This window comes from Flintibacter sp. P01028 (genome assembly GCF_041925235.1).
Lineage (GTDB): Bacteria > Bacillota > Clostridia > Oscillospirales > Oscillospiraceae > Lawsonibacter > Lawsonibacter aceti.
Map to the genome: position 1 here is coordinate 341054 of NZ_JBHEVC010000001.1, position 112475 is coordinate 453528.

Annotated in this window: 114 protein-coding genes, 2 tRNA genes, 1 pseudogene and 1 riboswitch (2 of these 118 running past the window's edge); of the genes and pseudogenes, 35 read left to right on the top strand and 82 right to left on the bottom strand. The window is 58.5% G+C overall.

The features are described from left to right. From ACEVJK_RS01660 to ACEVJK_RS01685, 6 genes are all read right to left on the bottom strand, one after another. Positions 1 to 476: the 5' portion of a hypothetical protein gene (locus ACEVJK_RS01660; protein WP_374739843.1), read on the bottom strand. The gene continues 124 nt to the left of window position 1, outside the view; 476 of the gene's 600 nt are visible here — the first part of the coding sequence; it begins with the start codon at positions 474 to 476; its stop codon lies beyond the left edge, outside the window. Positions 477 to 547: 71 nt separating this feature from the next. Further along, a complete protein-coding gene (tuf, locus tag ACEVJK_RS01665; protein WP_147570659.1) occupies positions 548 to 1750 on the bottom strand; it encodes an elongation factor Tu in 1203 nt (400 codons plus the stop codon). Positions 1751 to 1867: 117 nt separating this feature from the next. After that, complete coding sequence (fusA, locus tag ACEVJK_RS01670) at positions 1868 to 3976, bottom strand: elongation factor G (RefSeq protein WP_147570660.1); 2109 nt, start codon at positions 3974 to 3976, stop codon at positions 1868 to 1870. An 18-nt stretch (positions 3977 to 3994) separates the two neighbouring features. Beyond that, positions 3995 to 4465: a 30S ribosomal protein S7 gene (gene rpsG / locus ACEVJK_RS01675; RefSeq protein WP_147570661.1), complete on the bottom strand. Its 471-nt coding sequence runs from the start codon at positions 4463 to 4465 to the stop codon at positions 3995 to 3997. Positions 4466 to 4636: 171 nt separating this feature from the next. Further along, positions 4637 to 5059, bottom strand: coding sequence for a 30S ribosomal protein S12 (gene rpsL, locus ACEVJK_RS01680; RefSeq protein ID WP_147570662.1), 423 nt, complete (start codon positions 5057 to 5059; stop codon positions 4637 to 4639). Between the two features lie 86 nt (positions 5060 to 5145). Beyond that, entirely contained in the window at positions 5146 to 5385 is a 240-nt protein-coding gene (locus ACEVJK_RS01685; RefSeq protein ID WP_147570663.1) for a ribosomal L7Ae/L30e/S12e/Gadd45 family protein, read from the bottom strand. Positions 5386 to 5744: 359 nt separating this feature from the next. On the opposite strand from ACEVJK_RS01685, the gene ACEVJK_RS01690 reads away from it, so the two are divergent. Beyond that, the gene (locus ACEVJK_RS01690) at positions 5745 to 5930 is read left to right on the top strand and encodes a ferredoxin (protein WP_147570664.1); all 186 of its coding nucleotides are present in this window, start codon (positions 5745 to 5747) and stop codon (positions 5928 to 5930) included. 40 nt (positions 5931 to 5970) lie between these two features. Here ACEVJK_RS01690 and ACEVJK_RS01695 read toward each other — a convergent pair whose 3' ends face one another. From ACEVJK_RS01695 to ACEVJK_RS01710, 4 genes are all read right to left on the bottom strand, one after another. After that, positions 5971 to 6699 carry an NAD-dependent protein deacylase gene (locus ACEVJK_RS01695; protein WP_340405212.1) on the bottom strand — a complete coding sequence of 243 codons (729 nt, stop codon included), beginning with the start codon at positions 6697 to 6699 and terminating at the stop codon, positions 5971 to 5973. 25 nt (positions 6700 to 6724) lie between these two features. Further along, positions 6725 to 7201 (bottom strand): hypothetical protein, encoded by a 477-nt coding sequence (locus tag ACEVJK_RS01700; protein WP_262669206.1) that lies wholly within the window; start codon positions 7199 to 7201, stop codon positions 6725 to 6727. A 41-nt stretch (positions 7202 to 7242) separates the two neighbouring features. Beyond that, on the bottom strand, positions 7243 to 7632 hold the full coding sequence (locus tag ACEVJK_RS01705; RefSeq protein WP_186852707.1) for a DUF4430 domain-containing protein: 390 nt from the start codon (positions 7630 to 7632) through the stop codon (positions 7243 to 7245). A 36-nt stretch (positions 7633 to 7668) separates the two neighbouring features. Next, a riboswitch (cobalamin riboswitch) is annotated at positions 7669 to 7848 on the bottom strand. 138 nt (positions 7849 to 7986) lie between these two features. Beyond that, positions 7987 to 8340 carry a cupin domain-containing protein gene (locus ACEVJK_RS01710; RefSeq protein WP_240287115.1) on the bottom strand — a complete coding sequence of 118 codons (354 nt, stop codon included), beginning with the start codon at positions 8338 to 8340 and terminating at the stop codon, positions 7987 to 7989. A gap of 144 nt (positions 8341 to 8484) precedes the next feature. Here ACEVJK_RS01710 and ACEVJK_RS01715 point away from each other — a divergent pair, with 144 nt between their 5' ends. Genes ACEVJK_RS01715 through ACEVJK_RS01730 form a run of 4 tightly spaced genes read left to right on the top strand, consistent with a single transcriptional unit; the run spans position 8485 to position 12301 of the window. Next, positions 8485 to 8814: a helix-turn-helix domain-containing protein gene (locus ACEVJK_RS01715; RefSeq protein ID WP_147570669.1), complete on the top strand. Its 330-nt coding sequence runs from the start codon at positions 8485 to 8487 to the stop codon at positions 8812 to 8814. Positions 8815 to 8853: 39 nt separating this feature from the next. Then, positions 8854 to 11004, top strand: coding sequence for a Tex family protein (locus ACEVJK_RS01720; protein ID WP_374739844.1), 2151 nt, complete (start codon positions 8854 to 8856; stop codon positions 11002 to 11004). Between the two features lie 10 nt (positions 11005 to 11014). Beyond that, a complete protein-coding gene (locus ACEVJK_RS01725) occupies positions 11015 to 11329 on the top strand; it encodes a DUF4491 family protein (RefSeq protein WP_147570671.1) in 315 nt (104 codons plus the stop codon). 27 nt (positions 11330 to 11356) lie between these two features. After that, positions 11357 to 12301 carry a dipeptidase gene (locus tag ACEVJK_RS01730; protein WP_374739845.1) on the top strand — a complete coding sequence of 315 codons (945 nt, stop codon included), beginning with the start codon at positions 11357 to 11359 and terminating at the stop codon, positions 12299 to 12301. Between the two features lie 60 nt (positions 12302 to 12361). On the opposite strand, the gene ACEVJK_RS01735 is transcribed toward ACEVJK_RS01730, so the two are convergent. Then, positions 12362 to 12904 carry a stage V sporulation T C-terminal domain-containing protein gene (locus ACEVJK_RS01735; protein ID WP_186852711.1) on the bottom strand — a complete coding sequence of 181 codons (543 nt, stop codon included), beginning with the start codon at positions 12902 to 12904 and terminating at the stop codon, positions 12362 to 12364. A gap of 112 nt (positions 12905 to 13016) precedes the next feature. Beyond that, positions 13017 to 13496: a hypothetical protein gene (locus tag ACEVJK_RS01740; RefSeq protein WP_147570688.1), complete on the bottom strand. Its 480-nt coding sequence runs from the start codon at positions 13494 to 13496 to the stop codon at positions 13017 to 13019. A gap of 202 nt (positions 13497 to 13698) precedes the next feature. Between ACEVJK_RS01740 and ACEVJK_RS01745 the strand changes: the two genes are divergently transcribed. The 8 genes from ACEVJK_RS01745 (at position 13699) to ACEVJK_RS01780 (ending at position 22853) form a co-directional block, all read left to right on the top strand. After that, positions 13699 to 15684 (top strand): type IIA DNA topoisomerase subunit B, encoded by a 1986-nt coding sequence (locus tag ACEVJK_RS01745; RefSeq protein WP_186852712.1) that lies wholly within the window; start codon positions 13699 to 13701, stop codon positions 15682 to 15684. A 312-nt stretch (positions 15685 to 15996) separates the two neighbouring features. Then, positions 15997 to 16671: an L-serine ammonia-lyase, iron-sulfur-dependent subunit beta gene (sdaAB, locus tag ACEVJK_RS01750; protein WP_374739846.1), complete on the top strand. Its 675-nt coding sequence runs from the start codon at positions 15997 to 15999 to the stop codon at positions 16669 to 16671. Further along, the gene (sdaAA, locus tag ACEVJK_RS01755; protein ID WP_374740039.1) at positions 16671 to 17546 is read left to right on the top strand and encodes an L-serine ammonia-lyase, iron-sulfur-dependent, subunit alpha; all 876 of its coding nucleotides are present in this window, start codon (positions 16671 to 16673) and stop codon (positions 17544 to 17546) included. The genes sdaAB and sdaAA overlap by 1 nt, the downstream gene beginning before the upstream one ends. Continuing rightward, positions 17543 to 17971 carry a hypothetical protein gene (locus tag ACEVJK_RS01760; RefSeq protein ID WP_374739847.1) on the top strand — a complete coding sequence of 143 codons (429 nt, stop codon included), beginning with the start codon at positions 17543 to 17545 and terminating at the stop codon, positions 17969 to 17971. The genes sdaAA and ACEVJK_RS01760 overlap by 4 nt, the downstream gene beginning before the upstream one ends. 11 nt (positions 17972 to 17982) lie before the next feature. Beyond that, positions 17983 to 20226 (top strand): DNA gyrase subunit A, encoded by a 2244-nt coding sequence (locus ACEVJK_RS01765; protein WP_374739848.1) that lies wholly within the window; start codon positions 17983 to 17985, stop codon positions 20224 to 20226. 33 nt (positions 20227 to 20259) lie between these two features. Next, entirely contained in the window at positions 20260 to 21132 is an 873-nt protein-coding gene (locus ACEVJK_RS01770) for a YitT family protein (protein WP_186852716.1), read from the top strand. 20 nt (positions 21133 to 21152) lie between these two features. Beyond that, positions 21153 to 21743 (top strand): lactate utilization protein, encoded by a 591-nt coding sequence (locus tag ACEVJK_RS01775; protein ID WP_147570694.1) that lies wholly within the window; start codon positions 21153 to 21155, stop codon positions 21741 to 21743. 30 nt (positions 21744 to 21773) lie between these two features. Beyond that, on the top strand, positions 21774 to 22853 hold the full coding sequence (locus ACEVJK_RS01780) for a hypothetical protein (protein ID WP_374739849.1): 1080 nt from the start codon (positions 21774 to 21776) through the stop codon (positions 22851 to 22853). 1099 nt (positions 22854 to 23952) lie between these two features. On the opposite strand, the gene ACEVJK_RS01785 is transcribed toward ACEVJK_RS01780, so the two are convergent. The 6 genes from ACEVJK_RS01785 to ACEVJK_RS01810 form a co-directional block, all read right to left on the bottom strand. Continuing rightward, positions 23953 to 24771: a carbon-nitrogen hydrolase family protein gene (locus ACEVJK_RS01785; RefSeq protein ID WP_240287107.1), complete on the bottom strand. Its 819-nt coding sequence runs from the start codon at positions 24769 to 24771 to the stop codon at positions 23953 to 23955. 36 nt (positions 24772 to 24807) lie between these two features. Then, positions 24808 to 25473: an RraA family protein gene (locus tag ACEVJK_RS01790; protein ID WP_186852719.1), complete on the bottom strand. Its 666-nt coding sequence runs from the start codon at positions 25471 to 25473 to the stop codon at positions 24808 to 24810. 81 nt (positions 25474 to 25554) lie between these two features. Beyond that, on the bottom strand, positions 25555 to 26847 hold the full coding sequence (locus tag ACEVJK_RS01795; RefSeq protein ID WP_374740040.1) for a TRAP transporter large permease: 1293 nt from the start codon (positions 26845 to 26847) through the stop codon (positions 25555 to 25557). A 2-nt stretch (positions 26848 to 26849) separates the two neighbouring features. Next, complete coding sequence (locus ACEVJK_RS01800) at positions 26850 to 27335, bottom strand: TRAP transporter small permease (protein WP_186852721.1); 486 nt, start codon at positions 27333 to 27335, stop codon at positions 26850 to 26852. A gap of 64 nt (positions 27336 to 27399) precedes the next feature. Continuing rightward, complete coding sequence (locus ACEVJK_RS01805; RefSeq protein ID WP_240287106.1) at positions 27400 to 28419, bottom strand: TRAP transporter substrate-binding protein; 1020 nt, start codon at positions 28417 to 28419, stop codon at positions 27400 to 27402. Between the two features lie 208 nt (positions 28420 to 28627). After that, positions 28628 to 29362, bottom strand: coding sequence for a GntR family transcriptional regulator (locus ACEVJK_RS01810; protein ID WP_186852723.1), 735 nt, complete (start codon positions 29360 to 29362; stop codon positions 28628 to 28630). Positions 29363 to 29771: 409 nt separating this feature from the next. On the opposite strand from ACEVJK_RS01810, the gene ACEVJK_RS01815 reads away from it, so the two are divergent. Next, positions 29772 to 29847 (top strand) — tRNA-Gly (locus ACEVJK_RS01815). Between the two features lie 149 nt (positions 29848 to 29996). Further along, positions 29997 to 31214 (top strand): serine/threonine transporter SstT, encoded by a 1218-nt coding sequence (gene sstT, locus ACEVJK_RS01820; protein WP_147570696.1) that lies wholly within the window; start codon positions 29997 to 29999, stop codon positions 31212 to 31214. Between the two features lie 130 nt (positions 31215 to 31344). Here the strand turns inward: sstT and ACEVJK_RS01825 are convergent, their stop codons facing one another. The 15 genes from ACEVJK_RS01825 to ACEVJK_RS01895 all read right to left on the bottom strand — a co-directional run bounded on the left by ACEVJK_RS01825 (position 31345) and on the right by ACEVJK_RS01895 (position 45096). Beyond that, positions 31345 to 32058: a V-type ATP synthase subunit D gene (locus tag ACEVJK_RS01825; RefSeq protein WP_147570697.1), complete on the bottom strand. Its 714-nt coding sequence runs from the start codon at positions 32056 to 32058 to the stop codon at positions 31345 to 31347. Between the two features lie 12 nt (positions 32059 to 32070). Next, entirely contained in the window at positions 32071 to 33447 is a 1377-nt protein-coding gene (locus ACEVJK_RS01830) for a V-type ATP synthase subunit B (protein WP_374739850.1), read from the bottom strand. Then, entirely contained in the window at positions 33444 to 35219 is a 1776-nt protein-coding gene (locus tag ACEVJK_RS01835; protein ID WP_374739851.1) for a V-type ATP synthase subunit A, read from the bottom strand. Before ACEVJK_RS01835 ends, ACEVJK_RS01830 begins: the two co-directional genes overlap by 4 nt. 40 nt (positions 35220 to 35259) lie before the next feature. After that, the gene (locus ACEVJK_RS01840) at positions 35260 to 35760 is read right to left on the bottom strand and encodes a GNAT family N-acetyltransferase (RefSeq protein WP_374739852.1); all 501 of its coding nucleotides are present in this window, start codon (positions 35758 to 35760) and stop codon (positions 35260 to 35262) included. Next, a complete protein-coding gene (locus ACEVJK_RS01845) occupies positions 35757 to 36065 on the bottom strand; it encodes a V-type ATP synthase subunit F (protein WP_374739853.1) in 309 nt (102 codons plus the stop codon). Before ACEVJK_RS01845 ends, ACEVJK_RS01840 begins: the two co-directional genes overlap by 4 nt. 15 nt (positions 36066 to 36080) lie before the next feature. Continuing rightward, positions 36081 to 37073: a V-type ATPase subunit gene (locus tag ACEVJK_RS01850; protein WP_374739854.1), complete on the bottom strand. Its 993-nt coding sequence runs from the start codon at positions 37071 to 37073 to the stop codon at positions 36081 to 36083. A 110-nt stretch (positions 37074 to 37183) separates the two neighbouring features. Next, positions 37184 to 37870 carry a V-type ATP synthase subunit E gene (locus ACEVJK_RS01855; protein WP_240287103.1) on the bottom strand — a complete coding sequence of 229 codons (687 nt, stop codon included), beginning with the start codon at positions 37868 to 37870 and terminating at the stop codon, positions 37184 to 37186. Positions 37871 to 37894: 24 nt separating this feature from the next. Beyond that, a complete protein-coding gene (locus tag ACEVJK_RS01860; protein WP_147570704.1) occupies positions 37895 to 38398 on the bottom strand; it encodes a V-type ATP synthase subunit K in 504 nt (167 codons plus the stop codon). Positions 38399 to 38417: 19 nt separating this feature from the next. Beyond that, positions 38418 to 40391 (bottom strand): V-type ATP synthase subunit I, encoded by a 1974-nt coding sequence (locus tag ACEVJK_RS01865; RefSeq protein WP_374739855.1) that lies wholly within the window; start codon positions 40389 to 40391, stop codon positions 38418 to 38420. After that, positions 40391 to 40705, bottom strand: coding sequence for a hypothetical protein (locus tag ACEVJK_RS01870; RefSeq protein WP_147570706.1), 315 nt, complete (start codon positions 40703 to 40705; stop codon positions 40391 to 40393). The genes ACEVJK_RS01865 and ACEVJK_RS01870 overlap by 1 nt, the downstream gene beginning before the upstream one ends. Positions 40706 to 40995: 290 nt before the next feature. Then, positions 40996 to 42057, bottom strand: a complete 1062-nt coding sequence (locus ACEVJK_RS01875) for a putative glycoside hydrolase (RefSeq protein WP_262669224.1) — start codon at positions 42055 to 42057, stop codon at positions 40996 to 40998. A gap of 211 nt (positions 42058 to 42268) precedes the next feature. Beyond that, the gene (ymfI, locus tag ACEVJK_RS01880; RefSeq protein WP_147570708.1) at positions 42269 to 43006 is read right to left on the bottom strand and encodes an elongation factor P 5-aminopentanone reductase; all 738 of its coding nucleotides are present in this window, start codon (positions 43004 to 43006) and stop codon (positions 42269 to 42271) included. Between the two features lie 19 nt (positions 43007 to 43025). Next, the gene (locus ACEVJK_RS01885; RefSeq protein WP_147570709.1) at positions 43026 to 44003 is read right to left on the bottom strand and encodes a prephenate dehydratase; all 978 of its coding nucleotides are present in this window, start codon (positions 44001 to 44003) and stop codon (positions 43026 to 43028) included. 32 nt (positions 44004 to 44035) lie between these two features. Beyond that, positions 44036 to 44374: a branched-chain amino acid transporter permease gene (locus ACEVJK_RS01890; protein WP_240287093.1), complete on the bottom strand. Its 339-nt coding sequence runs from the start codon at positions 44372 to 44374 to the stop codon at positions 44036 to 44038. Beyond that, on the bottom strand, positions 44371 to 45096 hold the full coding sequence (locus tag ACEVJK_RS01895) for an AzlC family ABC transporter permease (protein ID WP_147570710.1): 726 nt from the start codon (positions 45094 to 45096) through the stop codon (positions 44371 to 44373). The genes ACEVJK_RS01890 and ACEVJK_RS01895 overlap by 4 nt, the downstream gene beginning before the upstream one ends. A gap of 249 nt (positions 45097 to 45345) precedes the next feature. On the opposite strand from ACEVJK_RS01895, the gene ACEVJK_RS01900 reads away from it, so the two are divergent. Then, a complete protein-coding gene (locus ACEVJK_RS01900; protein WP_147570711.1) occupies positions 45346 to 46236 on the top strand; it encodes a diacylglycerol kinase family protein in 891 nt (296 codons plus the stop codon). A gap of 35 nt (positions 46237 to 46271) precedes the next feature. On the opposite strand, the gene ACEVJK_RS01905 is transcribed toward ACEVJK_RS01900, so the two are convergent. The 4 genes from ACEVJK_RS01905 to nadD form a co-directional block, all read right to left on the bottom strand. Beyond that, positions 46272 to 47204, bottom strand: coding sequence for an AEC family transporter (locus ACEVJK_RS01905; RefSeq protein ID WP_147570712.1), 933 nt, complete (start codon positions 47202 to 47204; stop codon positions 46272 to 46274). A 124-nt stretch (positions 47205 to 47328) separates the two neighbouring features. After that, positions 47329 to 47688 (bottom strand): ribosome silencing factor, encoded by a 360-nt coding sequence (rsfS, locus tag ACEVJK_RS01910; RefSeq protein WP_147570713.1) that lies wholly within the window; start codon positions 47686 to 47688, stop codon positions 47329 to 47331. A gap of 54 nt (positions 47689 to 47742) precedes the next feature. Further along, positions 47743 to 49293, bottom strand: a complete 1551-nt coding sequence (locus ACEVJK_RS01915; protein WP_374739856.1) for an LCP family protein — start codon at positions 49291 to 49293, stop codon at positions 47743 to 47745. Next, positions 49290 to 50507, bottom strand: a complete 1218-nt coding sequence (nadD, locus tag ACEVJK_RS01920) for a nicotinate (nicotinamide) nucleotide adenylyltransferase (protein ID WP_147570715.1) — start codon at positions 50505 to 50507, stop codon at positions 49290 to 49292. Before nadD ends, ACEVJK_RS01915 begins: the two co-directional genes overlap by 4 nt. Between nadD and ACEVJK_RS01925 the strand changes: the two genes are divergently transcribed. After that, a complete protein-coding gene (locus tag ACEVJK_RS01925; protein WP_240287085.1) occupies positions 50506 to 50658 on the top strand; it encodes a hypothetical protein in 153 nt (50 codons plus the stop codon). The two genes, nadD and ACEVJK_RS01925, sit on opposite strands and share 2 nt — an antisense overlap. A 6-nt stretch (positions 50659 to 50664) precedes the next feature. Here the strand turns inward: ACEVJK_RS01925 and ACEVJK_RS01930 are convergent, their stop codons facing one another. From ACEVJK_RS01930 to smc, 10 genes are all read right to left on the bottom strand, one after another. After that, positions 50665 to 50988, bottom strand: a complete 324-nt coding sequence (locus ACEVJK_RS01930) for a YhbY family RNA-binding protein (RefSeq protein ID WP_147570716.1) — start codon at positions 50986 to 50988, stop codon at positions 50665 to 50667. A 33-nt stretch (positions 50989 to 51021) separates the two neighbouring features. Further along, complete coding sequence (locus tag ACEVJK_RS01935; RefSeq protein WP_147570717.1) at positions 51022 to 51612, bottom strand: XTP/dITP diphosphatase; 591 nt, start codon at positions 51610 to 51612, stop codon at positions 51022 to 51024. Between the two features lie 18 nt (positions 51613 to 51630). Continuing rightward, the gene (gene rph, locus ACEVJK_RS01940; RefSeq protein WP_147570718.1) at positions 51631 to 52347 is read right to left on the bottom strand and encodes a ribonuclease PH; all 717 of its coding nucleotides are present in this window, start codon (positions 52345 to 52347) and stop codon (positions 51631 to 51633) included. A gap of 92 nt (positions 52348 to 52439) precedes the next feature. Further along, on the bottom strand, positions 52440 to 52640 hold the full coding sequence (locus ACEVJK_RS01945) for a hypothetical protein (protein ID WP_374739857.1): 201 nt from the start codon (positions 52638 to 52640) through the stop codon (positions 52440 to 52442). Positions 52641 to 52670: 30 nt separating this feature from the next. Then, the gene (gene ftsY / locus ACEVJK_RS01950; RefSeq protein ID WP_374739858.1) at positions 52671 to 53540 is read right to left on the bottom strand and encodes a signal recognition particle-docking protein FtsY; all 870 of its coding nucleotides are present in this window, start codon (positions 53538 to 53540) and stop codon (positions 52671 to 52673) included. Positions 53541 to 53558: 18 nt separating this feature from the next. After that, positions 53559 to 53741, bottom strand: coding sequence for a hypothetical protein (locus ACEVJK_RS01955; protein ID WP_374739859.1), 183 nt, complete (start codon positions 53739 to 53741; stop codon positions 53559 to 53561). Between the two features lie 126 nt (positions 53742 to 53867). Then, complete coding sequence (locus ACEVJK_RS01960) at positions 53868 to 54146, bottom strand: hypothetical protein (protein ID WP_374739860.1); 279 nt, start codon at positions 54144 to 54146, stop codon at positions 53868 to 53870. Then, complete coding sequence (locus tag ACEVJK_RS01965; RefSeq protein WP_374739861.1) at positions 54143 to 54649, bottom strand: transposase; 507 nt, start codon at positions 54647 to 54649, stop codon at positions 54143 to 54145. The genes ACEVJK_RS01960 and ACEVJK_RS01965 overlap by 4 nt, the downstream gene beginning before the upstream one ends. 4 nt (positions 54650 to 54653) lie before the next feature. Beyond that, a complete protein-coding gene (locus ACEVJK_RS01970) occupies positions 54654 to 54776 on the bottom strand; it encodes a hypothetical protein (protein WP_279287563.1) in 123 nt (40 codons plus the stop codon). 81 nt (positions 54777 to 54857) lie between these two features. Further along, positions 54858 to 58439, bottom strand: a complete 3582-nt coding sequence (smc, locus tag ACEVJK_RS01975; RefSeq protein ID WP_374739862.1) for a chromosome segregation protein SMC — start codon at positions 58437 to 58439, stop codon at positions 54858 to 54860. Positions 58440 to 58693: 254 nt separating this feature from the next. On the opposite strand from smc, the gene ACEVJK_RS01980 reads away from it, so the two are divergent. Continuing rightward, entirely contained in the window at positions 58694 to 59227 is a 534-nt protein-coding gene (locus ACEVJK_RS01980) for a hypothetical protein (protein ID WP_147570724.1), read from the top strand. Between the two features lie 57 nt (positions 59228 to 59284). On the opposite strand, the gene ACEVJK_RS01985 is transcribed toward ACEVJK_RS01980, so the two are convergent. The 5 genes from ACEVJK_RS01985 to ACEVJK_RS02005 all read right to left on the bottom strand — a co-directional run bounded on the left by ACEVJK_RS01985 (position 59285) and on the right by ACEVJK_RS02005 (position 63108). Then, the gene (locus ACEVJK_RS01985) at positions 59285 to 60637 is read right to left on the bottom strand and encodes a hypothetical protein (protein ID WP_340405229.1); all 1353 of its coding nucleotides are present in this window, start codon (positions 60635 to 60637) and stop codon (positions 59285 to 59287) included. Then, the gene (locus tag ACEVJK_RS01990; RefSeq protein WP_147570726.1) at positions 60630 to 61115 is read right to left on the bottom strand and encodes an RNA polymerase sigma factor; all 486 of its coding nucleotides are present in this window, start codon (positions 61113 to 61115) and stop codon (positions 60630 to 60632) included. The genes ACEVJK_RS01985 and ACEVJK_RS01990 overlap by 8 nt, the downstream gene beginning before the upstream one ends. A 100-nt stretch (positions 61116 to 61215) precedes the next feature. Further along, on the bottom strand, positions 61216 to 61740 hold the full coding sequence (locus ACEVJK_RS01995; RefSeq protein WP_147570727.1) for a hypothetical protein: 525 nt from the start codon (positions 61738 to 61740) through the stop codon (positions 61216 to 61218). A gap of 26 nt (positions 61741 to 61766) precedes the next feature. Further along, the gene (locus ACEVJK_RS02000) at positions 61767 to 62072 is read right to left on the bottom strand and encodes a DUF2089 family protein (protein WP_147570728.1); all 306 of its coding nucleotides are present in this window, start codon (positions 62070 to 62072) and stop codon (positions 61767 to 61769) included. Positions 62073 to 62211: 139 nt separating this feature from the next. Further along, the gene (locus ACEVJK_RS02005; protein ID WP_262669243.1) at positions 62212 to 63108 is read right to left on the bottom strand and encodes a DMT family transporter; all 897 of its coding nucleotides are present in this window, start codon (positions 63106 to 63108) and stop codon (positions 62212 to 62214) included. 206 nt (positions 63109 to 63314) lie between these two features. On the opposite strand from ACEVJK_RS02005, the gene ACEVJK_RS02010 reads away from it, so the two are divergent. After that, on the top strand, positions 63315 to 63962 hold the full coding sequence (locus tag ACEVJK_RS02010; RefSeq protein WP_374739863.1) for an HAD family hydrolase: 648 nt from the start codon (positions 63315 to 63317) through the stop codon (positions 63960 to 63962). 295 nt (positions 63963 to 64257) lie between these two features. Here the strand turns inward: ACEVJK_RS02010 and ACEVJK_RS02015 are convergent, their stop codons facing one another. The 5 genes from ACEVJK_RS02015 to ACEVJK_RS02035 form a co-directional block, all read right to left on the bottom strand. After that, positions 64258 to 66597, bottom strand: coding sequence for an S-layer homology domain-containing protein (locus ACEVJK_RS02015; protein WP_262669245.1), 2340 nt, complete (start codon positions 66595 to 66597; stop codon positions 64258 to 64260). Positions 66598 to 66730: 133 nt separating this feature from the next. Continuing rightward, positions 66731 to 67990 (bottom strand): ABC transporter permease, encoded by a 1260-nt coding sequence (locus tag ACEVJK_RS02020; protein WP_147570731.1) that lies wholly within the window; start codon positions 67988 to 67990, stop codon positions 66731 to 66733. Continuing rightward, positions 67987 to 68682: an ABC transporter ATP-binding protein gene (locus ACEVJK_RS02025; RefSeq protein ID WP_186852834.1), complete on the bottom strand. Its 696-nt coding sequence runs from the start codon at positions 68680 to 68682 to the stop codon at positions 67987 to 67989. Before ACEVJK_RS02025 ends, ACEVJK_RS02020 begins: the two co-directional genes overlap by 4 nt. A gap of 13 nt (positions 68683 to 68695) precedes the next feature. Next, the gene (locus tag ACEVJK_RS02030) at positions 68696 to 70396 is read right to left on the bottom strand and encodes an efflux RND transporter periplasmic adaptor subunit (RefSeq protein ID WP_374739864.1); all 1701 of its coding nucleotides are present in this window, start codon (positions 70394 to 70396) and stop codon (positions 68696 to 68698) included. Positions 70397 to 70696: 300 nt separating this feature from the next. Then, the gene (locus ACEVJK_RS02035; RefSeq protein ID WP_374739865.1) at positions 70697 to 73270 is read right to left on the bottom strand and encodes an ATP-dependent helicase; all 2574 of its coding nucleotides are present in this window, start codon (positions 73268 to 73270) and stop codon (positions 70697 to 70699) included. A 370-nt stretch (positions 73271 to 73640) separates the two neighbouring features. Here ACEVJK_RS02035 and ACEVJK_RS02040 point away from each other — a divergent pair, with 370 nt between their 5' ends. The 5 genes from ACEVJK_RS02040 (at position 73641) to ACEVJK_RS02060 (ending at position 78269) form a co-directional block, all read left to right on the top strand. Next, positions 73641 to 74273, top strand: a complete 633-nt coding sequence (locus ACEVJK_RS02040; protein ID WP_147570734.1) for a hypothetical protein — start codon at positions 73641 to 73643, stop codon at positions 74271 to 74273. Positions 74274 to 74445: 172 nt separating this feature from the next. After that, positions 74446 to 75816: a UDP-N-acetylmuramate--L-alanine ligase gene (murC, locus tag ACEVJK_RS02045; RefSeq protein WP_374739866.1), complete on the top strand. Its 1371-nt coding sequence runs from the start codon at positions 74446 to 74448 to the stop codon at positions 75814 to 75816. Between the two features lie 476 nt (positions 75817 to 76292). Beyond that, a complete protein-coding gene (locus ACEVJK_RS02050) occupies positions 76293 to 76802 on the top strand; it encodes a helix-turn-helix domain-containing protein (RefSeq protein WP_374739867.1) in 510 nt (169 codons plus the stop codon). A 221-nt stretch (positions 76803 to 77023) separates the two neighbouring features. Continuing rightward, positions 77024 to 77878, top strand: coding sequence for a radical SAM/SPASM domain-containing protein (locus ACEVJK_RS02055; protein ID WP_374739868.1), 855 nt, complete (start codon positions 77024 to 77026; stop codon positions 77876 to 77878). 46 nt (positions 77879 to 77924) lie between these two features. Then, a complete protein-coding gene (locus ACEVJK_RS02060; RefSeq protein ID WP_340405234.1) occupies positions 77925 to 78269 on the top strand; it encodes a GIY-YIG nuclease family protein in 345 nt (114 codons plus the stop codon). 76 nt (positions 78270 to 78345) lie between these two features. Here the strand turns inward: ACEVJK_RS02060 and ACEVJK_RS02065 are convergent, their stop codons facing one another. The 13 genes from ACEVJK_RS02065 to ACEVJK_RS02125 form a co-directional block, all read right to left on the bottom strand. Further along, positions 78346 to 78804 (bottom strand): MarR family transcriptional regulator, encoded by a 459-nt coding sequence (locus ACEVJK_RS02065; protein WP_186852752.1) that lies wholly within the window; start codon positions 78802 to 78804, stop codon positions 78346 to 78348. A gap of 104 nt (positions 78805 to 78908) precedes the next feature. Continuing rightward, positions 78909 to 79346: a 3-hydroxyacyl-ACP dehydratase FabZ gene (fabZ, locus tag ACEVJK_RS02070; RefSeq protein ID WP_147570738.1), complete on the bottom strand. Its 438-nt coding sequence runs from the start codon at positions 79344 to 79346 to the stop codon at positions 78909 to 78911. A 3-nt stretch (positions 79347 to 79349) separates the two neighbouring features. Further along, positions 79350 to 80591 carry a beta-ketoacyl-ACP synthase II gene (gene fabF / locus ACEVJK_RS02075; RefSeq protein WP_374739869.1) on the bottom strand — a complete coding sequence of 414 codons (1242 nt, stop codon included), beginning with the start codon at positions 80589 to 80591 and terminating at the stop codon, positions 79350 to 79352. Positions 80592 to 80605: 14 nt separating this feature from the next. Then, a complete protein-coding gene (fabG, locus tag ACEVJK_RS02080) occupies positions 80606 to 81349 on the bottom strand; it encodes a 3-oxoacyl-[acyl-carrier-protein] reductase (RefSeq protein ID WP_186852753.1) in 744 nt (247 codons plus the stop codon). Further along, positions 81346 to 82296 (bottom strand): ACP S-malonyltransferase, encoded by a 951-nt coding sequence (fabD, locus tag ACEVJK_RS02085; RefSeq protein WP_186852754.1) that lies wholly within the window; start codon positions 82294 to 82296, stop codon positions 81346 to 81348. The genes fabG and fabD overlap by 4 nt, the downstream gene beginning before the upstream one ends. Then, complete coding sequence (locus tag ACEVJK_RS02090; RefSeq protein ID WP_147570742.1) at positions 82293 to 83381, bottom strand: nitronate monooxygenase family protein; 1089 nt, start codon at positions 83379 to 83381, stop codon at positions 82293 to 82295. Before ACEVJK_RS02090 ends, fabD begins: the two co-directional genes overlap by 4 nt. Further along, positions 83372 to 84313 (bottom strand): nitronate monooxygenase, encoded by a 942-nt coding sequence (locus ACEVJK_RS02095; RefSeq protein ID WP_186852755.1) that lies wholly within the window; start codon positions 84311 to 84313, stop codon positions 83372 to 83374. The genes ACEVJK_RS02090 and ACEVJK_RS02095 overlap by 10 nt, the downstream gene beginning before the upstream one ends. A gap of 11 nt (positions 84314 to 84324) precedes the next feature. Continuing rightward, on the bottom strand, positions 84325 to 85272 hold the full coding sequence (locus tag ACEVJK_RS02100) for a beta-ketoacyl-ACP synthase III (RefSeq protein WP_374739870.1): 948 nt from the start codon (positions 85270 to 85272) through the stop codon (positions 84325 to 84327). Then, positions 85269 to 86090 (bottom strand): acetyl-CoA carboxylase carboxyltransferase subunit alpha, encoded by an 822-nt coding sequence (locus ACEVJK_RS02105; RefSeq protein WP_186852757.1) that lies wholly within the window; start codon positions 86088 to 86090, stop codon positions 85269 to 85271. The genes ACEVJK_RS02100 and ACEVJK_RS02105 overlap by 4 nt, the downstream gene beginning before the upstream one ends. Beyond that, positions 86087 to 86941, bottom strand: coding sequence for an acetyl-CoA carboxylase, carboxyltransferase subunit beta (gene accD, locus ACEVJK_RS02110; RefSeq protein WP_262669263.1), 855 nt, complete (start codon positions 86939 to 86941; stop codon positions 86087 to 86089). Before accD ends, ACEVJK_RS02105 begins: the two co-directional genes overlap by 4 nt. After that, positions 86938 to 88329, bottom strand: a complete 1392-nt coding sequence (gene accC / locus ACEVJK_RS02115; RefSeq protein WP_374739871.1) for an acetyl-CoA carboxylase biotin carboxylase subunit — start codon at positions 88327 to 88329, stop codon at positions 86938 to 86940. The genes accD and accC overlap by 4 nt, the downstream gene beginning before the upstream one ends. Continuing rightward, a complete protein-coding gene (locus ACEVJK_RS02120) occupies positions 88323 to 88754 on the bottom strand; it encodes a biotin/lipoyl-containing protein (RefSeq protein ID WP_147570748.1) in 432 nt (143 codons plus the stop codon). Before ACEVJK_RS02120 ends, accC begins: the two co-directional genes overlap by 7 nt. A 63-nt stretch (positions 88755 to 88817) precedes the next feature. After that, positions 88818 to 89048, bottom strand: a complete 231-nt coding sequence (locus tag ACEVJK_RS02125) for an acyl carrier protein (RefSeq protein ID WP_147570749.1) — start codon at positions 89046 to 89048, stop codon at positions 88818 to 88820. A 216-nt stretch (positions 89049 to 89264) separates the two neighbouring features. Between ACEVJK_RS02125 and ACEVJK_RS02130 the strand changes: the two genes are divergently transcribed. After that, a complete protein-coding gene (locus ACEVJK_RS02130; protein WP_262669266.1) occupies positions 89265 to 90692 on the top strand; it encodes an FAD-dependent oxidoreductase in 1428 nt (475 codons plus the stop codon). A gap of 56 nt (positions 90693 to 90748) precedes the next feature. On the opposite strand, the gene ACEVJK_RS02135 is transcribed toward ACEVJK_RS02130, so the two are convergent. From ACEVJK_RS02135 to ACEVJK_RS02145, 3 genes are all read right to left on the bottom strand, one after another. After that, positions 90749 to 91969 carry a dicarboxylate/amino acid:cation symporter gene (locus ACEVJK_RS02135; protein ID WP_147570750.1) on the bottom strand — a complete coding sequence of 407 codons (1221 nt, stop codon included), beginning with the start codon at positions 91967 to 91969 and terminating at the stop codon, positions 90749 to 90751. Positions 91970 to 92041: 72 nt separating this feature from the next. Continuing rightward, the gene (locus ACEVJK_RS02140; protein WP_262669267.1) at positions 92042 to 93007 is read right to left on the bottom strand and encodes a threonine/serine dehydratase; all 966 of its coding nucleotides are present in this window, start codon (positions 93005 to 93007) and stop codon (positions 92042 to 92044) included. A 120-nt stretch (positions 93008 to 93127) separates the two neighbouring features. Then, positions 93128 to 94843, bottom strand: a complete 1716-nt coding sequence (locus tag ACEVJK_RS02145; protein WP_186852762.1) for a glutamine--tRNA ligase/YqeY domain fusion protein — start codon at positions 94841 to 94843, stop codon at positions 93128 to 93130. Between the two features lie 229 nt (positions 94844 to 95072). Between ACEVJK_RS02145 and ACEVJK_RS02150 the strand changes: the two genes are divergently transcribed. The 7 genes from ACEVJK_RS02150 to ACEVJK_RS02180 all read left to right on the top strand — a co-directional run bounded on the left by ACEVJK_RS02150 (position 95073) and on the right by ACEVJK_RS02180 (position 102779). Then, positions 95073 to 95273, top strand: coding sequence for a 4Fe-4S dicluster domain-containing protein (locus tag ACEVJK_RS02150; protein WP_147570753.1), 201 nt, complete (start codon positions 95073 to 95075; stop codon positions 95271 to 95273). After that, positions 95270 to 95851, top strand: a complete 582-nt coding sequence (locus ACEVJK_RS02155) for a 4Fe-4S binding protein (protein WP_374739872.1) — start codon at positions 95270 to 95272, stop codon at positions 95849 to 95851. The genes ACEVJK_RS02150 and ACEVJK_RS02155 overlap by 4 nt, the downstream gene beginning before the upstream one ends. Before the next feature lie 65 nt (positions 95852 to 95916). Further along, complete coding sequence (locus ACEVJK_RS02160) at positions 95917 to 96765, top strand: NAD(P)/FAD-dependent oxidoreductase (protein ID WP_374739873.1); 849 nt, start codon at positions 95917 to 95919, stop codon at positions 96763 to 96765. Between the two features lie 75 nt (positions 96766 to 96840). Beyond that, positions 96841 to 97152 carry a thioredoxin gene (gene trxA / locus ACEVJK_RS02165; protein ID WP_262669271.1) on the top strand — a complete coding sequence of 104 codons (312 nt, stop codon included), beginning with the start codon at positions 96841 to 96843 and terminating at the stop codon, positions 97150 to 97152. Positions 97153 to 97433: 281 nt separating this feature from the next. Then, complete coding sequence (locus tag ACEVJK_RS02170; protein ID WP_374739874.1) at positions 97434 to 100586, top strand: UvrD-helicase domain-containing protein; 3153 nt, start codon at positions 97434 to 97436, stop codon at positions 100584 to 100586. Between the two features lie 252 nt (positions 100587 to 100838). Next, on the top strand, positions 100839 to 101666 hold the full coding sequence (locus tag ACEVJK_RS02175; protein ID WP_340405242.1) for a hypothetical protein: 828 nt from the start codon (positions 100839 to 100841) through the stop codon (positions 101664 to 101666). A 111-nt stretch (positions 101667 to 101777) separates the two neighbouring features. Next, positions 101778 to 102779: a linear amide C-N hydrolase gene (locus ACEVJK_RS02180; protein WP_374739875.1), complete on the top strand. Its 1002-nt coding sequence runs from the start codon at positions 101778 to 101780 to the stop codon at positions 102777 to 102779. Positions 102780 to 102823: 44 nt separating this feature from the next. Here the strand turns inward: ACEVJK_RS02180 and ACEVJK_RS02185 are convergent, their stop codons facing one another. Both ACEVJK_RS02185 and ACEVJK_RS02190 read right to left on the bottom strand, forming a co-directional pair. Continuing rightward, positions 102824 to 103390, bottom strand: coding sequence for a DUF3793 family protein (locus ACEVJK_RS02185; protein WP_147570759.1), 567 nt, complete (start codon positions 103388 to 103390; stop codon positions 102824 to 102826). Between the two features lie 125 nt (positions 103391 to 103515). Further along, positions 103516 to 103947, bottom strand: a complete 432-nt coding sequence (locus ACEVJK_RS02190) for a flavodoxin (protein ID WP_240287027.1) — start codon at positions 103945 to 103947, stop codon at positions 103516 to 103518. An 897-nt stretch (positions 103948 to 104844) separates the two neighbouring features. On the opposite strand from ACEVJK_RS02190, the gene ACEVJK_RS02195 reads away from it, so the two are divergent. Next, a complete protein-coding gene (locus tag ACEVJK_RS02195; RefSeq protein ID WP_147570761.1) occupies positions 104845 to 105291 on the top strand; it encodes an Hsp20/alpha crystallin family protein in 447 nt (148 codons plus the stop codon). Positions 105292 to 105575: 284 nt separating this feature from the next. On the opposite strand, the gene ACEVJK_RS02200 is transcribed toward ACEVJK_RS02195, so the two are convergent. Next, positions 105576 to 105752, bottom strand: coding sequence for a hypothetical protein (locus ACEVJK_RS02200; RefSeq protein WP_240287025.1), 177 nt, complete (start codon positions 105750 to 105752; stop codon positions 105576 to 105578). A gap of 310 nt (positions 105753 to 106062) precedes the next feature. Here ACEVJK_RS02200 and ACEVJK_RS02205 point away from each other — a divergent pair, with 310 nt between their 5' ends. Beyond that, positions 106063 to 106161, top strand: a complete 99-nt coding sequence (locus ACEVJK_RS02205) for a hypothetical protein (RefSeq protein ID WP_366460989.1) — start codon at positions 106063 to 106065, stop codon at positions 106159 to 106161. Between the two features lie 72 nt (positions 106162 to 106233). Here the strand turns inward: ACEVJK_RS02205 and ACEVJK_RS02210 are convergent. From ACEVJK_RS02210 to ACEVJK_RS02220, 3 genes and pseudogenes are all read right to left on the bottom strand, one after another. Beyond that, positions 106234 to 106470 (bottom strand): annotated as a pseudogene (locus ACEVJK_RS02210) (sporulation initiation factor Spo0A C-terminal domain-containing protein); the annotation flags it as partial. After that, positions 106457 to 106723, bottom strand: coding sequence for a hypothetical protein (locus ACEVJK_RS02215; protein WP_240287021.1), 267 nt, complete (start codon positions 106721 to 106723; stop codon positions 106457 to 106459). The pseudogene ACEVJK_RS02210 and the gene ACEVJK_RS02215, both read right to left, overlap by 14 nt. Positions 106724 to 107037: 314 nt before the next feature. Beyond that, positions 107038 to 107113, bottom strand: a tRNA-Ala gene (locus ACEVJK_RS02220). 341 nt (positions 107114 to 107454) lie between these two features. Between ACEVJK_RS02220 and secA the strand changes: the two genes are divergently transcribed. Further along, entirely contained in the window at positions 107455 to 110202 is a 2748-nt protein-coding gene (gene secA / locus ACEVJK_RS02225) for a preprotein translocase subunit SecA (protein ID WP_186852769.1), read from the top strand. Between the two features lie 113 nt (positions 110203 to 110315). On the opposite strand, the gene ACEVJK_RS02230 is transcribed toward secA, so the two are convergent. From ACEVJK_RS02230 to ACEVJK_RS02240, 3 genes are all read right to left on the bottom strand, one after another. Beyond that, positions 110316 to 110915 carry a helix-turn-helix domain-containing protein gene (locus tag ACEVJK_RS02230; protein WP_374739876.1) on the bottom strand — a complete coding sequence of 200 codons (600 nt, stop codon included), beginning with the start codon at positions 110913 to 110915 and terminating at the stop codon, positions 110316 to 110318. Between the two features lie 234 nt (positions 110916 to 111149). Next, a complete protein-coding gene (locus tag ACEVJK_RS02235) occupies positions 111150 to 112196 on the bottom strand; it encodes an acyltransferase (RefSeq protein ID WP_374739877.1) in 1047 nt (348 codons plus the stop codon). Then, positions 112196 to 112475: the 3' portion of a VOC family protein gene (locus ACEVJK_RS02240; RefSeq protein ID WP_147570798.1), read on the bottom strand. The gene runs 92 nt beyond the window's last position; only the last 280 of its 372 coding nucleotides appear in the window; the start codon falls outside the window, past its right edge; its stop codon occupies positions 112196 to 112198. Before ACEVJK_RS02240 ends, ACEVJK_RS02235 begins: the two co-directional genes overlap by 1 nt.

Sequence of the window (112475 nt, forward strand, 5' to 3'; positions counted from 1 at the left end):
CTGCCAGAAAGCAGCAGGCACAACAGCGTAATCCCCCCGGACAGGAACGCTGCCCCAAAGGAAATGAACTGCCATCTCCATGCCTTTTTTCCCAGCTCCATCTGGCCGGCAGCGCCCTTTGACTGTAAAACCGCATTGGTCCCCTTAATTACAAAGTAAGTTATGAGCAGGTTGCAGATATCCTGGGCCATACTCATCAGGGCACCGAATATTGTTTCATCATTGGCGAACAGGCCGACTACAAACACGATGACCAGAGTGATCACCGCGTTCCTATATGCCCGGTGCTCACTGCGCAGCTTCACCAAGCCCACTAACGAAATGACCGTCCCCCCCAAGACCGCCATTGACACTAAAAATACCAAGGGCGGGATAATCCACGCAAGGATCGTACATAGAATACTGGCAATTATAATTATATTGCCCACATACATCAGCCTCAGGGACTGGGCCACTTTTTCGTAGTTATATTCCACACCGCTCACCTCCTGTTTCATAATAGAAAAAGAGCGGGCCTCTTCAGAAGTCCGCTCTTTTGATAGGAAACTTACTCGTTGATGCCGATGACGACGCCGGAACCCACGGTACGGCCGCCCTCACGGATGGCGAAACGCAAGCCCTGCTCGATGGCGATGGGGGTGATCAGCTCCACGTCCATGTCCACGTTGTCGCCGGGCATGCACATCTCAGTGCCCTCGGGCAGAGTGATGATGCCGGTCACGTCGGTGGTACGGAAGTAGAACTGGGGCCGGTAGTTGTTGAAGAAGGGGGTGTGACGGCCGCCCTCGTCCTTGGACAGGACGTAAACCTGGCCCTTGAACTTGGTGTGGGGATGGATGGAGCCGGGCTTGCACAGCACCTGGCCACGCTCGATGTCGGTCTTAGCGATACCGCGCAGCAGGCAGCCAGCGTTGTCGCCAGCCTCGATGAAGTCCAGAGTCTTGCGGAACATCTCCATGGAGGTGACCACGGTGCTCTTCTTCTCCTCGGACAGGCCCACGATCTCAACGGTCTCGCCGGCCTTCAGCTGGCCACGCTCCACACGGCCGGTAGCCACGGTGCCGCGGCCGGAGATGGTGAACACGTCCTCGACGGGCATCAGGAAGGGCAGGGAGTCATCACGGGGAGGAGTGGGGATATACTCGTCGACAGCATCCATCAGCTCCTTGATGCAGGCGAAGTCGGGATCATTCACATCGCCAGACTCGCAGGTCAGAGCGTTCAGAGCGGAACCCTTAATGATGGGGATCTCGTCGCCGGGGAACTCATAGGAGGACAGGGTCTCACGGACCTCCATCTCCACCAGCTCCAGCAGCTCCTCGTCGTCCACCTGGTCACACTTGTTCAGGAAGACAACAATAGCGGGCACGCCTACCTGACGGGCCAGCAGGATGTGCTCCTTGGTCTGAGCCATGGGGCCGTCGGTAGCGGCAATAACCAGGATAGCGCCGTCCATCTGAGCAGCGCCGGTGATCATGTTCTTGATATAGTCGGCGTGGCCGGGGCAGTCGACGTGGGCGTAGTGACGCTTGTCAGTCTCATACTCCACGTGGGCAGTGTTGATGGTGATGCCGCGCTCGCGCTCCTCAGGAGCCTTGTCGATGCTGGAGTAATCCTCATACTGGGCCTTGCCCTGCAGAGCCAGGTACTTGGTGATGGCGGCAGTCAGGGTGGTCTTGCCGTGGTCAACGTGACCGATGGTGCCGATGTTTACATGGGGCTTAGTACGCTCAAATTTTGCCTTAGCCATTGGAATTTCCTCCTTATATTACAGTTATAGACGTAACTTGCGTGGGTTCCATCGCATCAGGGACATTTTATCCTATTCTGAGCGCAAATGCAACCCTATTTTCCAACACACCCGGAATTAATCCTGGGTGTTGCGGCCGCGCTCGGCAATGATCTTGTCGGCGATGCTCTTGGGGATCTCCACATAGCTGTGGGGCTCCATAGAGTACTGGCCACGGCCCTGGGTGCTGGAACGCAGGTCGGTAGCATAGCCAAACATATTGGCCAGAGGCACCAGGGCGTCGATCTGGGTGGCGCCGGGACGGCTCTCCTGGCCCTGGATCTGGCCGCGGCGGCTGTTCAGGTCACCGATGACATTGCCCAAATAGTCGTCGGGCACGATGACGGAAACCTTCATGATGGGCTCCAGCAGAATGGGTGTGGCCTTGCGGCAAGCCTCTTTGAAGGCCATGGAGCCGGCAATCTTAAATGCCATCTCAGAGGAGTCCACCTCGTGGTAGGAGCCGAAGGTCAGGTGTACCTTCACATCCACTACCGGGTAGCCCGCCAGAACACCGGCCTGCATGGCTCCCTGGATACCAGCGTCAACGGCGGGGATATACTCCTTGGGGATGACGCCGCCGGTGATCTCGTTCAGGAACTCATAGCCCTTGCCGGACTCGTTGGGCTCCACCGTGATGCGGACGTGGCCGTACTGGCCCTTACCGCCGGACTGACGGGCATACTTGGTATCCTGCTCCACGCTCTTCTTGATGGTCTCCTTATAGGCCACCTGGGGAGCGCCTACGTTGGCTTCCACCTTGTACTCCCGGAGCAGACGGTCCACGATGATCTCCAAATGGAGCTCGCCCATACCGGCGATAATAGTCTGGCCGGTCTCTTCGTCGGTGTAGGTCTTAAAGGTGGGGTCCTCCTCGGCCAGCTTCATCAGGGCAATGCCCATCTTCTCCTGACCGGCCTTGGTCTTGGGCTCAATAGCCACACGAATCACGGGTTCGGGGAACTCCATGGACTCCAGAATGATGGGAGCCTTCTCGTCGCAGAGGGTGTCGCCGGTGGTGGAATTCTTCAGGCCGATCACGGCGGCGATGTCGCCGGAGTAGCAGCACTCAATGTCCTCCCGGTGGTTGGCGTGCATCTGCAGGATGCGGCCAATGCGCTCTTTCTGCCTCTTAGTAGAATTCAAAACGGTGGTGCCGGTGTTCAGCACGCCGGAGTAAACACGCACAAAGGACAGGCGGCCCACAAAGGGATCGGTGGCGATCTTGAAGGCCAGAGCGGAGAAGGGGGCGTTGTCGTCAGCGGGACGCTCATCCTCCTCCTCAGTATCAGGGTTGACACCTTTAATGGCGGGGATGTCGATGGGAGAGGGCATATAGTCCACAATGGCATCCAGCAGCTTCTGCACACCCTTGTTTTTGTAGGAGGTGCCGCACACCACGGGGACCATCAGGTTATCGATGGTGCCCTTACGGATGGCGCGACGGATCATATCCTCAGGAACAGGCTGCTCCTCCAGGACAAGTTCCATGATCTCCTCATCAATGTCGGCACAAGAGTCCAGCAGCTTGGTGCGGTACTCCTGGGCCAGCTCCATCATATCGTCGGGGATCTCCTCCACCCGCATATCCTTGCCTACCTCGTCGTAGTAGACGTCAGCCTTCATCTCCACCAGGTCGATGATGCCCTTGAAGGTCTCCTCCTTGCCGATGGGGAGCTGGATGGGCACGGCGTTGCACTTCAGACGGTCGTGGATCATGTTGAGCACGTTGTAGAAGTCGGCGCCCATAATGTCCATCTTGTTGACGTAGATCATACGGGGGACCTTATAATGGTCGGCCTGGCGCCAGACAGTCTCAGACTGAGGCTCCACACCACCCTTGGCGCACATGACGGTCACAGAGCCGTCCAGCACGCGCAGGGAGCGCTCCACCTCCACGGTGAAGTCCACGTGGCCCGGGGTGTCGATGATGTTGATACGAGTCTGGGGGAACTGATCCTTGGTTCCCTTCCAGTAGCAGGTGGTGGCGGCGGAGGTGATGGTAATGCCGCGCTCCTGCTCCTGGGCCATCCAGTCCATGGTGGCGGTACCCTCATGGGTCTCGCCAATTTTGTAGTTGACGCCGGTGTAGTAGAGAATACGCTCGGTAGTGGTAGTCTTACCCGCGTCAATGTGGGCCATGATACCAATATTGCGGGTATTCTCCAAAGAAACTTTTCTAGGCATACTTTGTCTCCTCTTAGATTACCAGCGATAGTGAGCGAAAGCCTTGTTGGACTCGGCCATCTTGTGGGTGTCCTCACGCTTCTTCACGGCGCCGCCGGTGTTGTTGGCAGCGTCCATAATCTCGCCGGCCAGCCGCTCCTTCATGGTCTTCTCGCCGCGGTTGCGGGCATAGGCGGTCAGCCACCGCAGACCCAGGGTCTGACGACGCTCAGGCCGGACCTCGATGGGCACCTGGTAGGTAGCGCCGCCTACACGGCGGGCCTTGACCTCCAGGGAGGGCATGATGTTCTCGAGAGCCTGGGTGTAGACCTCCATGGGGTCCTTCTCGGTCTTCTCCTTGATGATGTCAAAGGCGCCGTAGACCACCTTCTGAGCCACGCCCTTCTTGCCATCCAGCATGATGCTGTTGGTGAGCTTGGTAACCAGGACGGAGTTGTAAAGCGGATCAGGCAGAACCTCCCGCTTGGGTACATTTCCTCTTCTGGGCACTTTGCTTCCCTCCTTCTTATAAAATTAGAAATCATAGGTACTCGAACCGTTTCGCAAACGATCCGTGTAATGCCTGTCCGAGGTCTGCCTAACAATATATAGGTAAACGCTCGGCAAGGCGGGGTTGCCTTGCGCAAACGCACAATGCAATTTCAGTGTGAAGTAATACTCTTACTTCTTGCCGGCCTTGGGACGCTTGGCGCCGTACTTGGAACGGGCCTGCATACGGCCGTTGACGCCCTGGGTATCCAGAGTGCCGCGGATGATGTGGTAACGCACACCGGGAAGGTCCTTGACACGGCCGCCGCGGATCATGACCACGGAGTGCTCCTGCAGGTTGTGGCCAACACCGGGGATATAGGCGGTGACCTCGTAGCCGTTGGTCAGACGCACACGGGCGATCTTACGCAGAGCGGAGTTCGGCTTCTTAGGAGTAGAAGTACGGACCGCGGTGCACACACCTCTCTTCTGGGGAGAAGGCAGATCAGTGCTCTTGTTCTTCAGGGTGTTCAGACCGTGCTGCAGGGCGGGAGAGGTGGACTTGTAAGTCACCTGCTGGCGTCCCTTGCGTACCAGTTGGTTAAAAGTAGGCATGGTTTTCCTCCTTTCTGAAAATCTGCCCCTGAGGGGGCGTAATATATTTTAACAGAATAAGGAAATCTTATTCCATTAAAATCAAATCACAGCAGGACAGCCACTGCACTGCCCACTGCAATGGAACAGGCGGCGCCCAGCTCTTTCATGGTGGAGACCTCCTCCACCGGGACTTCCTTTTCTTTGGCCAGCCTCGCCAGCGGCTCGGTGACCCGGGGGTCTGCGTCGGCGGCCAGAAACAGCTTTTTAGCCCGCCCGTCGTTGAGGGCGCGCTTGACCTGCTTGGCCCCTGCCACCTTATCGGCGCTGTTCAGTTCACTCAGCATTCCGGTGCCCTCCTCCCTCCTGTTTCAGAAGCAGTCATCGGGTAAAAGGGCGCAATAGCCCCTACCACCGCAAGTTGAGATTATAGCATTTTCTCTCCCTCCCGTCAAGGAAAATCCGCCGTGAAATCCACAAATTTTCTCTCCCCGTCCCTGTTTTTTCGGCAAATGGCAAAATTTTTTCCCTTGGAGGCCACGCCCTCCGTAAAGATATTGCGTCTATGCAGGCAGAGGGATCTGTTCACAGGGGCCAAATACGCTGCTAAGATGATGGATTCTTTGAATCGATCTTCAGGCAAATCAAGAATAAAACACGGGGATAGCGCCATACTATGGAAACTCTATGATAAGGAGGAGCCTGTATGACCGCCCATGTAAATGAAAACTGTATCGGCTGCGGCCTGTGCACCGGTATCTGCCCCACCGCCTTTCTTATGACGGACGAGGGGGTGGCCGCCGCCCGGGACGAGATCCTGCCAGAGTGGGAAGGCCAGGTCCAGGAGGCCGCCGAGAGCTGCCCCACCAGCGCCATTGAGATATCACATTGAACACAGAGGGGGCGGGCCCAAGGCCCGCCCCCTCTGTGCTCTATCCTTCTGCCTGTATCTGTTCCAATATCCTTCCAATGGGTCCGGCGATGGCTAGGTCCGCCCGCCTGTCGTATGGCGTGGGGCTCTTGTTAATGAGGACCAGCCGGTCTCCCCGGTAGTAGTTCACCAGACTGGCCGCCGGGTAGACCGCCAGCGAAGTGCCCCCTATGATGAGCAGGTCCGCCTGCTGGATATCGGCCAGAGCTCCCTCCAGCACCCGGCTGTCCAGCGACTCCTCATAGAGGACCACATCAGGCTTCACCGTCCCCCCACAGGAACAGGTGGGTACCCCCTGGCTGTCACGGATAAATTCCACGGGATAGGGCTTTTTACAGCGCATACAGAAATTCCGGTGGACCGAGCCATGCAGCTCCCACACCCGCTTTGACCCGGCCATCTGGTGCAGCCCGTCAATGTTCTGGGTGACCACTGAGCGGAGCTTACCCACTTGCTCCAGCTGGGCCAGCTTCTGGTGGGCCGTATTGGGCCGGGCATCCAGGCAGAGCATTTTGTCCCGGTAGAAGCGGTAAAACTCCTCCGGCCTTCGGTCAAAGAAGGTGCGGCTCAAGATCTCCTCCGGGGGATAGTCATACTTCTGGTTGTACAGGCCGTCTACGCTTCGGAAGTCAGGAATGCCGCTCTCGGTGGACACTCCAGCCCCGCCGAAAAAGACAATGGACTCGCTCCCATCGATCCACTCCTGAAGCCTTTTGATCTGTTCCTCCATGGTCGTTCTCCTTCTTCGGCATGATTCAGCGGAACACTTTGTCTCGCAACTTACACAGGACCTGATACAGCGGGTCGGCCAACACCAGGGCCAGGACAAAATTTCCCCCACAGTGGAGCAGGTCTGCCGGGATACCGGATATCCACCAGGACAGGGCCGCCCAGGGGCCGCCGGTGACCCAATAGGGGACCGACATCAGCGCCCCGAAGGCCAGTCCAAAGGTGCCGCTTGCCATTGCGAGTAACAGCGGGCGGCCCGGAGGCAGCTTGGTACAGATCAGGCCCCACAGGGGCCAGACATAGAGATAGCCTAACCACCACATAGGGTTGAAGCCGTACAGCAGTCCCTCTACCACCACAAAGGGAAGGATGATCGAGAGGACTTGCCTTCCAAAAACAAGAGCGTACACCAGGATGAGCAGGGAGACCGGCTCGATGTTGGGCAGAGGGGACAGGACCATCTTCAACACTGTCAGCGTGGAGGCCATCAGTCCACAGAGCACCACTTTTTTCGCCCCGTTGAGGGGTCTCCTCTCTCCCATGGTCAATAGGTAGACAAAGTCAGCTCAAAGTGGTCGCCGTCCTGGACCGGGGTGGTGTCCACTCCGGTGTTCACCATCTCGCCGTCCTGGGTGACGCGCCACCACTGGTTCTCACTCTCCTGGGCGGTCTCCCCGTCTACTGTAGTAATATATAAGCCGAACTGGCTGCTCTCGCCCTTCACAAGCTTTTCCTCGACCAGCACCTGACCCAGATACTCGGCGTCAGTGTGGTAAGTAAACTCCTTAGCGCTCTCGTCCCCGTGGACCACCTCCACCACCACAGTCTTGTCGCCCACCTGGGTCTGGGGCCTGGTGAAGTACCAGAGGCCGGCCATGAGGGCGGCGACGATCATCAGCGCTGCGGCCGCCAGCAGGGTTTTCCTGTTTCTCATAATATTTTCCTTCCGCCCTTGCCGTCACTCGCGGCGCGGGCAAGCAAGCTCCCAGGCAGGTCTTCTGACTCAAGGCTCTCCACCCGCTCCCCCGCCTTCCCGGCAGATGCCGGCGGCACATCGGGGGTGGGCTCCCCTCTCACAGCGGCGTGACCGTGGACATACGTCTCTTCCCTATTCTCCCGGAAACCGGGCACCTGAGGCGGGAATATTATAGCACAGCGTCTTAGAAAAGGAAAGCAGGACTTGTGGCGTGCCGAGTTGTTGCACCATACTGGATGCCCACAGGCGCATCACTTCCCGTCAAGGGGGCGGTCAGGGCAGTCCCTGTGCCACCTTGACCGCTTCTTTGATTCAGTGCACGACGGCGTCCTCCGCGGTGAAGCCGCCCAGGGAGCCCTCCTTGACTTGAATGCAGACATAGGTGACGCCGGAATCCTCCGCCGCGGAGAACTGTCGCTTGGCAGCCGGGGCGACCCGCAGCCAGTCCCCAGCGGCGAGGGAGACGTTCTCTCCGTCGATGACCGCCCTGCCCGCTCCCGCCAGGATACCGTAGATCTCCTCGTTTCGCCTGTGGGAATGTACAAAGGGCACCCCTGCCCCAGCGGGGAGCCGGTTGACGCTGACCTCCGCGCCGGTCAGGCCCAGCTTATCATGTAGTTCGGCGCGGTCCTCAGTACCAATGTTGATTTTCGTGTAGTTTGTCATGGTTTTGACCTCCAAATCTTGTTCGCAAGTCGCCTTGCGTGCCTTTAGTGTACAGCCACCGCATACTCGGCTACAAGTACGCACCTTTTTATAACTGTACACGCGAAAAACGATGTGCTATACTGTGCCCGGAGGTGTATCGCCATGAAAACGAAGGAGGAACTTCCGGCCTGTCCAGTGGCCACCGCGGTATCCTTAATTGGCGGGAAGTGGAAGCTGCTGATCCTGCGCAATTTGAAGGCGCGCCCGTGGCGCTTCAACGAGCTGCAGCGGGATCTGGACGGGATCTCCCAGAAGGTGCTGACGGACAGCCTGCGCCAGATGATCGATGACGGCCTCGCCTATCGCCGGGACTATCAGACCATGCCCCCACGGGTGGAGTATGGCCTAACCGAGCTGGGAAAAGAGATGCTGCCCATTATCGACGCCCTGGCCGATTTTGGGACCTATTACAAATCGACGCTCCAGCCGTAACGCCCCGCTACCCCAAAATTTTTCACCAAGGAGAATGCTATGGACGCTATCATTCAGGCCCTAGCCCGTGAGCTGGGCCGCAGCGAAGCACACATAAAAAATGTGGTCAACCTTATCGACGAGGGAGCCACCATCCCCTTTATCGCCCGGTATCGAAAAGAGCTCCACGGCTCCATGGACGACCAGCTGCTCCGCCAATTAGCGGACCGGCTCCAGTATTTGCGCAATCTGGAAGCCAGAAAGTCGGAGGTAAAGGCATCTATCGAGAACCAGGGCAAACTCACCGAAGACCTGGCGGCTGCCGTCGATAGGGCGATAACTCTGGCTGAGGTGGAGGACCTTTACCGTCCCTATAAACAAAAGCGGCGCACCCGGGCCACCGCAGCCAGAGAACGGGGGCTGGAGCCCCTGGCTCTGCTGCTGTTTGGCAAAGGGCCTGCCGTGACACCGGAGGAGGCGGCAGCAGATTTTGTCGATCTGGAGAAAGGCGTGGAAACTTTGGAGGACGCCCTTCAGGGGGCAAGCGATATCATCGCCGAGCTTATCTCGGACGACGCGGAGATTCGCAAGGAGCTCCGGGACCTGTATCTCCGACGGGGCGTGCTGGTCTCACGGGCGGCGGACAAGGAGCCGGAGGATAGTGTGTACCGGCTTTATTATGACTTTAAGTGTCCCGTAGGGCGCCTCCAAGGCTATCAGGTGCTAGCCGTCAACCGTGGAGAGCGGGAGGGTATTTTGAAGGTATCGGTGGAGCTGGACCCGGAGACCGCCCATGTCGCCGTCCGCCGCCTCACTGTCCCTGGAGCCGCCGCTATGGAGTTCGTCCGCAACGCGGCGGACGACGCCTACGACCGACTCATCCAGCCCTCTATGGAGCGGGAGATCCGCAGTACCCTCTCTGACCAGGCCAACGAGGGAGCCATCCATATGTTTGCCCTAAATTTGAAGCCATTACTCATGCAGCCCCCAGTCAAGGGCAAGGTCACCATGGGGCTGGATCCTGGCTACCGGATGGGCTGCAAGGTGGCGGTGGTGGACGGCACCGGAAAAGTGCTGGACACGGCGGTGGTCTATCCTACCCACGGAGAGCGGCAGAAGCAGGAGTGCATCGCCAAGCTGGCCTCTCTCATCAAGAGATATGGGGTAGAGCATATCGCCATCGGAAACGGTACCGCCAGCCGTGAAACCGAGCAGATGACGGTAGAGCTCATCAAAAAGATAGGCGGCGGAGTGTCCTACATGATTGTCAGCGAGGCGGGGGCCTCCGTCTACTCGGCCAGCAAACTGGCCGCCGAGGAGTTTCCCCAGTTCGATGTAAACCTGCGCAGCGCCGTATCCATTGCCCGGCGGCTCCAGGACCCCCTGGCCGAGCTGGTGAAGATCGACCCCAAGGCCATCGGCGTAGGCCAGTACCAGCACGACATGCCCCAGGCCAGGCTGGGTGAAACGTTGGACGGTGTGGTGGAGGACTGTGTCAACGCGGTGGGAGTGGACGCCAATACCGCCTCCCCCTCCCTGCTCCAGCGGGTGTCCGGCCTGACCGCCGCCACCGCCAAGAATCTAGTGGCCTACCGGGAAGAAAATGGCCCCTTTACCGCCCGGAAGCAGCTTTTGAAGGTGCCAAAGCTAGGCCCCAAGGCCTTTGAGCAGTGCGCCGGCTTTCTCCGGGTGCCGGAGAGCGGCAGCGTGCTGGACAACACCGGCGTCCATCCGGAGAGCTATGGAGCCGCGGAAAAGCTGCTGGCGGAGTGCGGCTATACGCTGGACGACGTGAAGGCAGGGAAACTGTCGGAATTGAAGGCCAGGGCGGAGGCCATCGGGCTTGCCCAACTGGCAGAGAGATGCGGAGCAGGACTTCCTACCCTGGCCGACATTATCAAAGAGCTGATGAAGCCGGGCCGGGATCCCCGGGACGAGCTGCCGCCCCCCATCCTCCGCACTGATGTTATGGAGGCCAAAGACCTACAGCCGGGCATGGAGCTTCAGGGCACCGTGCGCAACGTCATTGATTTTGGCGTCTTTGTGGACATCGGTGTACACCAGGATGGCCTGGTCCACATCTCTAAGCTGCCCCGGCGGGTGAAGCACCCCTCCGAACTGCTCACCGTAGGGGATATCGTCACCGTTTGGGTCCTGGAGGTAGACGAGAAGAAAAAGCGGATCAGCCTAACCATGAGAAAGCCGGGGTGAATCGATCGATATGAATCTGGAAGGTATCATCACCGCTGTATTGTGCTTTGCCTGTATCGGCCTGTTCCACCCTATTGTCATTCGTGCCGAGTACCACTGGTCCGCCCGATGTTGGCCCTTCTTTCTGTTGGCCGGACTGGTTTTTCTTGGGTGCAGTCTGCTGGTAGACAACTCCATAGGCGCCTCTGCCCTGGGGGTGCTGGGTTGCAGCTGTCTTTGGAGCATCTTGGAGCTGAAGCAGCAGGAAAAACGGGTGGCTAAGGGCTGGTTCCCCTCCAACCCCAAGCGGGTCTCTAAGCAGAATAACTCCAGGTCCCACGCATAGAATGAAAAAAACAAAAGGAGGTTCCCCATGCCCGCTTCTGCCGTGTTCGACCTTCACTGTGACACTCTCACCGCGTTTATGGACCCCACCCGCTGCCGGGACACGCTGGACGACCCCCTCTCCTCCTTTGCCCTGTCCAAGATTCCCCAGGGGGTAAGCTGGTGCCAGTGCTGCGCCATCTTTATCCCCGACGGTCTGACCCCAAAGGAGGCCGAGGGCTACTACGCCTTCCATCAGCGCAGTTTTATCCGCCAGATGGGCTGCCTGTCCTCCCAGGTCCTTCCCTGCCGCACCGCCGACGATATCTGCCGGGCCTGGGACTGTGGAAAGGCGGCGGTTATCCTCACTGTGGAGAATGGAGCAGCCCTGGGTGGACGGCTGGAGCGCATAGAGCGGCTGGCCCGGGACGGAGTGCGGATGATGACCCTCACCTGGAACGGAGAAAACGAGCTGGGCTCCGGCCATGAGACGGACCGGGGCCTGTCCTCCTTTGGGAAGGCCGCCGTTCAGGCGTTGGAGCGGCAGGGCATTCTGGTGGATGTGTCCCATCTGAACGACCAGGGCTTTGAAGACCTGCTGGATATTTCGGAAAAGCCCTTTGTGGCCAGCCACTCCAACGCCCGGTCGGTGTGCGGTCACCGGCGCAACCTCACTGACTGGCAGATTAGGGAGATGGCCGCCCGCGGGTGTCTGATCGGGCTGAACTACTACTCCCCCTTCCTCCGCTCTGACGGCTGCCCCGCCGGCCTGGACGATCTGTACCGCCATGCGGCCCACTTTCTGGACCTTGGCGCGGAGAACTGTCTGGCTCTAGGCTCCGACTTCGACGGAGCCGACCTGCCCCCCTGTCTGGACAGTCCCATTAAGGCGGCGGGACTGTGGGACTATCTGACCGGACGGCGCATCCCCCCCACCCTGGTCCAGAAGATCATGTACCAAAACGCTCTGAATTTCTTCCGGGCCGGGTTGTAACCCCTCTTTTTCTATCGGACAGGCGCAAAAAAGCCGGGAGCTTCTCGCTCCCGGTTTTCCTTATCCCTCCATATGGCGGCCAAGGAAGCCGGCGATGGATTGGGCCAGCTTGTATTCCACCTCGCCGCCCTCCAGCTCCTCCGGCCGGCCGACAAAGACTACGCTGCCCAGCACGTCCCCCTCTGAAAGAATGGGGGCCACGGTGTCCAGGCAGAATTTATCTTCTCCGGTACACAGGGGCAGCGGCGCCTCTCCCCCCTTGTGCTGGTAGATCTGCCGCCCCTCCATGAGCCGTTCCAGTTCAGAGGATACCTGCTTTTCCATCAGCTCGCGCTTGGGTGCCCCGGCTACCGCGATACAGCTGTCCCGGTCGGTGATGACTGTCACCCGGCCCGTGGTCCGGTTCAAGGTCTCACACAACTGGCCGGCAAAGTCCACCAGCCCGCCCATCAGGGAGTATTTTTTGAAGATCACTCCGCCATCCTTATCTGTGTAGATCTCCAGCGGATCGCCTTCGCGGATCCTCATGGTGCGGCGGATCTCCTTGGGTATGACAACGCGGCCCAGGTCGTCGATCCGGCGCACGATTCCAGTCGCTTTCATCTATGATTTTGCCTCCTGCGGTTCAATTTACTGTGACAGGCATAGTATCTGCTGGAACAGGTCAGATATGCAGAATTTTGGCTGGGTTTGTTTGGCAAAAGAAAAAATTGCGTCAGAGCCGCTCGCCCCGATCCTCTCCCTCTAGTTCTTCCGGAGGCACGCCCAGCAGCAGCAGCGCACCGGCCACCGCCAGGTCAGACATAGCCCTCCCGTCTGGTCCCAGAGGCAGCGGAAACTCCTGCCGCTCCACCACCTGGCCGCCCAGGGTCACCAGTTCCCGCTGGAGGGCAGCCCACAGCCTGTCCCCCTCCCGGCTGGAAATGGTCAGGCTGTCCCGGGGCGAGCTTCCATAGCTCACCGCGCTCGCCGCCCGAAGCCCCTCCAGCATCCTTCCCGCGTCCCCTGGCAGCAGGATGGTCCGACAGGCGCCTGGGAGCTCGGCGCCTTCGGCCGCCGCCTGGGGTGATACCACCAGCAGGGCCGGGTGCTCCAGCGCCGCATACCGCTCTGTCATACCGCCTCTCCGAGAGAGTGCTCGCAAGATACGTCCTTCGATGCCCTCTCCCGACTCGATGACCTGAAAACACTCCATACCCATCCCCCTTTCTCACAGTCTTTGGCGTTCTTATGTCCTTTATGCACCCGGAGCACAGGATGACCTCCCCTTTCCTTGACTTTCCACCGCAATTTTTGGTAATATTATATATAGTGTATGATTGCGTCCTTTTCTATAAAAATGAAATCCCAGACGCCGGCACAACCGGCGGGCTTTGAAATGTGAGGAACAGAATACTATGGCCCAGAAAAATAACAGTTACGGCAACCAATCCATTTCCTCCCTGAAGGGGGCCGACCGGGTGCGTAAACGCCCCAGTGTTATCTTTGGCTCCGATGGGCTGGAGGGCTGCGAGCACGCCGTTTTTGAGATCATGTCCAACGCCATCGACGAGGCCCGGGAGGGCCACGGCGACCTTATCACGGTCACCCGGTTTGAGGATGGCTCGATCCAGGTGGAGGACCAGGGCCGGGGCTGCCCGGTGGACTGGAACGAGACAGAGCAGAAGTTCAACTGGGAGCTGGTCTTCTGCGAGCTGTATGCCGGCGGCAAATACAACAACCTTGATGGGGACAACTACGAATATTCCCTGGGCCTCAATGGCCTGGGCGCCTGCGCCACTCAGTACGCCAGCGAATATTTTGACGCTGTCATCTGGCGGGACGGCTTCAAATACACCCTCCACTTTGAAAAGGGGGAAAATATTGGCGGGCTGAAAAAGGAGCCCACTGACCGGGGCCGGAAGACCGGCTCCACCTTCCGCTGGAAGCCCGACCTGGAGGTGTTCACCGACATCAATGTTCCCGTGGACTACTATCTGGACACCATGAAGCGTCAGGCGGTGGTCAACGCCGGCGTCACCTTCCGCTTCAAAAACCAGGTGGGCAGCAGGTTCGAGACTACCGACTTCCGATATGACAACGGAATCCAGGACTATGTGTCAGAGCTGGTGGGGGAGGATGCACTGACCCAGCCTGTGTTCTGGCAGACGGAGCGAAAAGGCCGGGACCGGGCTGACAAGCCGGAGTACAAGGTGAAGCTGTCCGTGTCCTTCTGTTTTTCCAATCGGGTCCAGGTCATCGAGCATTACCACAACTCCTCCTGGCTGGAGTACGGCGGCTCCCCGGACAAGGCGGTGCGCTCCGCCTTTGTCTCCGCTATCGACGGCTGGCTGAAGGGACAGAACAAATATACCAAGAGTGAGAGCAAGATCACCTTTAACGACATCCAGGACGCCCTGGTACTGGTCTCCAATGACTTCTCTACCCAGACCAGCTACGAAAACCAGACCAAGAAAGCTATCAACAACAAATTTGTCCAGGAGGCCATGACCGACTTTCTCCGGTCCCAGCTGGAGGTCTACTTCATTGAAAACCCTCAGGAGGCCCAGAAGATCGGTGAACAGGTGCTTATCAACAAGCGGGCCCGAGAGAACGCGGAAAAGACCCGGCTGAACATCAAAAAGAAGCTGACCGGCACCATGGACCTGGCCAACCGAGTACAGAAATTCGTGGACTGCCGCACCAAGGACATCTCCAAGCGGGAGCTGTATATCGTGGAGGGCGACTCCGCCATGGGCAGCGTCAAGATGAGCCGGGACGCCGAGTATCAGGGGATCATGCCGGTCCGGGGCAAGATCCTCAACTGCCTGAAAGCCGACTATGGCAAGATCTTCAAAAGTGAGATTATCACCGACCTGCTGAAGGTGCTGGGCTGCGGCGTGGAGGTAAAGGACAGGCACGCCAAGGACATGGCGGCCTTTGACCTGTCTGCCCTGCGATGGAACAAGGTCGTCATCTGTACCGATGCCGATGTGGATGGCTTCCAGATCAGGACTCTAATCCTTACCATGCTGTACCGCCTCACCCCCACCCTCATCCAGGAGGGGTATGTGTACATCGCCGAATCTCCCCTGTACGAGATCACATGTAAGGAAAAAACCTGGTTTGCCTATTCTGACAAGGAGAAAAATGACATTGTGGCCTCTTTGGAGGGGAAAAAGTGCGAAGTCCAGCGTTCCAAGGGCCTTGGCGAGAACGAGCCTGACATGATGTGGCTGACCACCATGAACCCAGAGACCAGGCGGCTTATCAAGGTCATGCCCGAAGATGTGGAGCGCACCGCCTATATCTTTGATCTGCTGTTGGGCGACGACCTGGCGGGCCGGAAAAGTCACATTGCGGACAATGGGCATAAATATTTGGAGCTGGCGGATATCTCCTAAGCCTTTCTGGATATGCGGAGGCGGGCGCAGTATCAGAAAATGAGGCAATCCCATTGAGTGCTGCCATCATTTGTATCTGGCTGCTCCTATTGGGCATCCTATTATCCAAAGCTGACACCGCTGTTCAAGCACCCTGCTATTTTGAACAATGGCGGCATATATCTGGCGAAGAACGGCGGATGACACTCCAGAAAACCGCCGCCGTCTTTCTAAACGGCTTGGGTATTTTATTCCGGCTCTTTCCGAAACATCTACCCCGCTTCTTATTCTGTTCTGTCTTTCCCACGCCACCTCATAGCGGAGGAATCATCTATGAACCTGTTTGACATCCTGGGGCCTGTCATGGTGGGCCCCTCCAGCTCCCACACCGCCGGAGCGGTACGCATCGGGCGGATGGCACGGTCACTGTTAGGTCAGGAGCCCGTGAGGGCCGAGCTGTTTCTCCACGGCTCCTTCGCCTCTACCGGCGAGGGGCACGGCACCCACCAGGCCCTCATCGCCGGCCTGCTGGGGCTGTCCCCGGACGACGACCGAGTGCCGGGCAGCTTTGCCCTGGCGGAGGAGCGGGGCCTGTCCTTCACCTTCTCCACCCGGGACCTCCGGGACATCCACCCCAACAGCGTCCTGATCCGTCTGGAGGGGGACCAAGGGGGACAACTGGAAGTAGGCGCCTCCTCCCCCGGCGGCGGCCGCATCCTGGTGTTCCAGGTGGACGGGCTGGACACCTCCTTTACCGGGGCCCTGCCTACCCTGGTGGTCCACAACTCCGACCAGCCCGGCTGCGTCAGCCAAGTCACCGGAGCGCTGGCACAGCGGGGCATCAACGTGGCCACCCTTCAGCTCAACCGGGGTGGGCGGGGTGGTAGCGCAGTCATGGTCATCGAATGCGACCAGCCCATTCCTAAGGAGGCTGCCCAGGCGGTCCGCGCGCTGCCCGGTATCCTGCGGGTCACCCGATATACGCCTGAGTCGGAGGAACGTCAATGATTGAGTTTACTTCTATCCAACAGATGCTGGAGGAGACCAGTTCTTCCGGTCTCCCTCTCTGGGACGCAATCCGTCAGGCAGACTGTCAGCGTCAGGGCATCTCCCCACAACAGTCCTGGGACAAAATGGCCACCATGCTTCAGGCCATGGAGGACGCGGACAGAAGCTATCAGGAAACGGACCGCTCCCACAGCGGACTGTCCGGCGGCGACGGGGGCAAAATGGCCCGCTATATTCGGGCAGGCAAACCCCTCTGCGGCCCCTTCCTGTCTGAGGTAATGGCCGGAGCCCTGCGTATGGGGGAGTGCAACGCCTGTATGAAGCGCATCGTGGCCGCCCCCACCGCCGGGGCCTGTGGGGTGCTGCCCGCTGTTCTACTCCCCTATGCCAGACAGTTTCAAGCGGAAGCGGACAGGCTGGTAGAGGCTCTGTATGTGGCCTCCGGCTTTGGCATGGTCATCGCCGCCCGGGCCTCCATCTCCGGAGCGGAGGGCGGCTGTCAGGCAGAGATCGGTTCCGCGGCCGCCATGGCCGCCCCCGCCCTGGTCCACCTCCAGGGCGGTACCCCGGAGCAGATGGCAAACGCCTGCGCCATGGCGGTGAAGAACCTGCTGGGACTAGTATGTGATCCGGTGGGCGGGCTGGTGGAGGTCCCTTGTGTTAAGCGCAACGTCATCGGGGCTATGGACGCCCTGTCTGCCGCCCAGATGGCCCTGGCGGGTATTGAGAGCCGGGTGCCTCCCGACCAAGTGCTGGACGCTATGCGTGAGGTGGGCCAGTCCCTCCCACACACCCTGCGGGAAACAGGCAAAGGCGGTCTAGCCGCCACCCCCTTTGGCTTGAGATACACGCCAAAGGAGGCAGATAAACGATGAACCGTTCGTCCCACTTCCTGGTCGTCGCTCTGGCCGCCGGACTCTTTCCTTTTCTCGTTTTCTGGGACGGGTTTCCCATGCTGCCTGTCCTGGACGGCTGTATCACAGCTGCTTCCGCTCTGCTTGGTCACCACTGTCTAGTTTCACAGCGCCTCCCCGCCACCCAGGCCGCCCAAGCTGTGCCCGAGGATGTACGGCGGCGCTGGTGCCGGGTACTTGGCATCCTGTTTCTGACCAACGCCGCCCTGGCCCCCCTGGGGTTTCTTCTGTGGAACATCCTTCGGTTTGATCAGGATCTTATTCTATTGGCTCAAATTTTGAGCTTTTTTCTCCTCTGTCTGGCCAGCCTGATCCCAGTGCGGCAGGCGGCCGGGAAGCGTTCCAGCTCCCAATCACAATATCCTCTTGACAAGAGTGTAAGATAGGACTGATACCAATGGCGAAAAAGAAAGTCCCCGATGAGGGGGCAAAAAAAGTAAATAATCCCAACGTCATGGGCCTGCGGGCCGAGGTGTTGGAACAGCCCATCACTCAGACTTTGGAAGTCAACTATATGCCCTACGCCATGTCTGTCATCGTATCCCGTGCCATCCCGGAGATCGACGGCTTCAAGCCCTCCCACCGGAAGCTGCTGTACACCATGTACCAGATGCATCTGCTGGGCGGCGCCCGGACCAAGAGCGCCAACGTGGTGGGGCAGACGATGAAGTTGAATCCCCACGGGGATGCGGCCATCTATGACACCATGGTCCGCCTATCCAGGGGCTATGGAGCCCTGCTCCACCCCCTGGTGGACAGCAAGGGCAACTTCGGCAAGGTCTACTCCCGGGATATGGCCTGGGCCGCCAGCCGGTATACCGAGGTGCGGCTGGACCCCATCTGCGCCGAGCTGTTCCGGGACATTGACCAGGACACCGTGGATTTTGTGGACAACTATGACGGGAAGCTGAAGGAGCCCACCCTGCTCCCCACTACCTTCCCCAACGTGCTGGTTTCCGCCAACCAAGGCATCGCCGTGGGTATGGCCTCCAACCTGTGCGGCTTCAATCTGGGCGAGGTGTGCGACACCACCATCGCCTTTTTGAAAAACCCGGACCACGATATCATGTCCACCCTGAAAGCCCCTGACCTGCCTACGGGGGGTGAGCTGCTCTATGACGAGGCGGCTCTGGGTGAGATCTACCGCACTGGCCGGGGCTCCTTTAAGGTGAGGTCCAAATGGCGCTATAACAAGGCGGAGAACCTGATCGAAATTTACGAAATTCCCTACTCCACCACCTCAGAGGCCATCATGGACAAGGTCACCGAGCTGGTCAAGGCCGGTAAGGTGAAGGAGATCGCCGATATGCGGGACGAAACCGACCTGTCCGGACTAAAGCTGACTATCGATTTAAAGCGGGGAGCTGATCCGGACAAGCTGATGGCCAAGCTGTTCCGCTTCACCCCCCTGCTGGACAGCCAGTCCTGCAACTTCAATATCCTCATCGCCGGGATGCCACGGGTCATGGGGGTGCGGGAGATCCTGGAGGAGTGGACCGCCTGGCGCATGGACTCGGTCCGCCGGCGGGTATACTACGCCATGAACAAGAAAAAGGAGAAGCTGCATCTGTTGAAGGGTCTGCGGCGTATCCTTTTGGATATCGACCGGGCTATTCAGATCATCCGGGACACCGAGGAGGACGCAGAGGTCGTCCCAAACCTGATGATCGGCTTTGGCATCGACCAGGTACAGGCGGAGTATGTGGCCGATATCCGTCTGCGTAACATCAACAAGGAGTACATCCTCAAACGCACCCAGGAGGTGGACACACTCTCTGACGAGATCGCCGACCTGGAGGACACTGTCAACTCCCCCAAGCGGATCCAGACTCTCATCATTGGGGAGCTGGAGGAGGTAAAGAAAAAGTACGCTGTCCCTCGGCGGACCGACATCGTCTTTGACCATGAGGCAGATGAGGTGATGGCGGTGGAGGAGGAGATCCCTGACTACCCCGTCCACCTGTTCTTCTCTCAGGAGGGCTATCTGAAGAAGATCACTCCCCAGTCCCTGCGGATGTCCAGCGAGCAGAAATACAAGGAAGGGGACGGCCCATATCTCCAATGGGAGGCCTCCAACCGGGACGAGCTGCTGGTCTTTACCGACCGGCAGCAGTGCTACAAGACCCGCCTGTCCGACTTTGATGACACCAAGGCCAGCGTGTTAGGGGACTATCTTCCCACCAAGCTGGGGATGGACCCGGAGGAGCGGGCAGTCTGGGCCTGTATTCCAGGGGACTACTCCGGCCAGCTACTGTTCTTCTTCGACAACGGCAAGGCCGCGCGGGTGGAGCTGTCCGCCTATCAAACTCAGACCCGCCGCAAGAAGCTCACAGGCGCCTATTCCAACAAGTCCCCCCTGGTGGCTGCCTTCCTGCTCATCGAGGACTTTGAGGCGGCGGTGATCTCCACCGAGGGGCGGTGTGTGGTCTTCCACACCGCCAGCCTAAACCCCAAGACCACCAGGAGCACCCAGGGCGTCAATGTCATGACGCTGAAGCCCAAATACCGGGTGGAGAAAGTGCTGCCGCTGGATCGCACTGCCATCGTCAATGCCGCCCGGTATCGTGCCCGCTCCCTGCCTGTCTCCGGCGCCTTGCTCAAGGAGGAGGACCGGGGCGAGGAGCAGTTGACGCTGCTGTGATCCAGCTCATCTGAATCCAAACGAGGTATCTGAATGGGTAAAAAAGGACTTGGTTCCGCGATAAAAAGCTGTTTCTGGATCGTCGCTGCCTCCGCCATTTTCTCTTTTGGCTTCAATTGGTGCTATGTCCCCAACCAAATCAGTCTAGGCGGCATCACTGGTCTCGGCCAGATCATCAACGCTGCAGTCCCGGCTATCCCAATCGGTATTGCGGTCATAGCGCTGAACATCCCCCTGTTTCTTCTGAGCTGGAAGTACCTGGGCGGCCGTCTGTTGCTGTCCTCTCTCTTCGCCATGGCCGCCACCTCCCTGGGCGTGGACATCGTGGCTGCTATCCACTCATTCCAGCCCATGGACCCTATGTTGGCCAGTGTCTTCGGCGGTGTCCTAATAGGCCTGTCCCTAGGCATCATTCTGCTCCAGGGGGCCACCACTGGAGGCACGGACCTGATTGCCCGGCTCTTGAAGCTGCCCTTCGGTCACCTGCCCATGGGTCGGCTGCTGATGGCGGTGGACCTGGCAGTCATCGCGGCGGTGGCTCTGGCCTTCCGCAGCCTGAACAGCGCCCTGTATGGCATCATCTCCCTCTACCTGTCTACCGTAGTAATCGACAAGGTACTCTATGGCATGGACAGCGCCAAGGTCGCCTATATCATTACTGAAAAGTCCAGCCCCGTATTGGACGGTCTCGTCCACCAGCTGGAGCGCGGGGTGACCGTCCTCCATGGTCAGGGCGCCTGGAGCGGCGAGGAGAAGCAGGTACTCATGTGCGCCTTCAAGCAGCGGCAGATCGTGGCCATCAAACAGACGGTAAAGGAGCTGGACCCCGAAGCCTTCCTGATCGTCTGTGATGCCCATGAGGTCCTGGGCCACGGCTTCCGGCTCTATCATCCAAATGAAATATAGAAAAAGGAAGGAATACTGCGATGACAGATTTAAAAAAGCTGACCGCGAATTTGGAAAAAAAGGGCTACATCGTCCGGTACTTTGATACCCCACAAGAGGCGGCCGACTATCTGGACAGCAGGATCAACGGCAAGACAGTGGCCTTTGGCGGCTCCATGACATTGAAAAGCATGGAGCTATACCCCAAGCTGTCCTCTCATAACCAAGTTGTCTGGCACTGGGAGGGGGGCGACCTGACGGACGCCATGTCCACCCAGGTGTACCTCACCTCTGTCAACGCGGTGGCAGAAACCGGGGAGCTCATCAACATTGACGGAAACGGGAACCGAGTAGCCTCTACCGCCTTTGGACACCAGGAGGTCTACTTTGTGGCAGGGACCAATAAGATCGCCCCTGATTTGGACTCCGCTCTGTGGCGGGCTAGGAATGTAGCGGCCCCCAAGAGGGCACAGAGTATGGGCAGAAGGACCCCATGCGCGGTGAAGGCCGACCGCTGCTATGATTGCCAGAGCCCGGATCGAATCTGCCGGGTCCTCACTGTCCTGTGGGCGCCGCCCCTAAACCATCCCCATATGGAGGTCATACTGATCGGCCAGGAGCTCGGTATGTAAAACCGGCCGCCAAAGAAAGGCTGTGTACTGATGAAGCAACGATCTCTGGCCTGTCTGGCCATCTCTGCCGCCCTGCTGTTGTCCGGGTGCTCCTCCATGCTGGACCGGGAGTATCTGGACATCACGACCCACAACGCGGCTCCTACCACAGAAGGGGATACCTCCATTCTACGGGCGGACAGCTATCAGGAGCTGGTCAATGTGCTCATCTACATGGTCAGCACCGGGGCGGAGAACGGCACCATCCGTCTGTACATCGACTCTGAGGATGTGGCCAAGGACCTGGAGGATGCCTGCCGTGAGGTGGTCCAGGAGGACCCCTTGGGCGCCTATGCCGTGGAGTACATCAAACACAGCGTGGACTCTATCGTCACCTACTCCGAGGCCCAGGTCCAGATCATCTATCGCCGTACCAGAGAACAGGTGGCCTCCATCGTTTCGGCCACCGGGGCTGCCGCCATCCGTGGCGAACTGGAGGAGAGTCTGGCGTCCTTCGCTCCAGAATCTGTGCTTCGCCTTAGCTATTTTGACGGGGATGAGGCCTACATTTTGGATCTGGTCCGGGAAGCCTATTTTGCTACGCCGGCTACCGCCCTGGATCTCCCTGAGGCCACGGTGGCCTTCTATCCAGACAGCGGCAGTCAGCGCGTGGTGGAGATCAGCCTGCACTACCACCTGGACGAGCAGGAGCTGGTTCACCGCAGGGAAGTTCTAGACCAGACCGTTCAAAAAATGACGGCGATTCTCCAATCTCAGTTCTTCACTACGGAGGAATTACTCCCTGCAGCCGCCCAGGCCATCCATGCCGCCGGCGGATATGATCCAGAGGGTGGGTCCACCGCCTACCATGCCCTGCTGGAGAAGGGGGCCGACGACCAGGGGCTCGCCCTGGCGGCCGCTATGGTCTATAACCGGCTGGATATTTCCTGTCAGGTGATTGAGGGCTCGTTGGACGGCGCCCCCCATTTTTGGAATGTCATTCAACTCCCGGAGAGCCAGTACCACCTGGACCTGTCCCAATATGGCGAGCACGGCTTCTCCCTGTTGTCCAGCGCGGAGATGGAGCAAAGGGGATATCTCTGGGACCCAGAGGATATTCTGCCGCGCTGAGGGTCCCCCATTAACGATTGCAAAATCAAATATAGTAATATAGTAAATTTGATAATCTCATAAATACAGTATTTAGGGACTGTTCATCAAGTAAAAAGCAACTATTTTACCACGAATTTACGATGATTGAATGAGACTTGACATACCAGGGAAAGAGCAGGGGAGATACATCAAGAATGTGTACCTTCCTTTTCTCATGTTACCATTCTGCTTCGCCTTATGTACAAATCTTTGGCATGTGCTCATGGCATTCCATCATATTAATACATTTTCGGCTCACTACTGTTTTGTCACCAGGAATATACTGAGACATTCCTTGATTTTTTCTCCATTCATTATCTTTGAAGCCAAAGTGTTCATTTATTTTTCGTTTCGTCTTCCCTGCCTGGACCATCGCTTCTATTGCAGGTAACATTCCTGCATATGTGTATAATTCCGTTTTCTTATAGCAATACCCCCTGATGTAGTCTATTTTCCTACATCAGGGGCCTTTTTTTACTGTTCGTTTTACTGGGCATCTACACTATGCCAGATGTGTCTATTAAAAGGTTAATTGGCTGGTCTATCCATGCTGTTTTCCTGTCCGATGACAGAACAGTACTTCTTTCATCCCAGATTTAACTGCGGGTAGGACTCGTATCCGGCATCAGAAGCCCACCGGAACGCAACATACTGGCCCCTGTTGCGGTTAGGCGACTCACTACTTTTCCAAGGAACACCTCTCTGCCGGAATCGTTAGTCAGAAGATTTCCGAGGAATCTAAATGTGTGTAACAAGGAGGTACTAACCGGGCTCATGGACTGGGCCATCACAGGGGTAAGCACCACGAAGCCTCTGACAGTAGCAACCAACTGCCAGTCAAAAATCCCATTGTAAGCTCCTCACTCAGAATGAATCAGCTACGCTGATGATCAGAAAGGCCAGGCATAAGCCCGGAAAGCAAGTGTGTCCTTTCGGCTTCTTCTTGCGATTTTTCGTCCCAATAAAATAAACAGTTTGGGAAACCTAGCGCAGCACGTTTCCCAAACTGAATATTCAAAGGGCCATATTACGATGATCAAAAGACTTTAGGTTCCGCCTTTGTATGCGGATGGTTGGGTCAGATGGTATAGAGTTCGGGGCGGCGGTCTTTATAGGCGGGAAGCTTGGCGCGCACGCGCTCCACACGGTCTAGGTCGATATGGGCACACATCAGCCCTTCCTCCTCGCCAGCGGCTGCTATAGTGACGCCCATCGGGTCCATAACAACGCTTTCCCCGATGAACATTGGGCCGCAGTTGTCGCAGGCCACCATATAGACCGTATTCTCAATCGCCCGGGCGGCGATCAATGTATTGAAATGCTGGCTTTTCAGATCGCCGCGCACCCAGGCGGTTGGCATGATAATAATGTCCGCGCCCCTGGAACGCTGATAACGGGCTACTTCAGGGAACCGGACCTCATAGCAGACAAACAACCCGATCCTACCGAACGGCGTGTCAATGGGCTCAAAAAATTTGTCGCCTGGTTTCATGTTATCAGATTCCTTATACCCAAAGGCGTCATACAGATGAGTTTTGCGGTAGCAGGATACAATTTCGCCGCTGTCGTCCACTACCACAATGGTATTGTAATTGCGGTCATCTTCAGGGTCCTCCACCGCCTCGTTCATGCCAAAGATGATCCAGTGCCCGTACTGCCTGGCCAGCTCACGCATACCGGTGACAAAGGTGCCATCCAGATGCTGGGCAGTCGCCAGCGATACCTCACGGGGCGGGTGGTCTGAAAAGTAGCTCATAAAACACTCGGGGAATACCATCAGATCCGGCTTGTACTTCTCGTTTGCCTCGGCAACCGCCCTTTTAGCCTTCTCAAAATTGACTGTGGGATCTCCGTCTGACGCCAGTTGGGCCAGGACAAAGGTGCTCTGCCGCTTCATTTCTGGTGCCTCCTTCTTGCAATTCATGGCAGATGATTACTTGTCAACCTTACATAGGTCCGCAATCGCGCCCTGGGCGCCAATCTTGACAAGCTTTTCCAGATTGATGAACTTGTCGACATAGCCACCGGCCTCAAAATTCTGCCGCCAGAGAACCTCGTTCTCGTCCTGCTGCTTGGCGTGCAGGACCAGCTCCTCAAACTGGTCCGCAGGGGCACAGACGACACCGTCCAGGTCACCGTAGACGATGTCGCCGGGGCGGACTACGCAGCCGCCACAGTTCACAGGAATGCCATATTCTCCATCCAGCCCTTTAAAGGTGTTGGTTACGCAGGCGCGACCCGTGGAAAAGACGGGGAAGTCCATCTCGCGGATGGCGCGGGTATCCGTGTTGGGGCCGTCCACCACAATGCCGGCCATACCTAGCACCTTAGCGGAACGGGCGACCATCTCTCCCAGACAGGCAATCCGCTTATCCCCCATTCGGTCAATCACGATAACGGAGCCCTTGGGGGCCTGCTTCATCGCATAATACAGCATGGCGTTGTCTGTGCCGGGCAAACGGATGGTAAAGGCAGGACCGATTACCTTCAAGTGGTCGCTGATTGGGAAGATGCCGGTCATATATCCGCCCTGGACACTGTGCCCAATTTGGGCCGGGTCAGTGGTCAGTGCCAGTTGAAACAGTTCTTCTTGTGTCATAGTTGTGATACTCCTTTTCAAATTTTTGATATATGTTTTCTGGTTCGGGGAAAGGCGGGAGGGATGGCGCGGCCGTCCCCATCATGCCCCCAGCATCGCCATCACGGTATTGGGGACAAAGGTGGACAGAGCAGGGAAAAATGTTGTCAGAATCAGGGCGATGCCTAGTGGGATATACATGGGTACCACGCTTTTGATGACCTTTTCAGAGGGCACGTTGGCCACCCGGGCGACCGCATAGATGCACAGGCCAAAAGGCGGAGTGCTTAGGCCGATCATCAGGTTCATAACCATCATCACGCCGATGTAGACGGGGTCCATTCCAAAGCTGGCGGTGATCTGCAATACGATGGGAGCGGTGAGGATCAGCGCACAGTTGCTCTCCATGAACATACCCATAATCAGCAAGATAATGTTGATCATGATGATGACCACCATGGGCATATGGGCGATAGGGCCCATCAGGGACATGATTTTTTCTGGCAACTGCTCCAGCATCAGCGCCTTGGTGAAGATGCCGCCAGCCGTCATGATGACCATAATTGATGCCACAGACTTGCAGGTTTCCTTTACACAGTTGAGGAAGCCTCTCCAGGTGAGGGAGTGATGACACAAGCCCAGGATCAGCATATACAAGACCGCCATACCGCCGGTCTCGCCGGGGCTGAATATACCGGAGAGCATAGTAATCAGAATCAGAATGGGAGCCATCATGATGGGAAGGGCACGCAGGAACAGGATCCCCAGCGGCCGCTCGTCCTTCTTCGTGACGGAAGGCTTGGGCGGGTTGACCAGCTTTCTCTTGTCCACCAGTAGGACATAGATAAACAGGCTGGCAGACATCACAATGGCGGGAACTACGCCGCCCAGAAGGGATTTCACGCTGGAAATCTGAGCCACAGTGGCGTAAAGCACCAGTGGAATGCTGGGCGGGAAAATGGGACCTACGGTGGAAGACGCGATAGTCAGCGCCGCGCCGTATTCCCGCTCGTAGCCCTCCTCCTCCATAGAATCCACGAAGATAGGGCCCAAGCCGCACACACCAGCGATGGCCGCGCCGGACATACCAGCAAAGATTAGGCTCAACACAACCGCTACGCGGGAGGAGTAACCCCGTTTTCCCTTTGCCAGCGCCCGGGCAAAGTCAAAGCCGCGGGTGGTCTCTCCCAGCTCGCTGACCAGATTGCCCATAAGGATGAAGGCTGGAACCGCCAGCAGGGAAAAGGACATACAGGACTGATAAAAAGAGTAGCCCACCAGTGCCAGCGACGTGTCGGTCAGGATATAGTATGCGATGGCAGGCAGACCCATAGCCACCACGATGGGGGCGCCGACCCCCAGCAAGGCCACAAAGCCAAGCAACAGCAACAGCATGTTCACGCTCTCTCAGCCCTCCTCTCTTTGATCAGGGCAGAAATACTAATTAGATTCTGGATAATCCACATGGCGGATCCCAGAACGATCAGCGCATGAATCGCAACGATGGGAATGTGAGTGGCAGCGGTAGTCAGCTTTGAAATGGGCGGAATCAGAAGGTATTCGCTGTAGATGACAAAAGCGCAGTACATGCAGCAGATCACCTTGCCGATTACCATTAGCCAAAATTTAGTTCTGGGCCAGATCTGATAGATAATCTCCAGTTGCAGGTGCGCCTCCTCCTTCTCCGCCTGAGCAAGATAGCAGAAGATCAGGCCGGTAAAGCACATCATAGCCACTTCCTCGCTCCATGTAGTGGAAAAGCCCAGAAAAGACCGGCAGAGAACTTGAATGTCAAGCGCCGCGATGACGACGATAAGGAAGATCCCACAGACAGAATTAACAAGGCTGCGGAACCCGTCCCAGATTTTTCCCAAAGCAGACATGGCAATATCTCCTTTCGTACAAATTAGCAGGGAATGCCCGACGGACGTGCGGATGAAGAATCGTCTACTCGCTCTCGACGTTCTGAATCAGTTCAATCATGTCACCCCAGTCGTCGGAAAAATAGTCGTAGACTGTCTCAGCGGCCTCATGGAAGCTAGCCAAGTCCAGACCGTTCTCCTCGGTGATGACCGTCATGCCGCCATCGATGCAGATCTGTTTGTAGCCCTCTTCCTTTTCCACGATGCGCTGATTCATCTCGTGGGTGGCATCTACCGCAGCCTGCATCACGGCCTGTTGCTGATCCTCAGTCAGGCTGTCAAAGGTTTCACGGTTGATCCACAGACCCAGGTTTGTGGGCAGGTGGCGGGTCTCCATGCAGTAGGCCTGAACCTCATACAGGGCGGAGCTCACCAGGGTGGAGTAAGGATTCTCCTGTCCGTCAATGACATTGGTAATCAGGGCGGTCGCCACTTCACTGAAGGCCATTGGCGTAGCGGCCGCACCGAAGGCGTTGGCAAACAGCACCTGATAGAGGTCGGAGGCGACCACGCGGATTTTGGCACCCTTCATATCACTCAGGTCGTAAATGGGGAAGTTGCAGGTCAGTTGGCGGTCGCCAGAGTTGAAGGCGGTGAGGAGCATGACATGGTCGTCCTCCAGTGCCTCGTTAATGGCCCGCAGGGGCTCAGAGGTGAAGGGGTTGAACACCGCCTCCTGGTGCGCCGCGTCCCGATAGACATAGGGGGCGTCAAAGGCTCCCAGCCTGGGATCCAGGTCGCCAGCAGAGGAGGGAACATACTGAATGAAGTCCACAATGCCAGCTTGGAGCGGCTGCATATCGTAGCCGCACAGGGTGTTGTCAAAGTAGCATTGAACTTCCAGCTCGCCTTTTGTGTACTCATATACCTTGTCGGCAAAAAGCTGTTCCCAGATGCCGGCATCGGAGGATGCGGAGTTCTGATCGGTAAATTTTAATACCCGGGGCTCGTTGTTGCTGCCGGAGTCCCCGCTTCCGCAACCGGCCAGCACTGGGAGCAACAAGACGGCAGAAAGCAGGGATGCAAGGTTCCTTTTTAGTTTCATTTTTGATTCTCCTTTCTTACATTAATTATGATGGCGGAAACATTTCTTTCCCCTACACCATCTAATCCAATTTCTGCTTATCTTGGCACTTGGTATTTGGCATTTGGCGTTTGGCATACCAAAAATAGCAATCTATTTATACATCAAGTACACCAAAAAGTCAACCCAAATCATGCGAATTTTCTATATTATCCAAATATTATCGATATTATTTGTCTATTGTAACGAACTCCTCTTGAAGCTTGGTATCCAGATTCGCCGGATCAAAGCCAAGGTGTCCCGGCAGCGAGAGCATTCGCTGCCTCCATGCGCTGTAGTGTTCCGACAGGTACCGGCACGCATTTTCATAGTCCCCGCTCTCCATGCACTTCAGAATGGCAAGGTGCTCCTGAGCAAAAGCATTGCCGTCCTTTCCACTGTATTTCATGCTAAGGATAGAAGCTCGGGTCACCTTTTCGTTGATCTCCTCCGAAAAGGTAAATAAGATGCTATTCCCGGATTTTCGATTGATATAGCGGTGAAAGCTGGTATCCAGCGCCATGATGCTGTAATAGGAACCGTGATCCTGCTTGGTAACGTCCATCATCTCCTGGAGGATGCCATGCAGGTGGGCAAAGTCCTCCGGTGTATATTTATAAAAGGCCAGCTCAAAGCCGAGCATGTCGATGGGCTCCCGAATCTCCAGCAGTTCCAGAATGTTCCGCCACAACAGAGGAGCAACCATGCGTATTTTTCCGTTCTGCTCCACCCAGCCTTCCTTCTCCAAAAGGGTCAGCGCATCTCGCAGCGGCGTCCGGCTCACCCCCAGCATGGAGGCAAATTCCCGTTCGTTGACGTTGCTTCCCGCTTTCAGCTTGCCTGTAATGATCAGCGATTTGATCTGCTGATAGATTTTCGTGCTGTAGCTTTTGTTCTTTTCGATTTTTTCTAAATACTGTACCATATCCTACTTCTCCATGCTTCTGGCTCAATCCCAAAAATATTCTGCTGTACCCAGCGGCAAATCCTGCATTTCTCATGCCAATTATTATATTTTTTATATCACGTTCTCTATAATATGTCAATTCCAGGATATTTCCGGCGGCTTCTCACTTGTTCCCATGAATGCGGTAACGCATCAAAATTTTCCTTACCTTTACACAAAAGCAAGCCAATTATATCAAAAAATGGAAAATTCTCTAAGCAGCCTTTGGCGGTCACAATGAACAGAATAAAAGGCAATATAATTTCCTCAACTAAATTTTGTTGCAAATTTGTCAACCAATCATGACAAAGACATTTTTATATTTTTTCAAAATTTAAATTTCGGGGTTGACATCGCTCTGTTTTCTGTTATAATACCATTTGTCGCTGCGAGTGTAGCTCATCTGGTAGAGCGCCACCTTGCCAAGGTGGAGGTAGCGAGTTCGAGCCTCGTCACTCGCTCCAAGTGGAAAGACACGACATATGTCGTGTCTTTCTTTTTGAATTTTCGTGCCCAGCCACTGTCCCTTCAGGGCAGGTCAGCGGTCCCTTATTCAGCCCTGTGGTAAAGGGTTACGCTCCCCTTTACTTCACCAAAGAAAGGAATCGGAAGTATGGAACTCTTACACAAGTGGAACCATATCAGCCTAGTCAAACGGATCATCGTGGGACTTATTCTGGGCGCCGCTCTAGGCGCCCTCCTGCCTCAGGCCTCCGTCATCGGTATCCTGGGCACTCTGTTCGTCAATGCCTTGAAGGCTCTGGCCCCTCTGCTGGTCTTTTTCCTCGTCCTTCACTCCCTCTCACAGCATAAAAAGGGAGCTAAGAGCAACATGTCCGCTGTGATCGTCTTTTATCTGATTGGCACCTTTCTGGCCGCGCTGTGCGCCGTGGTGACCAGCTTTCTCTTTCCATCCACTCTGATTTTGGCCGAGCAGGCCGAGCAGGCTGCCCCTGGCGGCATCGCTGACGTGCTCCAGAATCTGCTGAACAGCGCCGTAAGCAACCCCATCTCCGCCATCGCTGAAGCAAACTATATTGGCGTGCTGCTGTGGGCCGTTGTCTTTGGACTAGCCATGCGTGAGGCCGGCGAGGGCACCAAGACCGTACTGGGCGACATCTCCAATATGCTGTCCTCCGCAATCCGATGGGTCATTAGCTGCGCCCCCTTCGGCATCCTAGGGCTTGTCTATACCACCGTATCCGATACCGGCTTTGAGTCCTTTCTGAATTATGGCCGGCTAATTCTGGTCTTAGTAGGCTGTATGCTCCTGGTAGCTCTGGTCGTCAACCCCATCATCGTCTACCTGGCTATTCGGAAAAATCCCTATCCCCTGGTCTTTCGATGTCTGAAGGACAGCGGCATCATGGCTTTCTTTACCCGCAGCTCGGCGGCTAATATCCCGGTGAATATGAAGCTGTGTGAAGACTTGGGTCTGGATAAGGAGAAGTACTCCGTTTCCATTCCCCTGGGAGCTACTATTAACATGGCTGGCGCTGCCATCACTATCACCATCCTTACCCTGGCCGCCGCCAACACGCTGGGTATCTCTGTGGACTTTCCCACTGCCCTCCTGCTGAGTTTGGTTTCCTCTGTGGCCGCCTGTGGCTCCTCCGGCGTGGCGGGAGGCTCGCTGCTCCTCATCCCAATGGCCTGCAGTATGTTCGGTATCTCCAGCGACATAGCCATGCAGGTGGTCGGCATCGGCTTTATCATCGGTGTCATTCAGGACTCCTGTGAAACCGCACTTAACTCCTCCTCCGATGTGCTGTTCACTGCCGCGGCCGAGTTCCGCGGCCGCAGGAAAGCCGGACTGGATATGGGGTATTGATGGAGGGGACCCATTCCTCCATACGTCTAAAACAGTGGGTTAAATATAATAAGGAGGCACTGCCCTGGATTTTCCGGGCAGTGCCTCTTTTTTTATCTTGTCCCATTGACAAAGTGAGGAAACATACGCCTTAAACCTCTTGCGGCGCCTCACCTGAAGCCCTGAAAACCTTTGCGGCTCTAGCGTTCTCGGCTCTCCGATCCTCGATGGCCTCCTTCAGAAGCATATCCTTCACCTTCATCAGTCGAATGGTGTTGGCCCGCTCGTTTTCATCCAGCTTCATGGTGATATACTTGATATTTTCCTGCATCTCCGGGATCTTCACATACTCCAGGGCGTTGACCCGTCGGCGGGTCTTCTCGATCTCCTCCGCCAAAAGCTGTGAGGTCTTTTCGATCTCCGCCAGCTTCAGCATATCCTGGAACACCTGTGACATAGCGTCTACCGCGTCGTCCAGCTCGCCGCTGGTCTGGGCAAAGCCATAGGGATAGATCTCCCCTGGGTCCTGGCTGCTGGTGCGGAATTCATATTTGGGCACGTCCACTGACATGATGTTCTGGAAGGTCATATCCAGCTCCACAGACTGCTTGGGGTAGAGCAGGGACTGCTCCAGCATCTCTGGAGACATCAGAGCCGCGGCCACAGTGAAGGAGCCGTGGGCCCGCATAAGCCCCTCCTCCACCCGGCGGCGCAGGGAACGATTCTCTCGAATCACGTCCATAAACTGCTTCATCAGCTCATCTCGCTTATCCTTGAGCAGCTTATGGCCCCGCTGGGCGGTCTTTAGCCGGCCCTTGAGCCGGGTGAGCTCCATACGGGTGGGATTGATGGTCGTGGAAGGCATTTCACTCCCCCCTTAGTCCTTCTTGGGCAAATACTTGTCGATATACTCCGGCTTGATCCGCTTCAACTCACTCCGGGGCAGGATAGATAGCAGCTCCCAGCCCAGATCCAGCGTCTCCTCAATCGAGCGGTTCTCATCTGTCCCCTGAGAAACGTACCGCTTTTCAAATTCATCCGCAAATTTAGCATAGAGCAGGTCGGTGGGGCTCAACGCCGCCTCGCCCAGGATGGACATGAGCTCCTTGTTCTCCTTTCCGGTGGCGTAGGCAGAAAAAAGCTGATTCATGGTGCCTGAGTGGTCCTCCCGGGTCTTGCCCGCTCCGGTGCCCTTGTCCTTCAGACGGGACAGGGATGGCAGTACGTCCACCGGGGGATTGATGCCCCTACGGTACAGCTCCCTGGAAAGAATGATCTGCCCCTCGGTAATATAGCCGGTCAGGTCGGGAATGGGGTGGGTCTTGTCGTCCTCCGGCATAGTCAGGATAGGGATCAGGGTAATGGATCCCTCCTTGCCCAGCTGGCGGCCTGCCCGCTCGTACAGGGTCGCCAGGTTGGTATACAGGTAACCGGGGTAGCCCCGGCGGCCTGGGACCTCCTTCTTGGCGGCGGAGACCTCCCGTAGCGCCTCGGCATAGTTGGTGATGTCGGTCATGATGACCAGTACGTGCATATTCTTCTCAAAGGCCAGATATTCCGCCGCTGTCAGGGCCATGCGGGGCGTGGCGATACGCTCCACTGCCGGGTCGTTGGCCAGATTGGTAAACAGCACCGTACGGTCGATGGCGCCGGTACGCCGGAACTCCTGGACGAAGAACTCCGACTCCTCAAAGGTGATGCCAATGGCGGCGAAAACCACGGCGAAGTTGGATTCCCCATCCAGCACCTTGGCCTGCCGGGCGATTTGGGCCGCCAAAGCGGCGTGAGGCAGGCCGGACCCGGAGAAGATAGGCAGCTTTTGGCCGCGGACCAGGGTGTTCAGCCCGTCAATGGTAGAGATACCCGTCTGAATGAACTCATTGGGGTAGTTGCGGGCGGCGGGATTCATGGCCAGACCGTTGATATCCTGATACTCGTCGGCCAGGATGGCTGGGCCGCCGTCAATAGGCTCCCCCATGCCGTTGAACACCCGGCCCAGCATATCTCCGGACACCCCCAGTTGAAGAGGGTGTCCCAGGAACCTGATTTTGGAGTCCGCCAGATTGATACCGGCTGAGTTTTCAAACAGCTGGACCACTGCGGTATTCCCGTTTACTTCCAACACCTGACAGCGGCGGACGGTGCCGTCGGTCAGTTCGATCTCTCCCAGCTCGTCATAGGTGACGCCCTGTACCCGGTCCACCACCATCAGGGGGCCGGATATCTCCTGTATCGTCTTATACTCTCGGATCACAGTGCATCCTCTCCCTTCTCGGCAATGGCGCTGATCTCTTCCTCCATCTCCACCAACAGGTTGGCGTAGGAGTCTTTATACAGATCAGCGGGGACGGACTTGGCCCGGCCGATCTTTTCCCGTGCGGGGATGGAGAACAGAGCGTTCAAATCGCCTCCCCGCTCTGACGCGCCCCGGCACTCCTGGTCGTACTGGTGGATCATAGCCAGCAGGCGGGCCTGGCGGTCATACTCCGAGTAGGAGTCGATGTCCGCGAAGGAGTTCTGCTGGAGGAAGTCCTCCCGGATCATCTTGGCAGTCTCCAAAGTGATCTGGTCCTTGGGGGACAGAGAGTCCTTGCCCACCAGCTGGACGATCTCGTTCAGGCTGGCCTCTTCCTGGAGGATGGCCATGGCCCATTCCCGGTTCTGCAGGAACTCCTTGCCCAGGTTTTCGTCATACCAGGGCTTCAGGGAATCCAGATACAGGGAGTGGGAGGTCAACCAGTTGATGGCCGGGAAGTGGCGGCGATAGGCCAAGGAGGAGTCCAGGGCCCAGAACACCTTGACGATACGCATGGTGGCCTGGGACACGGGCTCGGACAGGTCGCCGCCCGGTGGGGACACGGCGCCCACGGCGGTCAGACTGCCCCGGCGGTCCCCATCGGACCCCAGACAGGCCACGGAGCCGGCCCGCTCATAGAACTGAGCCAGACGGGAAGACAGATAGGCTGGGTAGCCCTCCTCGCCGGGCATCTCCTCCAGACGGCCGGACATCTCACGCAAAGCCTCGGCCCAGCGGGAGGTGGAGTCAGCGATGACGGCCACGGCGTAGCCCATATCCCGGAAGTATTCTGCGATAGTGATACCAGTATAAATAGACGCCTCACGGGCGGCCACCGGCATATCAGAGGTGTTGGCGATGAGGACAGTCCGCTTCATCAGGGACTCTCCAGTGCGGGGGTCCACCAGTTCGGGAAACTCCCGGAGCACGTCGGTCATCTCGTTGCCCCGCTCGCCGCAGCCGATATAGACCACCAAGTCCACATCGGACCACTTGGCCAGGGCGTGCTGCATCACCGTTTTACCAGAACCAAATGGGCCGGGGATGGCGGCGGTGCCCCCCTTGGCCACAGGGAAGAAGGTATCTACAATACGCTGGCCAGATTGGAGGGGAATGACGGGGGGATACTTACGCTTATAGGGCCGGCCCACACGGACGGGCCATTTTTGCATCATAGGCAGCTCCACCTGGGAGCCGTCCTCCCGCTCCAGAACAGCCACCGTCTCCGTAACGGTGAAGGCGCCGGACTGAATGGACAGGATTTTCCCCTTCATTTTCGGGGGGATCATGATCTTATGGAGGATAGAGGACGTCTCCTGGACAGTGCCGATGACATCACCGCCCACCACCTGGGCCCCCGGTTGGACTGTGGGGACAAAGTCCCACTTCTTTTCCCGATCCAGGGCAGGGACCTCCACACCGCGGGGCAGGTTGTTCCCCTGGACCTTTTTCATGATTTCCTCCAGAGGGCGCTGGATGCCGTCGTAAATATTTTCCACCAGACCGGGGCCCAGCTCCACAGACAGGGGGGCGCCGGTGGTGACCACCTCGGCCCCAGGGCCCAGTCCGGAGGTCTCCTCATAGACTTGAATGGAGGCAGAGTCTCCAGTCATGGTGAGGATCTCGCCGATGAGGCGCTGTTCGCCCACACGGACCACGTCGGCCATATTGGCCTCCTCCATACCAGTGGCCACCACCAGCGGGCCGGAGACCTTGACGATCTTTCCCATAGGCTAAACCTTCTTTCTTCTGGCTCTGTTCCACTGGCCTTCAAAGGAGGGGGCGCTGCCGCAGGTTACCCTGGTAGCTGCCCACTTCCATTGGGCCCACATAGGAGAAGCCAAGTCGTTCATAGTAGTCATTCAGCGCTGGATTGTTCCGTCCACAGTCCAGACGCAGATAGTCCTTCCCCATGGCTTTGGCCAGTGCCATACACTGCCTTAGCATCCGCTCCCCGGCGCCTGGGGCATCCGGGTTTGCGGCCAGGTTATGGATATAGAGCGCGGACCCACCAGCAGGCCAGCGATCATCCTCTTCCAGCAGCACCGCCACCACATTGGGCGCCCCGTCGGGCCTCCACAGGCCATAGAGCTCCCCATTTCGGGCCCGCTCCTGGAAATAGGTCAAGGGGTAATAGGTAAGATAGTCATCCCGCTCCCACTGACGTATCCCCCGCTCCTCCAGCCAGGTGATCCGTTGGAGGATCAGCTGGAAAAGCCGCGGTGCCTCCTCCAGCGAGGCAAGACGGAGGACCTCTCCCTGGTCCGTCATAGGATATCAGCGCCCACAGCCCGCTCTACCGCGGTCTTAATATTGGCCATGCCGATACCCAGGGGACCCTCCTTTCCGGGAATTAAAATGATCGCCGGGGTCAGCGCGTCCTTATACCGCGCGATGTCAGTCGTCAGTTTGGCGGCCAGCTGCTCGGTCATATAGATAATGGCGTAATTCTCCCTGGCCAGCCGGTGGAGCGTCTCGTGCCCCTCCTCCGGGCCAGCCACAGGGTATACATCCAGCCCCAGGGCCTTAAAGCCCAGGACGCTGTCTACGTCGCCCATCACCGCGATCTTATACATCTCCAGCCACCCCCCTTATACATAGGTCTGCCGAAGCCGGGCCCGGATGGTATCTCCGTCCAGTCCAGCTGCCCGCCCGGCAAAGATGGTGCGGACTGCCGTAAACTCCAGCTCCTTGGCATAGAGGTAGCCGATGACCGTCTGCTCCCCAAAGGGGACCATACGGGCGGCGGCCAAATAGGCTGTAAGCGCATCGTCACAGGCCTTTTCAAAGGCGGTCAGAGAGCCTCCACCGGGCTGGGCTACCTTGACCCCCAGCTGGGCGGCCTGGGCCAGGGGTCCCGACTGGAACACCTCGCCCAGTGTGTCTGCCCGGGCGGAAGCTACTGTCTGCTGAGACACATTTCCTCCTGGCAGCAGCACCCGGCGCAGGAAGTCTCCCTCTTTGCCCATTCGGGCCGCCCGGACAGCGGTCCGAAGATTGGCCACATCCACACTCAGCCGGACATAGCCCAGGAGGAAGGGGCTGCCCAGCGCCTTGGCCAGTCGTTCCATCTCCTGATAGCAGCTTCGGTCCAGAAGCAGATCGGCCTGCTGGGGATCCCGGCTCTCCCTTAGAAGGGTCCATGCTTGGGCCATAGCCCGCTGGAACTCCTCTGAACAGCCCTGGAGCTCCTCTCGCCGCCATCCCTCCAGCAGCTCTCTGGGGTCATACCGCCCACCGGCCAGCAGCAGGCGCTCTGGGTCGGCGCCCACAGCCTGGGCCTTCAGAATAACCTTGGCGTTGTGATAATCATATTTCAATTGGAATATCTCCGCCAGGCGGGGATCTGGTACCGCCCCGGCGATGTCTCGGAAGGTATCGGCCCGGGCCTGGGCAAGCACGCCCTCCAGCCCGCCTCCTCTATCCTCCGGGTAACCGCACTCGGTGAGGATCTTCATAGCCTCCCCGTTCTCCCTGGCGTCAATCATCCGGTCCATCCTCTCCCTTGTCAGCAGGCGGTTCTCCATGGCCCGGATCCTGGTAGAAATGGACAGGTAGTCTATATCCTTTATCTGGTGGGACAAAATATTCCCTCCCTTACTTGAGAGTGGAGAGTTGGGCGTGGAGAGTGAAGATCCCGCGGGAAAGGGCATTTCTCCGCTCTTCCCCCTGACTCTTCACTCTGTCCCAACTCTCAGGGGAACAGCACGCCGGCCACTTCCTTCTCCAGCTTCTCCCGCTGGAGGCGAACCAGTGTCTCAAAGGCGCAGTTTACCTCGATGTCCCCGTCCACCATGATGAAGCCACCCTTGATAGGCCGGGTCTCCTCGCTCAGGGTAAGCAGGCCGGTACCTGTAACCATGGCGGCAGTGGTGTTGACCACCTTGCCCAGGAAGGCTCCTACCTTGGATTCGGTGATCGCTTCGGGCAGTTCGGGGGCCACCCCTTTTACCAGGGCCTCGTTGGCTGCCACCACCACCTGTTTGCCCACCCGACTGCGGTCCTGGGGGGAGAAGATGAGCTGCTCCCGGCCAGTGGAAGACGCCTCCAGGGCCAGCTTGGTCAACAGCGCCACATACTCCTGCTCAGGCATGGTGCACAGCTTCTCCAGGGCCAGGTCAAATGCCTCGGCCAGCACCTCCTGCTTGGCGGCCAGCTCCAGCTTGCGCCGCTCCATCTGGGCGGCGGATTTCAGACGCTCCAGCCGCTCGTCGGCGGTCCGGCGGCCACGGGCCAAAATCTCCTCCCGCTCTCGGTCGGCCTGGGCCTGGGCCTCCTCGCCGATGGAGCGGGCCTTTCGCTCCGTTTCCTCCAGAATGCGGGTCACTTCCGCCTCAGAGTCCTGAATGATCTTGGCCGTGATCTTTTCGATTCCTTCCATATGTTCGTCCCCTCTCGGTGGAAATTAAAGCGGCACGCTCAGGGAGAACAGCATAATCATAGAGCACAACAGGGACAAAATGGCGTAGAACTCCACGATACCGCACAGGATCAGGCCCTTGGACCAGTCATCCGGCTTCTTGGCCAGGATATTGATAGAACCGGCAGCCACGCGGCCCTGGGCGATAGCGGACAGCAGGCCGCCGATCGCCATAGGCATACAGGCGGAGAAAAATTGCAGGCCTAGTTGGACGGACATCGCCTCGCTCACCGCCAGAGCGTTGCCCATAAAGCCCATGCGGATCAGGGCCACAAAGAACACGGCCATGCCGTACAGCCCCTGGGTACCGGGGAGCAGCTGGAGCACCATGACCTTACCGGACTTGCTGGGGTCCTCGCTAAGAAGGCCGGTACCCGCTTCACCGGCGATACCGGTGCCCTTGGCGGAGCCCACGCAGCTCAATCCCACCGCAAGGCTGGCGCCCAGAAGGGCCAGGGCCAAACCGCCGAAAGATTCCAGAAAACTCATTGTTGTTTCCTCCTTATTCTCATTCTTTGACGATGTGATAGTATTTCGTCTTGAACTCCAGGGGACGGAAGGGTTTACCCCCGTCCTCGTAGTAGTATTTGAAGTACTCCAGACACTGCAGCCGCATATCGTGGACATAGCAGCCCAGCAGATTCAGAGCGAAGTTCAGGGCGTTGCCGATCATAGAGATCAGGATGAAGGTGGGCAGGAAATTGGTGATCGAGCCGAGGGTGTTGAACACCTGGGCCACCACAGCCCCCGCCAGCATCAGGGCCATCAGCCGGGAATAGGACAGGATGTCGCTGAAATAGCCGGTGATATTGTTGTATAGCGACCCGCCGATCCCCACCAGCTTGCCCACTATGCCTTTCTTCCCATAGCCCTGGGTCAACAGCAGCAGGACCACGATGGCAATGGCACAAGCCTTGATCTGTCCGGTGAGGGCGGCCACGCCGGCCAGAAGAAAGACCAGGTACCAGGCTCCCTCGCCGCACAGAGCTTCCATCACAGCCCCCCGCTTGATCTTGCGGTACATGCTGATCCCCATGCCAGTAAAGATCTGAGCCAAGCCCAACACAAGCGAGCCTACCAGTACCGCCAGGGCGTCATCTACCGGGGAGAATAGGGCGGGCAGGGCGAACTGGCCTCCAGTGGTCAGCGCCACCAGCTGTGTGAGGAAGTCGCCAAAGAAGCTTCCCGTCACCGCTCCCCAGATAAAGGTACTCACGCCGCACAGCCCCAGCAGCGGGAACATATGCCGCATCGTCGCCCCTTCGGGCTTTGCCCGCTTCACCACCACCCAGGCAACGGCCATCATCAGCAGGCCATACCCCATGTCCGCCATCATCATCCCGTAAAACAGGATAAAGAAGGGGGCCATCAGGGGGTTGGGGTCCACCGTTCCGTAAGCGGGCAGGGAGTACATATCTGTGACCATGCTCAACGGCCGGGTCAGCCAGTTGTTTTTCAGCTTCACCGGTACATCCGGATACTCCTCCCGCACTGGATCGGCCGCCTCATAGGCACAGGGATATTTCTCCAGGGCTTTTTCCAACTGGGGCCAGTTCTCCTCCGGCACCCAGCCCTCCAGATAGAAGGTCTGGCTGGTATTCAGCAGCCTTCCCCGGGATTCCTCTCTGTCACTCTCCACCTGGGCCAGGTCAGCCAGCTGTTGAAGCTGGGGCCGGAGGTGTCCCATGGAGGCCAGTTTCTCCTCCAGTTGGGCCAACTCTTTGGCCAACTCCTCCAGCTCCCGGTCCAGCCGGACCGTGTTTTCTGCCGCCGTCCCCGTCCAATCCCGCAGATTGGCACGGGACCAGCCCAGAGCCTTCAGCGCCTCTAGGGCGCCCTCCTCCTGGCTGGTGTGGCATACTAGAAGGCAGTACCGCAGCTCCCGATCCGCCGATATCTGAGTCAGCTGAACCAGCTCTCCGGCCCCCTGAACCGCCTGCTCCCCCTCCTCAAAGGGACGATTGGCGGGCAGGGTGCCCAGCTGGATCATAATCTGGTGGGTAGACTGGGTCTCCAGGGGCAGGTCCAGTTCCAGCCAGGGCGCCAAAGCGGCCTTTTGGGCCAGCAGCTTGGACTGCTCGCTGTGGATGGCAGCCATGCGGCGCTCTGCCTCGTTGACCTCTTGGGCCCTATCCAGGGCCTGTCGGGCCCGCCCTTGGTCAAAGAGCTCTCCCTCCTTTAGGTCGGGCCGGGGCTGGAGCAGTTTCCCTTTTTCCGGGGCATACCGCTTCAGCGTGGCCAGAGCTCGCTCCGCCTCTCCCCGCTCCTCCCGGGCCCGCTCCAGCCCACTGGCATCCAGCCGGGACACTTTGTCCCGCAGGTGCTGGAGCAGCTCCCGCCCAGAGGCATCTCCCGCCTCCGAGGGCTCCACCCCGGCCTCGCTGACCTCCACGCATCCCATGCGCTGGAGGGTGCGGAGGATGGTCTCCCGGTCCTCCGCCATGGCGATCAACCGCAGGCGTTTCATTTTCATGATGGCCATCAGCGATTCACAACCTTTTCTACGATTGCGCGGGCGGCCTGGTCCAGCCGGGTCCGAGCTGTCCGCTTCCACTGCTCACAGTCTAATTTGGCCTGTTCCAGTACCTTCTGGGTAGCCTTAGCCGCTTCTTCCTCTGTCTGAACCAGCATCTGACGGGCCTCATTCTCTGCTTCAGTCCGGCTATCCGCCAATAGCCGCTGGGCAGCTCGTTGCGCCACCAGCAGCTTTTGCTTGCTCTCGGCCATGGCCTCCTCCTTGCGGCGGTCGGCCTCCGCCTCGACCTGCGTCACCTTTTGGATGGCTTCCACTGCCATATCCTCACCACCTTTTCATCTTCATCCACGCTTCCTGATGAAATTATGTACCTTTTATTCTATGTGAAATCACTTAGGAATGCAAGCTTTATTTTATCTATCTTTCGTATACCTTTTTTATAATGCGGCATTTTTCGTTTTATTTCACCCTCTATCGCACATCTTTTGCGGGGTATTCCCTCTCTCTTTTGCGATAGTTTACAATTCCGTCATCTTTATTCCTGCATTTTCAGCCCCTCCCCTGAAAGGAAAACAGCCGCCAGCTGCATAACGCAGCCAGCGGCTTCTGTTTATCCCAGTTCCGGCTCCGGGAGCACACCCTGCGCTCCCGCTTCTTTCCCTTCCAGCGCAGATACAATCCGGACGATTCGACCGCCGTCCGCATTTTCGTCCAGTCCTGCCAGATATTCTCCTTCTCCCACTGTCCAAATATTTCCTTCCCATTGATCGAGGCTGTTGAGATCCAGGCCCGTTCTCTCAAGCAGTTCCCCGTCCGCCACCAAAGAGATCCTGACATCGTATCCCTCTGTCTCCGCGTCAATCTGCTCCAGCAAGGCCAACGCCAAATCAGTCACAGCCTGCCTGTCCCCCGCCGGGCCGTCGGTAATCACATCCAGATTTCCCCGGCTGGGATAGGCCCAGCACTCCAGCACGATCTCGTCAAAGCCCAGGGCAGCCAGTTCCCCACACAGGCCGGCGACATAGGCCTGTCCTTCGGCCTTAGCCGGGTCCAGCCAGCGCAGTCCCAGCTCGTCCCTCCAGTTGCCGTAGCTGGCCCGGAGGGCCACTGCGTTATTTTGATAGGGCAGAGTATTATCCCGGAAACAGCATAGCCTGGCCACCGTGTAGACCTCGCCCTGGTTCCATGCGGTCAGGGCATCGTTGACCGACTGGTCCTGCCCGCTGACTCCGGCAGCTACGGCCAAGGGCTGCTGGGACACCCAGTTCAGCTGGCCCTCCCTGCCCTTCATCTGTAGGATCAGGGCATTAGCTCCGGCCTCCTCCATGCTTCCGACCGCGGTGCCGTCCAGCACGGCGGACAAGGGCAGTTGAAGGGCCGCCGTAAGGGCGCGCTCCGGCTCCTGCTCAGGCTCCTCCCGCCGCTCTGAATCCGAGGGTTGGATCACCACGCTGATGTCTCCAATATCGGGCTCCTCCTTCCCTGGGCGGAGGGCCTGAGGCAGTTGAAACTGAAGGCCCCGGTCCGTCTGGACAATATATTTCTGACCGAAAAATAGTCCCGCCAGCACCAAAATCACCAACACGGTCAGGACGACCGCGATCAATCTCAATATATCGGTCAGCGTTCTGCGGCCGCGATAGCCGCCAAAACCGCCCTTTTGTCGGGACATGGAGCCGTCCTCCTCTCGGGGGTAGGTGACATTTATTCCCTTTTGGGGAAAAAATACCCACTTTGTTTCTTATTATAGCAACTTATTGTTTCTTTGACAACCGGGTTCTTTTTGTTGTTATTTGTCAGGGGGCTGGGCTTGGTCCGCCCTTTTATGCTTTTCATAAAAAGTCAGGCGGGAGGAGAGCCTTTTCTGCCTCTCCTCCCGCTCTTTAGACCGCCATGCCGCCATCCACGCCCAGGACCTGGCCCGTGACAAAGGAAGACTGCTCGGAGGCCAGAAAGAAAATTGCCCGAGCCACCTCCTCCGGATCACCAGTCCGGCAAAGAGGTGTCTGATCTGCCAGAGCATCCATATCCGCCTGGGACAGATGCCGGTTCATATCCGTTCGGATAACACCAGGGGCCACACAGTTGACCCGAATGTTGGAGGGCCCCAGTTCCTTGGCCAGAGCCTTCGTCAGACCAATGACCCCCGCCTTAGCGGCAGAATAGGGTGCCTCACAGGACGCTCCCGTGGTTCCCCACATGGAGGAAATGGTGACAATCGCGCCCTGCCGCCGCCGGACAAAGGAGGGGACGGCCCCCCGTATGGTATAAAAGACGCCGTCCAGATCTATCCCCATCAGGCGCCGCCATTCATCGCCGCTGGTATCTGTGACGAGCTGCTGGGGCAGGGCGATCCCAGCGCCGCACACCAGAGCGTCCAGAGTGGCGAGAGCTTCTTCCGCCCGAGCAGGAAGGGCAGAGGCCTGATCCGGGCAGGCCAGATCCGCGCCCAGGGCTACGGCACAGGTCCCCATCTCCCGCAGCTCCCGCACCAGCTCCAGGGCAAGGTCCTCCCGCTCGTGGTAGTGGACCGCCACCTGCCAGCCCTGCTCTCCAAAGTACCGGGCGGTGGCGGCTCCGATGCCCCGTGAGGCCCCGGTAATCAGCACAGTGTTGGCCATCTGCTCTCCTCCTTGTTCGTTATCCCTCTGTCAGGCTGTTTTTGAAGTTGCCCAGTACCCGGAGATAGGAGGTGGATCGGGACAGTTCCTCCAGGGCCTCCTCCATCCCCGGTCCGGTAAGGGAGCCGGAGAACTCCATGAAAAAAAGGTACTCCCACCGCTTGTCCGGCATGGGTCTGGACTCGATCTTCATCAGGTTGAGCCCGTGGAGCAGGAACACCGTCAAAATACGCTGCAAACTTCCCACCTGGTGAGGGACGGAAAGCAGGACGGCGATCTTGTCCGCTCCGGGGCGCAGTTCCATCACCGGGGAGGTGACTACGAAGCGGGTAGTATTTCCGCTGTTGTGGTTGGTGCCCCGGTACAGGATATCCAGCCCATAGAGCTCTGCCGCCCGTGCCGAGCCGATGGCGGCCTTGGTAATGTCTCCGGTCTGGGCCACATACTGGGCGCTGCCCGCCGTGTCCCCAAAAGGGATCTGTTCCCATTCCGGGTGGCGGGACAGAAAACGGTCGCTCTGGAACAGGCCCTGCTCATGGGAGTAGATCTGGGTAATGGTGTCCAGACTCGCTCCCCTGGGTGCCATCAGACAGTGCTCCACCCTAACGGTGTCCTCCCCTATGATATAGTGCTGATATTGGGTCAGCAGCTCATATACCTGGCGGATAGCGCCGGTGGAGCTGTTCTCGATGGGGAGGACAGCATAGTCCGCTTCCCCCCGATGGACGGCTTCAAAGACATCCTCAAAGCGGGCCAGCCCCTGACAGCGGGCCTCCTTCCCAAAGAAGGTGAGGGCGGCCATCTCGCTGTACGCTCCGGCTACTCCCTGATAGACCACTCTGGGCTGGGATACCGGGCAGCGGGCGGCCTCCATAGCCCGCCTGCACTGGTCGTAGCCGGTACTCCCAGATTCCGGCCCGGCCACCAGTTCCAGGCGCCGGCGGAGCAGCCGCTCTATCTCCCGGTCCAAATGGGCCAGTTCTTCTGTCTCTCTCATATCGTTTCCTCTCGTTCCTCACATCGTCAACATCAGTTGAACACGCCCTGCACCAGCACCATATACAGCACCGTCGCCCCAAAAATGGACAGCAGGTCATTCCCCTTCCACAGATGGAGGAGCACTGCCGCGGCGCTGGCCAGCAGGGCGGGGACCCAGCCCGCTGGTGTGGCAAAGGATACTCCCTTCAAACAATATACGATGAGCATGGCGATGACTGCCGGGGGTAACACCCGCCCCAGATAGAGCACCACCTTTGGAGGCTCTCCTCCCCGGTCAAACAGGAGGAAGGGCAGAGCCCTGGTCAAAAAGGTGACCACCGCCATCACCGCGATGGCGGCCAGGGCCTGTCCCGTTGTCATCGTGGTCATCGGGCCCCCTCCTCTCTCACCGCAGCAGGCCTTCTCCGCCCCTGCTCCTCCAGAGTGGGACGGAGAAGCACCAGGACGGCCACCATAATTCCCAAGGCAGGCAGCAGCATCTCCTCCGCCCCCACAGCCAGCAGGCTGACCAGAGTGGCCGCTCCGCCCAGCAGAGCAGGCAGATGGCTGCCGGCGGTCCTCCATTGGCCCACGGCGATGACCAGGAATAGGGCGGTCATGGCAAAATCCACTCCCGTGGTGTCAAAGCCCAGCGCGGCCCCCAACAGAGAGCCGATCACAGAACCCAGCACCCAGTAGCTCTGGTCCAGCAGGGCGACAGCAAAGTAGTAATCGTGCTCCTTCACCCCCTGGGGCACCTTGGCCGAACTAAGCAACGCATAGGTCTCATCCGTCAGGGAAAAAATCATATAAAGCTTCCGGCGGCCCATGCCCCGAAATTTCTCCAGCATGGACAGGCCATAGACCAGATGCCGGAAATTGACCATCAGAGTCAGAAAGGCCGTCTGGCCTAGAGTCGCCCCCGTAGCCAACAGGGAAACCCCCAAATACTGCCCAGAGCCTGCGTATATGGTCATGCTCATCAGAATGGCCCAGCCTACGCCATAGCCCTCTGACTGGAGCATCAGCCCGAAGGCCATCCCGATAGCCAGATACCCCATCAACACCGGTACCGTGGCGGGGAAAGCCGCTTTTAACGTTTTTCGGTCCATCGTCGTTAATCCACCTCGTTACGACATACTATCTTAGGTATTTTAACCGTTTTGCCCCATGGGCGCAAGCCCCAGTGTGGCACAAGAAACCTCTATTTTTGCGCCTTAATTTTATGTAAAGATTTACAACATCTCTCTTGATTTTTTCTTTTCTCTTTCTATAATAATACTACTATTAATATTAATCAGGCTGGTCCACCAAGCCCAGGCTGTTTTCCTATAAAATCTGACAGGCAAGGAGGGATCGTTTTGAAGGAAGCTCTCTTGATCTATAACCCCACATCCGGGAAAGGACAGCTGCCCGGCAGTCTTTCTCCGGTCTTAGACGTCTTTACCAAGGCTGGGTGGCTGGTCACTGTCTACCCCACCCAGTGCAAGGGGGACGCTGTCCGAGCCGCCAAAGAGCTGGGTCCCCGTTTCCAACGGGTGGTATGTGCCGGCGGCGATGGCACTTTAAGCGAAACTGTAACCGGGCTGATGGAGTTGTCCGCCCCACCCATGCTGGGATATATTCCTTCCGGCTCCACCAATGACTGCGCTACCACCCTAAATCTCCCCCGCTCCCCGATTAAATCCGCTGCCGTCGCCGCCGGCGAAGGCGAGCCCTTTCACATTGACATTGGAAAACTCAATGGGCAGCCCTTCGTCTATGTGGCCGCCTTCGGCGCGTTTACCCATGTGGCCTACGCCACTCCCCAGGATCTGAAAAACACATTTGGCCATCTGGCCTATGTGGTAGAGGGCATTGCCTCTCTGCCCACCATCTCCCCCTACCATCTTAAAGTAGAATACGATGGTCAGGTTCTGGAGGATGACTTTTACTTCGGCATGGTGCGCAACGCCCTGTCCATCGGCGGCATCAAGCTGCCTCAACAGGACGTAGAGCTGGATGACGGACTGTTCGAGGTAGATCTGGTCAAAAAGCCGGTCAGTCTGGCCGATGTCACCGATGGCTTCCAGACTCTGTTCGCTCAGAATCCGGTGGGGGCCGGCTCCCGCATCCATTTCCAGGCTTCCCAGCTTACCTTTTCCTCTGACCAGCCCATTCCCTGGACCATTGACGGGGAGTATGGCGGCGACCAGCTGGTCAACCAGGTGGTCAACTGCCGTCAGGCTTTGACTGTTATCCGAGGGAAATAAGAAGCTGCCTCTGATTAAAAATCGGAGGCAGCTTCTTACGTTGTCAGCATTTGGAATAAAACGATCATCGGCGGCATAGTGGCGGCACACAATACCGAGGTCACCACGTTTATAGAGGAGGTGTACCGGCTCTCCGCGCTCTTATAGAGCTGGGCCATCTGGGTCAACGTAGCGGCTGCCGGACCTATCGCGCACAGCAGGCTGACCAGTAGGATCTGGCTATGTCCCCAGACCCGCTCTACTCCCCACAATAGAGCCACTACCAGCAATGGCAGAATGATCAACCTTAGGAAAACGACCCGGTATATCCCCTGCGAGGAAAAAGCGGCCTTCAAGTCTGTTTCCGCCAGCAGAACACCCACCACCACCATAGATAGGGGGCCCACACAGCTCCCCATAGAGGAAACAGCGGTACCCAACACACCAGGCAGGCGGATATGTAAGAAAAACAGTGCCATGCCCATCAGTATGGCACAGAGGCAGGGGTTTTTCACCACTTTTTTTAGTGTGAGCCGGCCTTCGCCCCCCATAAGCTTCTGCCCATGGGTCCAGACTAAGAATCCCTGAAAGGCCATGTAGGAGCAGGTATAAATGACATATTCCTGCCCCAGCGTATTCAATACAATGGGAATAATCAGGTTTCCGGCGTTGCTGTATATGACCGAGGCCTTTTCTGCTGGGGTAAGCTGGCGCCCAGTCCTATCTAACAGCCAGCAGACAAGCCAAAATATTCCATGTATCAGAACCGCGATGGCCAGCGTCACTAAAAACGCCCCCAGGATATTTGGATCATAGTCTGTCTGAAAAGCATTCACCAAGGTACAGGGCAGGGCAATATAGAGCACCGCCTTGGAGAGCACCCGACTCTGGTCCCCAGTCAGGACCCCCGCTTTGGCGGCCAAAAAGCCAGCGGCGGCCATGAGCACCATGGCCAATATCTGCTCCATCAGCATCAGGCTTAGTTCCATGCTTATCCCATCTCCTCTTTTCCCTGTCCGTTTTATTCTAGGAAGTCTTTTCCCTTCCGTCAAGAGGAAATTCAAGAGGGGCGTTCCGGATATAACGACCGGAACACCCCTCTGTTTTATACATTTATTCCGACTTTAGCGCCTGTGCCAAGTCTATCTCCTGAGCGTCGCCCCACAGCCGCTCCAGGTCATAAAACTTTCGAGCTTCGTCGGTAAACACATGGACCACAACGGATGAGAAATCCATCAGCAGCCAGGTGCCGCCCCGGTGTCCCTCAATGTGGTGGACCTGCTCGCCATTTTTCTCCATGGCCTCCTCACAGGCGTCTGACATCGCTTTCACCTGGGTGCTGGAGGTGGCGGTACACAGCACGAAGTAATCCGCCAGCGTGGTCAGCTCCTCGGTCTTGAGCACCTTGATATCCTGCCCCTTTTTCCCGTCCAGGGCCTTGGCCAGCGCGATGGCCATCTCATAAGAAGTCAATCTTCTTTCCCCTTTCTACTTATATATTGTTGCTTGAAGCCGCTGTCTCCCCTTCTATGAAGGCCTGATATCCTGGGAGGGCGGCGGTTCCTCCTCCGTCTCCTGACTGGTGGAACCGCTCCCCGGGTCGGGGAGCACGTCGTCCGGGTCGATGGTCACGATGGGCGGCGTATCAGTACCCGTTTCCCCCTCTTCGTCAGGGGGCTGGCCGGTACTGCCATTTCCTCCTTCTCCCTGAGAAGAGTCACCTTCCTGACCGATCCCTGTTTCCTCACCAGGGTTCTCGGCCCCTCCGCTGGGCTCCTCCACCGGGGGAACATCAGGCGTTTCTTCCTCTTCTGTGGGCTCCTTCTCTTCCTCCTGAGGCTTCTGCGCCACTACAGGCTTGGCCATTCTAGAGTCCAACAGTGTACCGTTGGTCACACCGTAGCCCCCTCCACTCTTCTTATACATCAGCTGAAGGTCGCTGGACTGGATCTCCCCCACATAGGGATTGAGGCCGTCGTTGAGCAAGGGCAGCAGCTCCTTCTCATTGGCCAGCACCAGAGATGCCCCGTCATAGCTGACGCCTGTCCAAGGCAGGGAGACAAACGTCACGTTCTCTTCTACGTTCATCCCAATGGCCAGTTGGGCAAAGGCCAGAATATTGCCCACACTTAAATCGGTAGACACGTTTTCAGTGAATATCTGGGCCAGCGTCGGCAGCTTGAGGAGAATATCCGGCTGGAGGCACTCCTTGATCACCGCTGTGAGGAAGTCCCGCTGGATAGCGGTCCGGCCGCTGTCCCCCAGGGCGTGGGTGCCATCGTTATTTTTGCGGAAGCGGATAACCTCCATGGCGTCCTGGCCGTTCAACAGGCGGTACCCTGCCTCCTGGTGGATGTGCAGGTCCTGGCCAGGGGTTGGGTCGTCATAGTCCATATCAAAGGGCACCTCGAAATAGACTCCGCCAATGGCGTCCACCAGTTCCCCGACAGCCTCCCACTCCACCAGGACATAGAAGTCCGGGTAGATTCCAGTAAGGTGGCTCACCTCCTGCTTCAAGGCGGTCATTCCCTTTTCCACCCGCTCCTTCTCTGGCAGGTCGCTGGACCCCCGATTCCGGGTGTACACCACATTGAGCCGCTTCTGTGCGCCCCTTGTGGCGCTGGTGTTGATCATCGTGTCCCGGAGCAGGCTGATGGCATCGATAGTCTTATTCTTAGTGTCATAGGTCGCCAGCAGCATTGTGTCTGTGGAATTGCTCACCTGGTCTAAGCCAGCTACCAGGAAGGTATACACTCCCTCTCTTCGGCCGCTCATGGCCACCTGGGGCAGTTCCGCCCCGTCATAACTCAAATCAGAGGTGTCTCCCTGAGTCTGTCCTCCTGTGGTCTGGCCGGGCAGGTCCGACGTATCGGGCAGCTTGATCCAGGCGCTTAGAATCAGATAGCCCACAATGATCAGGATGGAGAGGAACACCGCGGTCTGTAAGGCGCGGTAGCGGATCTTCTCTCCCCGGCTCATCCCATGGACCCAAGCCCGGTACCGCGCCCAATATTCCCCCAAGGAAGCGCGCTCGGTCTGGACCTGTCGTTTTCCGTGTCTTCTGGTGTGTTCGCTCATTCGGTTCCTTCCTCTATCGTTACTCCGTGGGACCTCAGCCAGTCCCGGGCCTTGAACGTCCTGCTGTGGACAGGCAGCTTTCTCTCTTCCATCTCCTGAATGGTAGTCTCCACCCCCAGGAGAAGGGCCTTGTCCAGATCCTGATAGGCCAGCGACCGCAGGCGCTCCACCCCTTCAAAATCCCGGTTGGGCTCTATGTAATCAGCCACATACAGGATCTTTTCCAGTGTCGTCATGTTTTCCTTGGCTGTCGTATGCCAGAAGATGGCCGAGTACACCTCATCAGGTTCCCCAAAAACCGCCTTGGCGATACACGCCCCGGTCTTGGAGTGAAGCAGTTTGACCGCTGACCGCTCCAGCTCGTCCAGCGCGACCCCGTATTTCTCACACAGGGCCAACTGCTCCTCCAGGTTTAAATACTTGGTGCAGTCATGTAAGATGCCTGCCCGTCGGGCCAGCGTCTGGTCGGCCCCCCAGCGCCGTGCCAGACGGACCGCCTCCTCCTCAGTGCCGCGGATGTGGGCCACCCGCTTCTGTCGGACCATGGAGCAGGAGCAGGCCCGCAGCTCTGGAATGTCCAGATGTTTCAGGTCGGCGTGGGTACCATAGAGCCCATTCATCAGAATGTGCCCATAGACAGCGGGGAGTAGGTACTCTCTCCCCTCCCCCTGGCCCAGCAGCTTCCGCAGGCGGGTGGAGGAGATGTCAACCAGACCGGGCAGAGTGATGGTGGTCACTTTTGCGCCATATCTCTCACAGAGGAAGTCCCGCTGTGGGGCAAAGAGCTCCTCCCCGTCCTGTTCAGTACGGCCAAAGGCGCACACCCCGGCCAGTCTCAAAATGGAATCGGGATCATGCCACAGGTGGAGCGTCAGGAACATATCCGTTCCCATGAGCAGCCACAGCTCCGCCTCCGGATACTGACGATGGAGCTCCTCCAGCGTGTCAGAGGTGTAGCTCTTGCCCTCCCGCTCCAGCTCCAGTGTGGACACCTGGACCACCTTGGGCCGCAGCAGCGCGTCCGCCATTTTCTCCGCCATGGACAGACGGTGCTCCGGCGGGGGCGTACCCTCGGGCAGGACCTTGTGGGGCGGGATCGCCGCCGGGATCAGCAGCAGCCGGTCCAGGCCAAGCACCTCAATGGCCGTCTTTGCCGCGGCCAGGTGTCCCAGATGGGGGGGATTGAAGGTCCCGCCGTAGATTCCGATCTTCATGCCAGACACCTCTCTCACTTTTATCAGGGTGGACGGCCCCAAAAAGGGGCAGCCCCGCTTTGTCAAATTGGGCCGAAGGATGGGGCTGAAGCTCGGCCCACAGCCCATCGCCGCCCAGAACACGCCAAGCGTCAGCGGCTGGCAGGAATAAAATTGATTACCTCTGTTTCTTGTCCGTCACCAGCACGATTCTGTCCTTTTTCTCTTTATTATGGCTTGGACGATAGAGAACAAATTTTGTTCCGATGACCTGGACGACCTCGCTCCGGGTCAGGGGGGCCAACTGCTCGGCTGCCTCCCGGGGGGAGAGCATGGAGTTTTCCAGCACACGGCCCTTGATAAGCTCCCGGGCCTCCAGGGCGTCGTTGGCCTGCTTCACCAGGTTGTCCCCAATGCCGTCCTTGCCCACGATGAGGATGGTATCGATGCTGTTGGCCAGCCCCCTCAGCTGGGCCCGCTGCTTGCTTGTCAGTTCTGCCATATTATGTTACAATCTCCTATCTTTTGATTTCTGTCATTTGGACAGGTACTCCTTCAGTTTGACCTGAAATGCCTCCAGCGCCTTTCCCCGGTGGGAGATGGCATTCTTCTCCTCGGCGGTAAGCTGGGCGAAGGTCTTTTTCAGCGTGGGAACGAAAAACACCGGATCATAGCCGAAGCCGCCCTCCCCCATGGGGGCGAAGGCGATGGTGCCGGGGCACTCTCCCCGTGCGGAAATCACATCTCCGTTGGGGAAACAGCAGGTGATGACGCTGACAAAGCGAGCTGTCCGGGGCATCTGCCCCCTCATGTTCTCCAACAGCAGGCGGTACCGCTGAATGTCGTCCAGTCCCTCGCCCCCATAACGGGCAGAGTACACGCCGGGCGCCCCACCCAGCGCATCCACACACAGGCCGGAGTCGTCGGCGATGGCGGGCAGGCCGCTGGCCTCCATAACAGCCCTGGCCTTGAGCAGAGAGTTCTCCTCAAAGGTAGTTCCAGTCTCCTCCACCTCCACATCCACCCCCGCCTCAGCCTCGGAGCAGACCTCGATTCCAAGCTGGGACAGGATATCGTTCATCTCCACCAGCTTCTTTTTATTTTTGCTGGCCAGCACCAGTTTCATGTCCTTCCCTCCCGTCTTTTATAGACCCAATATCTCTTTTTGAAGGGCCTGGAGCCGCAGGATGCCCTTCTCACACAGCTCCACCAGCTGCCGCTGCTCATCCAGGGTAAAGGGACGCTCCTCCCCAGTTCCCTGGATCTCGATGAGGCGGCCCTGGTCGTCCATAACGCAGTTCAGATCCACCATAGCGGAGGAATCCTCTTCATAGCACAGATCCAGCAGGGGCACATCATCCACGATACCGGCGGACACGGCGGCCACATAGCCGCTGACGGGGTACTCCGCCAGCTGACCGGCCTCTATCATTTTTCGGAAGGCCAGCATCATAGCCACAAAGCCCCCAGTAATGGAGGCGGTGCGGGTACCCCCATCCCCCTGGAGCACGTCGCAGTCGATGGTGATGTTCCAGGGGCCCAGCTTTTTCATGTCCACTACCGAGCGCAGGGCCCGGCCGATGAGCCGCTGGATCTCGGCGGAGCGGCCGTTCAGCTTCAGCTTGGAGATGTCCCGGCGGGACCGCTCCCGGTTGGCACGGGGGAGCATGGAGTATTCGGCGGTCACCCATCCCTCCCCCTCGGGGACGTGGCGGGGCGGCCGGTCCTCCACGCTGGCGGTGCACAGCACATGGGTGTTGCCGCAGCGGATGAGGCAGGAACCCTCGGCAAATTTGTTGATATTAGGGATGATCTCCACCGGGCGGAGCTCATCGTTTTTTCTTCCGTCGATTCGGGACATGGTAATTTCTTCCTCTCACGTTTTTTCTTTATTGTACCACAGGTCAGGCCAGAAATGTTTGGATAGTGTGTAAATTGATCTCTTAAATTTTCTCAATCCACCAGGCAAAACAGGACGGCGGTAAGCAGGATGGCGCCCAGCACGCCCAGTCCAATCAGATTCTCCCGGCTCTGCTTGGGCGTGACCCTCTCGCCCCACAGGCGCATATCTTTCCAGGTGAACCCATCACGCTTCCACGCGGCGATAAGCCCAAACCCAAACAACGCGCCAAACAGGCTCCAGTTAAACTCCATCTACCCGCCCCCCAGTATCTGGCTCCTATCTCAAATCAGTGCCTGGGCAAAGTCCGCGGCGTTAAAGGGCTTCAAGTCGTCTACACTCTCGCCCACACCGGCGTACTTGACCGGCACACCCAGCTCCTTGGCGATGGCGATGGCGATGCCCCCCTTGGCGGTGCCGTCCAGCTTGGTGAGGACGATACCCGTGATACCGGCGGCCTCCTGAAACTGCTTGGCCTGGATCAGACCGTTCTGACCGGTGGTGGCATCCAGCACCAGCAAAGTCTCTCGGGCGCAGCCAGGCAGCTCCCGGTCAATGACCCGGGAGATCTTGTTCAGCTCGTTCATCAGGTTCTGCTTGTTGTGCAGCCGCCCGGCGGTGTCCACAAGCACCACGTCGCTCTTCCTGGCCTTGGCGGCGCTCATAGCGTCAAAGACTACGGCGGCGGGGTCGGCCCCCTCGTGCTGCTTGATGATATCCACCCCAGCCCGGTCGGACCAGATGGTCAGCTGCTCGGCGGCGGCGGCCCGGAAGGTATCCGCGGCGCAGAAGAGGACCTTCTTTCCCTCCTTTCGGAGCTGATGGCCGATCTTGCCGATGGTGGTAGTCTTACCCACCCCATTCACTCCAATAAACAGTACCACAGAGGGGGTGGTGGACAGGTCCAGAGCCGCACCCCCGGTGTTCACGGCCTCAGCGATGATCTGGACCATGGCGGAGCGGGCCTCCTCCATGGTCTTGATCCGCTCCTCCCGCACCCGGCGGCGCAGCGCCTCCACCAGCTCCAAGGTCACGTCCATCCCGGTATCGGCCAGGATGAGGGACTCCTCCAGCTCGTCGTAGAAGTCGTCCGTCAGCTCCGAGCCGAAACTGGCAAAAATGTTGATTTTTTTCAGTTTATCAAAAAAGCCCATGGGCAATTCGTTCCTTTCTTAAAACAGCTTGTCATTCTCTTCTCCGCAGAAGGGGCACTTGCAGCTGTCCAGGTCATAGCGGCCTCCGCACCTGGAACATTTTACCTGGGCTATGGACTGTCCGGCCACCCGCTTGTCCCGGTCCTTTTCTCCCCGGTAAAATTCCAGTTTCCCGCAGTCCGGGCAGCAGTAAACATCCACATCCAGCCCACTGCTGGGTGATAGTATGCATCTCCCCACTGTCACCCAATTTGGCCCATAAACAGGTGTTCCCTCTTGATGCGGCTCATGCTCCGGCCGCATCGCAGGCACTTCAGCTTTCTCATATCACCGCTCTATCTTCTCCCCGCACCAGGGACAGAACTGCCCCCAACGGAAGCTGTCGTGGAGCGTTTCTCCGCAGAACGGGCAGAAAGCCGGGGCGTCTGTTTCCATCTGCTCTGTCACCCCCTGACTCTGCGCCAGGTCCGGATTCAGCCGCTCCGGTGGGACCGCCGCCCCCAGCCAGGCGAATATCAGCTTGATGGCGATGACCAGCACGGCGATCAGGGCGATGCCGCCGGCGATAAACAGCCCGTCGCTTTTTTTCTTTCCGCTTTCGTTCACGGTGTACCTCCAAAATATTCATCCTCGCTCCATCTGGCGGGGTTCTGGTCGATGTAGGTCCAGTGGGCCATAAAGTCATTGTCATCCCGGATGATGTGTTCATAGTAGCCCTGCTGCCACAGCTTCTCTCCGGCGTTTCCCGTCATCCTATTCCACCTTCTGGTGGAAAGAGACTTCCATGCGGCCATTGCCTGCATCAAGGTAGGGCGGGGGCTTGCCTCCGCCGTCTCCTGGGTGATTCGAAGCAGCATATGGATATGGTTGGGCATGATAACATACTTATCCAGGCGGATCATGGGGTAACGCTCCATCAGAGCCAGCAGTTCTTCCTCCGCCACACGGCCACAGGCGGTCAGCCTGATCTCGGCGGGGGCAAGCCCCCGCCCTACGACCTTAGACAACAGGCACCGTCTGTCCTGGACACAGACTGTAACAAAGTAGCTTCCCGCACGGCTGTAATCATAATCCTTTAGTCGGATATGCTTGCGCTTTGGGTATTCCATATCATCACCGGGTATTCCGTTCTTTCTCCACGTCATTCAGGTCGATGGTCGGCATCCGGCTCACGCCCCGCTTTTTCGTCCTCGCAAGCTTCGTATCCTTCGCTTCGCCCTGGCGGGCAGAGCTCACTCACTCCGCTGCTCGTCCTCTCCCCACCCGGCCCATGACGGGGGCTAGGCGGGGGCCCCGTCATGCAGCCACAGGGAGGCGCTATCGGATATTCAATTCCTTTTCCACATCATTCAGGTTGATGGTCAGCATCCTCGACACTCCCTGCTCCTGCATGGTGACGCCGTAGAGCACGTCGGCCTCCTCCATGGTGCCACGGCGGTGGGTGATGACGATGAACTGAGTGCGCTCGGCCATGGAGCGCATATAGCGGGCAAACCGTACCACATTGTTGTCGTCCAGAGCGGCCTCAATCTCGTCCATCACCACAAAGGGGGTGGGCCGGACCTTCAAAATGGCAAAGTACAGGGCGATGGCCACAAAGGCCTTCTCCCCGCCGGACAGCAGGGTGATGATCTTCAGCGCCTTACCAGGGGGCTGAACCTTAATCTCGATGCCGCAGTTGAGGATATCCTCCGGGTCCTCCAGCTCCAGGGTGGCCTTACCCCCGCCAAAAAGCTCCAGGAAGGTCTGGCCGAATGCCTCGTTGATGGTCTTAAACTCCCGTTCGAAGATGGTCTTCATCTCGCCAGTAATATTGGCGATAATCTCCTCCAGTTCCCTTTTCGCCCGGTCCACGTCGTCCCGCTGGTCTGTGAGATAGGTATACCGTTCATTGACCCGCTGGAACTCCTCGATGGCGCCTACATTGACGTTCCCCAAGCCGGAAATGGCCCGCTTCAGCTCTCCAATGCGGCGGCTGGCCCTGGGAACAGACTCAATCTCCACCCGCTGCTGGCGGGCGGCCTCGTGGGACAGCTCATAGTTCTCCCACAGCTTGTCCAGAAGCTGCTTCTCCTCCATGGAGGCGGAAACCTTCTTCTGCTCCAGGCGGGACACTTCTCCCTCCAGACGGAGCAGCTCCTCGTTTTTGCTCTGGCTCTCCCGGGTGGCCTTGATACGCTCCCCCTCCAGCTCCAGCTTCTCCTGGTTCATGCGGTCGATGGCGTCGGTTCGGCTCTGGTTCTCCAGGCGGAGGGAAGCCAGAGCCTCCTCCTTCTGGGCGATCTCCTGGGCAAAGCCCTGGTTTTTCTCCTCATAGTCCGCCATCAGGGCCCGGCCCTGGTCCCGGTCCCCGGCCATGGATGCCTTCAGGCGCTCCAGCTCCTCCAGACCAGAGCGGGTGGCCTCCCGCTCCGCCTCCAGAGCGGCCTGGACAGCGGTGAGCTGGGCCACCTCCTGGGCGATGCGGGCAGTGCGCTCCTGTAGGTCGGTCTGCCCCTTGGCCTTGCCCTCGGCCTCGCTCTTTAGAGCGGCGGTCTCCCCCTCCAGTTCCTGGATGCGGACACGGGCCGCCGCGGTGTCTGTTTCAATCTGGACAGAGCGGTTCTTCAAGCCCTCCAGCTCACTCTCCTGGCTCTCTCGTTGGCGCTCCAGCTCGGAGACCACGCTGCGGGCGTGGGACAGCTCTCCCTCCGCCTTCAAAATGGCGTCCTCCCACTGACGCAGCTGGCTCTGGGCGGCCTCCAGCTCATAGGCGGCGGCAGTTTGCTCCCGCTCCGCCTCTGCCAGTGCCTTGGCCCCATCGGCTACCCGTGCCCGGATGTCAGTCAGCTGTTGGTTCAGCCGCTCCAGCTCGTTGGCCCTGCTCAAGATACCGGCGCTTCGGCTGGCGGAGCCGCCCGTCATAGAGCCGCCGGGGTTGAGCACCTGGCCGTCCAGGGTGACGATACGAAATTTATAGCCGTATTTTCGGGCCGCGGCGATGGCGGCGTCCAGATCCTCCATGACCGCCACCCGTCCCAGCAGGTTGGAAAATACATTTTGATATTTGGGGTCGAAGCGGACCAACTGGTCCCCCACTCCCACGAAGCCGGACTCTTTGCTCAGGCTCGCTCCCTCCCGGAGCTCTCCCGGTCGGATGGAGCTGATGGGCAGGATGGTGGCCCGGCCCCCATCTCTCCGCTTTAAGTAGTTGATGACGGCCTTGCCGTCCTCCTCCCGGTCCACCACGATGTTCTGCATGGCCCCGCCCAGGGCGGTCTCAATGGCCACGGTATATCGGTCGGGCACCTTCAGCAGGTCGGCCACCGGACCGTGGATATTCTTCAGCGCCCCCCGCTGGGCCTCTCCCATCACCAGCTTGACCGCCTTGGAGTAGCCCTCATGCATCTGTTCCATCTCTGTGAGCAGCTTGATCCGGGAGGTGAGGGCGTTCTCCTCCATCTGGAGCTTCATGTGGGTGTCCTTCGCGCCCTCGGCCTTTTTCCGGCGGGCCTCCATCCGCAGTTGATAGCCGTTGATGACGTTTTGGACCCCGTCCCGCTCCTCCACCGCGTCATCATATCTGCGCTTGGCGGAGCGCACTTCCTTCTGTCCCTCCTCCAGGCGTTCCTCCAGCTCATTGGCCTCCCGGCGGACGGTCTCATCCCGGTCCAGCACCTCCTGGGCCGCGGCGGCCAGGGCGGACAGCAGAGCCTTGGCCTCGGCAGCGCCGGCGGTGCCCAGGTCAGCCCGGTTCCGCAGCTCCTCCAGCTCCCGGGCCAGAGTGCCCGCCGAGCGAGCGGTCTCCTCCGCCTCCTGACCCTTGACCTTCAGATCTGACTGGGTTCGGGCCAACTGGCCCTCGATCTCCTCCAGCCGCTCCCGGCGCTGCTCGATCTGGGCGGACAGGGAGCCCTCCCGGCCCTCCTGCTGCTCCAAATCGGCCTTCAACCGGGCGGCGGACTCCAGGTTGTGCTGGATGCTGCTCTTCAGTACGGCGATGGCCGACTCCAGCTCGTTGGCCTGGGCCTCCCGGCCCTGCATCTCAAAGCGGAGGCGGTCCGCCTCCACGTCCTTCTCCCGCATCTGGGCCGAATAGGTCTCGGCGGCGGCATAGGCTTTCTCCTGGGCCGTTCTAGCCTCCTCCCGCTGGCGGGCGGTCTCCTGATAGTCAGCCTCCAGCTTGATATTGCTGGCCCGAATACGTTCCAATGTGTCCAGCCACACGGAGATCTCCAGCCCCCGCAGCTCATCCCGCAGGACCAGATACTTCTTGGCCTTCTCGCTCTGCTCCCGGAGCGGCTCCACCTGAAGCTCCAGCTCCGATATCTTGTCGTTGATGCGCACCAGATTCTCGTCCGTCCGCTCTAGGCGGCGCTCGGCCTCCTCCTTCCGGTGGCGGTAGCGGGAGATGCCGGCCGCCTCCTCAAAGACCTCCCGGCGGTCAGCGGATTTGACAGACAGAATCTCGTCGATCTTACCCTGACCGATGATGGAGTAGCCCTCCCGGCCCAGACCCGTGTCCATGAACAGCTCGTTGACATCCTTCAATCGGACGGAGCGGCGGTTGATGTAATACTCGCTCTCCCCGGAGCGGTAGTACCGCCGGGTGACCATCACCTCGGACTCCTCCATGTCGAAAATGTGTGAGGTGTTGTCCAGCACTAGAGACACCTCGGCATATCCCGTCTGCTTGCGCTTGGCGGTACCGCCGAAGATGACGTCCTCCATCTTGCCTCCCCGTAGGGCCCGTGTGGACTGCTCCCCCATGACCCAGCGGATGGCGTCGGAGATATTGGATTTGCCCGAACCATTGGGGCCCACGATGGCGGTGATATCCTCACCGAAGGTGAGCACGGTCTTGTCGGGAAAGGACTTGAAGCCCTGGATCTCAAGCGCTTTTAAGTACAAAAAGGCCACCTCATATCTTTCGAAGGCGGGACCGATCCCATCCTTCCTAAGCTCCGAAAAAGGGACAGACCAATAGATGTTATATTATAGCAAAATCCGCACTAGATTGCAACGCCATTTCCAGGTCCGGCGGGCCTCTCCGGGCCTCATTCGCCCAGAGCCGTTTTTTCTGTATTTTAGGGAAATCTTAATCTTTCCTTCAGCGGGATTTAGAACTATTCTGGTAAGATAGGGCCAGAAAAGAAACAAAGGAGGGCTCTGTCATGGAGGAGCGCGCCATCCATATTCTGCTGACCCGGTCAGGCACCTGGTTCTCCCGGCTGATCCACCTGGCCACCCAGGACGACTATACCCACGCCTCGATTGGGCTGGATGGGCCCGCTGGACCCTTTTACAGCTTTGCCAGAAAATACGAACACTTTGCCCTCCCCGCCGGACTGGTGGAGGAGCAGGTCACCGGCCGCCGGCGGGCAGTACCCTGCTGCCTCTATGAGCTGAGGGTGAGCCAGGATACCTACATAGCCCTCCGCCGCCAGCTTCAGGCCATGTACGCCCAGCGGGAGGAGTACCATTACAGTGTGCTTGGGGCGTTCGCCTGCTATTTTAACCTGTCCCTCCAGCGGCGGCACCACTTTTTCTGCTCCCAGTTTGTGGCTGGGCTTCTGGCGGATTGCGGGGCGGTGGAACTGCCCAAGCCACCCACCCTGCTCCGGCCCGCCGACTTCTGCTCCCTCAAGGGGCTCCGGCCCGTCCACCGGGGCCTGTTGGAGGGCATTCTGGTCCAGCCCGCCCTGTAAAAAAGAACGGCAAAAGAGCGGGGACCGGCGATGGCCGCTCCCCGCTCTTTTGATTTGTTAAGGGGCCATCATCCCCTGTTCCCACGCTTCCCTTCCCTCCAGGGGATAGACCGTGCCGGTGTCTTCCCCGGACAGGGAGATATACCAGCTGCCCAGCTCCAGGCCCACAGCCTGGTCCAAATCCAAAAACTGTCCAAAGTCCCAGTTGCCCAAGACGCTCTCCTTGCCGGGTGTCATGCGCCCATGCCGGATGTATACCTCCTCCAGCCGGCTGCCGTCCTCCAGGATCAGGGAGAAGGGGTGCATCCCCCTCCAGCCCGCCTCATAATCCCCGGTGAGCATGGCCCCCAGGGGGGTGAGCGTCAATTTGCAGGGGAGTTGATATTGGTCCGTCAGCCCGGAGAGGGCATATTCCCGCACCGGCAGGTTGTCCACCCGGAAGGACAGCGCCCAATCCCCCTTGGTCTTCCGGCCCATGACCACATCTCCCCCCGCCGTGGCCCTGGTGAAATGCCCCAGGTCCGCCGGGCTGATATTCTCATAGGAAACCCCCACATAAGTCCGCCCATCCAATGTGTAGTTGATATCACCCAGATGTCTGCACGGGGGCTCTCCGTCCACAAGAATGTCTGCCAGGATGTCCGACTCCTCCGGGTCCGCCCCCTCCGCCAGACGGAACAGCACCTGGAAGGTGCCGTCTTCCGCAAAGCCCATGGAGGACAGCTCCGCCCATTCAAAGCCCTCCAGCGGCGCCGGCGTCTGCCCGGGGGCCACCACCACCTGGCCGTTCTCCAGGGTCATGCAGTCCAGCGTCCGCCCGGTGACCTCCTCCAGGGGCAGGGGCTCACCGCCGAAAGAATAGTATCTGGGCCACACGGAGATCACCTCCAGGGTCAGCTCCTCCTCCAGGCCGCTGGCCTCCTCCCAAAATTCGCTCACCTCAAACAGGGCCGTGTGGGAATCCGGATCGTATCCCACACAGCGGCCGTGTGTGGTCAGAGTCTGTGTTTCCCGCCCGATCCTGCATACAAGCCGGATCTCCCCATCGGTCATCCGCTGTCCGGTCAAGTCCCGCACCTGGACATAGAGCTTCAGGCGGTACTGGTCGGTCACCGCCGACAGGACCTGGACCTCATACCCCTGGTCGGCAGCCGTCCCGGCCTCTATCCTTTGGCTGTACGGCCCAAAGTTCCCAAGGACCTGGGTCAGCTGGGACCGCAAGGTCGGGGACAGGGCCAGGGCCGAGGCGGTCAAAAGAAACACCGCCGCCGCGGTCAGGAGCACCCGAACCCCCAGATTTCCTCTCTTATGACGCCGTTTCTCCTCGGCCATGGCGTTCACCAAGCGGTCCAGCTCCACCTGTGACAGTTTCACCTGGTCCATCTCCCGCCGGTATTCCCGCTCAAACATAGTCCCCCTCCTCTTTCAACTTGTCCCGCAGCAGGGCCCGGGCCCGGGTGAGGCTGGTCCGCACGGCTCCCTCTCTCTTGCCCAGCACCCCGGCGATCTCCCGAATGGACAGCCCCTCGTAGTAAAACAGGTGGACCGGCAGCCGGTAGCTCTCCGGAAGGGACAGCACCGCCTCCAGCACCCCGCCCGGCTCCGGGACCTGGCCGGGGGCAGGGACGCGCTCCGCCTCCTCTATGGGCCGCTCCCGCTTCCTCCACGGGGCGCGGAACAGGTCCTGGGCACAGTTGGCCGCCACCCGCAGCAGCCAGGCCCGGCAGTGGTCCTCGTCCCGGAACTTCGGGGCGGCCCGGACCAGACGGAGGAATGTCTCCTGGGTCACGTCTTCCGCGTCCTCCCGATTCCCGGTCCGGGCATAGGCCAGCCGGTACACGGTCTGCCCGTGGCGTTGAACCACCCATTCCGCCTCCTCCCGTTCCATGGTCCTCCCCCCTTCTCTCGTTCTTTCTATCCAGTACACGGTCCAGCTTCCAAAAAGGTTACAGACAAAATAAAAAGAGGGCTGCCGCCCTCTTTTTATCTTATCCCAGGTCCTCCACCCTCATCCGCTTCAGGTCGTCCTGGGTATCCCGACGGCCCTTATAGTGGAGCCAGATGCCGCCGAAGACCACGGTGGGGATGTTGGATACCAGAAGCATGACTACTAAGGTGACGACGGTCTGGACGGCGTCCGCCCTGGCCCGGTCCGGGTCATAGTTGGGGTCCGGGTACTGGTCGATGATATTCCCCTCCCCGTCATAGACGGTGACAGTGCCGCCCCTGCTTTCCCATCGCTGGACCGTTTCCCTGTCCTGGCCGCTCTCCAGTCCAGCGTTGGTCCCTCCCTCCAATACGAGGGACCCGCCGCCAGAGAAACTAGTAAAAGAGGCCAGACTGAACACCATCAGCAGGGACAGGCACAGGGACAGCGCTGGCAGAATGAGCCCCAGCTTTAAGCTCTTTTTACACAGCCAGACCTGGAGTACAATCAACAGGGCGATGGGCACCAGCAGAAACGCCAGCCATATGAGCAGCCCAAATATCCCCATTACAGACGCAATCATCATAATATTATCTCCTTTCACGCCCTCGGCTATCCGAGGTCCGTTCCCTTCGTTCTCTTATATTCAGCGATGAGCAGTTTGGCGGTGTCAAAGTCCAGCTTATCATTGACCACCAGCCGCTTGATGGTGGCGATATAGGGGTCGGCGGCGGTATCCTCCCCGATCCTGATTTTCTGGATCAGGCGGTCCAGACGGAGCCGGACCGTTGGATAAGTCACCCCGTACTGGGCGGCCACCTCCTTCAAGGAACCGGAGGCGAGGATGAACTTTTTGATAAAGGACACATCCTCCTCTTCCAAGCCGGTCATCCAGTCGGGCAGCAGTTCTATGGCCACGGGGCCACCTCCTTTCTCTGTGTTCTCATTATATACTTTAATTTTATTAAAGTCAATCTTTAATTTAATTTTTTATTTTCTTTTATAAAAGTAAAATCCCCCGCCATAGGGCGGGGGAATGAGACGGGGCATGGTCCCTTCAGATTGTATTCTCTTCTTTCTTCCTCAGAAAGGAAAACTTGGTTTCCGAGCACACCACGGCCACGAATATCAGTCCAAATCCGATCAGGAGCCGGCCGGTCACCGGGTCGCCATAAAACAGCACGGAGAACAGCACGCCAAACACCGACTCCAGGGACAAAATGACCGAGGCGGAGGCGGGGTCGGACCAGACCTGGCCCACGTTCTGAAACAGGAGGGCCACGGTGGTGGCCATGACGCAGAGATAGGCCATAGGCAGGACTACCGCCGGGTCAGTCAGCGCCTGGGCGGGAAATGTCTCGGTCAGCAGGCCGCCAATCCAGGCATACAGCCCGGCGAAGGCGAACTGGAACACAGTGAGCAGAGTGATATCCTTTCCCGGTGAGACCTTGGCCACCGCCACAATATGGCTGGCATAAAAAAAGGCGGCCACCAGGGTCAGCAGGTCGCCGGCGTTAATGGTCAGCTCCTCTGTCAGCGAGACAAAGCCAACTCCGGTCACGCACAGCAGGGCCGCCGCGATGTTGAACCGGTCTGGCCGGACCCGAATCACCGCCCAGGAGAGGAAGGGGACCAGGACGCAGTAGACGGCGGTGAGAAAGGCGTTTTTTGAGGGAGTGGTCAAAGTCAGGCCGAAGGTCTGGATAGAGTAGGCCAAAAAGAGGAAGGCGCCCATCACCGCCCCCCGCCACAGGTGGTCCCAGGTGAATATCTGCCACTTTTTCCAGGCGATCAGGGCCAGCAGCACTGCCCCGGCGGTAAAGCGGATGGCCAGCAGATAGAAGGGAGGCAGGGCGTCCAGGGCGTTCTTCATGATGAAGAAGGAGGTGCCCCAGATGATGGCGGCGGCAAAGAGCATGGGCTTGGCCAGTAATTTCATTGTCTTTGGGGACATGGATATCAACTCCCGATTGCAGGATCAGGGCCCGCTGTGGTATCATAGGTGGGATGGGCCGCCGAAGCGGGTCAAAAACGGGGATATTATAGCAAAAAACCCCGCCGGGCGCAAGTAAAAAAAGATGAGCGCCCCTTGTAGGCCGCCAACCTGTCAAATCGCATCCTTGCATCCTTTTTTCCCATTTCTGCTTCTGGAGGTCTCTTATGTACTTTTTTGATCTGGACGGCACCCTGCTGGACTCCAACGGAGTGTGGCTCGACATCGACGTGGAATTTCTGGGCCGCTTCGGCATCGGCTCGGTGCCGGAGGACTACACCGGCTATGTGACCCACCACGGCTTTGATGACTCGGCCCGATACACCCGGGACTATTTCCGCCTGCCCCTGACTCCGGAGGAAATCATTTCTGCCTGGCGGGAGATGGCCCGGTCGGCCTATGCCGGCCAGTTGGAGCTGAAGCCGGGGGCACGCGGATTTCTGGAGCGGGCCAGGGCGTCCGGCATCCCCCGCGCCCTCCTCACCTCCTGCATCCCCAGCCTGTGCTCGGCCGCTCTGGAACACCACCGCCTCCTCCCTCTGCTGGACCGGGTCTTTACGGCCGCAGAGCTGGGGCTGGAGAAGCGGGACCCGGAACTATACCGCCTGGTGGCCCGGCTGTGCCGCCTGGAAGCGGGAGATTGCGTCCTCTTTGACGATTCCCCCGTCTACTGCCGGGCCGCCAGAGAGGCGGGCTGGCAGGTCTATGGAGTATCTGACCCGGTCTTTGACGACCGGGCGGAGGAGATGCGGGAGGTGTGCGGGCCAGGCCGCTTTCCCTTTGACCTGCGTTCTCCTCTGCCCCTTCATCTATGACAGGAGGCCGGCGCCCAAAGGGTGCCGGCCTCCTGCTACTATCGAAAAAGTGGCTTTGCCACTTTTTCGAGAAAAGCCGCACGCAAGGTGTGCCTCGATTCCCAGCGGAAAAGTCGGCCCACCCTGCGTGAGAGGTGTCATTTCCGACGCACATGTCGCCGGAAATGACGAGATTAAATTTTATTCCGTCGCCTGCGGGCGACGGAACTCCTTGCAGGAGGGCTTTTTTTACAAACTGAGGAGGCCGGCGCCCAAAGGGTGCCGGCCTCCTGTTTCAAAAAGAGGGAATTTAAGCTCACTTGGCGGAGATGACCCGGACCTGGTCCCCGATGGGGTCCACATAGATGGTCAGGTCGCTGGAGAATGCCTTGATGGCCGCCAGACGCTCCTCGCCGCTGTCCTGGCTGAACCAACTGTCTTTCGCGTCCCGGATGCTCCCGGTATCCCGGCAGCACTCCACATCATCGGCCACCCGATAGGTGCGGCCACCCGCGTTGACGTACTGGACCCCCTGGCTCTCGAAGAAGTCGCTGGGGGACACGCTCTTGATCTCCTCCAGTTCGATGATGGACACAATCCGACCATTGGAACCCACAGCTACACCGGCCATAGTGCCGTTCTTTCCGGCAAATCCAGTGTTTTTCAGGTCAATCGTTCCACTTCCGTTGACCAGGTTCCACTTCTTGGATTCCTTTTCCTCTCCAGTATCTTCTCCATCGTCATCCAAGACTGGAGTAGATGTGGTCGTGGAGATAAGGATACCATACTCATAGGCGTTGCCCGTCACCCGGTCCAGCACGATGTAGTCCACATAGTTGGAGGTGTTCAGGTGATAGGTGGCGATCTTTTCTCCGGGGATGGAGGCCATATTCAGGCTGGTGGGGTCCAGCTTTACCATGGCGCCGCCGTTGACCTGCTCATAAATCTGGACGCCGGCGCTGACGGTATAGCTGCCCAGCTTCCCCTCCTCCACCAGGAACTGGCCGGAGGTGGACTTGGAGGACAGTTTGCTGGCGCTGATCTTACCCTTGGCGCCAGAGGAGATGGTGACCAGCTGGTCGGCCAAGTTGTCGGCGTTGCTGATGGTGCCGGACAGCTCCAGGGTGCCGCCGTTGGGGAGGAACACCGTGGCCTTGCCGCTGTCCACCATGCCGATGGCGGTAGAGCGTGTCTTTCCGCTGGGGGCAGCCATACCAGCCACCTTGCCGTCGGCGGTGAGGAGCAGGGTGACCTGGTCGCCCACCTTGTAATCCCCGGTCATCTCCCAGGCGCTGTCCAGCACCTCGAAGGTATGGCCCAGCACCTCGATCTCCGTAGGCGCCTTGGAGTTGGGACTGGCGTTCTCATAGATGCAGGTCAGCCTCAGGTCAGATACGATTAGGGTATTGCTCATGCTGTCATAGGTCACCACATCGTAGGGCTGGATCTGGGACATGGTGATGGTTTGACGGCCCTTTTGGATGTTGAAGTTAGTGGCGCCGCCGGTGAGCTGGTGGAACATGGCGGTGCTGGGGCTGCCCATGACCACCACGGCGTCGGAGTCGATGGAGGAGGCGCTGCCGCTGGCGTAAACCGCCACGATCTTGCCCCGCTCGGAATACATGGTAATCTGGGTGCCCGACTTCAGGACGGAGTAGCCCTCCATATAGCTCTTTCCCTCTGTGGCGTCGGCGGTATAGAGCAGGGTATCCTTGGACATGGTGTACTGGCTGCCGCCGCTGGCTTTCACATAGCTGGGCTGGGCGTCGCCAGACAGGATGATGGTGGTGGCGCTGCTGTCGTCAGGGACAAAGGTGACGATCTCATCCTTGTCATTGAGCACCAGGGCCCCCCGCTTGCCCTGGAGGGCGTAGGGGTTGCCCTCTCCCTCGGCGGGCAGGTATGCCTCAGACTCCTTGTTGGCTGTGGTCCGGATGGCCCCGTCCGAGGTTCCGTCGTCCGTTTCCACATTGACCGCCAGGATGATGGTGTCCTCCTGGGCCTTGCCCAGTGTCGTATAGTAGTCGCTGCCCTCTCCATTCTTGCAGCTCAGGGCGTTGACAAACAACTGGGCGGCCTGGCCACGGGTCAGAGCGGCGTTATAGTCGCTGGGCAGGCCGTCGCTCAACCCGATGGACTCAGCCAGGTTCATATAGCTCTGGGGCCAGACGGCTCCCGCCTGCTCGCTGGAGTAGCCCAGCACCCGAATCAAAATGGTGGCCGCCTGGGCCTGGGTGATCTTCTCGTCCGGCTGAAAGCGTCCATCACCCACACCGGAGATCAGGGGGACCTCCCGCTCCCCGTCCTTGACCGTCAGGCTGGCGGCCAGGTTCACATAGCCCTGGGCCCAGTGCTTGGAGGTAACGTCGGAGAAGATAGTGCGGGTGGCGTGGATGGGGACCTGATCCCCCTGCTGCATAAACTTGACTACCATGGTGCAAAACTCAGCCCTGGTCAGGGTGCCGTTTGGATTGAACTGGTTGCCTCCAGTGCCGCTGACCACGCCCATCAGGCGCAGGATGTCAGCGTTGACGGCGGTCTCCCGGTCGGAGATATCGCCGAAGGAGGAGGTGCCGGCCGCCCCGATGGGCATAACTGCCAGAGAGGCGGCCAGGGCAGAGGCCAGCAGCCAAGAAATCAGTCGTTTCAATTTCATGTTATCTCTCCTTTTCATCCGCCCCCCCGGCCGTGGTCTCAGTTGAGAGGGCACGGTCAGAAACGAGAGGCAGGACGTGTAATGAGGGCCCGGTCCGGCCGGGGTTCCCAAATAAAGCGGACTTTGCCGCAGGCTAGTCCGCCCGCAGAGCCTCCACAGGCTGCAGGCCAGAGGCCTTAATGGCTGGGAACATACCAAAGAGGATGCCCAGCACCACGGAGAACAGGAAGGCCCCAATGGCAATCATGGGGTCCGGAGTCAGGATCATCCCCTCAAACACGTTCTCCATCAGTTTTCCCGCGATCATAGTACCCACATAGCCAATGCCAATACCAATGAGGCCTCCGATGCCGCAAATCACCGCCGCTTCAATAAGAAATTGGGTGATGATACTGCTGCGCTCGGCACCGATGGCCTTTCGGATACCGATTTCCCTGGTACGTTCTGTGACCGTAACCAGCATGATGTTCATGATGCCGATGCCGCCCACCAGCAGGGAGATGCCGGCGATGGCCCCCAGCACCAGGGACTGCATCAGGCTGGCGTTTTCCATCTCCTCGGCCGAGCTGTTGTCGCTGTTGATATAGTAACTCCCGTTTGCCATGTTGCCGTTCTCGTCCTTGGGGAACATCCCGGACAGATAGGCGTCCAGCAGGGTCATGGCCTGGGTGGTAGCAGCGGCACTCTTTGCCTTGACCACGTAGGAGTCGATGGTATTGTTCTTGTTCATGGTCCGGTTGAAGGTGTAGGGGATGATAATGACATTGTCCATCTCCGGCCAATACTGGATGTCCATGGGCTTGTAGTAGCCAACCACCAGGAAGGGCTGCCCGTTGAGAGTGATGGTCTCCCCCACGGGGTCGGTGTAGTCAAACAGAGCCTCCTTGGCTCCGGAGCCCAAAACACAGACGGCATTGGTCTTTTCCACATCCAGATAGGAGATCTCTCGGCCATTTGCCAGCTGGTAATTGTTGCACACACCATACTGATCAGAGCCCAGCTTAATATGCATCATCTTTTCCCAGTCCATATTGCCGTTCTCCCAGTCGTTGATCGACAGGGTCTTGGCCCCGTACTGGACAGTGATTTTATCCCCAAGCTCTACATCCGGAGTAATGCCATCCACCAGGTTACTGAGGGACAGGCAGTAGTCATAGAGCTTCTGCCCGGTTTCGTTGTTCGTGTCATACCAGGAGTAGGCCTGGACTGTGATCTTGTTGTCCCCCATCTTCTCGAAGTATTCCATGTTCTTTTTATTCTGCCCCTGGACCACGGACACCATAATGACCACTGAGGCCACACCAATAATGATGCCCAGCATGGTCAGGAAGGAGCGGCCCTTTTTCATGGCGATGGATTTAAAGGCCATTTTGAATGCCTGCCAAAGATTCATTCCCAGTCCACCTCCTGAGGATGGTCCGAGGTGATCCTGCCGTCGGACAGACGGACCACCCGCTTGGCGGTGGCGGCGATGCCGTCGTCGTGGGTGATGAGGATGACAGTGGTGCCTCCCCGGTACAGGTCCCGCAGGATCTCCAGCACATGGCGGCCCGTCTTGGAGTCTAGGGCGCCCGTGGGCTCGTCGGCCATGATGATGGGGGGCTTGGTGGCAATCGCCCTGGCGATGGCCACCCGCTGCTGCTGGCCGCCGGACATCTCGGAAGGGCGGTGGTGGGCTCGAGAATCCATGCCCACCTTGGCCAGGGCCTCCATGGCCAGATCCTCCCGGTCAAAGATAGACACCCCCCGGTAAATCAGGGGCAGGGTCACATTCTCCAGAGCGTCCAGCTCCTGGATCAGGTTGTAGCCCTGAAAGATAAAGCCGATCTCCTTATTCCGGATATGGGCCAACTGCTTGTCGGACAGAGCAGTCACGTCGGTCCCCTCCAGGTAGTATTCTCCGTAGGTAGGGATATCCAGACAGCCCAGCACATTCATCAGCGTGGACTTGCCGGAGCCAGACTGACCCACAATGGCCACAAACTCCCCCTTGTCGATTTGGAGGGATACCCCGTCCAGTGCCCGGACCTCGCTCTCCTTGCCCTCGTTGTATATTTTATAGAGGTTTCTGATGTCAATGAGCATCTTTCCACCCCGCTTAATAGCCATAGCTGCCGTCTGTCACGGTATAGTTGACGAACACCTCGTCCCCCTCCTGAATGCCGGAGACAATCTCCACATTCTGGGTGTCAGAGATGCCGGTCTCCACGATGACTGGGTAGTAGCCCTCCTCCTCGCTGGGGAAGGTGCGCTTCTCGCCCGGTGCCACTTCAGGCAGCTCCAGTTCGGGCACGTCGTCCGGCCGGCTGTCCCGCTTGACAAAGACCACACTCTGGCGGGTGCTGTCCATGTCGCTGAAATACTTGACCGAGGTAGTGGGGACCAGAATACAGTCGGCCGACTCGCTGGTGACAAAGGAGTATTGGAGCCAGGCACCGTCCATCAGGCTTCCATCCACGTTGTCCACCGTCAAAGTGACGGGGTAGCTGGTCATGCCTTGACCGGCCTGGGCGCCGCCCATGTCAATGGAGGTGACTAATCCCTGATATACCTGTCCGTTCCAATCCAGGTCCACATAGTTGCCCGGCTTGATAAAGGAGATGTTCCGGTCATCTACGGTAATGGTGACCAGCATGGTCACGTTATTGGAGATCATAACAACGGTGTCGCCGCTCTTGACCTCCTGGCCGGGAGTCAGGTTGCAGGAGGTGACGGTCCCGTCGATGGGAGCCACGGCATTAAAGTCATTGAGGGCTTTCTGGGCCTCGTCCAGCTTGGTCTGGGCGCTGTTGATCTCCTCCTGCTTGGAGCGGATCTGGGAATCAATGGTGGAGGAGCCCAGATAGAGCAGGGCCTCCCCGGCCTGGACGTTGGCGTGGTCGAGCAGATTGCCGATGGCGGTCACCGGGCCGCTGGCCTTGGCAATGATGTCCCGTGACTCGTAGTATTCGGTCTTTCCGTTCTCGTAGGGATAAATCGCGGTGCCGTCAGCGGCAGTCAGGACAGCGGAGGCGTCCATTTCAGCAGTCAAAGTACCGGGGTTGTCAAAGACGATGACCGCCTCAAAGTGGACGGCCCCTTCCGGGGATATGTAGCTGACCTTGTTGATCTTCTCCACCCGTCCCTCAAAGGAGCCCATAACAGCTGGGATGGACACCTGGACCGACTGGCCGGTGTGGATCTCTTTCTCATAGGCGTAGCTGAAGTAAAGGGACAGCTTCAGCTTCTTATCGTTCACCAGAGTAGCCACTGGGGCGGACTTACTCACCTCGTCGTCGATATGGAACTCCTTGACCTCCTGAAGCTTCCCGGCGAAGGGGGCCCGCACCGTCAAGTTGGCGGCCTCTTCCTGCAGGTCGGCCATATCCTCCAGCAGATTATTCAGTTCCTCCTTGGCGTCCGTCACAGCATCCTGGGCTGCCTGACTGTAAATGGTGTACAAGGGATCGCCGGCCATGACAGTCTGGCCGCCAGTGACAAAGACCTCCTGCACCGTACCGCTCTGGGTCAAGGTAATGGCAGCCGATTCCTTGGCCTTGGCCGTACCTGAGCCGGACACCTTGCTCTGGATAGTACCAATCTGGGCGGGCTGGGCCATGATCTCTCCCTGCTCTTCCCCGCCGGAGTGGAGGAATTTGTAGAGCAGAAAGCCTCCAATCGCCAGCACCCCAGCCACGATAGCCAGTATGATAGCATTTTTGACCGCTTTCTTTTTTCCTTTTTTCACCGGTTTCATCTCTGGGGGCGCGGGGGGTGTCTGGGTTGGTACGGCAGGCTGGGGAGTTATGACTTCTGACATGGCAGCTTTTCCTCCTGTAAGCGGTAATGATAAAGTGAAATGTCGGCGGGCCAAAGGCCCGGGGACGGGATAGACCAGTCCGCAGATATCATCCCCATTATAGGGGCTGTCTCCGCCGGAAGCAATTACAAGGCGATTACAAATCCTTAAAATTCTATTAAGGCTCTCTCCCGCTCCGGTAAATCCCTATATAATGTTAGACGTATTTTCTCCGTAAATGTTGCCTTTCCTCTCATACTTTTTTCCTGTTTGTAAAAAAGAGGCACATCGCCATCCCCGACATGCCTCTTTTCTGCCGCTTTACAGTTTTTCCATGTGCGCCGCCGCGGACTTCAGCATCAGACGCTTGGTCCCCACCTGGTCAAAGGCAATCTCCAACAGGGCGTCGCCCCCCATCTTCTGGACGGACAGGACCATTCCCTGTCCGAATGCCTTGTGCCGGACCGTATCCCCCTTCTGGAAGGCAGGGAGGCTGCCGCCTCCCCCCGGCGCTCCAGCCCCCACAGGGGAGGAGGCCAGAGGCTGTCTGGTCCGGGCGCTGCCGGTGGCACCGCCACCAGCGCCCGACATGGCCCGGACAAAGCCTCCATAGGAGGGTTGGGGCCGTGGGTCTCGATCCGTCCGGCTCCCGCCCTGTCCAGCCTGGGCGGAGCGGCCACCTCCGTAAGTCGGGCGCTGATAGGAGCCGTAGCCCCCATAGCCGGAGGAGCGGCTGGGCATACCGCTCCAGCCCTCCTCTCCCCCGCCCAAATCGGGCAGGCAGCTCCTGCCCAGCCGCTCCAGGTGCTCCGGGGGGATCTCCTCCACAAAGCGGGAGGGGCGGTTGGAGCTGGTCCGTCCAAAGAGCATCCGCTGATTGGCGCAGGTGAGGTACAGCTTCTCCTTGGCCCGTGTCATGGCCACATAGCACAGCCGCCGCTCCTCCTCCATCTCCTCCGTTTCCCCAATGGCCCGGATGCCAGGGAAGATGCCCTCCTCGGCCCCCACCACAAAGACCACAGGGAACTCCAGCCCCTTGGCCGAGTGCATGGTCATCATCACCACGCAGTCCTGGTCCGGGTCGTGGCTGTCTAAGTCGGTGTACAGGGCTATCTCGTCCAGAAAACCCGCCAGAGAGGGCTCCTCCCCGGCGTTCTCCAGATAGCCGTGAATGGAGGTGAGCAGCTCCCGCACGTTCTCCAGCCGGGTGCGGTCCTCCACGGTGTTCTTGCTCTCCAGCATGGTGGCATACCCGGTGCGGAGGATCAGCTCCTCATAAAACTGATCCAGGGGCAGCTCGTCCAGCAGCCCGGCCAGCTCCCCCATCAGGGCGGTGAAGCCGGCCAGCTTGGCCGCCGACCGCTCCAGCTCCGGGTACATCCGGGCATTGTCGATGACGGCGTAGAGTGAGCTCTCCTCCCGCCGGGCGATCTCCTGGGCGGTCTCAATCGTCTTGGCACCGATGCCCCGTGGCGGATTGTTGATGATGCGGGTGAGGCGCAGGTCGTCCTCCGGGTTGTTGAGGACGGCCAGATAGGCCACCATGTCCTTCACCTCCGCCCGGTCAAAGAACCGAGTACCCCCGATGATGCGGTAGGGAATCCCGTTGCGCTTGCAGGCGTTCTCTATCTGGTTAGACTGGGCGTTCATCCGATAGAGGATGGCGTGGTCCTTCCACTTTCTGCCCTGGCTGTACCCCTCCAGAATACGGGCAGCTACATATTGGGCCTCATCGTTCTCATTCATGGCGGCATAAAGGGTAAGCTTGTCCCCCTCCCCCGCCTTCGTCCACAGCTCCTTGCCCTTTCTTCCCTGGTTGTTGCGGATCACGGCGTTGGACGCCTCCAAAATATGTTTGGTGGAGCGGTAGTTCTCCTCCAGGCGGATGACCCGGCAGCCCTTGTACTGTTTTTCAAAGGAGAGGATGTTCTCAATGGTCGCTCCCCGGAAGCGGTAGATAGACTGGTCGTCGTCCCCCACCACGCAGAAGTTCTCATAGCCTCCGGCCAGGGTGGAGGCCAGCAGATACTGCAGGTTGTTGGTGTCCTGGTACTCGTCGATGAGCACATAGCGGAACTTCCGCTGATAGAACTCCCGCACCTCGTCAAACTGCTGGAGCAGACGGACGGTGTGGAAAATGATGTCGTCAAAGTCCAGGGCGCTTGCCTCCCACAGCCGGCGCTGGTACTCTGCGTATATCTTGGCGATCTTGGTCAGCCGGAAGTCCCCAGACCTCTCGCACTCGGCCAGATACTGGTCAGCCAGCTTCATGGTATCCTTTGCCCTAGAGATGTAGCCCAGCACCGACCGGGGCGGAAACTGCTTATCATCGATTCCCAGGTCCTTCAGAATATCCTTCACCACCCGCAGGGAGTCGTCAGTGTCATAGATGGTAAAGGAGGAGGCGAAGCCCAGCTTCTCAATATCCCGGCGGAGGATGCGAACACAGGCGGAGTGAAAGGTGCTGGCCCAGATATCGTTGGCAGCCGGGCCCAGCATTCTGGCCAGACGGTCCTTCAGCTCACCCGCCGCCTTATTGGTAAAGGTGATGGCCAAAATGGTCCAAGGGGCCGCCGGGTCCAGGGCACACAGCCGCTCCTGCCGGGCCTTGTCCCCCGCCCCGGTCCGGACATACTCCTCCAGGAAGGTCAGATCATCCTCTGTCGCCCACTCCGGCACCTCTGTGCTGTCCGAGCCGCGGCCATACTTCATCAGGTTGGCGACGCGGTGGATGAGCACGGTGGTCTTGCCGCTGCCCGCTCCGGCCAGCAGCAGGAGCGGACCCTCCGTGGTCAGGGCGGCCTTTTGCTGCTCTGGGTTCAAATGTGAAAATTCCCGGGCAATAGCCCCCCGGCGGGCCTTACAAAATCTCAGTTCCAGGTCGTGATTCAGCATGGGGCAAACATCCTTTTTCTCTTTAAAATTATCTTTTTCATTGTAGCCCAAACTGGTCTGGTGGTCAACCAGAAGACGCCCCCGCTCCTTCAAAATATTCTCAGCCTGTCCCCTTTCCCAGCTTCCTGGCATACTGTCCCGCCGCCCCGCATAAGATACCCCGTGGGACAGCCCCAGGCCCGTCCCGCTCCTTCGTGCAAAAGCAAGATATTGTCCCTTCGTCCCTCTCTTTTCCCTCTATTTTGTGTTGACTCCAAAGAAATTGCAACCGTTCTGTAACCATTTTTTCACCTTCTCGTAACACCTTCGATACGATGGTAACAGCTCTCAGTGCTATACTTAAAACAAGAATAGGAAAGGAGGTCTTCCCATGAAAAAACTGCTGTTGACCACAATAATCGCTTCCCTGCTCATCCTGCCCTTTGGAACTGTGGCTATGGCCGACATGACGGAGGCCCCTGACACCCAGGCAGAGCAGCTGGACTACGCCCCCGGCAACGTCCCCGCCGAGACCGGCGCTCTGGACTCCATGACCCCCGCTCTCCACGCGGCCATCCTGGCCATGGTCAATCTGGGCCAAAGGGAGTTGGATCTCTCCGACCCGGTGGCCGCTTGGGAAACCTTATATAATATGCTCAGTCTGTACGGGCAGATGGATGACCGCTCTGAGTATCTGGACGAGGAACTGGTCCTCCCTTCTGAAACGGTGATGGACTATGCCTCCGCCCTCTTTACCGGTACAGCCCCTTTGAGCCCTATCCCCGAGGCTCTTTCCGACCGGATTCGCTACGATGGAAAGCTGGACAGCTATCTGCTTACCTGCGGCGACGACAGCCTGGCCGAGATCCAGCTCACCTCCATTCGAGAATTAGGCGGTTCCCTCTCTGTGGATGGCTCCCTAGTCTATCTGGTAGACGGTTCTTCCCTAGCCCAGTTCCACGCTCAATTCGCGCGGCAGGACAATATGTTCGGCTATGTTATCACTAATCTGACTCTGGGGTAAAACCCATATTCCTCCTTAAGAAGGCACATCGGAAACGATGTGCCTTTCTTTTTTCTCTTCCAGTATATTTTTCTTCTCTTCCGTCCATATTTTTCAGGAAACCTTGCACTTCTCCCGCCCGATGTTTATAATATGGTGAATAGAGAAGAATCTAAGTTTGAGGTGTCATCCCATGGAACAGAACATACAAGACTACATCAAGCCCGGCCGCCGGGCCCATCTGGTAGGTATCGGCGGGGTATCCATGGCCCCGCTGGCAGAGGTCCTGAAGGGGCGGGGCGTCCTGGTCACCGGCTCCGACATGCGTGAAGGCGAGGCGGTAGACCATCTGCGCTCCCTGTCCATTCCGGTGACCATCGGCCATCTGCCCCAGAGCGTGGAGGGAGCCGACTGCGTCATTCGCACCGCCGCCGTCCACGACGATAATCCGGAGATTGCCGCGGCCCTGCAGGCCGGTATTCCAGTCTTTGAGCGTGCCCAGGCCTGGGGGGCCATCATGACCCACTACCAGAATGCCCTGTGCGTCTCCGGCACCCACGGCAAGACCACCACCACCTCTATGTGCGCCCACATCTTTCTCGCCGCCGGTCGGGACCCCTCCGTTATGGTCGGCGGCGTGCTGCCCATCCTGGGGGCGGGCCACCGGGTCGGTCACGGCGACACCATTATCGCCGAGGCCTGCGAGTACTGCAACTCTTTTCTCTCCTTCTGCCCCACGGTGGCAGTGATTCTGAATGTGGAAGAGGACCACCTGGATTTTTTCCGGGACCTGGCGGACATCCAGCACTCCTTCCGCTCCTTCGCCCAGCTGGTCCCCGACCGGGGCTGGGTGGTGGTCAACGGGGATAATCCCAACGCCCTCCAGGCCATCCAGGACTGCGGCCGCCAGACCATGCGATTCAGCCTTCGGGACAGCTCCGCTGACTGCCGCGCGGATCATATCTTCTGGAACAAGGGGCTTCCCGAATTTGATATTGTGGTCCACGGCGTGAAATATGCCCACGCCGCTCTCAACGTGGGGGGAAGCCATAATATCTCCAATGCTCTGGCCGCCGCCTGTGCCGCCTATGTGCTTGGTGTTCCTGGCAGTGCCGTGGAGGAGGGCCTTGCCTCCTTTACCGGGGCCGGACGCCGCTTCGAGAAGAAGGGAGAGTTCCACGGCGCCATGGTGTACGACGACTACGCCCACCACCCCGATGAGCTCCACGCCCTGCTCACCATGGCAAAGAGCCTGGGCTACGCCCGTGTGGTGTGTGCCTTCCAGCCTCACACTTATACCCGTACCGCCACCCTGTTCCAACGGTTCGTCCAGGAGCTAAAGCTGGCAGATGTGGCCATTTTGGCAGAAATCTATGCCGCCCGGGAGAAAAATGACTTGGGCATCTCCTCCAAAGACCTGGCGGACCAAATTCCGGGAGCGGTATACTGTCCCACGTTGGATGAGGTCACCGCAAAGCTTCGGGAGCTGGCCCAGCCTGGAGACCTGCTCCTCACCGTGGGGGCGGGGGACATCTATCTGGCAGGAGAGGCCCTGCTGCAATAAAATATGCCCCGGACATCTGACGGTGTCCGGGGCATATTTTACTGCTATTTGCCTCACATACGCCTAGTTTTGCGGGATATCAGGCAGAGAATCAAAGCTCATCCGGCGTATGCCCGCCGTGATCCCACCGCCTATGGTCCTCTGAAGTGGACTGGCCCAAAGTTACTTCTCTTTGTCAGCATTTAAATTCCGATTTGGCGCTATTATAGTTTCTTGGTACAGGCTTGCTAATGCCTCATTTTAAAATGACCGGTCCCGTCAGGCACAGGCCAATTCACCTACCCCCGCACAATTTATATATCTTCCGATTCTCTTTTACGTTTCCAACTAGGAGGGCTTTGATATTTTTCCGGGTAATGATCAGATAACGAAGCAAAAACAGCCTCTTTCAATGAATGTTAAAATGCGTTGCTTGCAGCAACGGGCAGTTCCTCCTATAATTTTCACAAATACCGCAAGGAAGGAGATCATTTCGAATGCTCAATGAAAATATGAAAGCAATCAGGAAATCAAAAGGGCTTTCGCAACAAGAGCTCGCTATCAAGCTGAATGTGGTGCGGCAAACCATTTCAAAATGGGAGCAGGGATTGTCGGTTCCCGACTCTGATATGTTGATCGCCATATCAGAGGTGCTGGAAACACCTGTAAGTACGTTGCTTGGAGAAAAGGTTATCGAGGCAGAAGCAGATGACTTAAAGGCGATTTCCGCAAAGCTGGAGGTGATAAACTTACAGCTCGCACAGAGAAAAACCACAAGGCGAAGGGTCCTGCACGGGCTTCTCATCTCGTTGTGTGCGGTTATAGCAGTGGTCTTTGCATTCTTATTGATGCAAAAAAGCCTTTACTTGGACTGGGATTATAGCGATCCTGAAACCGCTGTTCTCGGAGTGGCATTTCATTCGTTTGAATGGCTGTTTGTTAGAGTGGCACCGATTATCCTGGTGGGAGCAATCGCGGGAGTTTTTTTAACACGGAAGAAAGGATAGGTCCGCTCCGCTTTTGGAACACAGTACAGCTATTTTTATAGCGCAATATCTGTCTAACCATTGCAAGACCAGCACTCCGGGTTATCTCCCTTTGTTGGAACCGGCGGAGTTTATCTCATGACTCATCACCCACCACGCAGGAGGGGACAGGGAAAAGAAACGGTTGCGTTTTACACTGTCCGCCTGTACAATGAGGAGGAAACGTCAGAGGAGGGGTAGCCGTGCGGCGTTTGAAGAAGGCCTATCTTGAGATCACCAACATGTGCAACTTGGACTGCCAATTCTGTCCAGGCACCAGACGGACTAAGGGCGTTCTCTCGCCGGAGGGATTCCAGACATTGGGAGAGCGTCTACGTCCTCACACCGACTATCTCTATCTCCATCTGATGGGGGAGCCCCTCCTCCACCCCCACTTGGCGGAGATACTGGAGCGGGCGGAAAAGCTGAAGTTTCGGGTGATGATCACCACCAACGGCACCCTGTTGGGGGAGCGGGAGGACCTGCTCTGTTCCAGTCCGGCGGTGGAGAAGGTCAGCATTTCTCTTCACTCCTTTGAGGGGAACGAGGGCGTGGGAACGCTGGAGGACTATCTGGCCGGGTGCCTTGCCTTCGCCCGGCGGAGCGCCGGAGCTGGAAAAAAGTGTGCCTTGCGGCTGTGGAATCTGGACGGGGAGGACACCAGAGGAGCGAACGCCCGGAATGGAGACATTTTAGCCGCTCTGGAGAGGGACTTTCCGCGTCCCTGGAGAGAGGGGCGTCGGGGGACTACCCTAGCTCCTGGCGTTTTTCTGGAGTGGGGAGAAAAATTTGACTGGCCGGACCTAGGCGCCCCGGAGGGGGACGGCGCCGGCTTCTGCTATGGCCTGCGGGACCAGGTGGGTGTGCTATGGGACGGGACCGTGGTCCCCTGCTGTCTGGACCATGAGGGGGATATCTCTCTGGGGAATTTGTACGATCAGCCCCTGGAGGAGATCTTGAGCAGTCCCAGAGCCCAGGCCATCTACCAGGGATTTTCCCAGGGCAGGGCTAGGGAGGCGCTATGCCGCCGGTGCGGCTTCATGCGCCGCTTCCGGTGAGGGGAGCGGATCTCTACGGAGCAAAAAGATAGATTGAGGTGGAAACATGGACACGAACAGGAAAAAAGAACTGATGGAGGCATATAAGAACCGCCGCCCAGAGATGGGGGTTGTGTCTGTCCGCTGTCTGGCCACTGGGGAGTCCTTTCTGGGGACCTCCTCTGATACCAGGGCCACCATGAACGGCATCCAGGTCAAGCTGAACGGCGGACTGTATCCCAACCGCCGCCTTCAAGAGCTGTGGAAGCTCCACGGGCCAGAGGAATTTGAGATATCAGTCCTGAGGACGCTGGACTATGAAGACCCTGGGGAGGACCATACAGAGGAGCTAGAGCTGCTTCGGGAGCTTTGCCTGGAGGATGTCCCCGGAGCCGCCAAGCTGTGGAAGTAGCGGCCGGGGCGGAGAGAGATAAGAAACGCGGCAGCACTGTCAGAGTGCTGCCGCGTTTTGCCGCATTGAGAGGAGGTCAGACTGGCCCTTGAAGTTCGGGAATCTGGACCTCGGGCATCAGTTCCCGGCTGACAATAGAGATCATCTCCTCCAGCTTGGAGCAGTCCTCGGGAGAGAACCGATGCCGGATGCGGTCCATAACCTCCGTGATATAGGCGGAGCTGATGTTGTAATAGTCGATATACTTCTGGGTGACCTCCAGGTGATACTCCCGCCGGTCCTCGGGGGACTGAACCTTGCGGATATACCCCTTCTTGACCAGGCTGTTAATCTTATAGGCCGCATTTGGAGGCGAGATGCGCATAAAGGTAGCAAACTCGTTGATGGTGGGACGGCCCAGGGCCTGGATAGTCTCCATGGCGAAGGTCTCCACCGTGGTCAAACTGGCCTCCCGGTCCTGAAAGCGCCGAAAGATCTCCTGGTAAAAATGGAGCTTGAATTTGGTATACACGTTAAAAAAAGCTTGGTCCAGCACAACATCGCCCGCTTTCCCGCAATGAGCGTATCAATCATTTTTGGGCTCTAAAAACCACTATTACTATATACCAGATAGGAGAAAAGGGCAACAGTTTCGCTGATCTATCGCGCCGCATCGGTGATGGCAAAGGTGAGCTCCGCCACACAGGCCACCTGTCCATCCACCAGTGCTTTACATTCCCCGATGCCAACAGGCCCCCGCCGCTTGGTCAGAACACACTCCATCTCCAGCACATCGCCGGGGACCACCTTCCGCTTAAAGCGGGCGTTTTTGATCCCGCCGAAGAGGGCCAGCTTGCCTCGGTTCTCCGGCAGAGCGAGGATGGCCACCGCCCCCACCTGGGCCATAGCCTCCAAAATGAGGACACCGGGCATCACATGCTCCTGGGGGAAGTGGCCGCAAAAATAGGGCTCCCCTACGCTGACGCACTTGCGGCCTTTGGCCCACTGGCCCGGCTCACAGTCCAGGATGCGGTCTACCAGGGCGAAAGGGTACCTGTGGGGCAGAAGCTGGGCAATCTGATCAGAATTAAGTTCCATCTCTTATTCCTCCCACTTTTTGAAGAGAATGCTGCCGTTGTGCCCGCCGAAGCCCAGAGAGTTGGACAGGGCGTACCGAATGTCTGCCGTCCGGCCGGTATTGGGCACTACATCCAGGTCACACTCGGGATCGGGGACCTGGTAGTTGATGGTGGCGGGGACGAAGCCATGATGGAGGGACAGGGCGGTGAAGATGGCCTCGATAGCCCCCGCCGCCCCCAGGGTATGGCCGGTCATCGACTTGGTAGAACTCATCATCAGATGGTAGGCGTGGTCCCCAAACACCGTCTTGACGGCGGTGGTCTCACCGGAGTCATTGAGATGGGTAGAGGTGCCGTGGGCATTGATATAGTCTACCTGTTCCGAGGATACCCCTCCATCGGCCAGGGCCAGCGCCATGGCCCTGGCCCCGCCAGAGCCGTCGGGCCGGGGGGCAGTCATGTGATAGGCATCACAGGTGGCTCCATAGCCCAATACTTCAGCGTAGATCTTAGCGCCCCGCGCTAAGGCGTGGTCCAGCTCCTCCAGCAGGAGGATGCCGCAGCCCTCCCCCATAACGAAACCGCCCCTCTCCTGGTCAAAGGGGATGGAGGCCCGGTTGGGGTCTCCGTTCTGGCTCAGGGCCTTCATAGAGGTAAAGCCGCCTACGGCCAGGGGGGTGATGGACGCCTCTGTGCCGCCGCAGAGCATGACCTCGGCGTAGCCGTCCCGGATATAGTGGAAGGCGTCGCCCACAGCATTGGTGCCGCCCGCGCAGGCGGTGACGGGGCAGGTGCACATCCCCCGGAAGCCGGATCGGATAGCTACCTGGCCGGCGGCCATGTTGCAGATGCCGGTGGGAATGTAGAAGGGGGACACGCGGTCCCACCCCCGCTCCAGCCCGCGGCTGTGCTCCGCCTCGGTGATGGACAGCCCGCCGATACCGCTGGACACACTGACGCCGCAACGGTCCGGGTCGGCGGAGGAGACATCAAAGCCAGCATCGGCCAGCGCCTCCTGGGCCGCCACGGCGGCAAACTGGGTAAAGCGGCCCATCCGTTTGGCGTCCGCCTTTCCCAGCAGCTCCTCCGGGGCGAAGCCCTTGACCTCGGCGGCCAGCTTCACCTTCAGCTCCGAGGCGTCGAATTGTGTGATGGGGGCGATGCCGCACACGCCCTCCCGGACCGCCTGCCAGCTGTCGGGACAGGTAAGGCCCAAGGGGGTAACGGCCCCCATTCCAGTGATGACTACTCTACGTCGTTCCATGTTATCTCCCCCTCTCACATGGACATGCCGCCGTCCACCGCCAGGACCTGGCCGGTGATATAGGCGGCCTGGTCGCTGGCCAGGAAGGCGACCGCCTGAGCCACTTCCTCCGCCGCGCCCAGACGCTGGGTAGGAATGGTGGACAGCAGAGCGTCGCGGGCCGCCTGGGGCAGGGCGGCGGTCATATCCGTGTCAATAAATCCGGGGGCAACGGCGTTGACTGTGACGCCTCTAGAGGCCAACTCCTTGGCCAGGGATTTGGTCATGCCGATCACGCCGGCTTTGCTGGCAGCGTAGTTTACCTGTCCGGCGTTGCCGTGGAGCCCCACCACCGAGCTGAGGTTGACAATGCGCCCATAGCGCTGCTTCATCATGGTCCTGGCCACCGCCTTCATGGTCAGGAAGGCTCCCTTCAAATTGGTATCCAGCACCTGGTCCCAGGCGTCCTCCTTCATAGTCATGAGCAGGCCGTCCCGGGTGATGCCGGCGTTGTTGACCAGGATGTGGACAGCTCCAAATTGCTGTAGGGCGGCATCCACAAGGGCCTTGACCTCATCCGTCTTAGATACGTCGCAGCGCATGGCGGCCGCCTTAGCGCCCAGAGCCTCGCAGGCGGCTGCCGTATCCAGGGCGGCCTCCTCGTTGCCGGCGTAGCACAGCATGACATTGGCCCCGCCCCGGGCCAGCTCCAGACAAATGGCCCGGCCGATGCCGCGGCTGCCGCCTGTGACGACGGCGGTCTTTCCGGTAAAATTCATTGATCTTTCTCCTTCATCAGCTGTTCCAGAGTGTTTTTCAGTCCTTCCACGTCCGCTGTACTCTCTACGGCGCAGACAGGGAGTCCAGGTACTGTCTTGCGGACAAAGCCGCTGAGGGCTTTGCCCGGACCGATCTCCACGATGGCATCCACGCCCTGGTCGGCCATGGATCGGATGGAATCCTCCATCCAAACGCTGCTCTGGACCTGTCGGACCAGCAGTTCGGGGATAGAGGGATCGTCCTCCCGGCGGGCCCGGCCCAGACAGTTGAACAGAACTGGGAACTGGGGCTGGCCGAAGGTGATCGTTTGGAAATAGTCTGCCAGCTCCTCCCCGGCGGGGGCCATCAGGGGGGTGTGGAAGGGACCGCTTACCTTGAGAGGCATGGTCCGCTTGGCCCCCAACTCCTTGGCAATGAGGGCTGCCTGTTCCACTGCGGCCCGGTTGCCGCCGATGACCATCTGGCCGGGACAGTTGTAGTTGGCGATGACCACCGTGCCCAGGGCGGAGGCCCGCTGGCAGGCATCCTGGAGGGGCGCGCGGTCCAGGCCCAGGACCGCGACCATGGCGCTCTCTCGACCGCCTGCCGCCCGCTCCATGGCCTTGCCCCGGAAGGCCACCAGCCGGATGGCGGCAGCGGCATCAAAGACTCCGGCGGCGTGGAGGGCGGAGTATTCTCCCAGTGAGAGGCCGGCGGCCAGTTCGGGGAGGATACCCCGCTCCCGCAATACCGCCGTCAGACCGGCCGCGAAGGCCACCATGCAGGGCTGGGTGTACTGGGTCTGGTTCAGCACTCCGTCGGGGTCCTGAAAGCAGACCTGCTTTAAGTCAAATTCTACGGGGGCGCTGTCAAAGACAGCGCGAAAGGCGGGATATGCCTCATAGAGGTCAGCACCCATTCCTGGGTGCTGGCTGCCCTGTCCGGCGTAAAGAAAGCCAAGCTTCATTGAGCGGCCCTCCATTCTTCCATGATTTGGTCCATCTGCTGACTGACAGTGGACAGTTGTGTGATTTCTCCGGCGTTGGAGCCGCAAAAAAACAGCCCGTTTTCCCAATCCCCCTGGACGGCGGCGATCAGGGCTCCGGAGATACAGTAAGGGGTGGTCTTGGGGTTGCAGGGCACCAGGCAGTCGATACACCGCTTTGGGCTGGGCTGAAGCCCTGCCTCCACCCGGCGGATCAAAGGACTGTGCAGGGCGCGGCCCGGCATCCCCACAGGGCTCTGGACGATGGTGATGTCCTCCGGTCTGGCCCGCAGGAGGGCCTCCTTATAGCCCTGACTGGCATCACATTCCTGGGTGGCGATAAAACGGGTGGCGAACTGGGCCCCGGCGGCCCCCTCTCTCATATAGCGGGCCATCTCTGCCCCGTCCTTCACCCCGCCGGCCACAAAGACCGGGATGTCCCGCTGGTATTTCTCCCGGAAGGGGGCCAGCGCCTCCAGCACCTCCCGAAGCAGCTCGGAGAGCGGCCTGGGGCTTCCCTCCTGTGCCTGAAGGGCCTCCTCCTTGGTGAAGCCCAGATGCCCGCCGGCGAGGGGGCCCTCCAGCACCACGAAGTCGGGAATACGCTGGAAGTGGCGGTCCCAGAGCCGGCTGATGACCGAGGCTGAACGCCCGCCGCTGACCACAGGGGCCAGGGCGGCGTCGCTCTCCGGAACCTCGGCGGCGATGGCTGGCAGGTCCCTGGGCAGGCCGGCCCCGCAGACCACAGCGTCCACCCCGGCCTTCAGGGCGGTGCGGACGCTGTCGGCGTACTGGGTAGTAGCGACCATGGCGTTGATAGCCACCATGCCGGCTCCGCGGGCCAGCTCTTTGGCCCGCTTGACCTGGCGTGCCAGGGCCCGAAGATTGGCCTCCTGGGTATTGCGGTAAAAATCAGGCTCCTGGAAGCCGCAGGCCGCTGTAGAGATAGTGCCCATCCCGCCTTTGGCGGCCACCGCCCCGGCCAGCCGGTCCAGGCTGACTCCAATGCCCATCCCGCCTTGAAGGATGGGTAGAGAGAGGGTCCTCCCTCGGATCGTTACCGCCATTGCTGACCTGTCGCTTCCAGAACGGCCTTTCCGCCGGCATACAGCTCCTCAAAGATCTGGCGCAGGGGCCGGATCTCATGGAGCATACCCGCCACTTGGCCGGACATGACGCTGCCGGTCTCTACGTCGCCGTCAAAGACCGCCCGGCGCAGGCCGCCCAGGGTAACCTTCTCCAGCTCCTCCAGAGAGGCTCCCCTCTTTTCCAGAAGCAGATACTGTCTGGCCATCTTGTTCTTCAGCACCCGGACCGGGCCTCCGATGGACCGGCCGGTGACGGTGGTGTCGCTGTCCTTGGCCTTGAGCAGAGCCTGCTTGTAGTTGTCGTGAATGGGACACTCCTCGCTGACCAGAAGGCAGGTGCCGATCTGGACGCCGCAGGCCCCAAGGGCGAAGGCGGCGGCCAACTGGCGGCCGTCGGCCACGCCGCCGGCGGCGATCACAGGCACGTCCACCGCGTCGATCACCTGGGGGACCAGGGCCATGGTGGTCATCTCTCCCACATGGCCGCCGGATTCCGTGCCCTCGGCGATGATGCCGTCCACCCCGTACCGGGACAGCCGTCGGGCCAGGATGGTGGCCGCTACCACGGGGAACACCTTGACCCCGGCCTCCTTCCAGGCGGGGATATACTTGCCGGGGTTGCCCGCTCCGGTGGTCACTACCTGTACCTTCTCCTGGGCGATGATCTGAGCCATCTGATCGGCGGCAGGATTCATCAGCATCAGGTTGACGCCGAAGGGCTTGTCCGTGAGGGAGCGGCACAGGCGGATCTGCTCCCGCAATTCCTCCGGCTCCCGGATGCCGCCGGCGGCGATGACGCCCAGGGCGCCCGCGTTGGAGCAGGCGGCGGCGAACTGGGGAGTGGCGATGTTGGCCATACCCCCCTGGATAAAGGGAAACTCCGTTCCCAGGATCTCGTTCAGCTTTTTCATAGTCCTTCTCCTCAAGCAAATTCCACCAGGGCTCCGCCCCAGGTAAGTCCGCCGCCGAAGCCGACCACCAGGACCCGGCTGCCGGGGCCGACGGTGCCCGCCTCCTCCAGCTCGCTGAGGACCAGGGGGATGCTGGCCGCGGAGGTGTTGCCGTATTCGGCGATATTTTTATAGTATTTTTTCGGCGGAATATGGTATTTCCGGACCACCAGGTCGATGATCCGGGCGTTGGCCTGGTGAAAGACGAAGAAATCCACATCGTCCATAGTCTTTCCAGTCCTGGCTAGTACCTGGTCCACGCACCAGGGCACCGCCTCCACGGCGAATTTAAAGACTCGGGTCCCCTCCATTTGGATAACCGAGGGCTCCCCAGTACCTGGGCCGGCGATACGCAGGATATGCTCATCCCCGTGGCAGCCCAAAACTGCGCTGATAGAGGGCCAGTCCTGCCGGCACTCTACCACAGCGGCTCCAGCCCCGTCCCCAAAGAGGATACAGGTGCTCCGGTCATTCCAGTCCACCATGCGGCTGAGTACCTCGGCTCCCACCACCAGGCCGTATTTTCTGGGGGAGGAATTGAGCAGGCACTCCATGGTGTGCAGGGCAAAGAGGAATCCGGTGCAGGCGGCGTTCAGGTCAAAGCAGATGATGTCGTTGGGCAGCCCCAGCTCCCGCTGAAGGGCGCAGGCAGCGGAGGGCACGATGGTATCCGGGCTGACGGTGGCCACGATGCAGGCCCCGATTTCCTCCGGGGCCACCCCCGCTTTGTCCAGCGCCTGCCGGGCGGCGGCGGCGCACAGGCTGTTGTGGCTCTCGGTCTCACAGTGGTGCCGCCGGCGGATGCCGGTACGGCTGCTGATCCACGCGTCGTTGGTATCCATGATCTTGGACAGATCATCATTGGTCACTACATGGGCCGGGACACACCGGCCCATGCCTTTGATCTTGATCCCGTTCATTGGCTCTCCTTCTGGGGAGCGGCCGCCCCCATTTTTCTGAATTTCTGATAGCGGTTGGCGGCCAGATCGGCGGGCTTTTTCTTCAAAAGCTCCCCCAGATGGCGGCTGATAGCCTGGTCCACCTGCTCAAAAGTGATGGCAGGGGCCAGATGGGCGCCGCCCTGGGGCTCGGGGATGACGCTGTCCACCACCCCCAGCTCCAGCAGGTCCGGGGCGGTGAGCTTCATCAGCTGGCAGGCCTCCTCATGGCGGGCGGCGTCTTTCCACAGGATGGAGGCAAATCCCTCAGGGGACAGGATGGCGTACACCGCGTTCTCCAACATAAGGACCCGGTCGGCCACCCCTAAAGCCAGAGCGCCGCCGCTGTTCCCCTCGCCGGTGATCAGGGCGATGACCGGGACAGTGAGCTGGCTCATCTCCATCAGGTTCCGGGCGATAGCCTCCCCCTGCCCTCTGGCCTCGGCCTCCAAACCGGGGTAGGCCCCGGAGGTATCAATAAAGGTGAGGATGGGGCGGCCAAATTTTTCCGCCTGCCTCATCAGGCGCAGGGCCTTACGGTAGCCCTCCGGGTTGGGCATGCCAAAGTTACACTTCAGGTTTTCCTCCAGGTCCTTCCCCTTCCGGGTGCCGATGACCGTGACAGGCCGGCCGTGGTACAGGGCGATACCGCCCAGAATGGCCGGGTCCTCACCGCACAGCCGGTCCCCTTTCTGCTCAAAAAAGTCGGTGAACAGAGCCTGGATATAGTCGTTGATATTGGGCCGCTGGGGGTGCCGGGCGATGGCGACCCGCTGGGCGGCGGTCAAGGTATCGCTCATGGGCGGCCTCCCTTCTGGTGGAGAAGGAGCAGTTGGGAGATGGTGTCCCTCAGCTTCGACCGGGGGACCACCTGGTCCACAAAGCCATGCTCCTCCTGGTACTCCGCCCGTTGGAAGCCCTCAGGCAGAGTTTGGCCAATGGTCTGCTGGATAACCCGGGGACCGGCAAAGCCAATGAGGGCTCCGGGCTCCGCCAGAATGATGTCCCCCAGGGAGGCAAAGCTGGCGGTGACCCCGCCGGTGGTGGGGTCGGTGAGGACGGAGATATAAAGCAGGCCCTTTTGTGAAAAGCGAGCCAGAGCCGCGCTAGTCTTGGCCATCTGCATCAGAGACAGGATGCCCTCCTGCATCCGAGCGCCGCCGCTGGCGGCAAAGAGGATGAGGGGCAGCTTGTTTTTAGTTGCATACTCGATGCCCAAAGTAATCTTTTCTCCCACAGCGGCGCTCATGGAGCCCATCAGAAACCGGCTGTCCAACACCCCCACCACGCACTTGCGGCCATCCACAGTGCCGGTGGCGATGACGGCAGCTTCATTGAGGCCGGTTTTTCGCCGGCTCTCCTCCAGCTTGGACTTGTAGCCGGGGAAGGATAAGGGATCGCCGGCGGGCAACTTTTCAAACAGCTCCCGAAAGGAGCCGGAGTCCAAAATGGTGCTGAGGCGGTAATAGGCTCCGATGGGGAAGTGGTAGCCGCACAGAGGACAGACAAAGAGATTCTGGGACACGGCCTGCCGCTCGCTGATCTGGGAACATTTGGGGCAGGTCATGGCCTTCTCATTGGGCACATAGCGTTCCCGCAGGGCCTTCATGGCCAGCAGGCGGGACCGGCGCTGGGCAAAGATGTTGTTCACTGGGCCCCCTCACTTTCTTCCAGCCGGCGGCTGAAGTCCAGCAGCTCGGCCAGATTCTCGTCCAAAAACGCTGTGGTGCAGCTTCCCCGAACAAAGGCCGGGTGGTACAGGATCTGATAGGACAGCTCCGCGTTGGTGGCAAAGCCCTCCAGGGCAAACTCCTCCAGACAGCGGCGCATCCGCTTGATTGCCTCCAGCCGGGTGGGGGCGTGGACCAGCAGCTTGGCCGCCATGGAGTCATAGTAAGGAGACAGGGTACATCCGTTATACAGGCAGGAGTCCACCCTGACGCCCGGCCCGCCAGGAAAGTGGAGGAACTCCACAGTTCCGGGACAGGGCTGAAAATTTTTCCCAGGGTCCTCAGCGTTAATGCGGCATTCGATGGAATGCCCGGTGAGGCACACCTCCCGCTGGTTCACATCCAGGGGCAGGCCGGAGGCGATTCGCAGCTGCTGACGGACCAGGTCTACCCCGGTAATCAGCTCAGTGATGCCGTGCTCCACCTGGATGCGGGTGTTCATCTCCATAAAATAAAAGTGAGTCCCGTCCGAGTCCAGCAGAAATTCCACCGTACCCGCGTTCTCATAGCCCACCGCCTGGGCGGCCCGGACGGCGGCGGCTCCCATCTCTGCCCGCAGTTCAGGGGTGAGGCACCAGGCGGGGGCCTCCTCGATCAGCTTCTGGTTGCGGCGCTGGACCGAGCAGTCCCGGTCCCCCAAGTGGATCACATTTCCCTGACGGTCAGCCAGGATCTGGAACTCAATGTGGCGGGGCCGCAGGATCAGCTTTTCCAGATACATCTGGTCGTCGCCGAAGCAGGCCCGGGCCTCCGCCTTGGCAGACTGAAAGGCGGCGGGCAGCTCCTCCGGAGAGTTGCATCGGCGGATGCCCCGGCCGCCCCCGCCAGCGGAGGCCTTCAGCAGTACCGGGTAGCCAACCCGCTCCGCCCAGATTAGGGCCTGTTCCACCGTATCTACCGGCCCATCAGAGCCGGGCGTCACCGGCACGCCGGCCCGCCGCATAAGATCCCGCGCGGCGGACTTGGAGCCGGCCTTACGAATGGTGTCACCAGAGGGCCCAATAAAGGTGATCCCCTCCCTGACACACAGGTCGGCGAAGTCGGCGTTTTCTGACAGGAAGCCATAGCCGGGATGGATTCCATCGCACCCCGTGGCTTTGGCGGCGGTGAGCAGGGCGGACTGGTTAAGGTAGCTGTCCGCGGCCTTAGCCGGTCCAATGCAGAGGGACTGGGTGGCCAGCTGGACATGGAGGGCCTCTTGATCCGCCTTGGAATAGACGGCTACGGTTTCAATACCCGCCTCCCGGCAGGCCCGGAGGATGCGCAGGGCGATCTCTCCCCGGTTGGCGATGAGCACCCGCTTCAGCATGGCTGATAGCGGAAGAGGGGCTCGTCAAAGGCCGCCAGCTGTCCGTCGGCCTTCAGCACCTCCTCAATGACACAGTCACAGGGAGCGGGGATCTCGCTCATCATCTTCATAGCCTCGATGAGGCACAGGGGCTGGCCCTTCTTCACCCGGTCGCCCACGGATACAAAGGGGGGCTGGCCGGGAGCCGGCGCGGCGTAGTAGGTGCCCACCAGGGGGGCGTTGACAGTGGGCCCGCTGTTCCGGTCGGGGCGAGACTCCCCCCCGGTGGGACGGGGCGCGGGGGCAGAGGGGACTGCAGAGGCGGTGGAGACAGGCGCCCCTCCCCGGCTCAACTCTATGGAAAAGTCCTGGGTGGACAGCTTTAAGGTGTGGAGAGAGCTGTCCTCAAACCGGGAGATCAGATCAAAAATTTCTTGGTTGGTCATGAAAATTCCCTTTCATAGAAAGTGGTCCCGCCGGAAAAGAGATTGTCTTCCGGCGGGAGCCTGTCAGTTGCTGTGGTCCTTGAGGTAGTTCATGATGTCGCCGACGACCTTCATCTGGGCCAGGGAGTCGTCGTCGATGGAAACGCCGGTGGCCTCCTCCAGCGCCATGGCCAGCTCCACAGAGGCCAGAGAGTCGGCGCCCAGGTCATCCACCAAGGCGGCCTCCAGGGTCACCTGCTCCACGTCGCAGCCCAGAGATTCGGCGATGATATTACGTACCTGCTCAAAGTCCATACGGATTCTCCTCATTCTTGAAATTCAATTATTTTATTTAAAAAATTTTAACTAAAATAATTTAAACACATTGTATGCAGAGAAGGGGCGATTGTCAAGCAAAATTTTGTCGGGGAAAAAATATTTCCATCTATGCGGAAAATCCATCTGGGGATAAAGAAGGCTTTTTTGGCGCATCTATACAAGGGTAAAAAACAAAAAGAGAGGGGTGGCGTGATGTCGTCCATTTGGGAGCAGACCGTCCGGAGAGAAGATCGGCCTCCCCTGGCGGGAGATATCCAGGTCCAGGCGGTAGTAATCGGGGGCGGGATGGCAGGTATCCTGACTGCCAAAGAGCTGGCTGGGCGGGGAGTGCACACCGTAGTGTTGGAGGCTGGACGGCTGGGCGGCGGTCAGACCGGCAGGACCACCGCCAAGATCACCGCCCAGCATGGCATGATATATCAGGGCCTGATCCTCCATTTTGGAAAGGAAAAGGCTAGGCAGTATGCCCTGGCCAACCAGCGGGCGGTGGAGCGATACCGGGGGATGATAGAGCAGGCGGGTGTGCTCTGTGATTTTCAGACCTGTCCGGCCTATCTCTACTCCCGTTTGGCGGCGGAACCGCTGGAGCGGGAGGAGGAAGCCTGCCGCCGGCTGGGCCTGTCAGTGGGATTTACAACCCAAACGACTCTCCCTTTCCCAGTAAAGGCAGCGCTGCGGATGGAGGGGCAGGCCCTGTTCCATCCGCTAAAATTTCTCCACTGGGCCGCCGAGGGTCTGACTGTGTACGAGGACACTCCAGTGACGGCGGTGCGGGGGGACGAAGTATTGACGCCGAAAGGTAAAGTGAGGGCCGAACATATCGTCTTTGCCACCCACTATCCCTTTGTCAACCTGCCCGGCTTCTATTTTACCCGGCTCCACCAGGAGCGCAGCTATGCGGTCGCCCTAAAAGGGACGGGAGAACTGGACGGGGCCTATTATGGGGTAGACCCGGGCGGCCTGTCCCTTCGGCCCTTCGGCTCCATGGTGCTGCTGGGGGGCGGCGGACACCGGACCGGGGACAACCGGGCCGGGGGACAGTACCAGATGCTGGAGGACAGTGCCGAACGGCTGTGGCCAAACTGCCAGGTGGCAGCACGCTGGTCGGCCCAGGACTGCATCACACTGGACGGAGTGCCATATATCGGCACCTTTAGCCCAACCAGGCCGCGGTGGTATGTGGCCACCGGCTTTGGCAAGTGGGGAATGACATCCTCTATGGTAGCCTCAGAGCTCATCGCAGACCAGATCTGCGGCAAGGAGAATGCTCTGGCTCCTATTTTTTCTCCCCGTCGCTTCAGTATGCTGGCGGCCAGAACCATGGCGAAAGAGGGGGGCCAGGCCGCACGGGGGCTGGCCAGGGCGGTCTTTGCCCAGGGAGAGGGCTCGCTGGACGGGCTCCCTCCGGGCCACGGCGGCCTGGTATCCTGGCAGGGGAAAAAGGTAGGCGCCTACCGGGATAAGGAGGGGCAGCTCTACCTAGTGGACCCACGCTGCCCCCACATGGGCTGCCAGCTGGAGTGGAACCCAGAGGAACGGAGCTGGGACTGCCCCTGCCATGGCTCTCGGTTTGACTATGAGGGCCGCCTTCTGGACGGACCAGCCCAGACGGGACTATAAAATAAAATCCACCCGGCGCTGATGCGTCCGGGTGGATTTTTATAATGTGAAATGGCTTACAGGCCGGCAGACCGGGGTGCCTCATGGATATTGTGCTTCTTGGCGTAGCCGGTAAGCATGAGGGTCAGGGCCCCATCGCCAGTGACATTACAGGCGGTGCCAAAGCTGTCCTGGAGGGCGAAAATGGTCATCATCAGGCCCGTACCAGTATCGTCAAAGCCCAGGACACTGATGATGAGTCCCAGAGAAGCCATGACCGTACCGCCAGGAACACCAGGAGCGCCCACGGCGAAAATGCCCAGCAAAAGGCAGAACAGAACCATGGTCAGGGGCTCAGGCAGCTTTCCATAGAGCACCTGGGATACCGTCATCACGAAGAATACCTCGGTCAGCACCGATCCGCACAGGTGGATGTTGGCGAACAGAGGGATACCAAAGTCCACCATATCACGGCGCAAAACGGAGGACTTTTGGGCGCAGCGCAGAGCCACAGCCAGGGTGGCGGCGGAGGACATAGTACCCACAGCGGTGAGGTAGGCGGGGCCGTAGTGCTTCACAACCTCCATAGGATTGGAGCCGGAATAGGCACCGGCCAGGCCGTACAACACGGTCATCCAGATGAAGTGACCCACTATGACGATGAGGATAACAATGAGGAATACAGGCAGCTGTTTGGTAATGGAGCCCTCAAAGGCCAGGCCACAGAAGGTGGCGGCAATGAAGAAGGGCAGGATGGGGATGACCACCTTGGTCACGATGGAAAGTACAATCTGCTGAAACTCCTCCAGGACCTGGGTAGTGGTACGGGCGTGTGTCCAGGTGGCAGCCAGCCCTACCAGCACCGAGAAGATCAGAGCGGACATGACAGTCATAATGGGGGCGATCTCCAGGTCGAAGAGCAGTTCAGGGAGCTCCCGCAGCCCCTCGGCCGCGGACTGGATGGACAGGCTGGGGATAATAGCGTAGCCGGCCCCCATGGACATCAGCGCGGCGCACACAGAGGACGCATAGGCCAGGATTAGGGCCAGGCCCAGCATCTTAGAGGCGTTGGACCGAAGCCGTGTGATGGAGGGGGCGATAAAGCCAATGATGATGAGGGGAACACAGAAATTGATCAGAGAGCCCAGCAGGCTCTTGACTGTGAGGACCACCTGCATAATCATGCTGCCCACATCGGTCTCTCCGATATACAGATTGGCGGAGAACAGGCCCAGAGCGATACCGACGATCACGCCGATGATGAGCCGTGCGGGAAGACTGCCCAAAAATTTTTTCATAGGGAACACGTCCTTTCCGATACTTACGGCACAGCCGCAGGGGAAGCTATACTTATGCCGGAAAAATCGCTTTTATGCCTGTACGTCGGCCAGAAGCTGTGCGGCCAGAGCCGGGTCCACGTTGCCGCCCGACAGAACAAAGGCCACCTTCTGGCCCTTCTCCACAGGCAGCCGGCCAGCCAGAGCGGCGGCCACAGGGAGGGCGCCGGAGGGCTCCACCATCAGCTTGGCCTTTGTCATCAGCAGCACCATCGCCTGACGGATATGGTCGTCGTCCGCCGTGCAGAGCTCATCCACCTTATCCTGGATCATCTCAAAGTTGAACAGGGTCGCGTGGTCCGTGCGGGTACCGTCGGCGATGGTGTCCACTTTATCCAGGGTGACAGGCTGTCCGGCAGCCCGGCTGCGGGCATATCGGTCCGCCCCAGCGGGCTCTACACCAATGGTCTTGACCTGGGGAGCCAGGCCCTTGACGGCGGTAGCAACGCCGGAAATAAGTCCGCCGCCGCCAATGGGGACCGCCACAGCGTCCAAAGCGGGCTGGTCCTCGATGATCTCCAGTCCAATGGTGCCCTGTCCGGCGGCCACATAGGGGTCGGCATAGGGATGGACGTTCACCATGCCCTCCTGCTCCACCAGCTGGGCAGCTCTTCCCTCCCTCTGGGAGCCCAGAGTGCCCACCAGCTCCACCTGGCCGCCGAAAGCCTTGACACCGGCCAGCTTGACCGGGTTGGCATTGGTAGGCATAACGATGACCGCCCGGGCTCCTAGACGGTGTGCGGCACAGGCCACCCCCTGGGCGTGATTGCCAGAGGAGGCGCACACGATACCCCGGTCCAGTTCCTCCTGAGTCAGAGACAGGGCCTTGTTCATGGCGCCCCGGAGCTTAAAGGCACCCATCACTTGGAAGCCTTCAAATTTCAGATACACCTCGCAGCCCAGCGCCTCGTCCAGGGCGGGCACTCGGAGCAGTGGTGTGCGGGTAATATACGGAGCGATGCGGCTCTGGGCCGCCTGGACATCTTGAAGTGAAATCATAAAAGTTTTCCTCCTTTTTATGGTACTTTAATTAAAGCACACTATGGCGGAAAGAGCAAGGTATAACAGAGAAAAGGCAGAGAAAAACCCCGGACCCAGAGGGTCCGGGGCGGAGAGAAATCATTTTCCAGGCTTGAAACCGTCCTTTAGGCTGACAGCCCGGTTGAATACCAACGCTCCGGGCTTGGAGTCCTTGGAGTCGGCGCAGAAATAGCCCAGGCGGAGGAACTGGAACCGGTCGGCAGGCTGGGCGGCGGCCAGAGAGGCCTCCAGCTTGCAGCCCTCCAGCACCTCCAGAGAGCCGGGGTTCAGGCAGTCCAGGAAGTCCTTGTCCCCGCCGTCTGGATTCTCGTCAGCAAAGAGGTTATCGTACAGCCGGACCTGAGCGTCCACGGCGGTGGAGGCGTCCACCCAGTGGATGGTAGCCCCCTTCACCTTCCGGCCGTCAGCGGGATTCCCGCCGGAGCTGTCCGGGTCATAGGTGGCTAGGATCTCTACCACCCGACCGCTCTCGTCCTTGACACAGCCGGTGCAGGTAATCAGATAGGCTCCCTTCAGGCGGCACTCCGGGCCCTCGGGATACAGCCGCTTATACTTGGGGATGGGCTGTTCCATAAAGTCCTCCTCCTCCACATACAGGTGGCGGGAGAAGGTGACAGAGCGGGTGCCGGCGGCGGGATCGTTGGGGTTGTTCTCCACCTGGAAGGTCTCAGACTGGCCCTCAGGGTAGTTGGTGATGGTCAGCTTAATGGGGCGCAGCACGGCCATGGCCCGCTGGGCGTGGTCGTTCAGGTCCTCCCGCAGACAGTGCTCCAAAAAGCCGTACTCCACGGTGGAGGTGTTCTTGGCCACACCGATGCGGTCGCAGAAGTTCCGAATGGCGGCGGGGGTGTAGCCCCGGCGGCGCAGGCCACACAGGGTGGGCATCCGGGGGTCATCCCAGCCGGACACATAGCCCTCCTCCACCAGCTTGCGCAGCTTCCGCTTGCTCATGACAGTATAGTTGATGCCCAGGCGGGCGAACTCGATCTGCCGGGGGCGGCTGGGCACGTCGGTGTTGTTGATGACCCAGTCGTACAGGGGGCGGTGGTCCTCATACTCCAGGGAACACAGGGAGTGGGTGATGCCCTCCAGGGCATCCTGGATGGGGTGGGCAAAGTCGTACATAGGGAAGATACACCACTTGGTGCCCTGGCGGTGGTGCTCAATATACCGAATGCGATAGAGCACCGGGTCCCGCATATTAAAGTTTCCGCTGGCCAGGTCGATCTTGGCCCGGAGGGTGTACTTGCCTTCAGGGAACTCGCCGGCCCGCATCCGCTGAAACAAATCCAGGGACTCCTCAACGGGGCGGTCCCGCCAGGGGGAGCGGGCTGGGGTGTTCACATCGCCCCGGTACTCCTTAAACTGCTCCGGGGTGAGTTCACACACGTAGGCTAATCCTTTTTTGATCAGGCCGATGGCCAGCTCATAGGTCTTCTCAAAGTAGTCGCTGCCGTAAAAGAACCGGTCTCCCCAGTCGAAGCCCAGCCAGTGGATGTCCTCCTGGATGGCGTCCACGAACTCCGTGTCCTCCTTGGCGGGGTTGGTGTCGTCCATGCGCAGATTGCAGATGCCGCCGAATTTTTCAGCGGAGCCAAAGTCGATGATCAGCGCCTTGCAGTGGCCGATGTGAAGATAACCGTTGGGTTCGGGAGGGAAACGGGTGTGGACCTGCATCCCGGCGAACCGCCCTCCTTCGGAGATATCCTCCTGGATGAACTGGTGGATAAAGTTCTGGCTCTCGCCAGATTCCCCATCCGTGCCGCCGGCGGCAATCTTGATCTCTTCCGACATATGTGTCCCTCCTGTTTCTTTTCCAGGTATGAAGGTCTGGCAGACCGACATAGCATTAACTGGTTCATTCTACACCATTCTTGATATGGATTGCAAGGGTTTCCTACGGATATTCTGTCCTTCCGGGGGGAAGTTAAAAAACTTTTGGAAAAATTTGTCCCTGTGTGACAAGGTTACGGAAGAAACCGGGGGTGGCAGATAGAATCATAGCAGAAAGGGGGCCACGGAAATGACTGGGAGAAAAGCGGTAGTAGACCGGCGGCTGTGCGTAGCCTGCGGCACCTGTGTCAAGGTATGTCCCAAGGAGGCGATTGCCGTGCGCAAGGGGCTGTACGCGGAGGTTTCCCTGCAACAATGCGTAGGCTGTGGTCTCTGCGCCAGAGCCTGTCCGGCAGACATTATTCAGATTAGGGAGGTGGCAGCCGGATGAATCGGCAAAAGCGTTGGTATGATTATCTCTGGGTGGCGTCCCTGCTCTATCTGATCCTGGGATTTTTTAATATCTTGTTTGCCTGGCTGGGTCTACTGTGTTTCGCGATCCCACTGATCATGGCGGCAGCGGGCAAGGACAAGGGGTACTGCAACCGCTACTGCGGCCGGGGGCAGCTGTTTGCCCTGCTGGGAGGAAAATGGAAGCTGTCCCGCGGACTCCCGATCCCCCATTGGCTCAAGTCCAAATGGTTTCGATATGGTTTTCTAACCTTCTTCATGGCCATGTTTCTCAATATGCTCTACGTCACCTGGCTGGTGTTTGCCGGAGTCGGGGAGCTAAGGCAGGCGGTTACACTGCTGTGGACCTTCAAGCTGCCCTGGCACTGGGCCTATCCGGTTCAGGTCACTCCTTGGATCGCGCAGTTTGCCTTTGGTTTTTACAGCGTTATGTTTACCTCCACAGTGCTGGGCCTGGTCACCATGTTCCTGTTCCGCCCCCGAACCTGGTGCGTCTACTGTCCGATGGGTACCATGACACAGATGATCTGCACGGTCAAGCACGGAAGAAAGGGATAGTTTTTTCTATTTGCAAGAACGAAAAAATGGATATAATATAGAATATATAGAAAGAAGGTGGCTCCATGACCTATGATATCATCGTATTGGGCAGCGGCCCGGCGGGGCTGGCTGCCGCTGTTGGGGCCAGGGGCCGGGGCAAGCGCGTGCTGGTCATTGGCAATCGGTGGCAGGACAGCCCCCTGGCCCGGGCGGAGCAGGTAGACAACTACCTGGGCCTGCCCGGTCGGACTGGGCATGAGATGCTGGAGGAATTCCAGCGCCACGCCGAGCAGCTGGGGACCGAGTTTCTGACCGGAAAAGCCATCTCCCTCATGGCTTGGAAGGGGTTTATGGTCACGGTGGGCAGCCAGGTGTACGACAGCCGGGCCCTGATCCTGGCCCCTGGGGTCATCCGCCAGGCCAAATATCCCGGCGAGGAGGAGTATCTGGGCCGGGGTGTGAGCTACTGTGCGACCTGTGACGGAATGCTCTACCGGAACAAGCCCGTCGTGGTGGTGGGGCGTTCCCCGGACGCCCCACATGAGGCCAACTATCTGAAAAGCCTAGGGTGCCAGGTCACCTATGTCGCCGCCAGAGAGCCCCAGGGACTGGATCAGGAGATTCCCTTTGTCCGGGCCGGTCGGCTGGCGGTCAAGGGGGAGCAGGCCGTCACCGCCCTGGAGGCGGACGGAGCCTCTATTCCCTGCGCCGGCATTTTTATCCTGCGCCAGGCGGTGGCCCCCACCGATCTGCTCCCCGCCCTGGAGACGGAGGAGGGCTACATCAGGGTGGACCGCCGGATGGCCACCAATGTAGAGGGTGTGTTCGCTGCCGGCGACTGTACTGGCGGGCCCCTTCAGGTGGCCAAAGCGGTCGGAGAGGGCCACGTGGCCGCACTATCTGCCTGTGAATATCTAGACCAGATAAAATAAAGTGGTCGATATCCCCCCGCTGATGATAGGGGACAAAAAACTAATATTAAAAAATACAGGAAAGGAAGTATACAAATGACTCATTTCAACAAAGAGAGCTTCGATAAGGCCTTGGACCAAGGCAAGCTGATGATGGTGGACTTCTGGGCTGACTGGTGCGGCCCCTGCCGTATGCTGGGTCCTGTCATCGAGGACCTGGCTGACCGGTACGAGGGAAAGGCCGTAGTCGGCAAGGTAAATGTGGATGATGAGCAGGAGCTGGCTATCCGATATGGCGTCATGTCCATCCCCACTGTCATCTTCTTCAAGGATGGCAAGGAGATTGACCGGAAGGTGGGCGTCATGCCAGAGAGCGCCTTCACCGAGGTGCTGGACAAGGAGCAGTAAGAGCTCTTGTGGAAGGATTTCAGGGGAGAGGGAAACCTCTCCCCTTCCTCTTTTCTCTGCCAGGACTGGCAGGTGGCAGGGTCATTGCGTCTTATTTTTCTTTTGCCGACAAGGAAACTTCAAACATACATTTCGCGCCTTCTTTTTCGCAATCTTAAATCCGCTCAATTGGTTTTAACCGGCAATCCATATCGGCATCGGAATCTTTCTCCGCCTGTGTTGCGCTTCCCTGAAAAAAAGTTATAATAGAAGTCGAATCCTGTTGAAAGAGGGGATATATTTTGTACATTGCCGACCTTCATATCCACTCCCGGTTTTCCCGCGCCACCAGCAGGGACTGCGACGCCCCTCACCTGGACTGGTGGGCCCGGCGGAAGGGCATCCAACTGCTGGGCACCGGGGATTTCACTCATCCGGCCTGGCGGGCCGAACTGAAGGAGCAGCTGCTCCCCCTGGGGGATGGGACTTACACCCTACGGGAGTCCTTCGCCCTGCCGGATGGTCTATCCTCCCCCCCGCCCCGATTCGTCGTCACTGGTGAGATCAGCTCCATCTATAAGCGGGATGGAAAGACCCGGAAGGTCCATAACCTTATCCTTCTCCCCTCTCTGGAGGCGGCGGACCTGCTGTCCACCAAGCTGGAGGCCATCGGGAACATCCGCTCCGACGGCCGGCCCATCCTCGGGCTGGACAGCCGGGATCTGCTGGAGCTGGCCCTGGACACCTGCCCGGAGGCGGAGTTCATTCCAGCTCATATCTGGACCCCTCACTTTGCCATGTTTGGGGCCTTCTCCGGCTTTGATTCCGTGGAGGAGTGCTTTGGTCCTCTTCGCTCCCACATCCATGCCGTGGAGACCGGCCTGTCCTCCGATCCGCCTATGAACTGGCGGGTGTCCGACCTGGACGGCCTCACCCTGGTTTCCAACTCCGACGCCCACTCCCCTGCCAAGCTGGGACGGGAGGCCAACCTGCTGGATGGAGACATCTCTTACTCCGGCCTGATCCACTCCATTCGAACAGGCCAGGACTTTCTGGGCACTGTGGAGTTCTTCCCCGAGGAGGGCAAGTACCACCTGGACGGCCACCGGAACTGCGGCGTCTGCCTCACTCCGGCGGAAACGCTGGCCAGAGGCGGCCTGTGCCCAGTCTGCGGCAGAAAGCTGACCATCGGCGTGGAGCACCGGGTGGAGGCCCTGGCCGACCGGCCCGCTGGCTTTCAGCCACAGAGGGCCAAGCCCTTCGAGAGTCTGGCTCCTCTACCAGAGGTTATCGCCGCCTCCACTGGCTCCTCCCCCACGGCAAAGGGGACCATGGAGCGGTACGAGAGCCTGCTCCACGGCCTGGGCCCAGAGTTCTATATCCTGCGCCAAGCCCCTATTCCAGACATCAGCCAGCTGGCCGGCCCCTGTGTGGCCGAGGGCATCCGCCGCCTGCGGCTGGGCGAGGTAGACCGCCGTCCGGGCTTTGACGGGGAGTATGGTGTCATCTCCCTTCTGACTCCCGGTGAGATCCAGCGATTCAGCGGTCAGTTTTCTCTTTTTGCCCCTGAGGAAAAGGGAGACTTCTCCCACAAATCCCAGGTCCTCCCCTCCCCCGCTGCCACCATCAAAGCGGCTGACGTCCCTCCTCGCGGGGAGGAATTGAACCCAGAGCAGCTGGCTGCTGTCACCGCCCCAGAGCCCGTGGTGGCCGTGGTGGCGGGGCCAGGTACAGGAAAGACCAAAACATTGGTCGCCCGTGTCGCCTATCTGGTGGAGGAGCTGGGGGTCCGCCCCCAGGAAATCACCGCTGTCACCTTCACAAACCAGGCCGCCGCCGAGATGCGCCAGCGGTTGGAGCGGCGTCTGGGCGGCAAGCGGGCTGTTTCCCCCATGACCATCGGAACTTTCCACGCCATCTGCCTGAAGCTGCTGGGCCAGGTCCGCCTAATCAGCCGGGGAGAGGGGCTGACAGCGGCCAGTCAGGTTCTCCAGTCTCTGGGCCGGAAAGGTTCCCCCAAGGAGCTGCTCCAAGGGGTGTCACAGGTCAAAAATGGGTTTTCTCTGGGGGAGGCCGGGTTGGATGAAGAGGCCTACCAGGCCTACTGCTCCTATTTGGCGGCGCTGGGCGTTCTGGATTTTGACGACCTGCTGGCGGAGGGACTGAAGGTGGACACCGCCGGGCGTAAAAACTTCCGCTATCTTCTGATCGATGAGTTTCAGGACATCAACGATACCCAGTACGCCCTTGCCCGGCAGTGGTCCCAGGGCAGCCGGAGCCTGTTTGTCATCGGAGACCCCGACCAGTCCATCTACGGATTCCGGGGGGCCAGTGGCCGCTGTTTTCAGCGGCTGGCAGAAGATCTGCCCCACTTACGCCAGATTTGCCTGGTGGAGAATTACCGCTCCACGCCCCAGGTGCTCCAGGCCGCCCTCCCTGTGATCCAAGCCGGGAAGGGCGACTCCAAAACGCTCTCCCCCAACTGCCCGCCCGGTCCTCCTGTGCGGCTTATCACCGCCCCGGACGACTTTGCCGAGGGGGTGTTGATCGCCAAGGAGATTGGACGGATGACCGGAGGGGTGGATATGCTGGAGGCCCAGCGCCTAGGCGCGTCACAGGAGGCCCGCGCCTTCTCCGATATCGCCGTCCTCTGCCGCACCCACCGGCAGCTGGAGCTGATTGAGAGCTGTCTCCGCCATGACGACATCCCCTGCGTCGTCAGCGGGCGGGAGGATTTCTGGGACTCCGACCTTGTCCGGGGAACCCTGGCCTTTTTCCGCTCTGTCCAGGTTCCCTGGGACGGGCCTGCGCTAGAGTCCGCCCTTCGCCTGGTGTTCCAGTGCCCCACTGACCTGGTCCAGAAGGCCCTGGCGGTGTGCCGGCCTCTGTCCTCTCTGGAAGAGCCGGTCCTGCGGGATGCCTTCCGTGGTTACGGCCACCTGGAGGCATGGCTGGATCAGGCCCTCTCCTGGCTCCCGCAGGTTCAAAAAGAAAAGCCTTGGCGGCTGGTGGAGCACTGGATCGAGCAGCGGGGCTCCTCCCCGGAGCTGGTACGGCTGAAAGGGGCGGCTGTGTTCCACCCTACCCTGGACAGCCTGTGGAACGCCCTGATCCTGGGCCAGGAGGGGGACCTGTGCCGGGCATCCGGCAAAGGCTGGCAGTCCGGAGCTGTCCGGCTTATGACACTCCACGCCTCCAAGGGGCTGGAGTTTCCGGCCGTCCTGCTGGCTGGTCTCAAGGCCGGCTCCCTGCCGCTGGAGACCAAGGGCAGGCCAGCCGATTTGGAGGAGGAGCGCCGGCTGTTCTATGTGGGCATGACCCGCGCCAAGGAGGAGCTGATCCTTACCACCGCCGGAGAGCCCTCCCTCTTCCTGGCAAACCTTCCGACAACGGTCCGGCGGGAAAGGCTGACCGCCCGTCCCGCTCCCCCCGCGGAGCAGCTCTCCCTGTTTTAGCGGACAGCAGTCTACGTTTCTTTCTCCATATCCACACAGGAAAAGGCGGCGGCCAAGAAGCTTCTTGGCCGCCGTTGCGTGTGGTTCCTTTGCTCTAGGCTTTCTGAGTTAACAATCCTCCCCTCTCCCAGCAGAAACAATCAGGAGAATTTTTTCGTCCTATTTTCAGCCTATATTTTTTTCGGGAGCGCAACTTCTTCGGACCATTTCCGTCTTGATGGATAGAAACGAAACCGCAAGGAGGAGCTCCCTATGAAAAAACATCGCTATTTTCTTTTCGCCGCCTGCGCCGCACTGGCAGGCTGCGGCCTGTTCCTATGGATGTCATCCGCCGTAAACAGACCCTTTGCTCACCTAGACTCGGCGGATCTCGCCTCCGTCACCGTCCGTCTCTCCCCGCCGGACAAAACGCTTCTTATTCCCGAACCCGGCCAGCTGGTGGAATATCTGAAGGATACCGTAATTTACCAGAGGGACGATTCCTACCAGGATTACTGTGGACAGGCCGTCACCTTCTCTCTCACCATGGCTGATGGCAGCCAGACCAGCGTCATGGCCTTCAGTCCCTTCCTTGTGATCGACGGCGTGGGGTACCGGACCAAACACGAGCCATGCGAGGCCCTCAACCGCTATGCAAATAAGCTGCTAAACGACCCAGCTGCTCCCGTGATTTTAGAAGACCCACCCGCACTGGCCGTCGTCAGCGGCGACGCATCCCTCGGCGCTCTGCTGGGCAGCTATCAATGGCAGAGGAAAGCCGACGGGGATAGCTTTGAGAACATCCTCTCAGACAGTCCCCATCCTCTGGACTGCGGGGAGCTGCTGTCTCCCCTGGACACTGGAGAGCAGACCGCTGTTCTGCGCTTTGCGGAAGCTCCGGACGAAATCTTAAACGTGCGCTGCTGGAGCGAGGCGGATCTGGGCAGCCCGGACGCCGTCGGCCAGCCCGTGGTCCTCCGCGGGAATGAGATCGAGCTGCAGCCAGGCGGCTATATCTACGAGGTCCATGCCGCCTGGGCGCCAGAGAGCGGATATGGAGGTACTGCATCCTACTCTTTTTATGTCAAATCTACCTGGTAACGCAGATGCGGGGCACCCTCTCCCACACCTACGATAAACAGGAATTTTTCAGGGAGAAACCGGCATACTATCACCTGTCGCAGAATTTCAACCGCTCTGGGAGAATGGGATATGAACTTTGGATGCAGCAGCTTTTCCTGGAAAACAAAAGATGGCCGCCACCTTTTAGGCCGGACATATGACCAGCTTGGGAATCTGAGGGCCAACCGGGTTATCTGTGTCCCCAAAGGGTCACCCTGTCTGCCTGGGCTTCAGCCAGCCGGGCGGGAGGTCACGGCACACTATGGCTATACGGGCATGGCGGTGCTGGGATATGGGGAACCCATCCTTGTAGACGGCGTCAATGAGGCCGGACTAATGGGCGCGCTGCTCCACTACCCGGAGTACGCCATTTACCCACCAAAGCCCAGGCCGGACCAGATGGCGGTACATCCAGGCCGTCTGCTGGCATATCTCTTTGGCCTCTGTTCTGGGGTGGAGGAAGTCGCCGCTCTCTTACCCACCGTCGCACTGGTAGACGATCTCTCTCTGGGCAGCCCTCTGCCGGCCCACTATATCTTCAGTGATCGAAGCGGTGAGGCTGCTGTCCTGGAGCCCGACGCCGGCGGGCTGAAGCTCCACCGCCATACTATTGGAGTATTGACCAACAGCCCTGACTATCTCTGGCACAGGACCAATCTGCGGACCTATGTGGGGACCACCAACCTACCAAAACCGCCTCATTCCATCGCAGGGCATGAGATTCGCGCCTTCGGAGAGCGGCTAGGAGGTGGTTTTGGCCTGCCTGGGGACTATACCTCCCCCTCCCGATTTGTCCGTATGGCGTTTATGAAGGAGTTTGCCGTAGAAGGAATAGACGAATTGGACGGAGTATCCCGGATGTTCCGCGCCTTTTCCCCGGTGAACATTCCAGAGGGACTGTCCAGGACGTCCCCGGATGCCGAGGAGTATCAACAGACCCTCTGTATCTCAGTCATGTGCGCCGAAAGCGGCATCTACTATTTTTCCCCCGCGCAAAACCGACGCATCTCCGCCGTCCGACTACCTCGCGGCACCGGGGCCATTCGACAGTTCCCTCTGGGGGAGCGCCAGGATGTGAATTATAGAAATTGAAAACCGCGCCCCCACAAGGTTAATACCTCGCAGGGGCGCTCTTTTTACGCGGCGATTACCATTTTTTCAATTGGAATCCCTCGCTCATACATCCTGACATAGATGTTCACACACTGTCGGTAGCAGGCGAAACACCGTTGGATTGTATTGGGATCGCTGTATGATTTCCAGAATCCACAGCAAGTAAAATTTTGTCCCCGGTTTTCGATGAAGCCTACCACATCCCTGAGGGGATAACCTAGAAATACACCAATCTCATGGGGAAAATCCGATTGGGCCGACAGGCGCTCCGCCAGCTGGTCCAACATTTGCTCTGTCCCGCTCCCCCTGTACCCCATCCCCACCAGAAAACCGCGGCGATCCGTCGCTCCTAGGGACTGCTCTAGCTGGCTGCCGCGGTACACATACACCAAGGCGGAGCCGGCCTCTCTCCGCTCCAGCAGTATACGGACAGACAGGCCGAGGACCTCCAGGCGCTGGTCCCAAAACCGCACCTTCTTCCGCACGTTCTCTAAGTCCTCCGCCGTAATACAGAACAGGCTGCCCGGCTTCAGGCCCGCCAGAGTAGGGGCGCACTGTCTAACTAGCATTTCTTCAAATGTCCGATCCATGGGGCGTCTCCTTTCACAGGCAACTCGATAGTAGTTTTCCCCCGAACGGGTCAGATATCCGCTCGGAGGAATCTGTAAGGGAAAGCGGGGAGGGATCTAAATAAGCAGAACAGCGGGGTCCAGTCCTACCAGGCAGCCAGCTTTCTGCCCAGCTCCCGGCACTTCTCCTGGGCACTTGCATCAGGAGTCTCGTTGGCAATCAATCCATTTTCGTCGTAGAGATTGGCGCCATGCTCGTCACACCGCTTGCACCAATCCCGCATCCACTGTCCATCACCCCAACCATAAGATCCAAACAGGGCAATTCTCTTACCGTTCAGGAAGCTTTCTATCCCAGAGAACATGGGATCAAATTCCATCTCCTCCAACACCTCAGCCCCCATAGCGGGACAGCCAAAGGCCACTACGTTGAACTCAGAGAGACGGGCGGTGGAAAAATCGGCCGGCCCCATCAGCGTCACCTCAGCTCCGGCCTCTTTTGCCCCTTCCGCAATACAGTTGGCCATGACCTCTGTGTTCCCGGTGCCGCTCCAATAGACGATTGCTAATTTGTTCATACTTATGCTCGCTCCTTTACTTGAGGCATTCAGACAATGGTTTGTTCTCCACAGTTAGATATAACTAACCTTCGTTTAAAAAATAAGGCCCGTCTGTTTCGAGGTTAGTATATACTAACTACTCGCAAAGAATAACATAGTACATCTGATCTGTCAATCCCCTTTTCTGAAAAATCTACTTCTCCACAGAACTGTTGACGACACGCTGAAAAATGACCATATTAGCCATGCATCCTTCTCCGCTCATAGAGCGTTTCTGTTTTGAGCAGAAGTTAGTTCTTTCTAATTTGTTGCTAAATCTCTTACGCATTTTTTGAAATACAAACAAATAGGAGAGGATTTTATGGTAAAAATCATACTGGGAATCGAAGTATGGCCCGCTCTATGTATGAGGCCCATATTAATGAGGCCAACTGTAAGGCCTGCCCCATCAAAAACCATCGGAAAGGCCTGACAGATGTCATCGTCGAGGAGCCCCTGAATGATGATACCCTTTGGAATGCTGTGGCGCATGCTGGGTACCGCCTGCTGTCTATGCAGAGCGAGCCATATCAAAAAAGGGGGTGTTTTCGCAAAAGTCGCCAGCCACTGTCTTCCAACTTTTTCCGAGTCTGCCCTAGGCCCTTGCCCAGCAATTCCCAATTTAAATATTTTTCTCCGGCCATATGCGGAAGCAGATCTGTCCATCCCCCTCCGGTCCCTCCATTCTCGAATATTATATGAACGAATTGTATTTCTTTTATGAATTTTAGCACTCACCTCTTGACAGTGCTAAAGTTGGGATTATAATGGGCTTGAACCTTGAGAGAGGGGGCACATGATCCCCTCCCAAAAAGTTCCTCCAGCTCTCTCCAAGGGCCGAGCAAAGTATTCGTTATTTGAATGGAGGAATGAATTATGTCTAACAACAAGTATTTGGCCGAGCGTCTGTTTGATGACTTTTGGGGGGATGGATTTCCCACCGCTCCGATGTGGACTGGTCACGACCCTCTGTATGGCAAGCACGTTAAGAATCTGATGAAGACCGACGTACGGGAAACAGAGAATTCCTATGAGTTGGACATCGATCTGCCTGGCTTCCAGAAAGAGGAAATGACTGTGGAACTTCGAGACGGCTATCTGTCCATCCGTGCCGCAAAGGGACTTGACAAGGAGGAAAAGGACAAAAAAGGCACTTATATTCGTCAGGAGCGTTATACCGGCGCATGCAGCCGCAGCTTCTACGTTGGTGATGTGGAGCCTGAGGAGGTGTCCGCTAAGTATGAAGACGGTATCCTGAAGCTGACGCTGCCCAAGAAGGAAACAAAGGAGCTCCCCCAGCACAACCGGATTGCGATTCAGTGATTCGCGCGCTTCTTAAACTTCCATTTTTCTCTTGTACCTCTCAATACAATATCTAAAAACCCTCTGCCCATTTTCAAATGGGCAGAGGGTTTTTAGATTATGAAAAAGAACACAAGGCTTTCCTCTGGCAGAATCCGCTTTTCGTCCTTTTTTCCAAAAAGGACATATGAAATGGACAATCAAACCTTAATCTGGAATGTTAAGATATATGACGGCACAGGGGGACAGCCGATTGCCGGATGCCCCCCTCCGTTTCCGGCCACTCTCTGCCTGCCCGTTCCGCACTATTCAAAGATGGCCCGGGACAACTGCAACGGCTGTTCGCAGCGGTTGTCGATATCCATTCCATTATCAGAGAAAACTCTGCCCTGGAAATCCGGTGCGATCTCCGTGGGAACCTTGTCCAGTTGCGCCGCAGTCCCGTTATTCCGGAACAGGTTGTATGGATTGGGAAAACTCACTTCGCCACCGCCATCGCTTTCATAATTTGTAACAGGCCGGAAGATCTATTTCTTCACTGCCGATTCTCTGGCGAACCTTTTTGGAGAGAAACAGTAAAGGAACGCTCCATGCGTTCCTCAGCACGTTAAGAAAAACTGGTCTGTATGCCATTGGCGAGATCGGGCTTTGTCCCTCCGCGCAGGGATGCCGCCGGGCTGCTTTCCCAGGTGGTCTCTGACTGCTGCGAGAGGATGAGCCTCCTCATCACTTCACCTTGAGTTCATCCAGTGGAACACAGTCTTTGGGGACAACCGGCTCATCGTCTCGCTCATTGGCCGACTCATCCACTACTCCCATATCATGATCTTCTCTGGAGAGAGCTACCGCTTCATCCAGTCTACGAGCCGTCAGACGAGTGGCGCGTGGTAAGAGCACACTGTAGGATAAGATCGCCAGTAACTGCGCATTGCAAGGCTTGTGTTCCAATATTCTGCCTGCTAATTGTTCCAGATGGGACCGGCCTTCCTCCCATATGACGTTGCCTGCTGTGCGGATGTTTCTTTCTACAGCTTTCCAATTTGTCCGATACCTCTTTGCTACATCCGGATATACCCATTTTGTTACCAGCATCAGACGGTCCGGATGTTCCGCGCACAACTGTACTGCATAGGCAGTATAGAAGAAGCCTGTATAGTTGGCGGTGACACCAAGACGGTATAGCAGTTCATAGATCTCCATGACCTTCCTCCTCTGCAATGTCTTCCTCTGGTGGGTACGGAACTTTTTTAATCACTTCCGGGCAGTCTTTCTCTATCCCGTCTACAATTTTATCAATGGTATCTGCGGTTGGATTACCTTGTTCCGTGCGATACAGATAAAGATTGGACAGTGATATGTCAAAATCTAATGCTATTTCAGTATAAGTTTTTCCTGTGATTTCCTGATATGCTTGCAGGAGTTCAGAAATATAGCGTCTGACTCTTTTCGCCACAAAAATCTCTCCTCTCGATAATTATGGCAGAAATAGACGCTATGTGACAACTTATATATCGGAATTTTTATCCTCCGGCCATCTTCTTGAAAACGTGGAATTACTACTGAAGTACAAGAAGGGGATCTTCTCTGACCTGATGTTCCCATCCCGGAGCAAGCCGGAGCAGCCCATCGATCCGGGCTATGCGCGAAAGAGGCTCCAGATCATCCTGGAGAGCGCTGGGTGCAAGGGGGCAGATTCTTCCCTGTCTGTGGTAAAATTGTGTTCAAACGAAAAATCACCGCCGATTTGGCGGTGATTTTTCTTAAAAATGGTGGACCTGATCGGATTCGAACCGACGACCCCTACAATGCGAATGTAGTGCGCTCCCAACTGCGCTACAGGCCCATACTCAAATCTGGTCTTCACTATCTGTACAATTGATAGCAGGCTCCTTCTGGAACTATAGCCTGCCAAGCTTTATGATACATCACTTATGTGGCTTTCTTATTATATCAAAATTTTTCCCGTTGTAAAGCCCCAAAATTTCTTTTCTCCTTCTTCCGCTTTCAAGGCACCCAGGCCTCACGCACAAAAAGCAGATCCGCACTATCTTCGTTTTTGTCCAGAATCACTGCCAAAGTTTACAATTTGCTCTTTTTTATCCGTGCGGAGTGTGATATACTAATTAAGATTGTAAATCAATTCTCAGAGCATATCATACACAGAACCGAGAGGTGTTTATCCATATGAGCCTGTTTACCAAACTATTCGGCACTTCCTCCCAGCGGGAATTGAAGTCGATCTATCCCATCGCTGACAAGGTTGACGCCCTGGAGGACGAGTACAAAGCCCTCACCGACGCCCAGCTCCAGGCCAAGACCCCGGAGTTGAAGCAGCGGCTGGCCAACGGGGAAACCCTGGACGATATTCTGCCTGAGGCTTTTGCTGCCTGCCGTGAGGCTGCTTGGCGTGTTCTTGGGATGCGTCCCTACCGGGTCCAGGTAGTAGGCGGCATCGTCCTGCACCAGGGCCGTATCGCTGAGATGAAAACCGGTGAAGGCAAGACCTTGGTGGCCACCCTGCCCGCCTATTTGAACGCCCTGGCCGGAAAGGGCGTCCATGTGGTTACGGTCAATGACTATCTGGCCAAGCGTGACTCCGAATGGATGGGCAAGGTCTTCCGTTTCATGGGCCTTACCGTCGGCCTGGTCATCCACGGGGTCATGGGTGAGGAAAAAAAGGCCGCTTACCGGGCTGACATCACCTATGGCACCAACAACGAGTTCGGCTTTGACTACCTGCGGGACAACATGGCCATCTATTCCCAGGAGCTGGTCCAGCGGGGCCACGCCTTTGCTATCGTGGACGAGGTGGACTCCATCCTCATCGATGAGGCCCGCACCCCCCTAATCATCTCCGGCCAGGGAGAGAAGTCCACCCAGCTCTACACTGTGGTGGACCAGTTTGTCTCCCGGCTAAAATGCCAGCGCATCGCGAAGGTGGATGAAAAAGAGGAAGAGGACGCGGATATCGACGCGGACTATATCGTGGATGAAAAGGCCCGGACCGCCACCCTCACCGCTCCCGGCATCAAAAAGGCGGAGGCCTTCTTCAACATTGAAAACCTGGCTGATCCGGAGAACACCACCCTGTCCCACCACATCAACCAGGCTATCAAGGCCCGGGGCGTGATGAAGAAGGACATCGACTATGTGGTCAAGGATGGCCAGGTCATCATTGTGGACGAGTTCACCGGCCGTCTGATGTTTGGGCGCCGCTACAATGAGGGGCTCCACCAGGCCATCGAGGCCAAGGAGCACGTGGAGGTGGCCAACGAGTCCAAGACTCTGGCTACTATCACCTTCCAAAATTATTTTCGACTGTATGATAAGCTGTCCGGCATGACGGGCACCGCCATGACTGAGCAGGAGGAGTTCGGCACGATCTACGAGCTGGACATCGTGGAGATCCCCACCAACAAGCCTCTGGCCCGTATTGACGACCCCGATGTGGTATATAAAAACGAGGCGGGCAAGCTGAGAGCCATCGTGGCTCAAATCGAGGCCTGCCACGCCAAGGGCCAGCCAGTGCTGGTAGGCACTATCTCTATCGAGAAATCGGAAGAGCTGTCTGAGATCCTCAAGCGTAAGGGCATTAAACACAATGTGCTCAACGCCAAGAACCATGAGAAGGAAGCGGAGATCGTCGCCCAGGCTGGCAAATTTGGCGCTGTCACCGTAGCTACCAATATGGCTGGCCGCGGCACTGACATCATGCTGGGCGGCAATGCCGAGTTTTTGGCTAAGGCTGATCTGCGTAGGGCTGGCATGACCGATGAGCTCATCGCTGAAGCCACCGGCTTTGCTGAGACAGACAATCAGGATATTTTGGACGCCCGCAAGCAGTTCTCCCAGGCGGAGGCCAAGTACAAAGAGGAGATCCGGGATGAGGCGGACAAGGTCCGTCAGGCGGGCGGCCTGTTCATCCTCGGTACCGAGCGCCACGAGTCCCGGCGCATTGACAACCAGCTTCGTGGCCGCGCTGGTCGTCAGGGTGACCCCGGCGAGACCCGCTTCTTCCTGTCCCTGGAGGATGACATCATGCGCCTGTTCGGCTCTGAGCGGGTGATGAACATGATGGAGAAGCTGGGCGTGGACGAGGATACCCCCATCGACGCCAAAATGCTGTCCGGCGCCATCGAAAACGCTCAAAAGCAGGTGGAATCCCGGAATTTTCAGACTCGTAAAAACGTTCTGCAATATGACGACGTGATGAACACCCAGCGTGAGGTCATCTACAAACAGCGCCGCCAGGTCCTGGACGGTGAGGACCTACAGAATTCCATTCAGAACATGCTCCACTCTATGGTAGAAGGGGCTATCCAAGGCCATATGGGAGAACAGCGCCACATGACTGCCCAGGACTTCCACGAGGCCACTGCCCCCTTCCGCACCATGTTCCCTCTACCCCAGCTGTCTGACCAGGATCTGGAACAGTATGACGCCCAGGGGCTGGTAGAGTTGGTATCCAACACCGCCCGTGAGTTTTACGCCCAAAAGGAGCAGGAATTTGGCTCCCCTATTATGCGGGAGTTGGAGCGGGTCATTATGCTCCGGGTGGTGGACGAGTACTGGATGGACCACATCGACGCCATGACCGAACTGCGCCAGGGCATCGGACTGCGGTCCTACGCCCAGACTGATCCCGTGGTGGCCTATAAGAAGGAAGGCTACGAAATGTTCGAGGCCATGGTGGCCGCTATCCAGGAGGAAACGCTCCGCCGCCTGTTCCTGGTCCGCCTGCGCAAGAACGAAGAAGTCAAGCGGGAGCGGGTGGCCAAAGTCACCAGCGAGAGCGGGGCCGACGACGGCACCGTCCAGAAGCGCCCGGTGAAAAAGGTCATCAAGATCGGCCGCAACGACCCCTGCCCCTGCGGATCTGGGTTGAAATGGAAGAAGTGTACCTGTAAGGAGTATCACCCCGATCAGCAGTAAGTCATTGGTATTTGGTCTAAAAGGAAAACAGTATAAGCAGCATTACCCAGAGCGGCTATCTCAAGAAAGCAAAAACGAGGCCCGGAACCGACGGTTCCGGGCCTCGTTTTTGCTTATTCTTTTCTCTTATCTAGTTCCTGTTTTCTAATCCACGCGGTAGCGGCAGACAGCAGGGACAACATGAGCAGGTTTGGGGGGATAAAAAGATTGACCGCTGGATTTGACAACCCAAACGCCACCAGAAAAAAGGCCAACAGGCCGGTGTACATCCCCCATGTCCCCCAGAAGCAGGCCAGAACAGGGTGCTTTTTACACCGGAGTGTCAGCCAGCCCCACACCCAGAAGGGCACACTGTATACCAACGCGTCGTCTAGCCCCCATCCCTTGAGGAAAAAAACCAGCATAAAACAGAGCAGTCCAAATACGATTAAAATCAGCCCGATTATGGTCCGCACATCTCGGCGACTGTTTTCCCGCTGAATGACGACGGTGGGCTGGGATAGGTCTGCCGTCGGTTCCGCACCCCGGACCAGTTGGTCCAGGGAGGTTTCGAACAGCTCGCACATCTTGACCAGCTTATCCAGATCAGGCACACTGGCATCTGTTTCCCACTTGGACACACTCTGTCTTGAAACCCCCAAGGCGTCGGCCAGGTCGGTCTGGGACAGGTGGTGGGCGGTGCGCTGGGCACAGATGCGCTCCCCCAACGTCATATGACATCAAACCTTTCCTATGAGATGGTCTCAGTTTACTCCAGTCGGAGGGGATATGTACACCAAGTTGGCTTGGAAAATACGCAACTGCCAGTTGCACCGTCCTCGCAAGCCCCACATCCCTCGCTTTGCCCATCGGCCAGCGCTCACTCATTCCGCTGTTCCTTCTCTCCAAACCGCGTCCACTTTGTTGGGCCGCAGTTTGAGGTCGCCTTCGGTATCCCAAAGCCAATGCTACGTCAATTTCGTTCCCACGCCGGGGATGAGACTGACCAGCCAAGCGAATGGGATGGACAGCAGGAAGAACACCAACGCAAAGAAGGGCACCGAGATCACCGGAGACAAGTCCAGAACAGAAAACCCGAACCAACGGAACACCAGCACCCAGAGCTGATGGAACAGATAGATGCCAAAGGCGTAGGAACCAAGCTCATACACCGAGCGGCGGCGGGATCGCTCCTCGCTGATGCCCAGCACATAGCGAAACAGGACACAGAGGGACAAGGCGGTGAGGACCACATTGGGCGAAGTATAGAGATACCACAGCTCCCTTCCTCCCCCGAAAAGGGTATTCCCCATCAGGGTGAACACCATGCCCAAAATACCCAGGAGATAGAGGATAAACTCCGGCACTCGCCCGATGGTATAATGGCGCAGATACCAGCCCGCCACATAGCAGCCCACCCACCCCAGCACCAGATGGACCCGTAGGCGCTCCAGCTGGGCCGCGAGCAAGCTATTCGGATGGTAGGCCGACCACAGAGGGAGCAGGGAGGCAAAGAGGAAGCACAGAATTAGGAAGTACCGGACCTCTCCCCTGCTGGCGGACGAGGTAAACCGGTGGATCACCGGGTGAACCAGGTAGAGGCCAATGAGGGGGTAGAGCACCCAAAGGTGGTGGTAGGTATTCCCCTTAGCGGCGGATACCAGAGCGGCCCATACTCCCGACCAGGACAGCGCACCGCCCCCCAGCAGGTGGGCAGCCACCGCATACAGGGCCCCCCAGAATACCAGCAGGCAGAAGGCCGGAAGGGCCAGTCCCAGCATCGACGAGGCGAGACGGGGCTTCCCCTCCTCCAGAGCGAACATCCCCCAAAGCATGAACAGGGCTGGGACCGTCCAAGATGTGAGTCCCTCATAGACGGATAAGACCTGCCACGGACCGGAGCCCACGGCCACACCTCCCTGCCCCTCCTGAGCCAGCAGGAGCATGATGGCGCACAGCACAGTGAAGGCCCGGAAAAAACCGGGCCAGCCCAGATTGCGATCTCCCTTCGCCATCACTTTGCCTCCGGCACGATCTCGATCCAATACCCGTCCGGGTCGGAGATGAAATAGATGCCCATGGCGGGATTCTCAAAACAGATGCAGCCCATCGCCTTGTGCTTTTCATACATGGCGTCATAGTCGTCTGCGCGGAAGGCCAGGTGGAATTCGCACTCCCCCAGATCATAGGGTGTGGTCCGGTCCCGGAGCCAGGTCAGCTCCAGGGTGAAATCGCTGCCGGCCTCGTCCCCCAGGTAGACCAGCTTGAAGGAGCCGTCAGCTCCCTCCTTCTCC

Excerpts from the sequence above, each read along its gene's own strand:
- ACEVJK_RS01795 (WP_374740040.1), bottom strand. The coding sequence starts at position 26,847 with ATGCTGTTGCTGTTGCTTGGCTTTGTGGCCTTGCTGGGGGTCGGCGCC.
- ACEVJK_RS02100 (WP_374739870.1), bottom strand. The coding sequence starts at position 85,272 with ATGAACGGGATCAAGATCAAAGGCATGGGCCGGTGTGTCCCGGCCCAT.
- ACEVJK_RS01845 (WP_374739853.1), bottom strand. The coding sequence starts at position 36,065 with ATGTATAAGATCGCGGTGATGGGCGACGTAGACAGCGTCCTGGGCTTT.
- ACEVJK_RS01685 (WP_147570663.1), bottom strand. The coding sequence starts at position 5,385 with ATGCTGAGTGAACTGAACAGCGCCGATAAGGTGGCAGGGGCCAAGCAG.
- ACEVJK_RS01935 (WP_147570717.1), bottom strand. The coding sequence starts at position 51,612 with ATGAAACTGGTGCTGGCCAGCAAAAATAAAAAGAAGCTGGTGGAGATG.
- accC (WP_374739871.1), bottom strand. The coding sequence starts at position 88,329 with ATGCTGAAGCGGGTGCTCATCGCCAACCGGGGAGAGATCGCCCTGCGC.
- ACEVJK_RS01725 (WP_147570671.1), top strand. The coding sequence starts at position 11,015 with ATGAATCTGGAAGGTATCATCACCGCTGTATTGTGCTTTGCCTGTATC.
- ACEVJK_RS02160 (WP_374739873.1), top strand. The coding sequence starts at position 95,917 with ATGACCTATGATATCATCGTATTGGGCAGCGGCCCGGCGGGGCTGGCT.
- ACEVJK_RS01690 (WP_147570664.1), top strand. The coding sequence starts at position 5,745 with ATGACCGCCCATGTAAATGAAAACTGTATCGGCTGCGGCCTGTGCACC.
- ACEVJK_RS01930 (WP_147570716.1), bottom strand. The coding sequence starts at position 50,988 with ATGGCAGAACTGACAAGCAAGCAGCGGGCCCAGCTGAGGGGGCTGGCC.
- ACEVJK_RS02025 (WP_186852834.1), bottom strand. The coding sequence starts at position 68,682 with ATGCTCATTGACATCAGAAACCTCTATAAAATATACAACGAGGGCAAG.
- ACEVJK_RS01915 (WP_374739856.1), bottom strand. The coding sequence starts at position 49,293 with ATGAGCGAACACACCAGAAGACACGGAAAACGACAGGTCCAGACCGAG.
- ACEVJK_RS01745 (WP_186852712.1), top strand. The coding sequence starts at position 13,699 with ATGGCCCAGAAAAATAACAGTTACGGCAACCAATCCATTTCCTCCCTG.
- ACEVJK_RS02180 (WP_374739875.1), top strand. The coding sequence starts at position 101,778 with ATGAACTTTGGATGCAGCAGCTTTTCCTGGAAAACAAAAGATGGCCGC.
- secA (WP_186852769.1), top strand. The coding sequence starts at position 107,455 with ATGAGCCTGTTTACCAAACTATTCGGCACTTCCTCCCAGCGGGAATTG.
- ACEVJK_RS02135 (WP_147570750.1), bottom strand. The coding sequence starts at position 91,969 with ATGAAAAAATTTTTGGGCAGTCTTCCCGCACGGCTCATCATCGGCGTG.
- ACEVJK_RS01995 (WP_147570727.1), bottom strand. The coding sequence starts at position 61,740 with ATGATGATTGCGTCTGTAATGGGGATATTTGGGCTGCTCATATGGCTG.
- ACEVJK_RS01875 (WP_262669224.1), bottom strand. The coding sequence starts at position 42,057 with ATGTCCCGACAAAAGGGCGGTTTTGGCGGCTATCGCGGCCGCAGAACG.
- ACEVJK_RS01810 (WP_186852723.1), bottom strand. The coding sequence starts at position 29,362 with ATGGTACAGTATTTAGAAAAAATCGAAAAGAACAAAAGCTACAGCACG.
- ACEVJK_RS01705 (WP_186852707.1), bottom strand. The coding sequence starts at position 7,632 with ATGAGAAACAGGAAAACCCTGCTGGCGGCCGCAGCGCTGATGATCGTC.
- ACEVJK_RS01720 (WP_374739844.1), top strand. The coding sequence starts at position 8,854 with ATGGACGCTATCATTCAGGCCCTAGCCCGTGAGCTGGGCCGCAGCGAA.
- ACEVJK_RS02235 (WP_374739877.1), bottom strand. The coding sequence starts at position 112,196 with ATGGCGAAGGGAGATCGCAATCTGGGCTGGCCCGGTTTTTTCCGGGCC.
- ACEVJK_RS01990 (WP_147570726.1), bottom strand. The coding sequence starts at position 61,115 with ATGGAACGGGAGGAGGCGGAATGGGTGGTTCAACGCCACGGGCAGACC.
- ACEVJK_RS02050 (WP_374739867.1), top strand. The coding sequence starts at position 76,293 with ATGCTCAATGAAAATATGAAAGCAATCAGGAAATCAAAAGGGCTTTCG.
- ACEVJK_RS01985 (WP_340405229.1), bottom strand. The coding sequence starts at position 60,637 with ATGTTTGAGCGGGAATACCGGCGGGAGATGGACCAGGTGAAACTGTCA.
- ACEVJK_RS01740 (WP_147570688.1), bottom strand. The coding sequence starts at position 13,496 with ATGGAGTGTTTTCAGGTCATCGAGTCGGGAGAGGGCATCGAAGGACGT.
- ACEVJK_RS01695 (WP_340405212.1), bottom strand. The coding sequence starts at position 6,699 with ATGGAGGAACAGATCAAAAGGCTTCAGGAGTGGATCGATGGGAGCGAG.
- ACEVJK_RS01790 (WP_186852719.1), bottom strand. The coding sequence starts at position 25,473 with ATGACACAAGAAGAACTGTTTCAACTGGCACTGACCACTGACCCGGCC.
- ACEVJK_RS01835 (WP_374739851.1), bottom strand. The coding sequence starts at position 35,219 with ATGGGAAAGATCGTCAAGGTCTCCGGCCCGCTGGTGGTGGCCACTGGT.
- sstT (WP_147570696.1), top strand. The coding sequence starts at position 29,997 with ATGGAACTCTTACACAAGTGGAACCATATCAGCCTAGTCAAACGGATC.
- fabG (WP_186852753.1), bottom strand. The coding sequence starts at position 81,349 with ATGAATTTTACCGGAAAGACCGCCGTCGTCACAGGCGGCAGCCGCGGC.
- ACEVJK_RS02155 (WP_374739872.1), top strand. The coding sequence starts at position 95,270 with ATGAATCGGCAAAAGCGTTGGTATGATTATCTCTGGGTGGCGTCCCTG.
- ACEVJK_RS01865 (WP_374739855.1), bottom strand. The coding sequence starts at position 40,391 with ATGGCCATCATGAAAATGAAACGCCTGCGGTTGATCGCCATGGCGGAG.
- ACEVJK_RS02090 (WP_147570742.1), bottom strand. The coding sequence starts at position 83,381 with ATGGCGGTAACGATCCGAGGGAGGACCCTCTCTCTACCCATCCTTCAA.
- fabZ (WP_147570738.1), bottom strand. The coding sequence starts at position 79,346 with ATGGAACTTAATTCTGATCAGATTGCCCAGCTTCTGCCCCACAGGTAC.
- ACEVJK_RS01730 (WP_374739845.1), top strand. The coding sequence starts at position 11,357 with ATGCCCGCTTCTGCCGTGTTCGACCTTCACTGTGACACTCTCACCGCG.
- murC (WP_374739866.1), top strand. The coding sequence starts at position 74,446 with ATGGAACAGAACATACAAGACTACATCAAGCCCGGCCGCCGGGCCCAT.
- ACEVJK_RS02060 (WP_340405234.1), top strand. The coding sequence starts at position 77,925 with ATGGACACGAACAGGAAAAAAGAACTGATGGAGGCATATAAGAACCGC.
- ACEVJK_RS02010 (WP_374739863.1), top strand. The coding sequence starts at position 63,315 with ATGTACTTTTTTGATCTGGACGGCACCCTGCTGGACTCCAACGGAGTG.
- ACEVJK_RS02120 (WP_147570748.1), bottom strand. The coding sequence starts at position 88,754 with ATGACCAACCAAGAAATTTTTGATCTGATCTCCCGGTTTGAGGACAGC.
- ACEVJK_RS01770 (WP_186852716.1), top strand. The coding sequence starts at position 20,260 with ATGGGTAAAAAAGGACTTGGTTCCGCGATAAAAAGCTGTTTCTGGATC.
- ACEVJK_RS01760 (WP_374739847.1), top strand. The coding sequence starts at position 17,543 with ATGAACCGTTCGTCCCACTTCCTGGTCGTCGCTCTGGCCGCCGGACTC.
- ACEVJK_RS02005 (WP_262669243.1), bottom strand. The coding sequence starts at position 63,108 with ATGTCCCCAAAGACAATGAAATTACTGGCCAAGCCCATGCTCTTTGCC.
- ACEVJK_RS01825 (WP_147570697.1), bottom strand. The coding sequence starts at position 32,058 with ATGCCTTCCACGACCATCAATCCCACCCGTATGGAGCTCACCCGGCTC.
- ACEVJK_RS01965 (WP_374739861.1), bottom strand. The coding sequence starts at position 54,649 with ATGGAATACCCAAAGCGCAAGCATATCCGACTAAAGGATTATGATTAC.
- ACEVJK_RS01980 (WP_147570724.1), top strand. The coding sequence starts at position 58,694 with ATGGAGGAGCGCGCCATCCATATTCTGCTGACCCGGTCAGGCACCTGG.
- ACEVJK_RS01885 (WP_147570709.1), bottom strand. The coding sequence starts at position 44,003 with ATGAGAGAGACAGAAGAACTGGCCCATTTGGACCGGGAGATAGAGCGG.
- sdaAB (WP_374739846.1), top strand. The coding sequence starts at position 15,997 with ATGAACCTGTTTGACATCCTGGGGCCTGTCATGGTGGGCCCCTCCAGC.
- ACEVJK_RS01840 (WP_374739852.1), bottom strand. The coding sequence starts at position 35,760 with ATGACGGACCAGGGAGAGGTCCTCCGTCTTGCCTCGCTGGAGGAGGCA.
- ACEVJK_RS02030 (WP_374739864.1), bottom strand. The coding sequence starts at position 70,396 with ATGTCAGAAGTCATAACTCCCCAGCCTGCCGTACCAACCCAGACACCC.
- ACEVJK_RS02145 (WP_186852762.1), bottom strand. The coding sequence starts at position 94,843 with ATGTCGGAAGAGATCAAGATTGCCGCCGGCGGCACGGATGGGGAATCT.
- ACEVJK_RS01710 (WP_240287115.1), bottom strand. The coding sequence starts at position 8,340 with ATGACAAACTACACGAAAATCAACATTGGTACTGAGGACCGCGCCGAA.
- ACEVJK_RS02190 (WP_240287027.1), bottom strand. The coding sequence starts at position 103,947 with ATGAACAAATTAGCAATCGTCTATTGGAGCGGCACCGGGAACACAGAG.
- ACEVJK_RS02020 (WP_147570731.1), bottom strand. The coding sequence starts at position 67,990 with ATGAATCTTTGGCAGGCATTCAAAATGGCCTTTAAATCCATCGCCATG.
- ACEVJK_RS01890 (WP_240287093.1), bottom strand. The coding sequence starts at position 44,374 with ATGACCACGATGACAACGGGACAGGCCCTGGCCGCCATCGCGGTGATG.
- ACEVJK_RS02040 (WP_147570734.1), top strand. The coding sequence starts at position 73,641 with ATGAAAAAACTGCTGTTGACCACAATAATCGCTTCCCTGCTCATCCTG.
- ACEVJK_RS01735 (WP_186852711.1), bottom strand. The coding sequence starts at position 12,904 with ATGAAAGCGACTGGAATCGTGCGCCGGATCGACGACCTGGGCCGCGTT.
- rpsL (WP_147570662.1), bottom strand. The coding sequence starts at position 5,059 with ATGCCTACTTTTAACCAACTGGTACGCAAGGGACGCCAGCAGGTGACT.
- ACEVJK_RS01785 (WP_240287107.1), bottom strand. The coding sequence starts at position 24,771 with ATGAAGCGGCAGAGCACCTTTGTCCTGGCCCAACTGGCGTCAGACGGA.
- ACEVJK_RS01855 (WP_240287103.1), bottom strand. The coding sequence starts at position 37,870 with ATGGAAGGAATCGAAAAGATCACGGCCAAGATCATTCAGGACTCTGAG.
- nadD (WP_147570715.1), bottom strand. The coding sequence starts at position 50,507 with ATGAAGATCGGAATCTACGGCGGGACCTTCAATCCCCCCCATCTGGGA.
- fusA (WP_147570660.1), bottom strand. The coding sequence starts at position 3,976 with ATGCCTAGAAAAGTTTCTTTGGAGAATACCCGCAATATTGGTATCATG.
- ACEVJK_RS02095 (WP_186852755.1), bottom strand. The coding sequence starts at position 84,313 with ATGAAAAAGCTGAACGAGATCCTGGGAACGGAGTTTCCCTTTATCCAG.
- ACEVJK_RS02195 (WP_147570761.1), top strand. The coding sequence starts at position 104,845 with ATGTCTAACAACAAGTATTTGGCCGAGCGTCTGTTTGATGACTTTTGG.
- ymfI (WP_147570708.1), bottom strand. The coding sequence starts at position 43,006 with ATGGCCAACACTGTGCTGATTACCGGGGCCTCACGGGGCATCGGAGCC.
- ACEVJK_RS02130 (WP_262669266.1), top strand. The coding sequence starts at position 89,265 with ATGTCGTCCATTTGGGAGCAGACCGTCCGGAGAGAAGATCGGCCTCCC.
- ACEVJK_RS01765 (WP_374739848.1), top strand. The coding sequence starts at position 17,983 with ATGGCGAAAAAGAAAGTCCCCGATGAGGGGGCAAAAAAAGTAAATAAT.
- ftsY (WP_374739858.1), bottom strand. The coding sequence starts at position 53,540 with ATGGGCTTTTTTGATAAACTGAAAAAAATCAACATTTTTGCCAGTTTC.
- ACEVJK_RS01860 (WP_147570704.1), bottom strand. The coding sequence starts at position 38,398 with ATGAGTTTTCTGGAATCTTTCGGCGGTTTGGCCCTGGCCCTTCTGGGC.
- trxA (WP_262669271.1), top strand. The coding sequence starts at position 96,841 with ATGACTCATTTCAACAAAGAGAGCTTCGATAAGGCCTTGGACCAAGGC.
- ACEVJK_RS02185 (WP_147570759.1), bottom strand. The coding sequence starts at position 103,390 with ATGGATCGGACATTTGAAGAAATGCTAGTTAGACAGTGCGCCCCTACT.
- ACEVJK_RS02150 (WP_147570753.1), top strand. The coding sequence starts at position 95,073 with ATGACTGGGAGAAAAGCGGTAGTAGACCGGCGGCTGTGCGTAGCCTGC.
- tuf (WP_147570659.1), bottom strand. The coding sequence starts at position 1,750 with ATGGCTAAGGCAAAATTTGAGCGTACTAAGCCCCATGTAAACATCGGC.
- ACEVJK_RS01800 (WP_186852721.1), bottom strand. The coding sequence starts at position 27,335 with ATGTCTGCTTTGGGAAAAATCTGGGACGGGTTCCGCAGCCTTGTTAAT.
- ACEVJK_RS01925 (WP_240287085.1), top strand. The coding sequence starts at position 50,506 with ATGCCAGACACCTCTCTCACTTTTATCAGGGTGGACGGCCCCAAAAAG.
- ACEVJK_RS01805 (WP_240287106.1), bottom strand. The coding sequence starts at position 28,419 with ATGAAACTAAAAAGGAACCTTGCATCCCTGCTTTCTGCCGTCTTGTTG.
- ACEVJK_RS01775 (WP_147570694.1), top strand. The coding sequence starts at position 21,153 with ATGACAGATTTAAAAAAGCTGACCGCGAATTTGGAAAAAAAGGGCTAC.
- ACEVJK_RS02015 (WP_262669245.1), bottom strand. The coding sequence starts at position 66,597 with ATGAAATTGAAACGACTGATTTCTTGGCTGCTGGCCTCTGCCCTGGCC.
- ACEVJK_RS02035 (WP_374739865.1), bottom strand. The coding sequence starts at position 73,270 with ATGCTGAATCACGACCTGGAACTGAGATTTTGTAAGGCCCGCCGGGGG.
- ACEVJK_RS02175 (WP_340405242.1), top strand. The coding sequence starts at position 100,839 with ATGAAAAAACATCGCTATTTTCTTTTCGCCGCCTGCGCCGCACTGGCA.
- ACEVJK_RS02230 (WP_374739876.1), bottom strand. The coding sequence starts at position 110,915 with ATGACGTTGGGGGAGCGCATCTGTGCCCAGCGCACCGCCCACCACCTG.
- ACEVJK_RS01870 (WP_147570706.1), bottom strand. The coding sequence starts at position 40,705 with ATGGCAGTGGAAGCCATCCAAAAGGTGACGCAGGTCGAGGCGGAGGCC.
- ACEVJK_RS01715 (WP_147570669.1), top strand. The coding sequence starts at position 8,485 with ATGAAAACGAAGGAGGAACTTCCGGCCTGTCCAGTGGCCACCGCGGTA.
- ACEVJK_RS01895 (WP_147570710.1), bottom strand. The coding sequence starts at position 45,096 with ATGGACCGAAAAACGTTAAAAGCGGCTTTCCCCGCCACGGTACCGGTG.
- ACEVJK_RS02140 (WP_262669267.1), bottom strand. The coding sequence starts at position 93,007 with ATGATTTCACTTCAAGATGTCCAGGCGGCCCAGAGCCGCATCGCTCCG.
- fabF (WP_374739869.1), bottom strand. The coding sequence starts at position 80,591 with ATGGAACGACGTAGAGTAGTCATCACTGGAATGGGGGCCGTTACCCCC.
- rph (WP_147570718.1), bottom strand. The coding sequence starts at position 52,347 with ATGTCCCGAATCGACGGAAGAAAAAACGATGAGCTCCGCCCGGTGGAG.
- ACEVJK_RS01780 (WP_374739849.1), top strand. The coding sequence starts at position 21,774 with ATGAAGCAACGATCTCTGGCCTGTCTGGCCATCTCTGCCGCCCTGCTG.
- fabD (WP_186852754.1), bottom strand. The coding sequence starts at position 82,296 with ATGAAGCTTGGCTTTCTTTACGCCGGACAGGGCAGCCAGCACCCAGGA.
- ACEVJK_RS01945 (WP_374739857.1), bottom strand. The coding sequence starts at position 52,640 with ATGGAGTTTAACTGGAGCCTGTTTGGCGCGTTGTTTGGGTTTGGGCTT.
- ACEVJK_RS02125 (WP_147570749.1), bottom strand. The coding sequence starts at position 89,048 with ATGGACTTTGAGCAGGTACGTAATATCATCGCCGAATCTCTGGGCTGC.
- ACEVJK_RS02105 (WP_186852757.1), bottom strand. The coding sequence starts at position 86,090 with ATGAGCGATACCTTGACCGCCGCCCAGCGGGTCGCCATCGCCCGGCAC.
- ACEVJK_RS01905 (WP_147570712.1), bottom strand. The coding sequence starts at position 47,204 with ATGGAACTAAGCCTGATGCTGATGGAGCAGATATTGGCCATGGTGCTC.